Source organism: Paenibacillus ginsengarvi (assembly GCF_003626695.1).
In the GTDB taxonomy this organism is placed as follows: domain Bacteria; phylum Bacillota; class Bacilli; order Paenibacillales; family NBRC-103111; genus Paenibacillus_AB; species Paenibacillus_AB ginsengarvi.
On record NZ_RBAH01000012.1, the window covers coordinates 57,672 to 173,014 of the forward strand.

The 115,343-nt window shown below is 50.9% G+C and carries 106 protein-coding genes, 5 tRNA genes, 4 pseudogenes and 2 riboswitches (2 of these 117 cut by a window edge); of the genes and pseudogenes, 41 read left to right on the plus strand and 74 right to left on the minus strand.

The annotated features are described in order from the left end of the window. From D7M11_RS17250 to D7M11_RS17265, 4 genes are all read left to right on the plus strand, one after another. Positions 1 to 741, plus strand: partial view of a glycoside hydrolase family protein gene (locus D7M11_RS17250; protein ID WP_120748491.1) — the 3' portion only. The gene continues 462 nt to the left of window position 1, outside the view; 741 of the gene's 1,203 nt are visible here — the last part of the coding sequence; its start codon lies off the left edge, out of view; it ends in the stop codon at positions 739 to 741. Between the two features lie 53 nt (positions 742 to 794). Then, the gene (gene lepB / locus D7M11_RS17255; RefSeq protein WP_240041165.1) at positions 795 to 1,316 is read left to right on the plus strand and encodes a signal peptidase I; all 522 of its coding nucleotides are present in this window, start codon (positions 795 to 797) and stop codon (positions 1,314 to 1,316) included. Between the two features lie 173 nt (positions 1,317 to 1,489). Further along, on the plus strand, positions 1,490 to 2,758 hold the full coding sequence (locus D7M11_RS17260) for a DegT/DnrJ/EryC1/StrS family aminotransferase (protein WP_120748492.1): 1,269 nt from the start codon (positions 1,490 to 1,492) through the stop codon (positions 2,756 to 2,758). Positions 2,759 to 2,917: 159 nt separating this feature from the next. Continuing rightward, positions 2,918 to 3,244, plus strand: a complete 327-nt coding sequence (locus D7M11_RS17265) for a winged helix-turn-helix transcriptional regulator (protein ID WP_120748493.1) — start codon at positions 2,918 to 2,920, stop codon at positions 3,242 to 3,244. 94 nt (positions 3,245 to 3,338) lie between these two features. Here D7M11_RS17265 and D7M11_RS17270 read toward each other — a convergent pair whose 3' ends face one another. Next, positions 3,339 to 5,096 (minus strand): methyl-accepting chemotaxis protein, encoded by a 1,758-nt coding sequence (locus D7M11_RS17270; RefSeq protein ID WP_158606676.1) that lies wholly within the window; start codon positions 5,094 to 5,096, stop codon positions 3,339 to 3,341. 208 nt (positions 5,097 to 5,304) lie between these two features. Here D7M11_RS17270 and D7M11_RS17275 point away from each other — a divergent pair, with 208 nt between their 5' ends. Next, the gene (locus tag D7M11_RS17275; RefSeq protein WP_120748495.1) at positions 5,305 to 5,550 is read left to right on the plus strand and encodes a hypothetical protein; all 246 of its coding nucleotides are present in this window, start codon (positions 5,305 to 5,307) and stop codon (positions 5,548 to 5,550) included. Positions 5,551 to 5,587: 37 nt separating this feature from the next. Here D7M11_RS17275 and yyaC read toward each other — a convergent pair whose 3' ends face one another. Further along, positions 5,588 to 6,118 carry a spore protease YyaC gene (gene yyaC / locus D7M11_RS17280; protein ID WP_240041166.1) on the minus strand — a complete coding sequence of 177 codons (531 nt, stop codon included), beginning with the start codon at positions 6,116 to 6,118 and terminating at the stop codon, positions 5,588 to 5,590. 105 nt (positions 6,119 to 6,223) lie between these two features. Between yyaC and D7M11_RS17285 the strand changes: the two genes are divergently transcribed. Beyond that, positions 6,224 to 7,405, plus strand: coding sequence for a glycosyltransferase family 2 protein (locus tag D7M11_RS17285; protein WP_120748497.1), 1,182 nt, complete (start codon positions 6,224 to 6,226; stop codon positions 7,403 to 7,405). A 43-nt stretch (positions 7,406 to 7,448) separates the two neighbouring features. Here D7M11_RS17285 and D7M11_RS17290 read toward each other — a convergent pair whose 3' ends face one another. Continuing rightward, positions 7,449 to 7,670 carry a DUF1128 domain-containing protein gene (locus D7M11_RS17290; RefSeq protein WP_120748498.1) on the minus strand — a complete coding sequence of 74 codons (222 nt, stop codon included), beginning with the start codon at positions 7,668 to 7,670 and terminating at the stop codon, positions 7,449 to 7,451. 249 nt (positions 7,671 to 7,919) lie between these two features. Here D7M11_RS17290 and D7M11_RS36755 point away from each other — a divergent pair, with 249 nt between their 5' ends. Beyond that, positions 7,920 to 8,084: a hypothetical protein gene (locus D7M11_RS36755; protein ID WP_168928312.1), complete on the plus strand. Its 165-nt coding sequence runs from the start codon at positions 7,920 to 7,922 to the stop codon at positions 8,082 to 8,084. Positions 8,085 to 8,107: 23 nt separating this feature from the next. Here the strand turns inward: D7M11_RS36755 and D7M11_RS17295 are convergent, their stop codons facing one another. Beyond that, positions 8,108 to 9,295, minus strand: coding sequence for a glycerate kinase family protein (locus D7M11_RS17295; RefSeq protein ID WP_120748499.1), 1,188 nt, complete (start codon positions 9,293 to 9,295; stop codon positions 8,108 to 8,110). A gap of 31 nt (positions 9,296 to 9,326) precedes the next feature. Further along, on the minus strand, positions 9,327 to 10,310 hold the full coding sequence (locus D7M11_RS17300) for a D-2-hydroxyacid dehydrogenase (RefSeq protein WP_120748500.1): 984 nt from the start codon (positions 10,308 to 10,310) through the stop codon (positions 9,327 to 9,329). 289 nt (positions 10,311 to 10,599) lie between these two features. Here D7M11_RS17300 and D7M11_RS17305 point away from each other — a divergent pair, with 289 nt between their 5' ends. Next, positions 10,600 to 11,292, plus strand: coding sequence for a DNA alkylation repair protein (locus tag D7M11_RS17305; protein WP_120748501.1), 693 nt, complete (start codon positions 10,600 to 10,602; stop codon positions 11,290 to 11,292). Positions 11,293 to 11,363: 71 nt separating this feature from the next. Here the strand turns inward: D7M11_RS17305 and map are convergent, their stop codons facing one another. After that, positions 11,364 to 12,140 (minus strand): type I methionyl aminopeptidase, encoded by a 777-nt coding sequence (gene map / locus D7M11_RS17310; RefSeq protein WP_120748502.1) that lies wholly within the window; start codon positions 12,138 to 12,140, stop codon positions 11,364 to 11,366. Positions 12,141 to 12,297: 157 nt separating this feature from the next. Between map and D7M11_RS17315 the strand changes: the two genes are divergently transcribed. Further along, on the plus strand, positions 12,298 to 13,356 hold the full coding sequence (locus D7M11_RS17315) for an acyltransferase (protein ID WP_158606677.1): 1,059 nt from the start codon (positions 12,298 to 12,300) through the stop codon (positions 13,354 to 13,356). Between the two features lie 70 nt (positions 13,357 to 13,426). On the opposite strand, the gene D7M11_RS17320 is transcribed toward D7M11_RS17315, so the two are convergent. Both D7M11_RS17320 and D7M11_RS17325 read right to left on the minus strand, forming a co-directional pair. Then, positions 13,427 to 13,789 (minus strand): LysM peptidoglycan-binding domain-containing protein, encoded by a 363-nt coding sequence (locus D7M11_RS17320; protein WP_120748504.1) that lies wholly within the window; start codon positions 13,787 to 13,789, stop codon positions 13,427 to 13,429. 145 nt (positions 13,790 to 13,934) lie between these two features. Further along, entirely contained in the window at positions 13,935 to 14,300 is a 366-nt protein-coding gene (locus D7M11_RS17325; protein WP_158606678.1) for a DUF4383 domain-containing protein, read from the minus strand. Between the two features lie 146 nt (positions 14,301 to 14,446). Between D7M11_RS17325 and D7M11_RS17330 the strand changes: the two genes are divergently transcribed. Further along, positions 14,447 to 15,172, plus strand: coding sequence for an MOSC domain-containing protein (locus D7M11_RS17330; RefSeq protein WP_120748506.1), 726 nt, complete (start codon positions 14,447 to 14,449; stop codon positions 15,170 to 15,172). Between the two features lie 85 nt (positions 15,173 to 15,257). Here D7M11_RS17330 and D7M11_RS17335 read toward each other — a convergent pair whose 3' ends face one another. Beyond that, the gene (locus D7M11_RS17335) at positions 15,258 to 15,524 is read right to left on the minus strand and encodes a hypothetical protein (protein ID WP_120748507.1); all 267 of its coding nucleotides are present in this window, start codon (positions 15,522 to 15,524) and stop codon (positions 15,258 to 15,260) included. 69 nt (positions 15,525 to 15,593) lie between these two features. Next, positions 15,594 to 15,682, minus strand: a riboswitch (cyclic di-GMP riboswitch). Between the two features lie 252 nt (positions 15,683 to 15,934). Between D7M11_RS17335 and D7M11_RS17340 the strand changes: the two genes are divergently transcribed. Both D7M11_RS17340 and D7M11_RS37760 read left to right on the plus strand, forming a co-directional pair. After that, complete coding sequence (locus D7M11_RS17340; protein WP_120748508.1) at positions 15,935 to 16,540, plus strand: bifunctional transcriptional activator/DNA repair enzyme AdaA; 606 nt, start codon at positions 15,935 to 15,937, stop codon at positions 16,538 to 16,540. A 93-nt stretch (positions 16,541 to 16,633) separates the two neighbouring features. Beyond that, positions 16,634 to 17,257 (plus strand): methylated-DNA--[protein]-cysteine S-methyltransferase, encoded by a 624-nt coding sequence (locus tag D7M11_RS37760; protein WP_275671712.1) that lies wholly within the window; start codon positions 16,634 to 16,636, stop codon positions 17,255 to 17,257. A gap of 16 nt (positions 17,258 to 17,273) precedes the next feature. On the opposite strand, the gene D7M11_RS17350 is transcribed toward D7M11_RS37760, so the two are convergent. Both D7M11_RS17350 and D7M11_RS17355 read right to left on the minus strand, forming a co-directional pair. Next, the gene (locus tag D7M11_RS17350; RefSeq protein WP_120748509.1) at positions 17,274 to 18,557 is read right to left on the minus strand and encodes an ABC transporter substrate-binding protein; all 1,284 of its coding nucleotides are present in this window, start codon (positions 18,555 to 18,557) and stop codon (positions 17,274 to 17,276) included. 169 nt (positions 18,558 to 18,726) lie between these two features. Then, positions 18,727 to 19,548 carry an AraC family transcriptional regulator gene (locus tag D7M11_RS17355; protein WP_120748510.1) on the minus strand — a complete coding sequence of 274 codons (822 nt, stop codon included), beginning with the start codon at positions 19,546 to 19,548 and terminating at the stop codon, positions 18,727 to 18,729. Between the two features lie 237 nt (positions 19,549 to 19,785). Between D7M11_RS17355 and D7M11_RS17360 the strand changes: the two genes are divergently transcribed. The 5 genes from D7M11_RS17360 (at position 19,786) to D7M11_RS17380 (ending at position 23,174) form a co-directional block, all read left to right on the plus strand. Further along, a complete protein-coding gene (locus tag D7M11_RS17360) occupies positions 19,786 to 20,046 on the plus strand; it encodes a ribbon-helix-helix protein, CopG family (protein ID WP_120748511.1) in 261 nt (86 codons plus the stop codon). Then, on the plus strand, positions 20,043 to 21,218 hold the full coding sequence (gene dnaN, locus D7M11_RS17365) for a DNA polymerase III subunit beta (RefSeq protein WP_158606679.1): 1,176 nt from the start codon (positions 20,043 to 20,045) through the stop codon (positions 21,216 to 21,218). The genes D7M11_RS17360 and dnaN overlap by 4 nt, the downstream gene beginning before the upstream one ends. Before the next feature lie 192 nt (positions 21,219 to 21,410). After that, the gene (locus D7M11_RS17370) at positions 21,411 to 21,770 is read left to right on the plus strand and encodes a DinB family protein (RefSeq protein ID WP_420818433.1); all 360 of its coding nucleotides are present in this window, start codon (positions 21,411 to 21,413) and stop codon (positions 21,768 to 21,770) included. Positions 21,771 to 21,845: 75 nt separating this feature from the next. Further along, positions 21,846 to 22,097: a hypothetical protein gene (locus tag D7M11_RS17375; protein WP_120748513.1), complete on the plus strand. Its 252-nt coding sequence runs from the start codon at positions 21,846 to 21,848 to the stop codon at positions 22,095 to 22,097. Between the two features lie 156 nt (positions 22,098 to 22,253). After that, positions 22,254 to 23,174: an AraC family transcriptional regulator gene (locus D7M11_RS17380; protein ID WP_120748514.1), complete on the plus strand. Its 921-nt coding sequence runs from the start codon at positions 22,254 to 22,256 to the stop codon at positions 23,172 to 23,174. Positions 23,175 to 23,220: 46 nt separating this feature from the next. Here the strand turns inward: D7M11_RS17380 and D7M11_RS36925 are convergent, their stop codons facing one another. The 4 genes from D7M11_RS36925 to D7M11_RS17400 all read right to left on the minus strand — a co-directional run bounded on the left by D7M11_RS36925 (position 23,221) and on the right by D7M11_RS17400 (position 28,159). Next, positions 23,221 to 25,107 carry a right-handed parallel beta-helix repeat-containing protein gene (locus D7M11_RS36925; RefSeq protein WP_193556219.1) on the minus strand — a complete coding sequence of 629 codons (1,887 nt, stop codon included), beginning with the start codon at positions 25,105 to 25,107 and terminating at the stop codon, positions 23,221 to 23,223. 204 nt (positions 25,108 to 25,311) lie between these two features. Then, the gene (locus D7M11_RS17390) at positions 25,312 to 26,019 is read right to left on the minus strand and encodes a thiamine diphosphokinase (RefSeq protein WP_120748515.1); all 708 of its coding nucleotides are present in this window, start codon (positions 26,017 to 26,019) and stop codon (positions 25,312 to 25,314) included. A 24-nt stretch (positions 26,020 to 26,043) separates the two neighbouring features. Beyond that, positions 26,044 to 26,691, minus strand: a complete 648-nt coding sequence (locus tag D7M11_RS17395; RefSeq protein ID WP_120748516.1) for a YigZ family protein — start codon at positions 26,689 to 26,691, stop codon at positions 26,044 to 26,046. A gap of 112 nt (positions 26,692 to 26,803) precedes the next feature. Further along, positions 26,804 to 28,159 carry a glucose-6-phosphate isomerase gene (locus D7M11_RS17400; protein ID WP_120748517.1) on the minus strand — a complete coding sequence of 452 codons (1,356 nt, stop codon included), beginning with the start codon at positions 28,157 to 28,159 and terminating at the stop codon, positions 26,804 to 26,806. A gap of 221 nt (positions 28,160 to 28,380) precedes the next feature. On the opposite strand from D7M11_RS17400, the gene D7M11_RS17405 reads away from it, so the two are divergent. Beyond that, the gene (locus D7M11_RS17405; RefSeq protein WP_120748518.1) at positions 28,381 to 29,682 is read left to right on the plus strand and encodes an NAD(P)-binding domain-containing protein; all 1,302 of its coding nucleotides are present in this window, start codon (positions 28,381 to 28,383) and stop codon (positions 29,680 to 29,682) included. Here the strand turns inward: D7M11_RS17405 and ppnP are convergent. The 5 genes from ppnP to D7M11_RS17430 form a co-directional block, all read right to left on the minus strand. Further along, complete coding sequence (ppnP, locus tag D7M11_RS17410) at positions 29,652 to 29,972, minus strand: pyrimidine/purine nucleoside phosphorylase (protein WP_120748519.1); 321 nt, start codon at positions 29,970 to 29,972, stop codon at positions 29,652 to 29,654. The two genes, D7M11_RS17405 and ppnP, sit on opposite strands and share 31 nt — an antisense overlap. 157 nt (positions 29,973 to 30,129) lie before the next feature. Beyond that, complete coding sequence (gene tkt, locus D7M11_RS17415; protein ID WP_120748520.1) at positions 30,130 to 32,145, minus strand: transketolase; 2,016 nt, start codon at positions 32,143 to 32,145, stop codon at positions 30,130 to 30,132. Positions 32,146 to 32,433: 288 nt separating this feature from the next. Beyond that, positions 32,434 to 33,213 carry a CAP domain-containing protein gene (locus D7M11_RS17420; RefSeq protein ID WP_420818431.1) on the minus strand — a complete coding sequence of 260 codons (780 nt, stop codon included), beginning with the start codon at positions 33,211 to 33,213 and terminating at the stop codon, positions 32,434 to 32,436. A 47-nt stretch (positions 33,214 to 33,260) separates the two neighbouring features. Beyond that, positions 33,261 to 33,401: riboswitch (cyclic di-AMP (ydaO/yuaA leader) on the minus strand. 219 nt (positions 33,402 to 33,620) lie between these two features. After that, complete coding sequence (purU, locus tag D7M11_RS17425) at positions 33,621 to 34,520, minus strand: formyltetrahydrofolate deformylase (protein ID WP_120748521.1); 900 nt, start codon at positions 34,518 to 34,520, stop codon at positions 33,621 to 33,623. Between the two features lie 73 nt (positions 34,521 to 34,593). Then, entirely contained in the window at positions 34,594 to 35,721 is a 1,128-nt protein-coding gene (locus D7M11_RS17430) for a deoxyribonuclease IV (RefSeq protein ID WP_120748522.1), read from the minus strand. Between the two features lie 165 nt (positions 35,722 to 35,886). On the opposite strand from D7M11_RS17430, the gene D7M11_RS17435 reads away from it, so the two are divergent. Beyond that, entirely contained in the window at positions 35,887 to 36,315 is a 429-nt protein-coding gene (locus tag D7M11_RS17435; protein WP_120748523.1) for a DUF2621 domain-containing protein, read from the plus strand. A gap of 187 nt (positions 36,316 to 36,502) precedes the next feature. On the opposite strand, the gene D7M11_RS17440 is transcribed toward D7M11_RS17435, so the two are convergent. Beyond that, positions 36,503 to 37,390 (minus strand): AraC family transcriptional regulator, encoded by an 888-nt coding sequence (locus tag D7M11_RS17440; protein ID WP_158606680.1) that lies wholly within the window; start codon positions 37,388 to 37,390, stop codon positions 36,503 to 36,505. Positions 37,391 to 37,614: 224 nt separating this feature from the next. On the opposite strand from D7M11_RS17440, the gene D7M11_RS17445 reads away from it, so the two are divergent. After that, the gene (locus D7M11_RS17445) at positions 37,615 to 38,817 is read left to right on the plus strand and encodes a Gfo/Idh/MocA family oxidoreductase (RefSeq protein ID WP_158606681.1); all 1,203 of its coding nucleotides are present in this window, start codon (positions 37,615 to 37,617) and stop codon (positions 38,815 to 38,817) included. 119 nt (positions 38,818 to 38,936) lie between these two features. Here D7M11_RS17445 and D7M11_RS17450 read toward each other — a convergent pair whose 3' ends face one another. The 3 genes from D7M11_RS17450 to D7M11_RS17460 form a co-directional block, all read right to left on the minus strand. Then, positions 38,937 to 39,854, minus strand: coding sequence for a DsbA family protein (locus D7M11_RS17450; protein WP_120748526.1), 918 nt, complete (start codon positions 39,852 to 39,854; stop codon positions 38,937 to 38,939). A gap of 19 nt (positions 39,855 to 39,873) precedes the next feature. After that, positions 39,874 to 40,188 carry a winged helix-turn-helix transcriptional regulator gene (locus D7M11_RS17455; RefSeq protein WP_120748527.1) on the minus strand — a complete coding sequence of 105 codons (315 nt, stop codon included), beginning with the start codon at positions 40,186 to 40,188 and terminating at the stop codon, positions 39,874 to 39,876. Positions 40,189 to 40,591: 403 nt separating this feature from the next. Further along, entirely contained in the window at positions 40,592 to 43,696 is a 3,105-nt protein-coding gene (locus tag D7M11_RS17460; RefSeq protein ID WP_120748528.1) for a glycosyl hydrolase family 95 catalytic domain-containing protein, read from the minus strand. A gap of 124 nt (positions 43,697 to 43,820) precedes the next feature. Between D7M11_RS17460 and D7M11_RS17465 the strand changes: the two genes are divergently transcribed. After that, complete coding sequence (locus D7M11_RS17465) at positions 43,821 to 44,690, plus strand: AraC family transcriptional regulator (protein WP_120748529.1); 870 nt, start codon at positions 43,821 to 43,823, stop codon at positions 44,688 to 44,690. A gap of 36 nt (positions 44,691 to 44,726) precedes the next feature. Next, on the plus strand, positions 44,727 to 45,167 hold the full coding sequence (locus D7M11_RS17470; RefSeq protein WP_120748530.1) for an NUDIX domain-containing protein: 441 nt from the start codon (positions 44,727 to 44,729) through the stop codon (positions 45,165 to 45,167). Between the two features lie 137 nt (positions 45,168 to 45,304). Here D7M11_RS17470 and D7M11_RS17475 read toward each other — a convergent pair whose 3' ends face one another. Both D7M11_RS17475 and D7M11_RS17480 read right to left on the minus strand, forming a co-directional pair. Then, the gene (locus D7M11_RS17475; protein WP_120748531.1) at positions 45,305 to 45,691 is read right to left on the minus strand and encodes an MmcQ/YjbR family DNA-binding protein; all 387 of its coding nucleotides are present in this window, start codon (positions 45,689 to 45,691) and stop codon (positions 45,305 to 45,307) included. Between the two features lie 82 nt (positions 45,692 to 45,773). Further along, positions 45,774 to 46,319 carry a DUF1697 domain-containing protein gene (locus tag D7M11_RS17480; protein ID WP_120748532.1) on the minus strand — a complete coding sequence of 182 codons (546 nt, stop codon included), beginning with the start codon at positions 46,317 to 46,319 and terminating at the stop codon, positions 45,774 to 45,776. 168 nt (positions 46,320 to 46,487) lie between these two features. On the opposite strand from D7M11_RS17480, the gene D7M11_RS17485 reads away from it, so the two are divergent. Next, on the plus strand, positions 46,488 to 47,030 hold the full coding sequence (locus tag D7M11_RS17485; protein ID WP_120748533.1) for an AAA family ATPase: 543 nt from the start codon (positions 46,488 to 46,490) through the stop codon (positions 47,028 to 47,030). A 72-nt stretch (positions 47,031 to 47,102) separates the two neighbouring features. Further along, positions 47,103 to 48,374: an FAD-binding protein gene (locus D7M11_RS17490; protein WP_120748534.1), complete on the plus strand. Its 1,272-nt coding sequence runs from the start codon at positions 47,103 to 47,105 to the stop codon at positions 48,372 to 48,374. Positions 48,375 to 48,743: 369 nt separating this feature from the next. Here the strand turns inward: D7M11_RS17490 and D7M11_RS17495 are convergent, their stop codons facing one another. After that, on the minus strand, positions 48,744 to 50,996 hold the full coding sequence (locus tag D7M11_RS17495; protein ID WP_120748535.1) for an FAD-dependent oxidoreductase: 2,253 nt from the start codon (positions 50,994 to 50,996) through the stop codon (positions 48,744 to 48,746). 133 nt (positions 50,997 to 51,129) lie between these two features. Here D7M11_RS17495 and D7M11_RS17500 point away from each other — a divergent pair, with 133 nt between their 5' ends. Then, positions 51,130 to 51,996: a helix-turn-helix domain-containing protein gene (locus tag D7M11_RS17500; protein ID WP_120748536.1), complete on the plus strand. Its 867-nt coding sequence runs from the start codon at positions 51,130 to 51,132 to the stop codon at positions 51,994 to 51,996. 112 nt (positions 51,997 to 52,108) lie between these two features. Here the strand turns inward: D7M11_RS17500 and D7M11_RS17505 are convergent, their stop codons facing one another. From D7M11_RS17505 to D7M11_RS17550, 10 genes are all read right to left on the minus strand, one after another. Next, a complete protein-coding gene (locus tag D7M11_RS17505; protein ID WP_120748537.1) occupies positions 52,109 to 53,923 on the minus strand; it encodes a hypothetical protein in 1,815 nt (604 codons plus the stop codon). Between the two features lie 338 nt (positions 53,924 to 54,261). Next, complete coding sequence (locus D7M11_RS17510; protein ID WP_120748538.1) at positions 54,262 to 54,936, minus strand: DUF4166 domain-containing protein; 675 nt, start codon at positions 54,934 to 54,936, stop codon at positions 54,262 to 54,264. Continuing rightward, positions 54,920 to 55,867 (minus strand): DoxX-like family protein, encoded by a 948-nt coding sequence (locus tag D7M11_RS17515; protein WP_120748539.1) that lies wholly within the window; start codon positions 55,865 to 55,867, stop codon positions 54,920 to 54,922. The genes D7M11_RS17510 and D7M11_RS17515 overlap by 17 nt, the downstream gene beginning before the upstream one ends. A gap of 17 nt (positions 55,868 to 55,884) precedes the next feature. Then, positions 55,885 to 56,373, minus strand: coding sequence for a thiol-disulfide oxidoreductase DCC family protein (locus D7M11_RS17520; protein ID WP_120748540.1), 489 nt, complete (start codon positions 56,371 to 56,373; stop codon positions 55,885 to 55,887). A 155-nt stretch (positions 56,374 to 56,528) separates the two neighbouring features. Beyond that, positions 56,529 to 57,215: a response regulator gene (locus D7M11_RS17525; RefSeq protein WP_120748541.1), complete on the minus strand. Its 687-nt coding sequence runs from the start codon at positions 57,213 to 57,215 to the stop codon at positions 56,529 to 56,531. 40 nt (positions 57,216 to 57,255) lie between these two features. Further along, positions 57,256 to 58,647, minus strand: coding sequence for a sensor histidine kinase (locus D7M11_RS17530; RefSeq protein ID WP_120748542.1), 1,392 nt, complete (start codon positions 58,645 to 58,647; stop codon positions 57,256 to 57,258). 99 nt (positions 58,648 to 58,746) lie between these two features. Then, positions 58,747 to 59,829, minus strand: coding sequence for a lactonase family protein (locus D7M11_RS17535; RefSeq protein ID WP_193556220.1), 1,083 nt, complete (start codon positions 59,827 to 59,829; stop codon positions 58,747 to 58,749). Positions 59,830 to 59,959: 130 nt separating this feature from the next. Beyond that, a tRNA-Leu gene (locus tag D7M11_RS17540) sits at positions 59,960 to 60,042 on the minus strand. 34 nt (positions 60,043 to 60,076) lie between these two features. Then, positions 60,077 to 60,149: transfer RNA gene (locus D7M11_RS17545), tRNA-Lys, on the minus strand. A gap of 138 nt (positions 60,150 to 60,287) precedes the next feature. Beyond that, positions 60,288 to 60,359, minus strand: a tRNA-Glu gene (locus tag D7M11_RS17550). A gap of 169 nt (positions 60,360 to 60,528) precedes the next feature. Between D7M11_RS17550 and corA the strand changes: the two genes are divergently transcribed. Beyond that, entirely contained in the window at positions 60,529 to 61,461 is a 933-nt protein-coding gene (gene corA, locus D7M11_RS17555; protein WP_240041167.1) for a magnesium/cobalt transporter CorA, read from the plus strand. A 724-nt stretch (positions 61,462 to 62,185) separates the two neighbouring features. Here the strand turns inward: corA and D7M11_RS17560 are convergent. From D7M11_RS17560 to D7M11_RS17570, 3 genes are all read right to left on the minus strand, one after another. Further along, positions 62,186 to 62,271 (minus strand) — tRNA-Ser (locus tag D7M11_RS17560). Positions 62,272 to 62,279: 8 nt separating this feature from the next. Beyond that, positions 62,280 to 62,352, minus strand: a tRNA-Asn gene (locus D7M11_RS17565). A gap of 17 nt (positions 62,353 to 62,369) precedes the next feature. Next, positions 62,370 to 62,843 (minus strand): SprT family protein, encoded by a 474-nt coding sequence (locus tag D7M11_RS17570; RefSeq protein WP_120748543.1) that lies wholly within the window; start codon positions 62,841 to 62,843, stop codon positions 62,370 to 62,372. Positions 62,844 to 63,011: 168 nt separating this feature from the next. On the opposite strand from D7M11_RS17570, the gene D7M11_RS17575 reads away from it, so the two are divergent. Further along, on the plus strand, positions 63,012 to 63,365 hold the full coding sequence (locus tag D7M11_RS17575) for a hydrolase/acyltransferase (RefSeq protein ID WP_120748544.1): 354 nt from the start codon (positions 63,012 to 63,014) through the stop codon (positions 63,363 to 63,365). A 211-nt stretch (positions 63,366 to 63,576) separates the two neighbouring features. Then, positions 63,577 to 63,720 (plus strand): cortex morphogenetic protein CmpA, encoded by a 144-nt coding sequence (gene cmpA / locus D7M11_RS17580; RefSeq protein ID WP_120748545.1) that lies wholly within the window; start codon positions 63,577 to 63,579, stop codon positions 63,718 to 63,720. 74 nt (positions 63,721 to 63,794) lie between these two features. Here cmpA and D7M11_RS17585 read toward each other — a convergent pair whose 3' ends face one another. The 5 genes from D7M11_RS17585 to D7M11_RS17605 form a co-directional block, all read right to left on the minus strand. Continuing rightward, entirely contained in the window at positions 63,795 to 66,044 is a 2,250-nt protein-coding gene (locus tag D7M11_RS17585) for a Tex family protein (RefSeq protein ID WP_193556221.1), read from the minus strand. A 303-nt stretch (positions 66,045 to 66,347) separates the two neighbouring features. Beyond that, positions 66,348 to 66,698, minus strand: a complete 351-nt coding sequence (locus D7M11_RS17590; protein WP_120748546.1) for a type II toxin-antitoxin system PemK/MazF family toxin — start codon at positions 66,696 to 66,698, stop codon at positions 66,348 to 66,350. Positions 66,699 to 66,701: 3 nt separating this feature from the next. Then, positions 66,702 to 66,983 carry a CopG family ribbon-helix-helix protein gene (locus tag D7M11_RS17595; RefSeq protein ID WP_120748547.1) on the minus strand — a complete coding sequence of 94 codons (282 nt, stop codon included), beginning with the start codon at positions 66,981 to 66,983 and terminating at the stop codon, positions 66,702 to 66,704. Positions 66,984 to 67,636: 653 nt separating this feature from the next. Beyond that, complete coding sequence (alr, locus tag D7M11_RS17600; RefSeq protein ID WP_120748548.1) at positions 67,637 to 68,797, minus strand: alanine racemase; 1,161 nt, start codon at positions 68,795 to 68,797, stop codon at positions 67,637 to 67,639. A 213-nt stretch (positions 68,798 to 69,010) separates the two neighbouring features. Further along, complete coding sequence (locus tag D7M11_RS17605; protein WP_120748549.1) at positions 69,011 to 70,120, minus strand: outer membrane lipoprotein-sorting protein; 1,110 nt, start codon at positions 70,118 to 70,120, stop codon at positions 69,011 to 69,013. A gap of 182 nt (positions 70,121 to 70,302) precedes the next feature. On the opposite strand from D7M11_RS17605, the gene D7M11_RS17610 reads away from it, so the two are divergent. The 5 genes and pseudogenes from D7M11_RS17610 to D7M11_RS17625 all read left to right on the plus strand — a co-directional run bounded on the left by D7M11_RS17610 (position 70,303) and on the right by D7M11_RS17625 (position 72,954). Next, positions 70,303 to 71,805, plus strand: coding sequence for a sugar transferase (locus D7M11_RS17610; RefSeq protein WP_120748550.1), 1,503 nt, complete (start codon positions 70,303 to 70,305; stop codon positions 71,803 to 71,805). A 94-nt stretch (positions 71,806 to 71,899) separates the two neighbouring features. Beyond that, the gene (locus D7M11_RS37420) at positions 71,900 to 72,025 is read left to right on the plus strand and encodes a transposase (protein WP_240041168.1); all 126 of its coding nucleotides are present in this window, start codon (positions 71,900 to 71,902) and stop codon (positions 72,023 to 72,025) included. A gap of 27 nt (positions 72,026 to 72,052) precedes the next feature. Further along, a pseudogene (locus D7M11_RS38090) lies at positions 72,053 to 72,208 on the plus strand (transposase); the annotation flags it as partial. Between the two features lie 51 nt (positions 72,209 to 72,259). After that, entirely contained in the window at positions 72,260 to 72,403 is a 144-nt protein-coding gene (locus tag D7M11_RS36150) for a helix-turn-helix domain-containing protein (RefSeq protein ID WP_147433451.1), read from the plus strand. A gap of 338 nt (positions 72,404 to 72,741) precedes the next feature. Then, a complete protein-coding gene (locus tag D7M11_RS17625; protein WP_120748553.1) occupies positions 72,742 to 72,954 on the plus strand; it encodes an IS3 family transposase in 213 nt (70 codons plus the stop codon). A 429-nt stretch (positions 72,955 to 73,383) separates the two neighbouring features. Here the strand turns inward: D7M11_RS17625 and D7M11_RS38095 are convergent, their stop codons facing one another. Both D7M11_RS38095 and D7M11_RS17645 read right to left on the minus strand, forming a co-directional pair. Beyond that, positions 73,384 to 73,584, minus strand: coding sequence for a transposase (locus D7M11_RS38095; RefSeq protein WP_120748555.1), 201 nt, complete (start codon positions 73,582 to 73,584; stop codon positions 73,384 to 73,386). Between the two features lie 370 nt (positions 73,585 to 73,954). Then, positions 73,955 to 74,589: pseudogene (locus tag D7M11_RS17645) on the minus strand (transposase). Between the two features lie 309 nt (positions 74,590 to 74,898). Between D7M11_RS17645 and D7M11_RS38100 the strand changes: the two are divergent. Beyond that, the gene (locus D7M11_RS38100) at positions 74,899 to 74,976 is read left to right on the plus strand and encodes an IS3 family transposase (RefSeq protein ID WP_120748657.1); all 78 of its coding nucleotides are present in this window, start codon (positions 74,899 to 74,901) and stop codon (positions 74,974 to 74,976) included. Positions 74,977 to 75,088: 112 nt separating this feature from the next. Here D7M11_RS38100 and D7M11_RS17655 read toward each other — a convergent pair whose 3' ends face one another. The 16 genes and pseudogenes from D7M11_RS17655 to D7M11_RS17735 all read right to left on the minus strand — a co-directional run bounded on the left by D7M11_RS17655 (position 75,089) and on the right by D7M11_RS17735 (position 92,969). Then, the gene (locus D7M11_RS17655) at positions 75,089 to 76,018 is read right to left on the minus strand and encodes a glycosyltransferase family 2 protein (protein ID WP_120748558.1); all 930 of its coding nucleotides are present in this window, start codon (positions 76,016 to 76,018) and stop codon (positions 75,089 to 75,091) included. 37 nt (positions 76,019 to 76,055) lie between these two features. Continuing rightward, positions 76,056 to 77,009, minus strand: coding sequence for a glycosyltransferase family 2 protein (locus D7M11_RS17660; RefSeq protein ID WP_120748559.1), 954 nt, complete (start codon positions 77,007 to 77,009; stop codon positions 76,056 to 76,058). Between the two features lies 1 nt (position 77,010). Then, positions 77,011 to 77,853, minus strand: coding sequence for a dTDP-4-dehydrorhamnose reductase (gene rfbD / locus D7M11_RS17665; protein ID WP_120748560.1), 843 nt, complete (start codon positions 77,851 to 77,853; stop codon positions 77,011 to 77,013). Beyond that, positions 77,850 to 78,872, minus strand: a complete 1,023-nt coding sequence (gene rfbB, locus D7M11_RS17670; protein WP_120748561.1) for a dTDP-glucose 4,6-dehydratase — start codon at positions 78,870 to 78,872, stop codon at positions 77,850 to 77,852. Before rfbB ends, rfbD begins: the two co-directional genes overlap by 4 nt. 12 nt (positions 78,873 to 78,884) lie before the next feature. After that, a complete protein-coding gene (gene rfbC / locus D7M11_RS17675) occupies positions 78,885 to 79,433 on the minus strand; it encodes a dTDP-4-dehydrorhamnose 3,5-epimerase (RefSeq protein WP_120748562.1) in 549 nt (182 codons plus the stop codon). Positions 79,434 to 79,441: 8 nt separating this feature from the next. Further along, complete coding sequence (locus D7M11_RS17680) at positions 79,442 to 80,188, minus strand: sugar phosphate nucleotidyltransferase (RefSeq protein ID WP_120748563.1); 747 nt, start codon at positions 80,186 to 80,188, stop codon at positions 79,442 to 79,444. A 51-nt stretch (positions 80,189 to 80,239) separates the two neighbouring features. Next, positions 80,240 to 81,082, minus strand: a complete 843-nt coding sequence (locus D7M11_RS17685; RefSeq protein WP_420818432.1) for a glycosyltransferase family 2 protein — start codon at positions 81,080 to 81,082, stop codon at positions 80,240 to 80,242. 19 nt (positions 81,083 to 81,101) lie between these two features. Then, a pseudogene (locus D7M11_RS17690) lies at positions 81,102 to 82,240 on the minus strand (glycosyltransferase family 2 protein). Positions 82,241 to 82,357: 117 nt separating this feature from the next. After that, entirely contained in the window at positions 82,358 to 85,834 is a 3,477-nt protein-coding gene (locus D7M11_RS17700; RefSeq protein WP_120748567.1) for a bifunctional glycosyltransferase/CDP-glycerol:glycerophosphate glycerophosphotransferase, read from the minus strand. A 44-nt stretch (positions 85,835 to 85,878) separates the two neighbouring features. Beyond that, entirely contained in the window at positions 85,879 to 87,540 is a 1,662-nt protein-coding gene (locus D7M11_RS17705) for an acyltransferase (protein WP_120748568.1), read from the minus strand. A gap of 1 nt (position 87,541) precedes the next feature. Next, positions 87,542 to 88,129, minus strand: a complete 588-nt coding sequence (locus D7M11_RS17710) for a D-sedoheptulose-7-phosphate isomerase (RefSeq protein WP_120748569.1) — start codon at positions 88,127 to 88,129, stop codon at positions 87,542 to 87,544. A gap of 20 nt (positions 88,130 to 88,149) precedes the next feature. Beyond that, positions 88,150 to 89,451 (minus strand): HAD-IIIA family hydrolase, encoded by a 1,302-nt coding sequence (locus tag D7M11_RS17715; RefSeq protein WP_120748570.1) that lies wholly within the window; start codon positions 89,449 to 89,451, stop codon positions 88,150 to 88,152. Continuing rightward, positions 89,451 to 90,383 (minus strand): NAD-dependent epimerase/dehydratase family protein, encoded by a 933-nt coding sequence (locus tag D7M11_RS17720; RefSeq protein ID WP_120748571.1) that lies wholly within the window; start codon positions 90,381 to 90,383, stop codon positions 89,451 to 89,453. Before D7M11_RS17720 ends, D7M11_RS17715 begins: the two co-directional genes overlap by 1 nt. A gap of 30 nt (positions 90,384 to 90,413) precedes the next feature. Further along, positions 90,414 to 91,400: a GHMP family kinase ATP-binding protein gene (locus D7M11_RS17725; protein WP_120748572.1), complete on the minus strand. Its 987-nt coding sequence runs from the start codon at positions 91,398 to 91,400 to the stop codon at positions 90,414 to 90,416. Positions 91,401 to 91,424: 24 nt separating this feature from the next. Next, the gene (locus D7M11_RS17730; protein ID WP_120748573.1) at positions 91,425 to 92,171 is read right to left on the minus strand and encodes an ABC transporter ATP-binding protein; all 747 of its coding nucleotides are present in this window, start codon (positions 92,169 to 92,171) and stop codon (positions 91,425 to 91,427) included. A gap of 18 nt (positions 92,172 to 92,189) precedes the next feature. Next, a complete protein-coding gene (locus D7M11_RS17735; RefSeq protein ID WP_205127065.1) occupies positions 92,190 to 92,969 on the minus strand; it encodes an ABC transporter permease in 780 nt (259 codons plus the stop codon). 563 nt (positions 92,970 to 93,532) lie between these two features. On the opposite strand from D7M11_RS17735, the gene D7M11_RS17740 reads away from it, so the two are divergent. The 6 genes and pseudogenes from D7M11_RS17740 to D7M11_RS36155 all read left to right on the plus strand — a co-directional run bounded on the left by D7M11_RS17740 (position 93,533) and on the right by D7M11_RS36155 (position 104,226). Beyond that, positions 93,533 to 96,016 carry an O-antigen ligase family protein gene (locus D7M11_RS17740; RefSeq protein WP_120748574.1) on the plus strand — a complete coding sequence of 828 codons (2,484 nt, stop codon included), beginning with the start codon at positions 93,533 to 93,535 and terminating at the stop codon, positions 96,014 to 96,016. Positions 96,017 to 96,159: 143 nt separating this feature from the next. Next, entirely contained in the window at positions 96,160 to 98,283 is a 2,124-nt protein-coding gene (locus tag D7M11_RS17745; RefSeq protein ID WP_158606683.1) for an S-layer homology domain-containing protein, read from the plus strand. 237 nt (positions 98,284 to 98,520) lie between these two features. Next, on the plus strand, positions 98,521 to 100,170 hold the full coding sequence (locus D7M11_RS17750) for an S-layer homology domain-containing protein (protein ID WP_120748576.1): 1,650 nt from the start codon (positions 98,521 to 98,523) through the stop codon (positions 100,168 to 100,170). Between the two features lie 152 nt (positions 100,171 to 100,322). Continuing rightward, entirely contained in the window at positions 100,323 to 101,873 is a 1,551-nt protein-coding gene (locus tag D7M11_RS17755; protein ID WP_120748659.1) for an IS1182 family transposase, read from the plus strand. Positions 101,874 to 102,205: 332 nt separating this feature from the next. After that, positions 102,206 to 103,433, plus strand: a pseudogene (locus D7M11_RS38265) (ISNCY family transposase); the annotation flags it as partial. A 247-nt stretch (positions 103,434 to 103,680) separates the two neighbouring features. After that, entirely contained in the window at positions 103,681 to 104,226 is a 546-nt protein-coding gene (locus tag D7M11_RS36155) for a hypothetical protein (RefSeq protein ID WP_147433452.1), read from the plus strand. Positions 104,227 to 104,313: 87 nt separating this feature from the next. On the opposite strand, the gene D7M11_RS17765 is transcribed toward D7M11_RS36155, so the two are convergent. From D7M11_RS17765 to D7M11_RS17815, 11 genes are all read right to left on the minus strand, one after another. Beyond that, positions 104,314 to 104,757 carry a GyrI-like domain-containing protein gene (locus D7M11_RS17765; RefSeq protein WP_120748577.1) on the minus strand — a complete coding sequence of 148 codons (444 nt, stop codon included), beginning with the start codon at positions 104,755 to 104,757 and terminating at the stop codon, positions 104,314 to 104,316. A 479-nt stretch (positions 104,758 to 105,236) separates the two neighbouring features. Continuing rightward, a complete protein-coding gene (locus D7M11_RS38105; protein ID WP_120748578.1) occupies positions 105,237 to 105,569 on the minus strand; it encodes a phage distal tail protein in 333 nt (110 codons plus the stop codon). 1,191 nt (positions 105,570 to 106,760) lie between these two features. After that, positions 106,761 to 107,060 carry a hypothetical protein gene (locus D7M11_RS37125; protein ID WP_147433453.1) on the minus strand — a complete coding sequence of 100 codons (300 nt, stop codon included), beginning with the start codon at positions 107,058 to 107,060 and terminating at the stop codon, positions 106,761 to 106,763. A 648-nt stretch (positions 107,061 to 107,708) separates the two neighbouring features. Further along, positions 107,709 to 109,340 carry a chaperonin GroEL gene (gene groL / locus D7M11_RS17780; RefSeq protein ID WP_120748580.1) on the minus strand — a complete coding sequence of 544 codons (1,632 nt, stop codon included), beginning with the start codon at positions 109,338 to 109,340 and terminating at the stop codon, positions 107,709 to 107,711. Positions 109,341 to 109,503: 163 nt separating this feature from the next. After that, complete coding sequence (groES, locus tag D7M11_RS17785) at positions 109,504 to 109,785, minus strand: co-chaperone GroES (RefSeq protein ID WP_120748581.1); 282 nt, start codon at positions 109,783 to 109,785, stop codon at positions 109,504 to 109,506. A gap of 380 nt (positions 109,786 to 110,165) precedes the next feature. After that, positions 110,166 to 110,933 (minus strand): twin-arginine translocase subunit TatC, encoded by a 768-nt coding sequence (gene tatC, locus D7M11_RS17790; RefSeq protein WP_240041172.1) that lies wholly within the window; start codon positions 110,931 to 110,933, stop codon positions 110,166 to 110,168. Between the two features lie 125 nt (positions 110,934 to 111,058). Continuing rightward, entirely contained in the window at positions 111,059 to 111,340 is a 282-nt protein-coding gene (locus tag D7M11_RS17795) for a twin-arginine translocase TatA/TatE family subunit (protein ID WP_120748582.1), read from the minus strand. Positions 111,341 to 111,366: 26 nt separating this feature from the next. Next, complete coding sequence (locus D7M11_RS17800; protein ID WP_120748583.1) at positions 111,367 to 112,389, minus strand: molybdopterin-binding protein; 1,023 nt, start codon at positions 112,387 to 112,389, stop codon at positions 111,367 to 111,369. Between the two features lie 3 nt (positions 112,390 to 112,392). Continuing rightward, positions 112,393 to 112,881 carry a MogA/MoaB family molybdenum cofactor biosynthesis protein gene (locus tag D7M11_RS17805; protein WP_120748584.1) on the minus strand — a complete coding sequence of 163 codons (489 nt, stop codon included), beginning with the start codon at positions 112,879 to 112,881 and terminating at the stop codon, positions 112,393 to 112,395. 29 nt (positions 112,882 to 112,910) lie between these two features. Then, positions 112,911 to 113,420 (minus strand): cyclic pyranopterin monophosphate synthase MoaC, encoded by a 510-nt coding sequence (gene moaC, locus D7M11_RS17810; protein ID WP_120748585.1) that lies wholly within the window; start codon positions 113,418 to 113,420, stop codon positions 112,911 to 112,913. Positions 113,421 to 113,632: 212 nt separating this feature from the next. After that, positions 113,633 to 114,268, minus strand: coding sequence for a 5-formyltetrahydrofolate cyclo-ligase (locus D7M11_RS17815; protein WP_120748586.1), 636 nt, complete (start codon positions 114,266 to 114,268; stop codon positions 113,633 to 113,635). Positions 114,269 to 114,790: 522 nt separating this feature from the next. Here D7M11_RS17815 and D7M11_RS17820 point away from each other — a divergent pair. Then, a protein-coding gene (locus D7M11_RS17820) for an ABC-F family ATP-binding cassette domain-containing protein (RefSeq protein WP_120748587.1) crosses the window boundary here: on the plus strand, positions 114,791 to 115,343 show its beginning. Its footprint extends 1,436 nt past the window's final position; the window shows 553 of its 1,989 coding nt (coding positions 1-553); its start codon is at positions 114,791 to 114,793; its stop codon lies beyond the right edge, outside the window.

Here is a 115,343-nt window from a genome sequence, read left to right on the forward strand (position 1 = left end):
AGCAAGCTGACGATCGATACGAAAAGCGCCGGTCACTGGATCGGCTTGCCGAAGACGGGACAGCCGCTCCGGCTGGAGACGGGAGATGGCGTCCGCACGACCTATTTTGTAGAAGAAGCGCGCAACGCCTATAACGACCCGCCAATCGGGGACAAGCTGGTGCTTTCCCGCAAATACCGGTATTGCTTCTGCGACGCCTGCTTGTCCGGCTTCGAGCAGGCGAGCGGGATCCCTATACCGGATTCGCTGCCGGATACGTCCGCCAAAGCCAAATGGCTGCTGGAAAGCCAGGCCGACGCGTGGGCGGAATACCGGGCTTCGATCGTAACGTCTTTGGTCGGCTCGATCCGCGCCGCCATCCGGCAGGAACGGCCGGACGCGCAGTTATCCGCCGCTATCTGGTACAACGCCCCTTATGGCAACGAATTGCGGGGAGAACCGCTGCTTCCGGACAGCGAGCTCGATTGCTTCGGGCAAAAATGGTGGGAGTGGGCGGAGCGCGGCTACGTCGATTTTGTATGTCCGATGGATTACTGGCTGAATCCGGGCAGCTTCGGCGGCGTCGTGGACGGACAAGTACGCAAAGTGGACGGAGCCGTCCCGGTTTATGCGGGGCTGCTCAAAACGGCGGAATACGAGATCGATCACAGCGGCTACGAACAGTACGCGAGCCGAGCGAAAGCGGGCGGAGCGGCCGGCATATGCTTTTTCCATTACGGCTCTTGGAAGCAGCTCCTCTGACGCCGCCGCTTTACCATCCGTCAAACGGATCATTAGGAAGGAGCCCTCAGGTTATGCGTATGAAAGCTATCCTGAAAGAATGGATACCACCGCTCGCCATTGCGATCGTCCTCAGCGTACTCATCCAGACGTATGTAGCGCAGGCCGTTAAAGTACCGAGCGGCTCGATGGAACCGAATATTAATATCGGCGACCGGCTCGTCATGGAGAAGCTGCTGAAATTTACTGATTTCGAGCACGGAGACATCGTCGTGTTCAACCATGCGGCTGAAAATAAGGAAACCGTTCGTTATGTGAAAAGACTGATCGGCCTCCCGGGAGACACGATTGAGATCAAGGACGGGGCGCTGTACCGGAACGGAGAAAAGACGAACGAACCGTACCTCGATGTGAAAATGGCGTACGCATTCGAAAAAATTACGGTTCCGGATGGCAAGTACTTTTTCCTCGGAGACAACCGGAACCAAAGCTACGACGCCCATTTATGGCCGAACCGGTTCGTCGACGAGAGTGAGCTGGTCGGTAAAGTGTTATTCCGGTTTTACCCGTTTCAACATGCGGGACCGCTGTCTTAGGCAGCGGTTCTTTTTTTGTATGCGCCGTATCCTCTCGACGTGCGAATTATCGACAAAATAAAGATAGGAAAGTGCCGCTGGAATCGGGTACAATATAAATACAGGTTTAATACAAGTTATTCATTTGTGCCTCCCATAGGCCCTTATTACACAGGAAGCGAAGGTGAGAGACCATGAGCAAACTGGCCCTTCACGGAGGAACGCCGGTACGCAGCACACCGCTGCCTCCCAACTATCCCGGAGCCGTCGTATACGGCAAGGAAGAAGCCGAACTGGCGTCCAAAGTCATTTATGCCCAGTCGCCGTTCCGGTATTATGGACCGAACATGCAAGGCGCGGTTGAAGCGCTCGAAAATGCGATTGTGCAAGATTTCGACGCCAAATATGCGCTGGCCGTTACATCCGGCACCGCCGCACTTATCGTTGCGATGAAGGCGCTCGGCATCGGTTACGGCGACAAAGTTATCGTTCCGGCGAATACGTTCATCGCCACTCCCGGCGCCGTCGTATGCTGCAACGCCGTTCCCGTTTATTGCGATGTGGACGACAGCTTGAATCTCGATCCGAACGATCTGGAGCGGGTATACGACGAGGATGTCAAAGCGATCATCGTTGTGCCGATTCTCGGTAATCCGGTCGATATGGACCCGGTCATGGCATTCGCCAAAAGCAAACATATCGCCGTTATCGAAGATATGGCGCAGTCGTGCGGGGTCCGTTACAAAGGCCGCTATGCGGGCACGATCGGCGATATCGGCACGTTCAGCTTCCAGATGAACAAAATCGTCACCTCCGGCGAAGGCGGTGCAGTTGTCACCCGGGACGTCTCGCTGCTGGAGCGGGCGATCCGCTATCACGACCAAGGCGTCCTGCGCCATCGCACCCGGTACGGAATCGACTCGCCGGACGAATTATTCGCCTTCTCGGGACAAAATTACCGGATGAGCGAGCTCGCCGGTGCTGTCATGCTGGAGCAGTGGAAGAAACTGCCGACGATCGTAGGCTCGATGAAGACCCATCACGACCGGATCGCCGCCGAGCTGGAGGCGGAAATACCCGGCATCCGCTACCGGGCGTGCCCGGACCCTGACGGCTCGATCGGCTCGAACCTAGGTATCGTCTTCCCGACCGCAGCAGGCGCGGCCTCCTTCAACCAGGCGCTGAATGCGGAAAACGTACAGTCTTACGTGCTCTACGGCGGCAAGCCGGTGTACATGAACCCGTCGCTGTTCCATATGCGCTCGGCGGAAAAGAACAATTTCCCATACGACTATCCGTTCAAACAGCCTGTCTCCATATCGGAAAACATGTGCCCGCGCGCCGTCGACCTGATTCCACGCACCGTCTATATCCCGATGTCGCCGGTGCTGTCCGACCGGGACGCAGCCGATATAGTAGAAGCGGCAGTAAAAGTGCACCGCGCCCTGCAAGTGTTCGCTTAACCGCATCCGAACTCCGATTCGCTTTAGCAACCGTTTCCTGCCGGGAGACGGTTGTTATTGTTTTACAACCCGCATGCAGGCAAACGATCGCCCAAAAGACTTACTATTGTCAAGTTACTATGCTAAAATAAAAGGGTAAGCCCGATAGGAGATGATGTCATGGAAAACGCAGACCACAAAATGCAGCTGTGTCCCAAATTCGAGACGGCGTTCGAGCTGCTCGGCAAACGTTGGACCGGTTTGATCATCCATGTGCTGATGAACGGTCCGATGCGTTTTAAAGATATATCGTCAATGATTCCGGACATGAGCGACCGGATGTTGACGGAGCGGTTCAAGGAGCTGGAGCAGGCGGGTATTGTCGTCCGAAACGTTTATCCGGAAATGCCGATCCGGATCGAATATGAACTTACCGACAAAGGAAAGGCGCTCCGTCCGGTCATGGACGCCGTGCACGTTTGGAGCGACGGCTGGATCAGCAAATGAAAATAAGCGCAGCCACAAGCGAATAAGGACATCTTCCAGCCGCACGTTAGGCCAGAGATGTCCTTATTTATATTAAACCAACTCAACGCACTGCCTAGCCCAGACGGAATTTGGCCACGGACTGTTCAAGCTGCTCGGCCAGCCGGTTAAGCTTCTCCGACTGTCCGCCAAGCTGTTCCATCATCGCAAGCTGCTCCTCGGTCAAACCCGATATCGTATGCGTTCCTTCCGCGCCCTTCGCCGTAATCCGTGAAATTTCCTGCAGCGATGCGGATATTTCCTCGGAGCTGGCCGACATTTGCTCGGCGGCGGAGGAGGCCTCCTGAATCTGCTCGACGACGCTTCGCGACGCTTTCATAATCCGCTGGAACGATTCGCCCGATTCCCTTGTCATCCCCGCGCCTTCGCGAACTTCCCGCTCCCGCTCCTCCATCGAACGCACGACGTAACCGATGTCGGTCTGGATCGCCTGCACGAGCCGGGTGACCTCTTGCGCCGACGTCTCCGATTGGACCGCCAGCTTCTTCACCTCGCCGGCTACGACGGCAAATCCGCGGCCCTGTTCCCCGGCGCGGGCCGCCTCGATCGAAGCGTTCAGCGCAAGCAGACTCGTTTGCGAAGCGATGTTCGTTATGACGCCGACAATATCCCCGACCTCCCGGGAACGCCCGTCCAGCTTGCGAATGACTGCCGCCAGATCACTGACGGTGCGGCTCACCAGGTCCATCCGCTCTACGGACTCGCGAATATAGCCATGGCCTTCTTCCGCCGCCATCGACGTTTTCAGCGATAGATCGAACGCCACTGAGGATGTCTCCGCGATACGACCGATACCGGTCGCCATTTCCTCCATCGCCCGCGAGCTTTCTTCGGCCGACTGGGCTTGGCTGTTCATGCCAGCGGCAATTTGCTGCACCGAACCGGCGATGTCCTCGGACGCTTTCGAGCTTTCGCCGATCGAAGCGGTCAACTCCCGCGAGGAGAGCAGCACCTGCCCCGACCCAAGCTGTACCTGGCGCACGAGCGTCTTCAGATGGTCGTTCATCACGTTGAAGTCGGCAGCAAGCTGTCCGATCTCGTCGCGGTTGGGGACCTGCAGGTCGTTTGCGGTCAAGTCGCCGTCCGCGATCCGCCTTGTCCGCTCGGCAATACGTTTGATCGGGCTTGCGATATGTCCGGCAAACAGCCAGATGACGATCGCTCCTGCCGCAAGGCACCCTCCCAGCGTGATGAGCAGAACCGAGAAAATGTGCTGCTGGCCGCCGTTGTAATCGAGCATATAAGAACCGGCCGAGACGATCCAGTTCCATCTCGGATCAAGCTCGGCATACGAGATTTTGGTTGCTTCCTTGGCCGAATCGGGCAAAGGCCAATCATAATAAATCGTGCCGCCCCCCGATTGCGCCTGCTTCACCATATCCTGAATATAATAATAGCCGTCGCTCGTTTTTTTATCGATAATATTTTGCCCTTCCAGAAGCGGATGCGCGAGCAAAGTGCCTGCGGAATCAAGCACAAAAAAATAACCGTGCTCCCCGATATCGATATTCCGGTTAATCGGGCGCTTCCCCTCCTTGTCCTTCGCCCCCAGCAGCATCGTTCTCATCTGTTCCTTCGCTTCGTCCTGCGTCAAACGCCCGTTTTTGACGGAGTCGTCCAGCAGCCCGATCATAGCGATCGCCATGCGTACGTTGCTTTGGAGCTTGCTTTCAATCAGCTTGGTCGTCTCGGCCTTTGCAACATCATAGCTAATAGTGCCTACCACCAAAGTAGGAAGCGCGAGCAAAAGCAGCGATACAAAAATCATTTTTTGTCGAATTTTCAAGCGAATGCGCGTTGCAGAAGCCTTCATGGCTCTCTCCCTCTCTCTATATGGGACTATCTTCCACATCCTTTCGACAATCTTATCTCACTACGATCCTGTTTTCAAACTATTCCGACACTGTTCACGAAATCTTCTTCAAATTGCATAAAACGCCTCCCTCCGCCGGATACTATGCCTATGCGGCGTCCGCTACATGCGAAGCCATTTCTGGCCGGTTTGGGAGGTGCACGACGGCATGAGATACAAAGTAACCTTGATTATGACGCTGATTGCATGCGCGCTATGCCTGTTTAATTATTCCGGGCTCGATCCGGACAACATCTTCCTGTTCATGTTCAGCGTTCCCGTCTGGCTGATCGAGATTGCCGGCGATATTCATTACTTTAACATCGGTACGGTGTATGTGCTGACGATCGCCGCGTATGCCTTGTTCGGCTACATCGGCGACCATTACCGGTTCAAGCGAAGAGCCCGCTCCTAAACGGAAACGAACGTTTCCGCCGGAGGGGCTCTTCCGGTTATTCGGGCAACCTCGGCCCTTTTGGGAACACCGTCTGCACGGCCGCCACAATATCCCGAGCCATCGCAAGTACCAGATGAAGCGAAGTGCTCTGCAAAATCCAGTATTGCTTAGGGCCATCCTTATTGACGATCGCCGCAATCGAATACCGGCCTACAGGCGGTAAAAAACGTCCGACGGATTTGCCCGGCATAAGCGGCTGGTCCGCTACTTGAAACAGACCGACGGAGGTCGGCAAGCCAAGGCAGGCGTCGATGGCAACAGCGATTCGTCCAGCCGGTATTTCGCTAAGTCGTACCTCCAGATTGCTGGCGTCGCAAGGAGCGTCAAGCGTTCCGATCACATGCCGGTAACCGGCCTCCCGCAGCAGCGTCCCGGTAAGCGGTCCAAGAGCGTCTCCCGTCGACCGGTCGGTGCCGATGCAAACGAAGACGATCCGATCCAGAGAGCCCTCCCTGTCCCGGATGAGCCGGAAAAAGTCAGGCAGCCCGTCCCCCTTCACTTTTTGCCGTATCGGTTCAAGCGCCACCTTCATCCCTCCTCTGACGATATCATCCTCACCGCTAGTCGAAACGGTATGATACAATACAAATAACCTATCCGCAAGGGCACAACTGTATAAAAGGAGAAAAGCATGCGACTCATCGAAGTGCTCGCGAACCTAACGCTGCTCTACTGGCTGGCGATGCTCTGGCTGTCGCTTCGCGGCTTCAAGCTGCTTCCTCCGCTCCCGCCGTCGACCGGCAAACGGGCCGACACCCCGCTTGTATCGGTTATTATAGCCGCCAAGGAAGAGGAATCGTCCATAGCGGAGACGGTACGCCATCTGCTGGAGCAAAACTATCCGCGGATCGAGATTATCGCCGTAAACGACCGCTCGGTCGACAATACGGGCAGACGGCTTGAGGAGCTGAAGCGCTGGTCCGAACAACGGCCCTCTACGAGCATTCCGCTAAAGGTCGTGCACGTGACGAAGCTTCCGGACGGATGGCTCGGTAAAAATCACGCGTTGTATCAAGGGTTTTTGCAGGCCAAGGGCTCGTATTTGCTGTTTACGGATGCCGACGTGTTGTTTCACCCGTCCTGCATTCGCGATGCCGTGGACTATGCCGAAGCCCAGCGCGCCGACCATGTGACGCTCGCTCCGCTGATGCTCGCCCGCACGTTTTGGCTGCGCGCGTTCGTGCATTATTTTTTGTTTTCGCTGTTTTTGTTTTTACGCCTGTGGCGGGCAAACGACGACAACCAGCACCGATTCGGGACCGGGATCGGCGCCTTCAACCTGATCAGCCGCAAGGCGTATGAGGCGATCGGCACTCACCGCGCGTTTCCGATGCGTCCCGACGACGATCTGCACCTCGGCCTGCTCGTCAAAAGAGCCCGCTTTAAGCAGCGGCTTCTGGCCGGCAAAAACCATCTGGAAGTCGAATGGTACCCGACTTTGACGGATGCGGTCAAAGGACTCGAAAAAAACATATTTTCCGGATTCGGGTATCGCCTTCCCGTGGCGGTATTCGCTTTGCTCGGACAGCTGCTCGCTTTTTTCGGTCCGTTCGCAGGACTGCTGCTGCTCCCCCGCTGGAGCGGTTTCGCCTATGCGGCTTCCGCAGCCATCCTGATATTCCTCTACGTCGTCTGCGTCCGGCGCTTGTCCGCAAGCACGGGAAAAGAAGCCGCCGCGCTCCCGCTATCCGTATGGATGCTCGTTTTCGTCATGGGGCGCGCCGTCTATTTGACCGTTCGCCGCGGCGGCATTTATTGGCGCGGAACGTTTTATCCGATCGCCCGGCTGCGGGGCAGGAAATACGAGCGGTAAGAAAACAGGAAGGCGGAGCCCGCCTTCCTGTTTTCTTGTCGGTTTACTTTTTGAGAAGTCTAAGCTCGTCGCAAAGCGCCTCAATCTCGCTAATGCTAAAATGCTGCTTGCTCATCACAACCTCGTACATATCGAGCAGATCCTCATACTTCTCGATGTCGAAATGATCCGCCTTGATCGACTGCGCGGCAACGACCTTCAGCTTGCCCTTGATGCCTTCTACCATAAAGGCGACGTTATTCTCCGACTTGACGGTTAAATCCATCAGCTTCCACCCTTCCCGCTCCTAGTTTTTTCAATTGTACCATGCCTGCCAGGGGAATGCCCACCTTTTACGGCACGGCAGTCGGAACTTACGGCTCGGATCGGCCCGAACAACGGCAGATACGAATCCGATCGATTACGCAGGCCCGCGTCAGCCGGATCGCCTGAATAATCGGTCGCTGCGATGCGCACAGTATTACGTGTACGCGCACCCAAGGCGATATATACCGGAAAAGGAGCGAAAGCCAGCTTGGAAAATAAAACGCACGAAGGCAACTATAAAGGAACCGCCCACATGAAAGCGGAGAATCAAGATATGGCGTTCGTAAACGACGTGCTGGAGAAGGAAGAATCGGAGCAAACCGTTCGGGGCGAACGTTCGGGGAAATCGGAAGGGGAAACGGAATCGGAGTAACTCCGATTCCGTTTTTTCGTTTTTTACCGTTTCAAGCCGCTCCGGTACAACCGGACAATATTTTCCGCCGCTTCGGCAAGCAGGACGTCCGCCTTCGCCATAGCCGTCTCCAGCGGCATCGGCCCGTTCGCGATGCTGAAGAGCGCGGCGATCCCGCGCTCGTACAGCGCGTCAGACCCTTCGCCGAGCCCGCCGGACAAGCAAACGACGGGAGCGCCCGATGTACGGGCCGCTTCGGCGATGCCCGCCGGCACTTTGCCGAAGGCGGTCTGGCCGTCGGTGCGCCCTTCGCCGGTAATGACAAGCGCGGCGCCGCGAACGGCCTGCTCGAACCCGGCGAGCTCCATGATGACGCGGATGCCCGGCTTCATCTCCGCTTGGCAGAAGCCAAGCAGCCCGGCGCCCAGTCCGCCTGCCGCACCCGCTCCCGGCACATCACCGACGTGCCGCCCATTGTGGGCCGCGATTCGCTCCGCGTAGTGGCCGAGAGCGCGGTCGAGCCGTTCGACCATCTCCGGCGTGGCCCCCTTCTGCGGGCCGTAGACGGCGGATGCGCCATTCGGTCCGCACAGCGGGTTCGTCACATCGCTCAGTACGGTCACTTTCACTCCGGCGAAGCTGGCGTCCATACCGCTCGTATCGATCGAAGCGATTCGCTCCAGCTGTTCTCCGCACCCGCAGCCGGCGATTTCGCCGCCTTCCGCATCAAGGAAGCGGACGCCTAACGCCTGCGCCATGCCCATGCCGCCATCGTTCGTGGCGCTGCCGCCAAGCCCGATCAGAATATGGCTTGCCCCGCGCCGGACGGCGTCGCGCAGCAGCTCGCCCGTTCCGTACGTTGTCGTTTTCAGCGGGTTGCGCGCCTTCTCCGCCACAAGCGGCAAACCCGATGCGGAAGCCATCTCGATAACGGCCGTTTGCCCGTCCGGCAGAAGGCCGTACGCCGCTTCCACCGGTTTCCCGAGCGGTCCCGTTACGGTTATCGCGATGCGTTCGCCGCCCCCGACCGCCGCCAGAACGGCGTCGACCGTGCCTTCGCCGCCGTCCGCCATCGGCACGATGACCACCTCGGCAGCCGGCACAGCTTGGCGGATCCCTGTGCGGATCGCTTCCGCAGCGGCCACTGAAGACAAACTCCCCTTGAATGAATCCGGCGCGACGATTACGCGAAACTCGGCATCGCTGCCGCTGTTGTCCTGTTGCTCATTCATTCGTCTCTCTCCCGTTCTCTCGTAATCCCGATCACTTGCCAGCTTGTCCGGCTCTACGACCGACTACATTCACCGGCGTACCCGCCAGAAACGCCTCCACATTCGCGGCAGCCGTTTCCATCAGGCGCGCTCTCGCTTCCCCGGTTGCCCAGCCGATATGCGGCGTAATGACACAGCTGCGGGCGCTCAGCAGCGGATTGCCGGCTTGAGGCGGTTCCGTCGACAGGACATCCAGTCCCGCGCCTGCGATTACTCCTGCATTCAGCGCATCGGCCAGCTCCTGCTCGCGAATAAGCTTGCCCCGGCCGGTATTGATCAAAAACGCCGTTTGCTTCATACGCGCCAGCGTCTCTGTACCGATCAGCCCTTCCGTTTCCGGGGTCAGCGGACAATGAAGCGTAACGACATCCGCCTGCTCGAACAGCTCCTCGGTGGAGACGAGCTTTACTGTCGCCCCGGGAATGGACGGCTGTTTGCCGCTGCGATTCGTAGCGATCACGTTCATGCCGAACGCTTGTCCGATGACCGCTACCTTCTCGCCAATCCCGCCGATGCCTACGATGCCGAGCGTTTTGCCGGACAGCTCGACCAGCGGCGTTCTCCAGAAGCTGAAGTCGGGCGAAGCGGCCCACGATCCTGCGCGTACCGCTTCGTCATGAAGCCCGACCCGGTGACACAGCTCCAGCAGCAGCGAAAAGACGAGCTGCGCAACTGAATCCGAGCTGTAAGCGGGCACATTCGTCACCGTAATGCCGCGCGCTCCGGCAGCTTCCGTATCGACTACGTCGTACCCGGTAGCCAGCACCCCGATATAGCGGAGCTTGGGCAGCTGATCCAGGTCAGCGGCGCGAAGCGGCGTTTTGTTCGTCAGCACGATGTCCGCCTCTTTCGCTCTCTCCACGACTAGCTCTGCCGGCGTCCGGTCGTATACTTGCAGCTGGCCGAGCCGTGTTAGGCGATCCCAGCTTAAATCTCCCGGATTAAGCGTATATCCATCCAAAACGACAATGTTCATAGAGCCTCCGCTTTCTGCGTATGGTTGCTTCGATTAAGGTTCTGCATAGCGGGGTGGATACGGACTTGAAGGATCGAAGCCGGTCCCGAAACCGGCAGTCCGCGTTCGCCATCGCCTGCAAAAGCCGTATAGGTGCATTGTATCGCAAGGCGGCTTCTCATGCCAGCCGTTTCGCTTGGCGGTTCTTGCACTCCTTTCGCCGAACAGGCATACTACTATCAGCATCTTGCTTGTTATGCCGTTAACGATATCTCGGATAATAACTGAAAGCCAAGGGGATGAGCCGGAAATGAACGAATGGATTGCCGATTTGCAGCACCGTTTCGCGGCAAGCGCCGACCCCGGAGAAGCGCAGCGGATGAAAGCGTATATGCGCCATCAGTTCGAATTTGCCGGGATCAAATCGCCGCTTCGCAAAGAGATTATGAAAGCATGGAGCCAGCCGCTGCTGAAGCCCGCTCCCTCCCTGTCCCTCATTGAAGAGACGGTGCGCGGCTTGTGGGAGCTGCCCGAACGCGAGTATGCCTACACCGCGATCGATTTGCTTGCGAAGCAGCTGAAACGTCTGGACGACAGCCACTTGAGCCTGCTCGAATCGCTCGTCGTCACCAAGCCCTGGTGGGATACGGTCGATCTGCTTGCCGGCGGCCTTATCGGCCCGCTGCTGCTCCGGTATCCGCAGCTCGAAAGGGAATATCCGGAGCGCTGGATCGAATCCGATCAGTTGTGGCTCCAGCGCACGGCGCTGCTCTATCAATTGAAATATAAGCAAAATACGGATAAGGACCGGCTGTTTGATTACATACGCCGCAAAGCCGATTCCCGGGAATTTTTCATTTGCAAAGCGATCGGCTGGGCGCTGCGCGAATATTCAAAAACCGAAGCGGATGCCGTCATCCGCTTCGTCGGCGCCGAAAAGCTCTCTCCGCTCAGCGAACGGGAAGCGCTGAAATCGATTCAGCGCGGAAATGACCCGGCATAGCCGGTACACCGGACGGATAACCTAACACTAGGAACGAAGATCGGGACGGCAAGCGAGCCTTCTCTAGCTTCTTAGGCCCGGTTCTCTTCGTACAGCACCGGCTGTAAAACGGTGAGAATGAGCGGCCCCTTCCGGGTTATGGCGACCGTATGCTCGTATTGGGCGGACCATTTGCCGTCCACCGCCGTAGCGGTCCAGCCGTCGGCTTCGATTTTGACCTTCGGCTTGCCGGCCGTCAAGATCGGCTCGATCGTGATCACCATGCCTTCCTCCAGCTTGACGCCTTTGCCCCGCTTGCCCGTGTGCGGCACGGAGGGCCATTCGTGAATCCACGTACCGATGCCGTGCCCGGTAAAATCGCTCAAAATCGAATAACCGCCGGCGGCGGATACGCTTTGGATCGCATGGGCGATATCGCCGATCCGGCTGCCGGTCTTCGCCTGCGATATACCCGCATACAGGCAGTTTTTGGCGGTACGCATCAAGTTTCGGGACGAAGCGGACACTTCTCCTACGGCAAATGTCCAGGCCGAATCGGCCAGCCAGCCGTCTTTGTTCACGACCATGTCGATTGTAACGATGTCGCCTTCGCGCAGCAGCTTTCGTCCCGGCATTCCATGACACGCCACCTCGTTCACGGAGGCGCATGTCGCATACGGGTAGCCGCGGTATCCTTTCTGCTCGGGGGTCGCCCCATATCCAGCCAGAAAGCGTTCGACGTACCCGTCGATATCCAGCGTTGTCACACCCGGCTTTATATAGCCTATAAGCGAGCTGCGGCACGCTGCCAGAATGGCGCCTGCTTTCGCCATGAGCCCGATTTGCTCGGGCGTTTTCCATTCGGTCATTCGTATTCCTCCAAGAGAGCTTGTTTGCCCCTAATTGATCTGCGCTTGCACTTTATGCGCTCCGCTATGCAACTACGACATTTTGAAGTATACTGACATAGAATTTTAGCGCTTGTACGTAAGGTTTCACTACATACAGAAAGGTAGAGGTTTTCCTTTGAGCAAACCGAAACTGCTGGAGCTGGACATTGTCCGAGGGATCGCCATACTGGCCGTGCTGCTTATTCACGGCACATCGACTCCACGGGTGGAGCTGCCGCTCGGCACCCAGTCGCATACGATGTATTTCGCCATTAACAACCTGAGCTACTTTCCGGTGCAGGCGTTCGTGCTGCTCAGCGGACTCGTCTTGTTTTACAGCTATTACGACAAATGGAGCATCCGGAAAATCCCCGGATTTTATCGCAAAAGACTGCAATATATTTTGATTCCGTACGTGCTCTGGTCCTGCTTCTACTATTTGTACGACCAATGGCTGAATCCCGATGTAAGCGTCCACTTCTCGCTTAAGGAGTTCGCCGATCTGCTTCCTTGGGCCGAAGCGGGCTATCATCTGTACTTCATGTCGCTCATTATGCAATTTTATGCGCTGTTCCCGCTTCTCGTCACACTGGCCCAATGGCGCCCGTTAGGCCGCTACTTGTGGCTGTTCGGCATTCTCGTGCAGATCGGGTACTTCGTCTACGGTCAATATGCGGATACGCCCGTACCGCACAGTGACCGGTTGTTCGTCTCGTACTTCGCCCTGTTCTGCATCGGCGGCTCCATCGGCATGAATTACGAACGGATCGTCGAATGGCTGAACCGCAACATCTGGTGGGTTACGGCCGCCACGGCGGCAGTCGGCTTTACGTTTTTGCTGCTCAGCCTGCTGGCGCAATTCGGAATGCGTTTCGATTCCTGGCAGTTCGAGCTGCTGTTTAACGGCTATCCGACACTCGTATCGCTTAGCCTCATCTGGATCGGACGGCACTGGCTTACGAGCGCGCCTCGCTGGGCAGCGGCACTGTCGTCGCTCGGCGCCGTTTCGTTCGGCGTGTATTTCATTCACCCGGCTTTTCTCGGATTTTACAGCCTGCATGCGGCCGTGCCTCCCGGCCAGGCGTGGTACCATCTGTCCGTTTGGGGCGGCATTGCGCTTATCCTCTTCGTCCCATGGGTCCTTGTAAGTATGCTAAAACGGGTCAAAGGGTCATGGCTGCTGTTCGGCAAATAATCCGCATCTCCGCTTCGCAGCGAACGACAAAAAAGGGCGTCTCTATCGCGAGACGTCCTTTTTGCGCCATTTAACGCCCTTCCAGCCTTCTGACCCGGTCCTCCAGACGATCTACGCGCTGACGCAGCCGATCCACCTCATTGTCGGTGCGGCGCAGTTCCCGCTGCAGACGGTCGGTTTCCCTCTCCAGCCGGGTCACCCGCTGCTCCAGTTCCCGCCCGGGCGGGAACAACCCCGGAGGAAATAATCCGGGTCCTACTCCTTGCGGGCCGGGTCCTCCCGGCGTGCCTTGCGGGGGAATGAAGATCGTCTGTCTGACATAGAGCGGAATCGAACCGTTCAGGCCGTTCGCTTGCATCAGTTCTTGCATGGTGATGCCGAAACGTCCGGCGATCCCATACAGCGTATCTCCGGGCTGCACGATGTAATTCATCGGAATTCCTCCATATGCGGTAATGAAGCCGTATGCCTCTCCCGATATGATATGCAGCCCGCTGGGTATTTGCCCCGGGGCAAGCCCGCAATCTTTTTGCAGCGTCCGGTTCCCTGATCGATCAGCCCTCACTGCCCATGTCCCGTCATTGCCTTGAGCCGAGCCTGACCGTTTGAATCGCCTGCGCCGTAAATCCCGCATACGAGGCGACTGCGCCTACAATCAGGTGCAGCACACTCTCCGCTTCAGTCAGATTGGCCTGCCACAGCCATTCGGGCCGAGCCAGCCCGACGATGCCTAACAGAACGAAGCCGATGCCCGCCATTTTCGCAAACCATACCGCATTTTCCTCGCGGCCGGATGCGAGTATACCGGCAAGACCGATGATCAGATGCACGCTATTGCGCACTCCGTCAAAATAAAGCAGACCGAACAGGCTGTCCGCAAACAAGCCGGCAACCCCCAGGACGACGAACAGGACACCAACCGCCCTAGCCAGCGTTTTGACCATTCGCTCCCCCTCCCCTCCCACATAGTAAAGCAGACGCGAACCCATCCAGCCGTTCAACCGGTGTAGTACAGCTTATGAGCCCGTCCGCCAAAAAAGTACAAACGGTCAGGCCCAGCCAGAGCCTGCCGTCCAGAATTTGTGGTACAATGAGAGCCAAATCAACGAAAAGGATCGGAGGGACATTCGGCTTGAACATCGATATCGTTTCGCTGAATGTAGGAAAGCCGCAAACCTACGTGTTTCAGGGGAAGGAAGTGCCGACGGGCATTTTCAAAAATCCCGCGCCGGAAGGGCCGGTTCCGCTGTCCGCCTACAACTTCGCCGGGGACGGCCAAGCCGATCTGGTCCACCACGGCGGGCTGGACAAAGCTGTTTGCGTCTATTCTTACGAGCACTATCCTTATTGGGAGAAGCAGCTCGGGCGCAAGCTCGCTTACGGGGCGTTTGGAGAAAATTTGACCGTGCGGGGGCTGACGGAGGACGCGGTATGTATCGGTGACATTTACGCAATCGGCGAAGTGCGCTTGCAGGTTACCCAGCCGAGACAGCCGTGCTTCAAGCTGGCTAAAAAGTACGATGTGCCCGATCTGCCCTTGCTGGTCCAGCAGACCGGTTATACCGGCTTTTATTTTCGCGTGCTCACTCCGGGCCTCTTCGACCGTACGCGCCCTATGAGGCTCGAACGCCGGCACCCGGCCGGGCTTACAGTGGAATACGCCAACACGATCAAGCATCACGACAAGGAAAACCGGGAAGGGATCGAGGCTTTGCTCGCCGTAGAGGAGCTGTCCGGCAACTGGAGGGCATCGTTCATAAAGCGGATCGCGGGCAACGAGCCTTCCAGCGACGAACGGCTGAAGGGGTCCTTATAATAGCCGTGCGGCGAAAAAGCAAATAGACCGCGCGCCGGCTTCTCGTCAGACAGAAAAGCGGCACGCGGTCCCCTGAGTTCCCCTATTAACAGGCAAACGGCTTGAACGTATGATCCTTGGTGGTACGCAGCACTTTAACCATAATGATGGGCGCTGTCTGCGGATTTTTCGGCTTAAAGGTTAAGTTGATGAAATCGCTAATTTCCACGTCCAGCCCTTCCTGCTTGAACGCCTCGATAAAATCCCCGATCGTCGGCTTTTTGCCGAGCTCGCAATAAATATGCATTTCCTTGCTTTTCTTGCCATACCGGTCCACATATTCAACCGTCGAATAATACCGTTCCTTTAGCATTTTGCTTGCGCCTCCTTCAGTGTGAGCCACGAACCGAAGGGTGCTGGCGTAAGGCCTCTTCCAACACTGTTCGGCAACCCGGCGGCCATAGACGATACCTCTTCCTTAGGCCCGTAGCTTTGCGTCCCTGCCTTTCGGCAAGTTTGCCATTGATCCGTCCTGTTCAAGTCAACATTGCCTCTTTATCATAATATATATCGAAGCCGATTAATAGACCTTTTATCCTATTTTTGCACTAAAACGACACAAAATCGGGACTTTAGTCCTTAGTTAAATTTGCAATTCACAGAAAAAAAACTACAGGCTGCGCGTTCACAGCCTGTCGAAAACTTGCTCTCCTATTGCCGAACCGTTGTTCCCCTTGCCGGATCGGGCTATACTGACAACATGGGAGGAGCGATGAGGGAACGATGAATGAAGACTTGTGGAACACGATAGTGACAAGAAACCGCAAATACGACGGCATTTATTACCTCGGCATCAAAACGACCGGCATCTACTGCCGGCCGTCATGCCGCTCCCGGCTGCCGAAGCGGGAGAACGTCTCCGTCTACCGCAGCCCGGGCGAAGCGCGTCAAGCCGGCTATCGCGCCTGTAAACGGTGCAAGCCGGACAGCCCCGGTCCTAACGGTCCGGACGCCGAACTGGCGGCACAAGTGAAAGCCGTCGTCGACAGCCGGCTGCATCACAGCCCATCCTTGCAGGAGCTGGCGGGCGAGATCGGCGTTAGTCCGTTTCATCTGCAGCGCACGTTCAAAAAAGTGACCGGAACGTCGCCGGCAGCCTACGCGCTGAACGCCAAGCTGGATCGGGCCAGGCAATTGCTGCTCGCCACGGACAAGCCGGCGGCGCATATCGCAACCCAGGTCGGCTTTCGCAGCCCGTCGCATTTCTCCGCCGCCTTCCACAAAAAATTCGGGCAAACGCCGTCGGAGCTTCGAAACTCGGCCAAAGAAAAAATGGCTAGCCCCGCCGTCCCGCCCGCTGCGGACAAAAACGGGCGGACGGAAAGCTGAGCAAGCCACCATCAGCGATTTATGGACAAGCGGCCCTGTCGAAGCGCTCACTTCGATCAAAGCTGTATCGATACTATAGGAGGCGTGACACTCATGAGTACCTCAGCAATCATCCCGAACTCAGGTCCGAACACGGATACGAATACGAATACGAACTCCCGCTATGCGACCAACGGCCCGGCGATGCTGTACCGCGCTGAAATCCGGCTTCCGGACCGGCTTATGACGATCGCCGCCACGGAAGCGGGACTGTGCTTCGTATCGCTAACCGCAGAATCCGGCCAGGAACTGCTCGCTTGGGCGGAGAAAAGGCTTCCGAGCGCAGTCATCGTTTACGACGAAAACCGGATGAGCGAGTATGTGCGGCAAATCGAGGCTTATTTCGCCGGCACGCTCACCATCTTCAAGCTGCCGCTCGATATGGTCGGCACGCCGTTCCAGCAAGCGATATGGAGAGCCGTCGCCGCTATCCCGTATGGTGAAGTCCGCACCTATGCGGCGATCGCCGCCGCCGCGGGCTCGCCGAAAGCCGTGCGCGCAGTCGGCGCGGCAAACGGGGCCAACCCGATTCCGATCATCGTCCCGTGCCACCGGGTCATCGGCTCGAGCGGAACGCTTACCGGTTACCGCGGCGGAATGGCACTGAAGAAGCAGCTGCTTCATCATGAAGGGTTCCGCGATTTTACGGACAGCGGCCATGCCCGATTTCGATTTTGACCCGTACGGACCGATTTTATTTGGCGCCCTTCCGCTGCTCGATTTTCTGGTTCGCCAGCTCGCTGGCGTCGCGCAGCGCCGTATTTACATCCTTGGCGCCCGACAGCACCTCGTTCAGCGCCTTGCCGAGAAAGTCCTGGGCGATCGGATCGTCCTTCGCCACTTTGTACAGCGGCGCCGATTTCAGCTTGAAGATCGCTTCGATATTTTTGCCCTTCAGCGTCTGCATATTGGCGCCGAACGACGTTTCCAGTTCGCGGTCCACGAGCGAGGACACGTAACCGTCCTTGACGATCGCCGACTGAACCTCCTTGGACGTCAAGTAGGCGATAACCTGGAACGCCTCCTCCTTATGCTTGCTTTGCGGCGTAATGCTCAAGTTGTGCGAATCGACCTGATACGATCTTCCCGGCGCCTGTTTGTAGGTCGGCATCGACACCATATCCCAGTTCATCGGTGTGCCTTTCTTGTGCATATCCTCCAGATTGCTGATCACGTTCCAGAACGCCGACATCGCTACCGTCCCTTTGTAAAAGTCCTGCATATTGGCGCCTCTCTTGTTGCCGGGTATCGAATAAATGCGCACCAGATTGTTCATCATCGTTACGAAGCTCTCCGACTGTAGATTCGCCTTGCCGTTTGAGTCCACGAAGGCCGCCGAAAGCTGCGATACGCCTTCGTACGTGCCGCTCGCATCCAGCCCCCGGTATTCCGTTCCCCCGTCCGTCCGGGTTACTTTTCGGGCGAGCTCGGTCGCATCGTCCCAAGTCATGCCATCCTTCGGGTAGGCGACTCCGAATTTATCGAAAATATCTTTGTTGTAATACAACACGCCGAAATTCCGGTAGAACGGGATCGCATATACTTCCCCTTTGGCTCCCCACATCCGAATCGCATCCATCGCAAGCGGGTCGAGCTTGTTCAGATCGAACTTGGCCGACTTGATCAGCTCGTTCAGATCGTACAGCAGATGCAAGTCAAGCAGCTCGGCGTACCACGGGGTGCTCTGGTAGATCAGATCCGGAACCGTCCCCGCCGTAATCAGCTCCTCCGGCTGCTTGCCGGGACTACGCACGATCGTCTCCAGCGTAATATGCGGATACTTGCTCTTGACCGCGTTCACGATCGTATCCAGGATCGGGAACGGCGCCGGCATATACAACGTCAGCGTAACAGGCTCGGGAGCCTTCGCTTTCCCTTCGTCCCCCGCGGACGATTGTGGTTCGGCTTTCTGGCCGCAGCTGGCCAGCAGACAGGCGAGAAGTGCCGCCGTCATGGCGGTATGGGTAAAGCGCTTCATCCGAATCCCCCTTCGACAGCTCGTTTTCGGTTACATGCTAACAGTACACCGCTTTACGCACACCGTCTTTAGAGGAAATAGGGAATATAACCGGAGAACACCCGATTTGAAAGCACTTTCACATTAACGTTCGCAGCCGCGTTTTGCACGATATTGACTTTTAAGCCGTCTACAATCGATGCGATTGCCGCCACATCTGCGGGGAGACGCCGTACTTCATCTTGAACAGCCGGGAAAAATAATGGATGCTGCCGAAGCCGGTCGCCTCGGCGATGCGCTGCACGCCCATGTCGGTGTTCGCCAAAAAACTGACGGCGGCGCTCAGTCTCAGCTTGTTCAAATATTGGATCGGCGTAACGCCTGCCGTCCATTTGAATGCTCGTACGAAATAGGACGGGGTCAGGTGGGCCATCCTCGCGAGCGTGTCCAAGTTCCAATCCTCGAAATAAGTGGACTCCATATGCCGCATCAGGGAATGGATGAGCTCCTGCGTCGTACCGTCCCGAATGACCGGCGATCCCTGCCTCTTCCCCAGATGAGCTTGAACGAGCCGGATCGTTTTCCGCACATCGAGCATCATAACTTCCTCGCCGAACAGCGGCTTGCTCCGGACCCCATGCTCGAGCGATTCGGTCAATGCGTCCACCGTTTGCCGAATGCCGCGAACAATCGGGTTGCTGTCGAGCCGCACCAAGGGCTGGGAACGATTCCAGCGGATCGCCTGCTCCCCGGTTACGAATCCGTCTTCGTCGCCGCTGTCCATCTCTATGTACCAGAAGCGAAGCGGACCGGACCGGAACGCGAGCCAGTGTGGCGTATCGCGGTTCAGCAAGAACAGTGACGAAGGCTCGGCCCTGTATTCCTGCCCGCTCCACTCCAGCGTCGCCTCCCCTTCCCGGATATACAGCATTTCATCGAATGGATGGATGCCTCCGCTCGCCCCGTCGAACGGATTATTCACGGTACAATAATGACACGACCTGAGAAACATGCCGCCTTCCTCCCGTTCCGCAGGCTTGCGCAGCTTCTTAAAGGCGCCAATCCGTGATGTTTTCCGCGACTGCTGCTTATGAATTGGTTTTACTGTATGCCGAATCCGGCGAATTGTAAAGATACGTAGTCCCTATACAGCTTTTTCGTGTTGTCGAATATACGGTCAATGTGATACGCTAAAAGTAGGAATATTTTGAATTAGGTAACTTAATTCTATTTAGAACGGATGAACATAATGGATCAAGATGAAGTCAAGCTGGCCGTCCCGAAACGGGAAGGACAGATCAGCGCGGTATTTTCCCGCGGGGGGCCGCGCGAAGGAGCCGGGCGCAAAGCAATCGGCCAAACAAAGAAAGTGTCCTTGACTCTGCCCGCACCGTATTGGGAGGAGCTCGACCGCAGATGCGGGGAACTCGGAGTATCGCGGTCCGAATGGCTTCGCCGGCTGCTGCTGGAGCAGATGGCGCATCCGGAGCGGAAGCGGGAGGAGCCATGAAGACGCAAATCATGCAACCGGCACTTTTGGACGCTTTGCAGCAGGTCGCGCGAGCTGCTCCGACCTTTAGTCCCATTCCGGTTTTATCCAGCATTTTGCTGCGGATGAGTCGGGACCGGCTCGCCTTGAGCGCCAGCAATTCCGTTTTGACCATCCGTGCCGAAGTGCCGGCCGCCGACCGCGCTGTCCGGACCGATTCCGGTGAGGCGGATTCCCCCGATCGCCAGCGAGGCATCGTCGTTCCGGCCCGATACTTGCTTGAGATGGTGCGGAAGCTTCCGGCTTGCTTGGTTGAACTGGAACTGCCGAACGAGGCAGCCGCTCTGCTGACCGTTCGCGCAGGCAGCAGCTTATTCCGGCTGCGCGGACTTGAGCCGGACGCTTTTCCCGATATAACTCCGATCGAAGCCGCCAAATGGAGCCTCACGCTGCCAAACGGCTTGCTAAGGCCGATGATCCGCGGGGTTGTCTTCGCCGCCGCCGCTTCCGAAATGCGGCCGCTTCTATGCGGCGTTTTATGCCGATACGACGGCCATAGCCTCCGTTTTGTCGCAACGGACAGCGTGCGGTTCGCTTCCCGCTCCTCGCACCTCCTTTGTGCGCAAGGCAGCGCTCCTTTCGAAACGGTCATTCCCGCGAAAGGACTGAGCGAACTAGCCAGACTGCTGCAGGACGAACAAGGGGAGACGGTTATAGCTGCGGACGAAAGCCATATCCGGTTTCAAACGTCGCTGCTGACGCTGCAAATCTCGCTGCTTCACGGCACATACCCTCCGATCGAGGGGCTAGTACCGTCCCGCTTTATGGCAGAGGTGACGACGCCAACCGCCGGCTTTCTTCAAGCGATCGAAAGAGTCACCTTGCTGGCCGGCGAAACGAGCATCGTACATTTGCGCGTCGGGACGGACCGGACGGCGGAGCTGTTGTCGGCTTCGGCGGAAATCGGCGATGTTAGAGAGGACTTGCCCGTCTCCTGTTTGCACGGGGATTCTGTCGTCATCTCGTTTAATGGCAAATATATGGCGGATATCGTAAGGACGATCGACGCTCCGGATGTGCTGCTCCGATTTTCGGGCATCCGCACCCCGATTACGGTCCAGCCGGCGGACCCGGAATTATCTTCGGTTTATTTACTGACTCCAATACGGACGGCAGCGCAGCCATTCGATTAGAACACTTGTTCGCTATTCTTTCTTGTACTATAATTGGAGCAAATCCCCTTTTATATACTAAGGAGGCTGACAGCATTGAATCCAATTCCAATGTTTCAATACAATTGGCAAGTCCGGGACGAATGGTTCCGCACGCTCGCAGAGCTTCCCGCCGAAGAACTGACAAAGCCATGAACGGGCGGACATGGCAGCATCCTACGCACGTTGGCTCATATCGTGGCGGTTGAGCACGAGTGGGTGAGCACTTTACAGGGCGTAGACGATATTCAGCATCAGCTCGACGAGTATGAGACACTCGAGCAGGTCCGGGCCTTTTCCGATCAACTGCGTCCCGAGATCGAGTCGTTTTTACAGTCATGGGGGCCGGAGAAAGAGTCCGGCAAGTTCGAAGCCTCCCGCTTCGGACGCAACTTCGTCTTTCCGTACAGCGAGGTCGTATCGCATCTGATCGCGCACGAGATTCACCATATCGGCCAATTGTCCGTCTGGGCGCGGGAAGCGGATAGACAGCCGCCTTCGGCGAACGTCATCTTCCGCGGCTTGTTCGGGTGAATCGATTCGGTTCGCTCCGGGAAAAGTAGGAACTGTATGAACATGACGAGCAGTTTGGCACGGAGGTGATAGGTGATGGAGCAACACGGCAAGGAGCGGCTCGAGCAAGATTTGGCGAACGCCCTGACCGAAGGCGAGATGGCGGGGAAAGATCCGGACGTAGCGGCTCTGCGCCGCCTGAGTCCCCGCTACGAAATTCGGACTCAGACGACGCATGACCCGATTGTGGAAGAGACGAAGCTGGTCCGGAGCATGGCCCGCGAGATCGACGACCGATACGACCGGTACATGTCGCGAGCGGACAAATCCGAGGAACACAAAGAGTGACAGCGCGCCACAAACGAGAGCCGCGAGCGACAAAATAGCCGATCCTAGCTGTTCCTTCCGGATCGGCTTTGCTTTTCTCATCGGTCAATCGCCCCGCTCACCCGATATTGTGTTTGCACCTGTTCTTTTCTACAATGGAGAAGGAGGTGCTGAATCATGGTGCTGTACTCGAAGGATGAATATTTGGAGAGCGACGAATTTCCGTTCCGCGCCTTTTTATACCGGACATCGCCGGAGCGGCCGAAGCTGCTCCACTGCCACGATTTTATCGAGCTGGTATACGTATCCGAAGGCCGCGGCGAGCATTTGTACAAAGGCTCCTCGTACCCGGTATCCAAAGGCGATATTTTTGTCATCCCTCCGTTCGTCGAGCATGATTACTCCGTCATCGGGGACACCTCGCTGGACGTGTTTAATGTGATGTTTCTGCCGTCCTTTCTGACTGAAGAGCTGCAAACGCTATCACAAGTAACGCCCTTTTTCAACTTTTTTTATGTCGAACCGTTTTTTCGCCAGTCGCTCGACTTCGAGTCTCATATGAAGCTGTCGGTGCTGGAAGGCCGGGAGATTCGGCAAAGGCTTGATCGCATTATCGAGGAGTTCGACCGGAAGGCGCTCGGCTATCGGATCTCGATCAAGGCGCTGCTAATCGAAATGCTCGTCTGGCTGAGCCGCAAATACGAGCAGCGCTCCATTACTCCCCCGCTGCCGGCCGGCGACTCCAAAGTTATACAGTCCGTCTGCGAATTTCTCGAACACCATTACGCGCAGGAGATCAGCTTAGAGCAGGCCTGCCAAATGTGCGGAATGAGCCAGTCGAGCTTCACATCCAAATTCAAAATGACAATGGGCAAAACGTTCACCGAATACCGCAACGAGGTGCGAATCCATGCCTCGCTAAAGCTGCTTCGAGAAAGCGGAGACAAAATCATCGCGATCGCCGAAAGCGTCGGCATCAGCGACTTGAGCTATTACAACAAGCTGTTCAAAAAGATGACCGGACTGACGCCCCGGGAATACCGGGCCAAGTTCAGAAACGCCTCTTCCCCCCGGCATATGGACAAAAACGGCGAATAAGCCCGTTTCCGAAGCGGAAACGGGCATGATCCTTCCTATGGAAAACTCAAACAATCGCCCCGAACGGGCTCCACGTTCCCGGCGTCCCGCTCGCTGTGCAGATCCATCCGGCATAACCGCCGGATACGGGCGCCGTATTATAGACGATATCCCCCCGCTTCCATGCTCCCGCCACAGGGGCAGCGGTGCCGATGCTGTGGCGTCTGCCGTTGGCCTCCAGATAGGCTACGCCGTTCGACTGATCGGGCGCTCCGGCCACATTGCCCGACACGAGCCGGTTATTGGCGAAGCTGTTGCTCGACGCCCCCGCATAGTATTCCAAATCGTAAGCGCCTTCAAGAACGTTGTCCGAAAACAGATTGAAGCTGCACCCAGCCTCCAGCCGCAAAGCTATGCTGCCTGCGGAGCGGACGATGTTGCCGGTTACGGTGTTGTGCAGCGATTCCGTTGAAGCGGACGACATGTAGATGCCATGGCGCAGCGGAGCAACGATCACGTTGCCGCGGATCGAGTTGAAGCTGCAGCCCGAGCCGTCTCTCGGGGCGAGCTGAATGCCGTGATTGTACGTCGGATCGGCGCCCGCCTTCATTTCGATCACGTTACCCGACACTGAGCAGTAGCGGGACGCTTCGATCAAGATACCTCTGCGCTTCACCTCTTCAATCCGGTTATCGGCCACGATGCTATAATCCGAGCAGCGCAGTATAATGCCGACCTGCGCCGCCGTGGCGCTGTTATAGCCGATGTACCGGATACGGTTGCTCGTGATGGTGACATTTTTCGAATAATCGGTTGCCGTGGAGGCTTGCTCGAGCGTTATGCCGTTGCCGCAGTTGTAGATCGTATTATGCGCCACGATCGTCCTCTGACAGATGCGCTTCAAGGCGATGCCGCCGAACGGAAACCCGGTAATCCGGTTATGCGAAATGATATTCTCGTAATGCTTCGTTCCATCGCCGTCGTTGACGTATATGCCCAGATCGCCTCCGACGTCGAGTCGGTTGCCGGTGCATACCGCATTGGTTGCGCCGGAGAACATAATGCCCGAATCCGGCACGTTCGTGATCGTACAGTTGCGCACAACGGCATTTTCCCCGCCAATCGTCAACCCGTCCGCCACCGTGTAGCTGGTGTTGCCTCCGGTCCGGTTGCCGTCCAGCCGAATGCCGTCAATCGTCACATCGGGATAACAGCCGCCCGCTGGATTCATATTGTGGATCAAATAATAAGCCGTGCTTGCCGACGTGCAGTGATTGTCCTTCAGCTTTAACGTTCCGCCGCAGCCGACCAGGGCGACCTTCGCCTTCACATTAACCGAGGTGAACCGGAATATGCCCTGCGCCGGCACATAGACGGTTCCTCCGCCCGCTGCATAAACGGTGTTGATCGCCGACTGGATCGCCTGCGTATCGTCGGTCGTCCCGTCCCCCTTCGCGCCGAACCAGCGGATATTCACCCCCTGCTCCTCCGTGAGCCGTTTAAATCGAGCGCCGCCCGCAGTCGAGACGACGACCGTACCCGTGTTATCGGCCGAAACCGTATCCAGCGGATCGTAATAAAAGATTCCTTCCTGCCCTTTATCTTTCACAGCGTAAAACATAACGTCGGCAGGAGTCGGCAGCGAGCGGAGGTCGGCAAGCAGGACCGGCTCCAAATCGCCACAGCAGCCGTTTCCGTACACTTGACCGATTACGCTGCCCGTGCCTGCGCTTTGTGCCGATGACAACGCGCCGCCCAGCCAAAAGGAAAGCCCGGCCGCTCCAATCGAAGCTACCAGCCTGCGCCGGCTAATCCCGCTCCCACCTGCGGGCTCACTCATTCCGCCTTCGTTCCCGCTCTCATCCGCCCTGCCTGTCAGCATGGCGCTATCTTCGGCTTCCGTTCGCTCCCGTGCTTGCCGCTTTTCCAAACCTGCATCTTGTTCGGCGCTCATCCTTATGTTCCTCCTCGGATAGGGATCACTTCTCCCCCATCCTACTACAAACCCTTTTCCGGCTTCTTGGACGATTGGCCAAATAATGCGGCTGAAATTCCAGACATGCCAGGCACGATTATTTTGCAAAACGATGACCGCAAACCTAAGAAAAACGGCTCAGGCAAGTACCATGCCTGAAGCCGCTTCAAATGTGTAACCCCGTTAACCATCCTTGCTCTGAATGACAAGCAGATACCCTTCCCCGATGCGTACCTCGCCCGTCTCGCCGGTTATCACATTGCTGATACCGAGCGATTGTCCGATCGAAAGGCTTGCATCCGTGAGCGGATATTGAAAGCCCGTAAGCGTAATCCCCCGCACGTCCAGCGTTAGAGGCAGAAGCGACACATGGTCGTACAAGCCCTTACGCAGCGTCATAGACGGCCCGGGGCCGAGCAGACGAATTTCATTGCAAGCATCGACGATACAGCAGCCAATGCCGCGGTCCAGCGCCTTGCGGAGCAAAAACACGTTGGCTAGCGAATGGTCAAACCGGGTGCCAAGCGCCCCGAACAGGACGATCTCCTGCGGCTGCCGCTCCAGCGCCCATTCGAAAGCCATCTCGGTGTCGGTCCAGTCTTTCATCACCGGATCGCAGTCGATAAACGTTTCGCTATGCCGCCGAATCATCTCCCGCTCCTCGGGGCTAACCGAGTCGAAATCCCCCAGTGAAACGGATGGTTTCAGCCCGCGGCTCACCAGAAACAGCGCTCCGCGGTCCGCCCCGACAAGCGTATCGCCGGGCTGCAAACGATCTAACACCCAACTCCCCAGCGTCCCGCCCGATACGATTACGATACGGCCGTGTTCCTTTACCGAATGCTCGGGGGAATCGTCTTGCCCGCTCGGGAATAAGCGGCTTTCCGACATGTCTCTTCCTACTTTCCTCTGTCTTTACGACCGGTCGTCGCCTGCCGGCACTTCGCGGTACTCCGCCTCCCCGGTCACGATAGCCGCCTGACCTTGCGTCAAGTCGGTCATCCACGCCACGAAGGCGTCCGTTTCCGAGTCCCGGGGCCAGCAGCGGATCGTCACCTTGTCCGTAAACAACGTATCGCCGAGCATCGTTCCTTTGCCCCGCAGCTCGTTGTCTACCTTACCGTGCCATGTATAATCGATCTCGACGAGCACCTCCCGGTGGAGGGCGAGCGTCACCAGCTTCGCTGCGGCCAGCCCCTCGACCGTCGCGTCCGTGTAGGCGCGGATCAGCCCGCCGGCTCCGAGCATAATGCCGCCGAAGTAGCGGGTCACGACGACAACGGTATTTTTCAGCCCTTGCTGCTTGATGACCTCAAGGATCGGCTTGCCCGCCGTTCCGCTAGGCTCTCCGTCGTCGGACTGCTTCTGGAACTGGTCGCGCTCCCCAACCACATAGGCCGAGCAGTTATGCGTAGCCGACCAATGCTCCATCTTGATCTGCTCGATAAAAGCGATCGCTTCGTCCTCACTCTCCACCGGCTTCACATGGCCGATAAAGCGCGATTTTTTGATCACGATTTCGGCGGACGCCTGCCGCCGTACGGTCCTGTACTGTTCCAGCAACCGCCCTCACCTCCTTCTGCCTATCCGAAAAAAGACGGGCCGCCGAAGCGCGTCCGCGATTTCGGCTTGCCCGCCCTTTCCTTTGTACATTCTCACCGCTGCTGTCAGACGATCAGTTTCCGAGCCGCGCTTCCAGCTCCGCCTTTTCCTTCTCGTAGCCCGGTTTGCCGAGCAGGGCGAACATGTTTTTCTTGTATGCCTCCACGCCCGGCTGATCGAACGGATTAACACCGAGCAGGTAGCCGCTAATGCCGCACGCCTTCTCGAAGAAATACACCATATAGCCGAACGAATAGGCAGAAATGTCCGGAAGCGTTACGATCAGGTTCGGCACGCCGCCGTCCGTATGGGCCAGCATCGTGCCCTGGAACGCCTTTTTGTTCACGAAATCCATCGTTTTGCCGGCCAGGAAGTTGAGGCCGTCCAGGTTTTCGCTATCTTCGCCGATCACGATCTGCTCTGGCACGTTTGCCACCTGAATGACCGTCTCAAACAAATTGCGCGCGCCTTCCTGCACGAACTGCCCCATCGAGTGCAGATCGGCGGAGAAGTCGACCGATGCCGGGTAAATGCCCTTTTGGTCCTTGCCTTCGCTTTCCCCGTACAGCTGCTTCCACCATTCGGATACATAATGCAGCGAAGGCTCATAGTTGACCAATATTTCGATCGCTTTGCCTTTGCGGTACAGCGCGTTACGAACGGCAGCGTACTGGTAGCTCTCGTTCTGCGCGAGTTCCGGATTTGCATACTCCCGGGATGCGTCGGCCGCGCCCTGCATCATGGCGTTAATGTCGATACCGGCCGTGGCGATCGGCAGGAGTCCTACAGCCGTCAGTACGGAATACCGCCCGCCTACGTCGTCCGGAATAACGAAGGACTCGTAGCCTTCAGCGTCAGCCAGCTTTTTGAGCGCGCCCTTTTCCCGGTCGGTCGTCGCGTAAATCCGTTTGCGCGCCCCTTCCTTGCCGTACTTCTTTTCCAGCAGCTCGCGGAAAATGCGGAAGGCGATCGCTGGCTCCGTGGTCGTCCCCGACTTGGAGATCACATTGACGGAGATATCCTTGTCTTCGAGCAATTGAAGCAGATGGGTTACATACGTCGAGCTGATATTGTTGCCGACAAAGTAAATTTCCGGCGTGGTTCTCTTACCTTTGGGCAGTATATTATAGAACGAGTGGGATAGCATTTCGATAGCGGCTCTGGCGCCCAGGTACGATCCGCCGATACCGATGACGACCAGCGCGTCCGAGTCGGACTGAATCCGCTTCGCCGCTTGTTGAATGCGGGCGAACTCTTCTTTGTCGTACTGGTTCGGCAGCTCGATCCAGCCGAGGTAATCGGAACCGGCTCCCGTTCCCTTGTGAAGCAGGTCGTGGGCGAGCCGTACCGGCTCACGGAAATAGTCGATCTCGTGCTGCTGCACGAAAGAAAGCGCCCTGCTATAATCGAATTGAATCTTGGAACCCATAGTCAAAATTCCCCCTTTTGCATAGTAGGCCGCATCGCGCGAAGGCCGGCAAAACTTTCACTTCGTCCTTCCATCACATAGCGTTGCGATTGTTGAATTGATCCCTCAGAAAGCAAGTATAGCGCAGACATTCACAGAGGGTGACGGAAGTGCTACAATAGTTCTAGGACTGCAGCACCCCCGGCAACATTTCCCGCTGCAAACGTTTAGAGGTGAATATCATGAAAAAAATCGGTTTTATCGGCCTGGGTACGATGGGACAGCCGATGGCGGCGAATTTGCTGCGCAAGGGCTTCACCTTGACCGTATACAACCGCACCAAAGAGAAAACCGCGGAGCTGCTCCGTTTAGGCGCAGCCGTTGCAGAGACTCCTGCCGACGCCGCCAAAGACACAGACGTTCTCATTACCATGCTTAGCAACGATACAGCCATACGGCAGACGTTTTACGATCCGAAAGGCATTATGGAAGGGATTCGTCCCGGTATGACTGTCATCGACTGCAGCACCATCTCTCCGCATATGAGCAAGACGCTTCAAGCCGAGCTTGCCGACCACGGCGTCCATTTCCTGGATGCGCCGGTAACCGGGAGCAAACCTGCAGCCGTAAGCGGCACGCTGCTTTTTATGGTAGGCGGAAGCGAAGAAGCGCTTAACGAACAGCGAGACGTGTTCGAGGCCATGGGCAGCCGGATCGTCCATATGGGCCCTTCCGGATCGGGATCGTACACCAAGCTGGCGCACAACACGATGGTCGGCATCAACGCGCTCGGCTTTATCGAAGGCATGGCGCTGGCAGCCAAAGCAAACGTCGACCTGACCAAATTTTACGAGATCGTGATGGCTGGCGCCGCCAGCAGCAAGCAAGCCGAGCTGAAAGGTCCGAAAATTTTGAATCGCGATTTCTCGACCCAGTTCTCGATGCAGCTGATGCACAAAGATTTGCGGCTCGCCACGCAGCTTACCGACCAGCTCCAAGTTACGGCGCCCCTGCTGAATCTGGCCAAGAACGTGTACGAAATGGGCCTGAGCAAAGGAGTCGGCGAACAGGACTTGTCCGCTATCGTCCATTGCTACGAAGAGTGGATGGACAAAACGATTGAGTCGTCCGAGCAGCAGGACCTTCAGCCTGAAGCGCTGCTGACGGCGCAAGATTTGAATATCGAACGCCGCCGAAGCGTGCGCGTCCCGATGAATATCCGGCTGCTGCTGTCGGTCTACGAGTGGGAGCAGGAAGGCGCCTTCTCCGGGCAAAATATCGAAGGCACCTTGTACGACTTGTCCGACAGCGGTCTTCAGGTTACGAGCACGTTCCCGCTTGCGCAAGATATGTTCATCGTCATTCACTTCCCGCAGGAAGCCGAGCTTCCGCCTATTACCGCCCGGATTATCCGTATTTTCTCGGAAGGCGGGTTATTCCGTTACGGCTGCATGCTGTCCGGTCTTCCTCCTTACACCCGCATCAAGCTGGAGGAATACATTCAGATGAAGCTTCAGGAAACCGGCAAGAAGGAGCAGATATAGTCGGTTACCGATTTGACGTCCATTTTGAAAGTGGCATGGGCCGGCACTTCGAACTGCATGCCTCCCTCAAACGGCTTCCATTCGGTTTCGCCGGGAAGCAAAGCGAGTAAGCTGCCGGATGTAATTTCCATAATTTCAACCGTATCGGTGGTGAATTGATAGGATCCCGGCAGCATAAGACCGAGCGTTTTTTTCGAGCCGTCGGCGAATACAACGGTGCGGCTCGTTACGCCGCCGTCAAAGTAGACGTTCGCTTTTTTCGCAACGGATACGTTAGTAAATTCGGACATGGCGGCATGCTCCTCAATCGTAAAGTAGATGTTCTGGTTTACAAAAAAGAGTCCTGCGAAGGGCTCTTTTTTTTGCGCTGATTCTTTGTGAACACCGAGAGCAAAATAAGAGTTCTCGCGCGAGAAGCTCCTATTTTGCTTGGGCTCGGCAAACGGCTTACAGCAAAGCTTTCACTTTGGCTGCAACGTTATCCGCCGTAAAGCCGTACTCGGAAATAATTTTGCCAGCCGGCGCGGATGCGCCGAACTTGGCGATCGCAAGGATGTCTCCGCCGTCGCCGACGTAACGCTCCCAGCCAAGCGGATAAGCCATCTCGACCGCAAGGCGCGCTTTCACGCCGGAAGGCAGCACCGACTCCTTGTACGTTTCGGACTGCTTCTCGAACAGCTCCCAGCTCGGCATGCTGACGACGCGCACGCGTACGCCTTCTGCGGCAAGCTTTTGCTGCGCCTCGATGGCCAGCGATACTTCCGAACCTGTTGCGAGAATGATCGCTTGCGCTTCGCCGCCGGCCGCTTCCGATACGACGTAAGCTCCGCGGGTAACGCCTTCGCGCGCATGTTCCGCCGCGCCCTCGAGATTCGGTACGGCTTGACGGGTCAGCACGAGCGCAACCGGCCCGTTCTTGTTCTCGAGTGCGTACCGCCATGCGGCAGTCGTTTCGTTCGCATCTGCCGGACGAATCACGGTCACATTCGGAATGATGCGGAGCGCTGCGAGCTGCTCGATCGGCTCGTGGGTCGGGCCGTCCTCGCCGACGCCGATGCTGTCATGCGTCAGCACGTACGTTACCGGCAAGTCCATAATCGCGGCAAGACGAACGGCCGGGCGCAAATAATCGGAGAAAACGAAGAACGTACCGCCGTAAGGCTTGACGCCTTTATGCAGCGCCATTCCGTTGAGAGCCGCGCCCATTGCAAATTCGCGAACGCCGAAGTAAACGTTGCGGCCGGCGTAGTTCGCAGATGTAAATTGGCCGAGGCCCTTCATATGAGTCATCGTGGACGATTCCAGGTCGGCCGATCCGCCGATAAACGACGGAACCTTAGCGGCAAACGCATTGATCGCATTGCCGGACGCGTTGCGCGTGCCGATGCCTTTATCCGCAGGCGTGTACGTCGGCAGATCGGCGTCCCAGCCTTCCGGCAATTCGCCTGCAACTGCCTGTTTGAACTGAGCGGCCAGCTCCGGATAAGCAGCCTCGTAGCGAGCAAACTGCTCGTTCCAAGCCGCTTCGGCCTGAACGCCTTTAGCCTTCGCTTCAGCAAAATTGGCGTATACTTCCGCCGGCACGTGGAAATGCTCCTCCTCCGGCCATTCGTAAGCTTTCTTCGTCAGCACGACTTCATCGACGCCGAGCGGAGAACCGTGCGGGCCGACATGGCCGCCCTTGCCCGCTTTGTTCGGGCTGCCGTAGCCGATGACCGTCTTCACTTCGATCAGCGACGGGCGCGGATCGTTTTTCGCTTCCAGCACGGCCTTCTCGATAGCGGCCAGATCGTTGCCGTCTTCGACGCGGCTGTAATGCCATTTGTAGCCTTCGAAACGGGCTTTCACATTTTCCGAGAACGACAAATTCAGTTCGCCGTCCAGCGAAATGTCGTTGGAATCGTACAGCACGATCATTTTGCCAAGCTGCAAATGACCGGCCAAAGAAGCCGCCTCGCCGGAGATGCCTTCCATCAAGTCTCCGTCGCCGCAGATTACATACGTATAATGATCAATAATGCTCATATCGTCGCGGTTGTATACGGCGGCCATATGCGCTTCCGCCATAGCCATGCCTACCGCGCTGGCGAATCCTTGACCGAGCGGTCCGGTCGTGGCGTCCACGCCTGCCGTATGGCCATATTCCGGATGCCCCGGCGTTTTGCTGCCCCATTGACGGAAGTTCTTCAGCTCGTCCATCGACAAATCGTAGCCGCTGAGGTGCAGCAGGCTGTATAGCAGCATCGAGCCGTGACCGGCGGACAGCACGAAGCGGTCGCGGTCGATCCACTCCGGATTGGCCGGATTGATCTTCATCAAGTGCGCATAAAGAGCATAGCCCATCGGAGCCGCCCCCATCGGCATGCCGGGATGCCCGGAATTCGCTTTTTGCACGGCATCGATTGACAGCGTGCGGATCGTATCGATCGACAGACGATCGATCGATTTCGTTTGAGACGCCATTCTTCCATTCCTCCCAAAAATTCGGTATTCGCCCGCGCCGGTAAGCTGTCTACTGTGCGCGAACTCTCATCTTTGTCCAGCGGACACTTTTTGTCGCTTTGCATTATTGTACCATTTGCACAACCCGTTTACCACAATCTTGGCCTGAAAAAAACGCTACTAGTTTTCTCCATAGACGGCGCCGGGAAAGGGGTATAGACCGCTTCTATCGCTCGTTTCGCGGGTAGCCGGCAGGCGCTGAACAGAAAAACCGGAAGCGATATCGCTCCCGGTTTCCGTGTTTTCCTATCAGTTTGCAATAAATTCTTGAACCCACTCGCCGTTATAATAAGCAACGCCGATTTTCGTAAAGTTCGGGCTCATAATATTGGCGCGGTGCCCTTCGCTGTTCATCCACGCATTCATCACTTCTTGCGGATTGCGTTGGCCTTTGGCGATGTTCTCGCCTGCATATGAATAATGGATGCCGTACGATCTCATCATGTCGAATGGAGAGCCGTAAGTCGGCGAAGTATGATCGAAGTAGTTATTGTTGTACATATCTTTCGCTTTGTCGAGAGCCATGTTCGTCAGTGCAGGATCGCTCGCCAGCGGCGAAAGGCCAGCTTTGGCGCGCTCCTGGTTTACGAGAGAGACGACCTGATCGGCATAAGCGGACGCTGTCGTAGTTGTGTCGCCGCCATTTTCGGAGGCACTGCCGTTACCCGTTTGACCTGTACCGGCTTGGTTGCCTGTTCCTGTACCGGCATTCGAACCGCTGCCTGCGTTACCTTCATTGCCGGCTTGTCCCGAATCGGAACCATCATCCGTTCCCTGATTCGAGCCATTATCCGGCGTTTGCGTGCCGCCGCCTTGATGCCAGCCGTTTCCGTAATCGCCACTTGGAATATCGCAGTTCCACTGCGGATATACTACACGTACATTCCAACCTTGCTTCTGCACGTTTTGCAGCAATTCGTCAAGCGAGAAACCGGTTTGAGCCGTTACACGGTTCAAAAGATCGTTCGTGCTATTAGTAGGTTGTGCCGGAGCCGCATAAGCCGAACCTGCACCTGCCATTACACTCAAAGCCAAAGCACCTGTCATCAAAGATTTCTTAAAACGCATATTATAGTTCCTCTCCTTATTTGGGCCTGCGAGGTTAGCTGACGGGTTCGGGTCAAAGAGCAATCACCCTGCCGCTTTTGGCGGCTTCACCCCGAAAAAAATGGTGGGTTCCCCGCGCTTCGTATAGGAAGCTTCGGCCTTTATTTGTTTTCCCCAGAAAAGCCCGGCTTGCCGTAGCCGTCCTTCCTGCGGTGGTTCCATCATAGCACGGGCTTTTGCGGCGGGTCATTGCGCAATGATTTCCACCATAACGTTATCCCGCGCCCCGAGCGAGATTGAGACTGCTCGTTTTGTTCCTATGCGAGGCGATTTTTAAAATATAAAAGCCTTTCCGCTAGGGAAAGGCTTTTAACCTACGGCATCGCCGCTTAGTTGAATACAACCGTCTTGTTCTGATGCGTCAAAATGCGGTCCTCCACATGCCACGCCACGGCGCGGGCGAGTACGATCCGCTCGATATGCCGGCCGATCCGCTTCAGCGCCTCGACGTTATCGCGGTGACTGACTCGCTGCACGTCCTGCTCGATGATCGGTCCGCCGTCCAGCTCTTCGGTGACGTAATGAGCGGTCGCCCCGATAATCTTGACGCCGCGCGCATACGCCTGCGCGTACGGCTTGCCGCCGACAAAGGCCGGCAAAAATGAATGGTGAATATTAATGATCCGGTTCGGAAAATGCTCGATAAACGATGGCGAAATGATCTGCATATAACGGGCCAACACTACCGTATCTACGTTCGCGGTAAGCTCCAGCTGTTTCGCCTCGGCTTCGCGTTTCGTATCAGCCGTAACCGGCACATGATGGTACGGAATGCCAAACGACTCGACCGTCTCCCGCATATCCGGATGGTTGCTGATGACCATAGCGATGTCGGCATTCAGATCGCCGGACTTCCACTGCCACAACAGCTCCAGCAAGCAGTGATCCTCCTTGGACACGAAGATCGCCAGCTTCTGCTTCCGCCCCGCCTGCGTCACCCTCCAGTCCATCGCGAATTCGCGAGCCGTCGTCTCGGCGAAATCCTGCTTCAGCTCGCCGAGCTGATTAGCCAGATCCGGCAAATCGAACTCCAGCCGGATAAAAAACAGTCCGCCCTGCGGGTCCATCGTATATTGATCCGATTGCACGATATTGGCGCCGTGCCGCGCCAAAAATTGCGACACCGCCGCTACGATGCCCGGACGGTCGGGACAAGAAATAAGCATCCGCGCCCGATCCGATTGACGGTCCGAAGGCGGCATATTGGATGATGTGATCAATGGACTCATAAGTTCGATTCTCGTTCCTCTCGTATCCGGTACATGCGGAGGCTTGTCCGCTCTATAACGTTCCTATGGTTACTTATACGGTGGCGAGCAGCTCTTTGCCCGCAAACCAGGCCGTAATGCGCTGGTTGATTTGTTCTTCGCTAAGCTCGGGGAACAGGCGGCTTTCGACGACCATGTCGTACAACCGCTCCATCGGCTCGCGCGGATCAGCCTTTTTCGCCTTGGCGTCATTTTTGAGAACGTCCCAGGTCGATACGACAAACTGGCGATGATCGATCTCCTGTTTGCCGAAGTAATGGTGCAGCCGGTCCAGATGATCGAGAAACTCGCCGCCGAATCGGGTCTGCACATCGCCGCGCAGCAGCGCGATTTCCGCTTCGTACATCGGACGGACGGTTTTGTCCTCCTTGCCGATCCACGGGGTTTCCAGAATCATTGGCAAATGCTGCAAGCTATCATGATGCACGATATAGTTCATCGCTTTGTAGCCGATCATGCCGGCTCCGACCGGAGCGTGGCGGTCTTTGCCCGCGCCGCGCGCATTTTTGCTGTCATTCAGATGGAGGACGGCGAGGCGGTCCAATCCGACGGTTTTGTCGAAATGGTTCAGAACCCCGTCGAAATCGTCCACAATGTCGTAGCCCGCGTCATGAATATGGCAGGTGTCCATACAGACGGTCAGGCGGCCATTGTCTTCCACCTTGTCCATAATTTGCGCCAGCTCTTCGAACGAACGGCCGATTTCCGAGCCTTTGCCCGCCATCGTCTCCAGCGCGATATTCACATTCGTGTCCTTCGTGCCGCGAAGCACCTCATTCAGCCCTTCGGCGATACGGTTGATGCCGTACTCCGCATCCTTGTCCGTGTAGGCGCCAGGATGCAGCACGATATTGCGCACGCCAATGTAATCGGTGCGGCGAATTTCGTCCTGAAGGAAGCGGACGGCCAGCTCGAACGTATCTTCCTTGTAGGAGCCCAGGTTAATGATGTACGGTGCGTGCACGACGATTTCGCCGATCGTGTGCTCATTCATGAGCGTTTTGCCTTCTTCGATATATTGATCTTCGATCGGTTTGCGTCGTGTATTCTGAGGAGCTCCGGTATAGATCATGAACGTGCTGGAACCGTAAGACACGGCTTCGTTTGCTGCATTAAGCAAGCCCTTGTCGGAAAAGGAAACGTGAGATCCAATCTTCAACATCGTCTTCGACTCCTTTGTATGTGCTACCCCTATTGTACCAAAATAACCCCACAAAGTGGAGCCCTTGCTTCGAAGCTTATTTCCAAATACCCCGAAACTTCAAATCAATCTGCGAATGCGGTATAATTCCAGTAATACAAGCTCTCTTCTTAAGGAGAATGAACGATGCCTTCGCAAAGTTTCATGTACTTTTTGCTGTTCTGGGCGGTTGTGCTGCTGCTCTTCATGTCGGTCGGCGGTTATTTCATGTTCCGCAAATTTATGAAGGTGCTGCCCAAGGCCGACGGCAGATCGAAGCTGGATTGGCAAAATCATTATGTAGACGCGTCCCGCCATTTGTGGACGGACACGTCCAAGGCGTTTCTGGAAAAGCTCGTTTCCCCCGTTCCCGGACCGTTCCGGGACATCGCCCGCCACTCCATCGCCGCGAAAATCGGCGAGGTCGCCTTGGAGAAAGGCGTATCCGAGGTGACGGAGCAAATATGCATCGAGGGTTACATTCTGGCCACGCCGAAGCGCGATCATAAAAGCCTGATCACGTTTCTGGAGAAGCACGGGATCGATTACAGCCCGTACCAGCATTTGCTGAACTAAAAGTCCGGTAACAAAGGCGACCACTGACGTTTCTCCGGCATGATTCAAAACAACCGTTCATTCAGTTCATCACCGGATTTCTAGCTGGCTGCTGGCACACAGCAGCATACGATTTATGGAGTTATTTTAACCCTCCCGGCATCCGGGAGGGCTTTTTTGTATATGGCGCTTAGGATTATGCACAAGCTCAGCCGGATTCCTCGCCGAAGCTTTTGCGGATCGTTTCATTCTTATACTGCAACGGACTAAGCCCGGTCGTCTCCTTGAACACCTTGCCGAAGTAGTGAATGTTGCAGAAGCCGGTCTTCTCCGCCACCTCGGTAATCGTCCATTTGCCGGCGACGAGCATTTGCTTGGCCATGTTCATACGAACCGAAGTCAAGTAGTCCGTGAACGTGAGGCCGACCGTCGACTTGAACGTTCTACTGAAGTGCGAAGCGCTCATATTCGCGATTCGGCTGATTTCCGTAATCGACAAACGCTCGGCGAAATGCTCCTCGATATAGCTCAGCGCGGGCTGCAACTGATGGAAGCTGGCGCCGACCGGCAGCAAATGGCGTTTGTAGTGGCGCAGCATAGCGGTGACAATCCGGTAAATGCACGATTTGATCGCCATCTCGTAGCCGATGTCCCTCTCGGCATATTCATTGTCCGCGGTGCGGATGCAGTCGTTCAGCTCGCGCCATAACGGATGCTCTGCCTCGATCAGACTTTCGTAACGGCCCGCATGGACGAACAAATTGTACATTTGTCTCGTTTCGAAGCCTTCGAGCAAGTTCAGAACGAACAAACGGTCGAAGATCATCCCTTTGATCCGCGGCTTTTCACCCGGGCCTGCAAGCTGGACGGCATGAACCCGTCCGCTGTTCACGTAAACGATATCGCCTTCGTCCGCGTAGAATGACCGGTCGTCCAGCGTAACGAGTACGCGGCCTTTCACAATTTGAATAAATTCAAGATGGTCATGCCAATGGGGGATGACCAAGTAGCCGTCTTTGCTCCCTGCAACATCGCTCATTCTGAATGGAAATCGATTACCGACCGAAGGATCGATCCTCTTTTCCAATGGAATCATCCGCCCCTCCATCCTTCCTTATAGTCGTTCCTTATCGATAGTATACCATGCAGGCTGAATCTCCGGACGAAGAAGTGAGCAGAAACGTATCAATAAACAGCATCAGCTTATATAGAAAGCGGCAAACGTTTTGTATACGATTGCATGTAGGAACGAGGGAAGAGCAACATGACCCAAGCGCGAGCGCAAAGGAGGGAACGCCGCTTACGCATGCGGCGGAAGCAATGACAACGGGTAAAAAAATGGGCATCGGCATACTGGGGACGGGCAAGCGCGGCATCTACTTCGGGGGCGAATACTTCGGCAGGCATCCGGACTGCGAGCTTGTCGGGCTATGCGATATCGTACCGCAAAATCTGGCGTTCGCCAAAGAAAAGCTGGGCGACATTCCGGCTACGGATTCACTGGAGACGTTTCTCCAGCTTCCCGGCCTGGATGCGGTCGTAATCTGCAGCAACGATCACGCCCATGCCGAGCACGCGGTCGCCTCGCTGAAGGCGGGCAAGCATGTCTATTTGGAGAAGCCGATGGCGCAGTCGATCGAGGATTGCGACCGGATGGCGCAAGCCGGTCTGGAAGCGAAGCGGGTATTTATGGTCGGTCTCGAGCTGCGGTACTGCTCGCTGATGGAGGACATGAAGCGGATCATATCGTCCGGCGAGATCGGAGACATCAAGCTCGGCAGCGTGATCGACAACGTTTCGGTCGGGGGCGACTATTATTACCACGGGCCGCGAAGGCGCAAGGATTACGTGAAAAGCCTCATCCTGGAAAAAGGCACGCATTCGCTAGATTTGACGAATTGGCTGATCGACTCTTCTCCGGTCAAGGTGTACTGCTCCAGCGGACTGGACGTATTCGGCGGAAGCGCGCCGAGCGACAAGCGGTGCCGGACTTGCGACGAGGCGGCTTCTTGCGCTTACTACGTGGATAATCGCCGGGGGCTGGAGATGGATTACGGCGGGGTTCGGCTGAAGGACGATCTGTGCGTCTACGCCGAGGAGATCGACACGCATGACAACGGACTCGTCCTGATCGATTACGACAACGGAGCCCGGGTGTCGTATATGGAGTGTCATTTCACGCCGGAATATACGCGGGAGTTTACGTTTGTCGGCACGAAGGGCAAGATCATCGGCTTCTACAACAACCAGCAGGATTTTAAAATCACGGTGATGAAGCGGCATACGAAGGAAGTTCAGACCTACCACTCCGAGAAGCGCTCCGGAGGACACGGCGGAGGCGACCAGGCGATCGTCGATACGTTTGTCGAGCTGATCCAAAAGGGCGAGCCGTCGATGTCCGGCATATGGGGCGCCAGAGACAGCGCCGCAATCGCAATCGCCGCTGCCGAATCGGCGGAAACGGGACTGCCGGTCCATATCGCGCGGAATGAGGATCTGATTAAATCGGGCGCGAGCCGATAGTTCAGCCGGTTAAGCTTGGGTCGAAAATCCGTTAGTCAAACGAAAGCAGCTCCCTCCTTCCGTTACGAAGGGGAGAGCTGCCGATTTCTGCGCGGTTACTGTCCTCGCCGGGCCGCTTCTTATGTTCGCTCCATATAAACCTCGCCCAAAATGTGTTTCTCCGTATAGCTGCCGGACGGCAGTTCCTTTTGAACAAACGAACCGACCTCCTGCTGCTCCAGATCGTACAAAATCTCGATTTCTTTGGAAAACAGACGCTCTTCCTTCTGCAGCATTACGGCCAGTTCAGGAACCGGCTTCGCTTGCAAGGCCTCGGTCAGCAGCGCCTGCCTCAGTCCCGCAACGTAAGTTTCGAGCGGCCTTGCCCCAACGATCTTGACTCCCTTCCGCTCTTCGTTCACGAGCACAATCGTCGGAAATCCGCGAGCGCCTAGAGAGCGGGATAGCGCAAAATCCGCCTCCAGCATTTCCTGCGCCTCCGAGCTGCCCGCTTCCTCTACGATCGCGGCGCCATCCAGCCCCATAGCATTAACGATATCGGTTAGCACCTGATCCTGCCCAATATTCCGGTTCCATACAAACACGGCTTCCCGGGCTCTGCGCAGAAATACGCCGGCGAGCTTCTCGTCTTTTTGCTGAAGCACCTTAAAGACACGGGATGGCGGATACGACGATAACACGGGGTTATCGAGCCATAAGGAACCGTCGATCGGCATGCGCGAATGCTCGCCGACCTCTCTCCAATGCCCCGCCACATCGGCAGGACGGCTGATTCCGTTGCCGGCGTCAGCGAAGCCGTCCCAGCTGGCGAGCAGTCCCCCCATCACCGTACGAACCCGGACGTAGTGGCCGAACTGCGTCTCAAATCTCCGCAGCACCGGTTCGAGCGCCCAACAGTGCGAACAGATCGGGTCGGTTACATAATAAAGCTGGACCTGGCGTTGCGGCTCGTTCCAATCGATCGTCTCCACAGCGTCCTCGCCGGCATCGCCGCATACTCCCGTTTCCAGATCGCACATCATATTGTTGCTGCTCATCGTACGTTCCCCCTTCAAATTATCGGTCACGATATTGCAAGGCCCACTGCTGGACCGGTTCCAGCGCCGCCGTCAAAGCGCGGCCCTTCTCCGTCAGTCGGTAGGTGATGACGACGGCCGGCTCGGTCGTTACTTGTTTCTCGATAAACCCGTTCTCGGCCAGCTCGGTTAATTTCAAAGAAAGAGCTCTCGGCGTAATATCGGGCAAATCTTTCAGCATCTCCGAGAAATGCGCGGCGCCGTCCGGGCACAGCGACAAATAGTGCAAAATCAGCCCGTTCCACTTCTTCCCCAAAATGCTGAACGCATATTCCAGGTACGGACAAACTTGAATAAGTATCGCCCCCTTGTATACTTATTATATCTAATATATAAAATATATCAATGATCAATCCCATTGATCATCGCGTATTTCATATCGTCTTCTCGGCTTCCGGTTGAAGTTCAGCCCATGAAAGTCCGAACAGGAGCTATCCCAAAAGACATCTTGCGATTTTTCAAGCCCCGCTTAGAACCGATTTCCCTTAAGAAAAAGGACCTCAGCCTCCACCTTCCAGTGGAATTGAGATCCTTTCGTTACCTTTCGTTTAGCAATTGGGCAGCTCCCCTATCATCGGACCTTTTGGGACACCCTCTAATTTTCAACGAGTCGCTCCTCACCTGAATTACGTCGATAGACGGTTTTTTAACACTGTTAACATTTCACCCGCATAAACATTCAGCTCGAACCAATTCGTCTATAAATACGTGTAGTTTTTGTTCACAATTATCAGGCACACGTTCCACTTCTCGCCCGCCTTCGTGCGAAAACGGATTTGCGCGTACCCGTCCTTCCGCTGATCGACCGGTACGATCGTCGAGGCGAACTCGCCCGCCCGCAGCGTCCGCTCCGGCTTCCATACGATCTGGCTGACTTCGATCTCCGTATACGTCGCGGAGCCGTAATCGCCGGTCACGATCAGCGCGTCGTACCGGCCTCTCGGCAGCTCCAGCACGAACGTCCTCTCCTCCGTCCCGCCTACGCTGTCTCGCCGCAGCAGATCGGGCCCGCCCGAATCGGCGGCGCTTAAGCCGTCCGCACATGCCCAACCGATGCCGCTGCGCGGCGAGAAGACGGTGTCCGCCGTCATTTTGCGGAACGCTTGGCCCAGTATGCCTTGATCCCTATGCACCTGTCTCGGCAGCGCCTCCGCGTAATCTTTGTCCAGCCGCTCCTTCGGTACGCCGAAGTCAAGCCGGTAAGCGGCAAGCCGCGATTCCCGGTGATTGCCCGCTACATAGTCGAACGTAAAGTGGTCGAGCAGCTTATCATGCAACGTATCCCGGTTTTTGCCCACGTACACCCGGCGGTTCGTATGGGCTACATGCACACGCGGACGAGCTTCGTCGAGCCTGACGCGCGGTTTCTCCGCCAGCAGTGCGGCTATGCTTTCCTCGGCCGGATGGAGCGCGTACTCGCAGCCTTTTTCCGTATCGAATACGATAACGTCTCCGTCCAGACGGCTTTCCGCCGGAAGCCATTCACGGCCTTCCAGCCGCGATACCGCAACTTTCGCAGAGGTCGCGAACGGGTTTCGCACAGTTGCGCGCGAGCCGGCCAGGCTTTTGAGCCGAACCCATGCCGTACGGCCTTGAATCATCGCCGCACTAACCTCGAAAGCGCCGACGGCCAGCAAGTCGCGAAACGCGCAGTCATGCCACTTTGGATACGTCCGCACCTGTTTCGCAACATCATGCTCGTACAGGCCGATCATCCGCTCCGGTTCGCTCTCCCCGGTCGGCACCGCCGGGAAGACGTCGATGACGCCGCCGTAGCTTTGCAGCAGCATTTCGTTAACGGCGGCAACCACCTCGCCGGAAGCCTCCATGACGTGCGGATAATAAAGCGGCTCGTTCGTAATGTTGCAATAGTTCATCCAGCGCTCCGTTTCCTCGGCGAACAGGCCGTTCGGGCGCAGCGACAAATCGATGCCCTGCTCGTACAGCAGCCGCAGCGCCGTATTCCCTTTCCCGAGCCGGGAAGCGGCGGCGGACAGCCAGCCGAACTGGAACACGCCGTACTCCGTATGCCGCTCTGCATAACGCAGCGTGTTCTCGGCCCGCTTCCGCAGCGTCTCCTCGCTGTAGCGGTCGATCTCGCCGATCGGATAGATCGGCATCAGCAAGGACGGATGGCGCAGATGCAAGTCCGCCGGCGCCCACTCCGAATCCCGCAGTACATCGCCATATGTGCCGGAAATGGCTGTCGGATAAGGAGCGAGACGATCCGCCAGCGCTGCCCAGGCGGTCCGCTCGGCTTCCGGTTCGCCAAGCGTTAGGCTCGCTTCCGCCGTCATCTTCAGCAAGTATCGGAGCGTGGCCAGCGTACTGACCGAGTTGCGGGTGAGCGGACCTTGCTCCGGCGAAATGTCGGGGAACACATCGTAACGATCCTGGGCCGCATCGTATTGCAAATACCCTTCGAAAAAGCGGACAAGCTGCTTAAACAGCGGATACGCTTTCTCCCGCAGAAACGCCTCGTCCATGCTGTAGCGGTAGTAATCCCACAAAAATTGCGCGCACCACGGCCAAATGCTCAAATACAGCGCGTGCGGATAATCCGCGGCATAACCCTCCAGGCCGTAAAATTGCTCCGCCATCGCTTCAGCCGCGGCCGTATACGAAAGCAGCGCGTCGTTAAACGCTTCCGCCACCTCCAGATGATTGGCCGTATAAAGCGGCCAAAAGGCGGCCTGAATGTTAACGTCCCAATACCACATGCTGCCCCATTTGGTCGGCTGCTTAATATCCCACAGGCCGTTCAGCCCGCAAGCCTGCTCGTACATGCGGCCGCCCTTCCCGCTGCTGCAGGCGATCGCGTACAAGTTGACGTGCCACAAATCCTCCAGCATACTGTCGGGCAGACTAACCGACGATCGCTTCCAGAAGCTTCGCCAATACGCCTCGTGACGCTCTGTAATCGCCGCGACCCGCGAAGCGATGCCATCCATACGCCGAAGCGCGGTTTGCAGCAAATCCGCCGTTTCCTCCTCGGTCACGACCGTCGTCAAAATCGTTACGTTCTCCCCCGCGTCATGGAGGTTCACGCGAATGGCATCCTCCGTAATAACAGCTTGTCCCTTCGCGCCTACCAGCTTCGTCATAACGAGGAACGTAAACGGACCGAACCGCTCCTTGTCCTCACCATCCGAGTAGAAGGAGCCTGTATAATAAAACGTAGTGTCGTCCGCCTGACCGTAATGGACCGTCATATCCGCATATCTTCTCGCAGGAACCGACATTTCGATCGCGGGTACAAGCTCCCCGCCCGTCTGTCTGATCTGTGTAACGACGACATCTTCGCAATCGGCGATAAACGTCCGCGTGTCGAGGTAGCGTTCCCCCTTCTCGATCCGCAAGTCGACCTGCGCCGTTTCGACGCTGAGGCGCAGCGAATAGTTGTCCGGCTCTGCCAGCTCGGACGATGGATACAGCCGTATTTCTCCGGTCGGATAATGGGTCACGCCCCCGGATGGCTTACCGTATCTGCGATAAAAATTGTTCGCGGAGAACGAATCGCCGTACAAATAAAACGGGCCTTCCTCGGGGTTCCGGTACATCTCCGTTACCCGCCGCTTCAGCTCCTCGAACGTAAAGCCGTACATGCGCGAGAAGTCGCGCTTATTCCCGCTTCGGTACGTCTTGCTGTACCGGTGCAGCTTCTGGTAGTACACCTCATAATGATTCATCGCCATCGTCAGCGTATGATCCTCGAAAAACATCATGCCGCCAAATCGGCCGTTGCCGAGCGGAAGCGCCTCGTTCCAGCCGCTCGGAGCATTGTCATACGTTATCGTGTGCATGGTGCGCGCTCCCTTTTCTCGAAAGTCCGGTATCATTATGTATTGTAGCGCAGTAGTTCTATAATGGATTTGAACAAAGCAACGGCTTCTCCATAAATTTAACAAAATATGGGTGACTATCCGTATGGATTTAAACCGTAACGACTTTTTGAAGCAGCTTTTGTCCAACCTGCAGGCGGACGTGACGATTGCGCAATTAACGAAGGTATCGCCGAGCTGGGGTCACGCGAACTACACGCCGGACATCCACAGGCTTTACTATATCCTCGACGGCGAGGGCGTCTTCCAACTCGACGATACCGTACTCGAGGCAAAACCCGGACAGTTGTACCTGCTTCCCGCCGGCGTAAAACAGACGTTATCGACGTCCGCCCCGCGCACGTTATATAAATACTGGTGCCATTTTACCGCATCGATCGGGGATCTGAACCCGTTCCAGGTGATGAAGCTGCCTTACCGGATCGAGGTGAGCGGCGCATCATCGGCGGCGGAAGCGGAGGCGTTGTTCGCGGAGCTTGTCCGGTTTAAACGCCGTAATGAGCTTGCAGCCGCGCTGAAGGTGAAGTCGATTTTGTTCGACCTGCTCCGCTTCTACATGGAACGGGCCGAAGTGACGGAGAAACAGACGAATGCTTCGCTGACGTACGAAAAAATGAAAACGGCCGCCGCTTATATGAAGGAGCATCTGGCGTCCGAGCTGTCCGTGGAGGAGCTCGCCCGGCTGTTCCATTTGAGCCCGAATTATTTCGCCCAGCAGTTCAAAACAATGCTCGGCGCATCGCCGATGCAATATTTGAAGCGCATCCGCCTCGCTAAAGCGGTGGAACTGCTGCGGGCCACCGATCTGTCCGTAACGGACGTGGCTGCCGCCGTCGGCATGGAGCTGCATTACTTCAGCCGGCTGTTCAAAAGCTGGCAAAACTTCTCGCCCAAGGAGTATCGGCAGCTGTATCGGAAGCGGGGATCGGCCAAAAAAGATGCGGACGACCGTTAGACTCGGGCCCACTTACAGAGAGGAGAACTGAAAACGATGCTTAAGCGATTGGTGGGCGAACTGCCAAACGATAAACGGATCGCAGGGGTTCACAGCATTCCGGTACTGGAGGACGGATCGATCGTCCTCGTCTGGGACCGCAACGAAAAGACGCTTACGACCGTAGGAGGACGGCTGGAGCCGGGGGAATCGCTGGAGGACGCGCTGGATCGGGAAACGGTCGAGGAAGCCGGTCTCGTGCTGAAGCGGGAGCGATTGCCGATTGCAGCCCTGTACTGGGAATCGACCGACACGTACACCGTTTTTTACATCGCACGGGTAGAGCGCTACGTGCCGATGCCGGCAGGCTACGAAACGACCGGACGGGTGACGTTCAGCTTCGAAACGGCTCGGCAGATGGTAGCGAAGCTCGAAGGCGAAGGACTTCGCAGCCGGCTGCTCGAATGGGCGGAGGAAGCGGCCTCGAGACTGCCGTAAACGGCCCGCCGCAAACAAGCCCCGTCGTTTGCGGCGGGGCTTGTAGACTATATGGCTTTTCCCTATCGAGTTTACTATCGATTGTCCGCGCTAGACGAGCCGGAACGCACAACAAACCATACCCGGCCGGAGCCGAATTACCCCTTGCTCTCCTGCTCGTCCATAAACAGCCGGACAAGACGTTTCGGCGCCGCCCGTAGGTACGCCTCCTGAAGCAGATCGCCAAGCTCGTCCCATTGCTGCGGATTTTTTATCGAAACCCAGCCGTGCTGGCCGATATACGGCGTCCGGTAAAAACCTTCCTGCCGGGTAAGAATCTCCTGATTTTCGCGATCCGATTTGAACGACAGATTGGCGTCGCCATTGTCAACTTCCCCCATCATAACAAACGATTTGCCCCGCACTTTAAATACCGAATGGCCGAAGCCGTCGACAAGCTCCTCCGCCTCCGGAAGCCCCGCGCATATGCGGCGTACATTTTGCAGCATGTTGATGCTGTTAGGTGATTTCAATTGTCGCTCCATTCTCTTGGCTCCTTTCTTATTCGGCCGGGGGGCCTTGCGTCTGCTTCCCGATCCGCTTAATCTGCTTGCACCGCTGTCCCCGCTATTGCTCCGCGGCCATTGCGGCCAGCTTGTTCACCGTCCGCCAGTTGCGCGTTGTCGCGAGCACGCCGAGCTTTTTCTCCAAAAAATTGTTCGAGAACAGCGATTGGCCGTACCGCTCCCGGCAGAGGATGTAGGCTTCGCAGCCTATCAGCCGGTACTCGTCCACTTCGCTGCGCAGCGACGCGAGCCGCTCTGCGGCGGCCGGCTCCGGCTCCCCGGACAGAAACGAAACGTACAGCTTCGCCTCTCCTGCCGCTTCCTCCCCGCCGAACGGATTGCCCGCTATCGCCCGCTCCAGCTCTTCCTTCGTTCGGACGACAACGTCCACGCCATAGCCGAGCGCTTCGCGCAGCTTACTCTCGATGAGCAGACGCAGACGCTCCGTATCGGTCTCTTCCGCCGTGAAGACTACATTCCCGCTCTGAATATAAGTTCTTACGTTCCGCACTGGCATCGTTTCGAACATTTCCTTCAGCCGGTCCATCTTGATCAGCTTTTGCCCGCTAACATTAATGCCGCGCAGCAGCGCAATGTAGATCGCCATAACCTTCGCTTATCCTCCTCGAAAACCAACTTGATCCGCTACCCTCATTATCGTCGATTTCCCCGTCCGAATACAGCGTTTGACGCCATACACTGCGTTTTATTTGAACTTGGTCTGTTCGCGGCTCGTTTTTTGCATGTACAATGAAGACAAAGGAAGGGATGCCGAGTGAAAAAAGAAAACCCGCGCCTGATTTTAATAACGGGCATTATGGCAAGCGGCAAATCGACAGTCGCCCAGCTCGTATCCGAGCGCTTCGAGCAATCTGTGCACGTACGCGGGGACGTCTTTCGCAGAATGATAGTGAATAACCGCAAAGAGGTTCAGCCCGATGCGGGAAACGAAGAACTGGATCAGCTTCGGCTCCGGTACCGGCTTGCCGCTCATACGGCGGACGCCTACGTCCAGGCAGGCTTTACGGCGGTAGTACAGGATGTCGTGGTCGGCCCGATGTTGAACGAATTCGTATCGTTCGTCCAAAGCCGCCCCTTCTATGTCGTAGTGCTCTGCCCGAATCCGGCCGTCGTTGCGCAAAGGGAGGCTGAGCGGCACAAAAAAGGATACGGCATCTGGACCGTAGAAGGCTTGGATGAGCTGCTGCGGAAGGAAACGCCGCGAATCGGCATGTGGCTGGACTCGTCCGAGTTAACCGCCGAAGAAACCGCTCATCACATTTTGCACAGGCTTGAGGACGAAGCGTTAATCCAATAAAGTGAACCTGCTGAGAAGGTAAAACGCGTTTCAAAGCGAGCTTGGAGCGCAATCCGAAGAGGAGTGGGAGTCGTGTCGAAGCTTCAAAACTGGGCAGGCAGCTATACGTATGGCGCTCCGGAGCTTTATATCCCCGAGCGCGTGGAGCAGATTCAGGAGCAGGTGGCCCGCAGCAGCCGGGTGAAGGCGCTCGGTACCCGTCATTCGTTTCATGACATCGCCGACAGCGCGGGAATCTTAATCTCGCTGGAGAAGCTGAACCGGGTTATCGGGCTCGATCGAACTCGCGGCACCGTAACGGTTGAGGGCGGCATCCGGTACGGAGAGCTGTGCCGCTATCTTCATGAACACGGCTATGCGCTGCACAATTTGGCGTCGCTGCCGCATATAACGGTTGCGGGCGCATGCGCTACGGCCACTCACGGCTCCGGCGACCGAAACGGCAATCTGGCTACGGCCGTGCATGCGATGGAAGTCGTCCGGGGTGACGGGGAGACGGTTACGTTCTCCCGAGAGCCGCAAGACGAAGATATTGCCGGAGCGGCCGTCGGACTCGGAGGGCTGGGCATCGTTACCAAGCTGACGCTGGATGTCGTACCGGCTTTTCAGATCAGCCAGTCCGTATACGAAAACTTGCCTCCGGCACAGCTAGACGGCCATTTCGAACAAATCTTCTCGGGCGCCTACAGCGTCAGTCTGTTCACCGATTGGCGGCGGGAGTCGTTTAACCAAGTATGGCTTAAGCGGAACCTATCCGATCCCGGCTCCGACCAGACAGCAAGCGATTACTTCGGTGCGACGCCTGCCGCCGGTCCCCTGCACCCGGTTCCGGGCTACCCTCCCGACAATTGCAGCGAACAGCTCGGCATTCCGGGGCCCTGGCACGAGCGGCTGGCCCACTTCCGCATGGATTTTACGCCAAGTGCCGGAGACGAGCTGCAGAGCGAATATTTTGTTGCCCGCCGGCACGCACGCGACGCCATCAAGGCAATCGGACGGCTGCGGGAGCGCCTGTCCCCGCATCTGTACATTTCCGAAATTCGCACCATTGCAGACGATCTGTTGTGGATGAGCCCGTGCTACAAGGAGCCATCGGTGGCGATCCATTTTACGTGGAAGGCCAACGCCGAGGCCGTCCGGCAGCTGCTGCCGCTGATCGAGGAGCAGCTTGCTCCTTTTGACGCTCGACCTCACTGGGGCAAATGGTTCGCCATGCCACCCGCCCGGCTGCAATCGCTTTATGCGAAGCTGCCCGAGTTCCGCGAGTTGCTCCGCCGCTGCGACCCCGAAGGGAAATTCCGCAACGATTTCCTCAATCGATATATTTATGGGGAATCGGAGTAATCGGCGGCACGGGCTCAAAGTAAACAGGGGCGGTCCTTTTGGGCCGCCCCTGTTTACTTTGTATCCATCAGTGCCCCTCGATCTCCTACGAGCTGCCCTTAGCGGAACTTTCACTTCCGCTACCCGGTGCTACAGCGGAACCGCGAGTTCCGCTATTACCGCTTGGCAGGCTTTCTATGCCGGCTTAAAGGAAGTGCCGCTTCCGTTATGGTCCAAATATCCGCTCCTACTACGGCAAGTCGCGGCCATAACGGAACTTCTGCTTCCTCTATCACCCTAAACAGCGGGTTCCCAAGAGCTATAGCGGAACTTTTGCTTCCGTTTATCCCGTCCCGGCTGCACCTCTCGGTGGCGGGAGGCCTCATCCCTTTATTCGTATACCCGCACTTCCACCACTTCCGCAAATTCGCTGCCGTTCGTTGCCTCGACGACGATTCGCAACTTCCCAGTAGAGACCGCCTCGGACAGCGTATGGACGCGGCGCCGCTTCCGGTTGCCGGTTTCCCGCAGCAGCGTGTTCCAGCCGCCACCGTCCCACGCATCGATCCGGTAATCGCGGACAAGCTCCGGCATAATCTCGAACGATGTTTTGTGATGATGCAGGTTGATCAAATCTTCATTGACATCGTCGTTAAACGTGAGATGCACTTCCCGAACGGCCGCCGCTTTGTCCCAATCCAGCTGAAGCCACTCTTCCCGGCCTGCCTGCATTCGCTCGGACATCCATTGCTGCGGACCTCCGTACGGCCTGCGGAAGCCGTTTATCGCCTTTTCCGGCGTATAAGCCGACGACGCTCCGAGAGCGCGGAAGCAGAAAGGCTGGCGGGCTTTGCGCCCCATCCGCCACTGTACGACAGGCTGAGTCGCCCTGTGGTCCTCCAGCTTCGAGGATACGATCGGCTCGCCGCCGTTAAAGAACAGGAGCACGCCGCTCATCGGCTCGCTAGAATGGTACAGCTGCACCGCGTTGTTCGCCTTGACGACGACGAACGCATTTTGCGCCTCGTCCGGTGTCCAGCTCAGATCGAAGCGGACCCACATCTTCTCGCCTTTCGCTACGCTTGCCGACGCCTGTGCCCGCAGCGTATGCGGCACATAGTTCATCTTGCGGCCGGTGTCAAACAGCGCGACCTCGACGGTCGTCGCCTCGTCCGCATCCAGCAGCAGCTCGAGGCCGTCCAGCCGCGGCTCCACGGGGAAGAGCAGCGCGGCATCGCTCGCGAGCCGGTAACGCTCCTGCCCGTGGCGCTCCACGGCGAGCCGGGCGAGCGCGCCGGAGGCGCTGCTGCGCGCCTTCCGCGCCAGATCGAGGCCGTCCGTATTACGGAGGCCAACGATCGAGGCATCTTGACGCAGCAGCGTCTGCATCAGCTCGTCGCGGTGCGACGCGTACAGCTCACGCGGCGTGACGCCCGCGGCGACACAGAGCGCGGCGCCCGTGCCTGCGGCTTCGCCGGCGACGGCGCAAGTCGCCATGACGCGCGTCGTGCCGAAGGCGACGTGCGAAGCGCTGATGTCGCGCCCGGCCATGAGCATGTTGCGCACATTGACCGAGTAAAGCGAGCGGAACGGAATGTGGTACACGCCGTCAATGTGCAGATGCTTCGAGCCGCTTTCGGTCGAGTACATCCCTTGCGGCGGGTGCAGGTCGATCGACCAGCCTCCGATCGCAACCCCGTCCTCGAACGGCCGCTGCGCGAGAATATCGTTCTGGTTCAGCACGTAATCGCCGACGAACCGGCGGTATTCCCGCTTGCCGGGAAGCGATCCGACCCATTCCAGCGTCATGTTGTCCGCCTGGAACTTGCCGGAATTTTTAATGTAATCCCATATGCCGTAAATGACCGACCACAACTCGTCGCGGATGCGTTCGTTGTCATGCACCGTGTCGAGCTCGCCGCCCCATTCGATCCACCAGTAATGGCAGCCTGAGTCGCCGCTGCGGATGACGCGTTTCATCGGAATCGTCGTCTGCGTAATATCTTTGGCAAAGGATGGCGGTACGAACTTTACCGGATGTCCCGCATCCTTCGTATAAAACAGCAAGGTGCTGCCGAGCGTAATATCGTCCGCGACTTCGGGAGCCCATTCCTCGTTGTATTCCTCTTTCGCCTCTCGGCCGAGCCGGTATTTTGCGCCGGCGAGAAAACCGACAAGCCCGTCCCCGGTGCAATCGAGATACACGTCGCTCTCGAACCGGATACGCCGCTCCGAAGCCATCATCCAGCCCGTTACGGACGTAATCGTCCGGTCATTCTCGTCGCCATGCGCCTCTACCTCATGGACATCGGTGTTCAGGAACAACTGGATGTTCGGTTCCGCCTTCACGGCCTCCAGCACGACCAGATCCCATATATACGGATTGCCGTCCGGGTTGCGATACTGATTCTCGACGAACAGCTCGCCCATGATGCCCGTTTCCCGCGCGTAGCGGTGCGTGCCGTGAGCCGTGGCGCCGCATACCCATACGCGAACTTCGCTGCTCGAATTGCCGCCGAGCACCGGCCGATTTTGCACGAGCGCCACCGTTCGGCCCAGTCTTGCGGCCGCAATCGCCGCATTTACGCCGGCAAGCCCGCCGCCGACAACCGTTATATCTGTACGTACCGTTTCATTGCGCATAGTCAAAACCACCTTAGCTGCGTTATGATATATATAATTTCATAATAGCAGCTATTTTTCGCCATGAAATGCACGATACGATCATCTTTTGTGTCTATTATTTCATCACTTACGGATCGGGAGGGGATTCGCGATGGCGAACTTCGGCATAACCGGCGGCGGCAAACAAACGGAGGCCTTCGAGCCGACGATGAGGCTCGCCGAACTGGAGTGGAGTGTGACAGGATATACGTTCTGGAATAAGAAGCGGGATTTTATCCTGCAATCGGATACGTATCCGACCTGGTGCCTGTTTGCCATAGAAAGCGGCTCGTTCGCCTACGAAATCGGAGAATCGCACGGGACGGCCGGAAGCGGCTCGCTCGTGCTTTGTCCGCCGAACGTCCCGTTTCGGCGACGGACGGCCGCCTCCCCGATGACGTTCCATTTCGTCCTGCTGAGATGGAATGAGCCGCACCCGGACAATATATCCGAAGACGGGAGCGCCCCCCGCCTCCCCGTCACGTTTACGCCCGCCGACAGCCACCGGCTGTTTGATACGTTCGGCAAGTGGAGGCGGCTCAACGCGCTGAGCGGCTTCAAACGGCTGTCGCTTATTTCCCATTATTGGAATGATATTTGGAAAACGTGGTGCTTGGAACATATCGAAGGCGACGGACCGGATGTTCCCCGTTCCGCCGACAAGCTGATGAATCGCGCCGCCCGGCGGCTCGAAGAGCGTTGCTCCGAACCGTATGGGGTCAAGGAGCTCGCCGGCGAACTCGGCCTCAGTCCCGTGCAGCTGATCCGCCGTTTCCGCGCCGCCTACAACATGACGCCCGGCGACTACTTGACCGGCCTGCGAATGAAACAGGCTTGCCGTCTGTTATGCGAGACGAGGATGACGATAGAGCAGATCGCCTCCGCATGCGGCTATGCCTCCGGCTACTACTTGAGCCGGTTGTTCGCCGCGCGGATGAGCGTCACCCCTTCGGAATACCGAAGAAGAAACAGAGTGTAGAACATGGCTCCAGCGAACGCGGCCACGCCCAAGCCCGGACCCCGGCCGATTCCTTGGGCTGTTACGTTGTTTGCCTCATCCGCGATTAGCGATACGACTGCCTCTTTACCGTTTAGCGGAACAAGTTGAACAAATATGGATTGCCAGTCACTTGATCGCCCTGATACACGAAAATACCGTCCACGCCAAGCTTCGTATAATGCTCGATGTATCTGTTTATACTTTCCGGCGAATGCGCCATTCGCAGAATCCCCGTTTTTGCATGATGTCCCAAAATCCATCTCCAGCCGTCGATACAGCCGTACACTTTAACCCCGGTCCCTTTGCATAGCTGCTGATAATGCTCGACCGGAGGAAGCGGTTCGGCGGTAGCATGATTGGACGGAATGATGCCATCCACAAGGCGCTCAGCTACACACAACTTCATCGATTTGTAATATACGATCTGCTCGGCGGGAATGCGTACTTTCAGCTCCAGCGTTTTACCGGTCTGGCGCCCTTTCTCGTCAAGCCGCCGCTTTACGTCCCGACACAGGTCGGTTAAGCTGTCTACCGATTGGTTCAAATAATTTCGCATATAATCGAGCACGATCCCGTCGATGTCGTAATTGTCGATAAGCTCAAACAAAATGGACTTGGCATAGTCGCGCACTTCGGGAATCGCATAATCGAAATCGCCGTTTTTCACATAGTCGCGATGCTCGTTCGTAAACGTATCGGAGAGCCCCGGATTCCACAAATAAGGCCGATTCATGCCGACATTTGCCGTAAAACGAACGTTAGGCTCCCTGACTCGCAAATACCGGCTCGATTCCTGCAAAATATCGCATCGCGTGCCGAGCTTTGCCGAATCTTCGTTCACCTGATTGAAGTCATCCATAGCCGACTGATTCATACGCTCTACGATGCGGCTCCAGTGCAGCGACTTGGCCCCGACCCTTACGGTTTGGCAGCTGATTTCATGCGGATTCAAACGCAGAAACTCTTCCAGCATAATTTCATTCATCGTCTCCGCATCATGAAAACCGTGCAGCGCATAGCTATAAGGCTCATAATAAAGAATTAGCTCTGGTATACGGCTGGTGCGAGCGTTTTCTACCGAGCCAAAACCGGACTCGGCCTCCTCCGCTCCGCACGGCACCAGCTTAATGTAGGAGAGCCGGCCAAATTCGCGATCCCTTTGCACGCTGTCCTGCATAACCGAGATTTCCAAACATCCGTGTCGCAGCTTCGCCCTTTTCCAAAAAACCTCTTTATTTTGTTTCCCTTGGTAGTTGCTGAAGTTCAGACAGTCTGTCGTTCCGCTCGTAATCAGACGAGTGTAAGGCTCATCGTCGATCCGAGCCAAAAAATGAAGGCCCGAATGCTTCATTCCGAAATAAATGTGGTATTCGCCGTCGGCCGGAAGCGGCACTCGAATCGCAGGATGCTGCTCTTTAACCTTCATCCAGATGAACGAACCGTGGCCTTGACCGGATATCGCCCATTTTTGCTCGCCGGGCTGAGGGTTATACGAACCGCCTTCCCCCAAATAGCGCGGCCAGTCATTGAAGTACAAAACGCCTTCGCTCGCAATCGATACGGAGCCGATATCCTCGTAATCCCCATCGATCGTAATAAACGATAGTTTGACTTGGACTTCAGCCTGAATGGAACCGATGTTGAGGTACGGATTCCACCATAGGGCATACTGCTTCGTTTCGCATAAACGTACAGTGCCGCTCGCTTGCGCTTCATTCCATATGTAGTCGCAGCCGTTTAACACAAATTCGCCATCGAGCGACGGATATACGCTTGCCGGCTTCCAATCGGAATGTTCCGAATCGGTCTCTATGCGGTAGAACATTTGACAAGCAATGTATCCGGTCTTCGGCTGCAGATTGACTTGGACATACCCGTCCGTACGTTGAAACATTTGTTCGATCAAGCTGGTCCCCCCTTTTGTAGAAGCGATCTACAATTCCGCAAAATAATAAATAGTATGGTATGACCTCTAAGGTGATTGATTGCATGATTCCAGCTTCACAAGGAAGGTATAAACTTACATCCTGCCCGCAAAAAAAGAAGATGGTTTAACCATAATATAACATTATCGTATATCGTTCCTTCTTCGATGTCAATTCACTTTCCATTTGATCGCACTGTATCAAACTCCCTATTCCCTCTATGATCGTCCTACCCTTACTAGAAACAGCATCCTTCTTCCCCACATCGCACAAGGCGAAATAACCGCCGTCGGATTAGATGGCCGAATAAGATACAGCTTTACTCGCGCGACTCCTCCCTGAGGGGTAACACATCCGTCGGAACCGCATCGCTAACCCGAACGGTTTGTGCCTGAAACGTACCGCTGTATCCGAATACCGGGCCAAGCAGCGGATTCGTCACGTTCACCTCGATCTTGAACGCCCCCGCTTCGTCGTCATACCATTCGCATACGTCGGCCGTTCCCGTCAGCCGGCTCGGAAATCTGAAATGCAGCAGCTTTTCATAAAACCGCTGCTCGCCGGAACGAATGCGGATCCCACCGTTCGCAGCCGGGGCCATGTCCAGATCGACGGCCAAATGCTGGCGGTCGCCCAAATAATCGACGATCGTTCCGCGCCCCTCGCTGTAAACCATCGTCGCATCGAATCGGCGGATTTTACCCGGAAATTGAAATTTGCGAATCCACGTCACCGTTTCGCGCCCGAACGAATCGGTATAGGCATAGTTTTCAATCGTAAACGGGACATGGCTCCCGCCTTCCGGGAACATGATATGTCTAGCTGTACCAATATATAGCGGCACAGTCGCCCATTTGGCAGACCAGATCCGCTCCATCGTTCCTCTTCCGATCGAAGCGATCCCATCTTCGCTCGCTAAACGGAACCGCTCCTGGATTTTCGGATGCAGCTTGGCGAACGCCGCCCCCAAAGCCTTCTCATAAATGGACGTCATGCGCCTCTCCTCCAGTCCTCTTCGTTTGCTGCGGTTTTCTGCGGCAGTTTCGTGCCGACGGCAAATCGGATGACATCGCCGCGGCTGTTCCATGAAGCCCGATCATCGCCGTATTCAGCACAATCGGGCTAAGGGGTGCCGCCCACAGCTGCGGGTTTGCCACCAAAGCAGGAACAGCGAGCGCCATCAATCCCACGCAAGCCAGCGCGTGAATGGTGCGGTCCCTGGAACGGATCAACACCAGTATGCCGAAAGCCGCCTCCAGCACCCCAAGCACCGCAAGCGTCTCACGCTCCGATCCGTTAAAAAGCCCCGTCGCCCGCAGCCAATCGAGCTCGCCCGCCCAAGGCGCGACCAGCTTCGGCACGATCCCTTGGTACAGCCACAGCGCGGCGAGCAGAGCAGCTATGCCGTAATGGACGAGCCAGCGCTGAAGGGAAGTGGCGGGCGGAATGCCCTTCTCCAGCCACAGCCGCAGCCGATCGAAGCTCCATGCCGTCGCCCAGCCGATCAAGGGGCGGAAGGCAATCCGGTCGATCAATCGGCCGGTGAAGCCGAAGCGCGTTTTGTAATCGTACCGGGTCATAAACGTAACCTTGCTATCGTGAGGAATGTACCGCCAAAAGCCGCCGCCTTCGCGGATGAGCGACAGCGGGCTGTCGGAGCCGAAGCGGAGCACCGATGTCCGGGTTCCGTCCTCTGTGTTTATCGTCCCCGCCGTTTCGCCTGTCCCTTCGATGCGGAGGCCGAACCCGATTCGGGTCGTGTAACGAAAACGCTGGGGTTCATCTGCCGTTTTCGGCAAATACCGTATTTCCGTGAAGCGCAAATCCCACTGCTTGTGTAGGTCCGGCGATTGCGTCCGCTCCCACAGCTTCTCCATGTCCGAACGAATGTCAAGCTCCACATAAACCGGCTTCACGGCTCCCATCCGCGATCCCTCCATCGCTACTCGATAAATCGGTCCTTGTTGTCCGGCGTCAGCAGCATACAATGGTCGTAAGCCCCGAACCAGCGGTACCGGTTGCGGGCGATATAGTCGTATATCCGATCCCGAAGCGGTCCGGGAACGACGATGCACACGTACAGCAGCGGCCACATCCCCCGCAATCGCCGCACCACTTCAAGTCCCGCCCGCGACTTCATATAAATCCGGCCGCTGCGCACCAGCATGAACGTATCCGGTGCAGCCTTAACGTCTGCTTCCAAGACGGCGTCAGTAACGCCTTCATCCGCCGTGCGGCTCCGTCTGCCCGCAAAACCTCCCGCTTCCGTTCGCACTTGCTTCAGAACAGCCTTGCCCGCCTCCGATTCGAGTGCGGCGAAGCGAAACCGCTTCTTCGGGTCTCGCCTGATGACGAATCGGACGATCCGGCTGCACAGCATACATTGGCCGTCGAACAAAATGATATCGTGATCCGTATCTGGTTTCGCCATGACCGCTCCCGCCCTTCCGGCCGCTCCGTACGTTCATTGTACATCGCTGCGGCCCTATTGCTGCAGTTCCAACTTTTTTAGTACGGCAAGCAAAAAGGGTACTAGCTTCCGTAGTACCCTCCCGACTGCCTGTATTCGGTTTTGTGTTCCGCCTATTATCCGCGAGATTCCTCAGAACGATCCGTTCCGCCGCTCTTCGTCTCCGGCTCATCCGGCACAAGCCCTCTTCGGCGCACCTTCTCCACCGCTTCCTTGCCGCTTTTGACCTTCAGCTTTTTGAGCAGCTTGTTCACCTGGTTTTTTAGCGTACTCTCCGCCTTGAACAGCTTCCTGCGCATTTGCGGCCCGGTATAACCTTCCTCCAGCAGCTCGAACAGCTCCCGCTCCGCGCCCGTGAGTGGACTGAGCTGCTCCTCCCGCTTCAGCCTCGCAAACTCCTTCAGCAGAGACTCCAACGGATTCCTCTCGCGTTTCGCGCTGCGAATCGTCTGCGGAAGCGTACGGTATTCGGTTTTGACAACATACTGCACCGCCCCGGCCGTAAAAGCTTTCGTGACGACCGCTTCGTCCTCCAGCGATGTCAGCATAATGACCTTGGCCTGCGGCCTCTCGTCAAGCAGCTCCATCGCGGCGTATATGCCGTCCAGCCGCCCCGGCGTAAGACAAATGTCCATCAAGGCGACGTCGAACTCCAGCTCGCCGGCCAAGCGGACCGCCTCTTCGCGGCTCACCGCCGCACCAACGACGAGCAGATCCGCCTCCCTGTTCAAAAACACAGTCATCGCCTTGATCCAATCCGGATCGTCTTCGACGATGAACAGCTTGATCGGATTCGGATTCAAGCTGGCATGGCCTCCTTTCGCACCTTGAAGCTACTACGACTCATTTCCTCGCAGACGCCACCATCTTGTTCGCGGCGAACCACAGCTTCACCGTCGTTCCTTTTCCTTCCTCGCTCTCCAGTTCGATCTGCCCTCCGCTTTGACGCATAACCTGGTAGCAATAGGTTAGTCCGAGCCCGAAATTGCCGCCTCCCTGCCTTGCCTTTGTCGTATAAAACGGTTCCAGCACGCGCGCCAGCTGCTCCTTCGGCACCCCCGGTCCGGTATCCTTTAGCGACAACAGCACCCCGCGCCTCGTTGTATCGATAAGCACGAATAAGGCACCTTCGCCCCGGCGCTCGCTCATCGCTTCAACCGCGTTGGCCGTTATATTGGACAACACTTCGAGCATATGCACGCGGTCGCACACGACAACCGGATCGGAACGAAACTCCTTGAAAACGGCAAACCCGCAGCTATTCAGCTTCGCGGACAGCTTCTCCAAGCTCTCCTGCACGATGTCCGCCAACCGGTGCGGCTCCTCGCGGAGCACAATATCCTGGGTTTGACCGTGAATACGGGTCACCATTTGTTTCATATGCTCCGCCGATTTGACGATCAGGTCGAGCTGCCCTGCGGCTTCCGCATCATGCGGGTCGAGGGTTTCCTTCACGTTTTCGGCGCAGATGGAAATTTTGGCGATCTCGTTTTTGATCGTATGGTTCAGCATTGCCGTTCCTGAGCTAACCGCCGACACCGCGCTCTCCAGCGGATCGCGTTCGAGCCGCACCTTCACCCCGAGCACGCCGTATGCAAACGCGAACGCCACCCCGGCGATGAGCGAATACGCGATAAAAAAGGCTATATAGCCGAAAAAGCGGAAATCCGGCACCCATACGCTCGCCACATTGATGAAAGCCACGATCGCCACAAGCGTAGGTACCGCCAGCACCGCGACGGCCAGCCGTTCTTTGCGGCGCCACGGATTGCGTTCCCGGAGACAGGACGATACGAGCAGCCAGCACGAGTAGGCGTAATAGGGAGCCGTCCAGAGAAGCAGCAGTATGAAGAAGCTTTGCCGTTCAGGCGCGACCGTATACCAGACGCACGTTGCCGCCGCCGGAAGCAGGAGCAGAAGTTTGAGCCGCCTGCGAGTTTGCCGCGAGAAACGTTCGGCGTAGACAAGGCTGAATACAAGCACGCCATAAGGGGTGAGCGTATGGTTCGCGGCTTCCAGCACCTTCTGGGCAAAACTCAGCATCTTTATTCCTGTCGCGGCCTCCCCAACCGCCAATTCCAAAAGAGGCAGCGCTTCTTCCCGCAAATGCCCGGCCAAGCCGCCGAGACTCGCCGTCAACAGAAAAAAAGCGGCCCACCGGTTCGTCTCGCGCTGCGGATACAGCCGGTACAGAACGGCGGCGGCCGCCAGTAATGCCGCGAAATAGACGAGCATATCGCATCACCCTTTGCGTCTCCGCCGGGATTTGTGTATCGCTTGGGCATACAGGCTGTCAGAAAGATCCCCCTGTATGCGTTATGCCGAAATTTTCACTTAAAGCGGAAAAAACGCCATTTTCACGCACACCGGCTTCGACGCTTTCGCCGTATGTCCCGTGAATGCCAGCTTGCCCGTTTCGCGGTCCACCCGGAACACGACAATATTGTCCGAATCCCGATTGACGGCGATCAGGAAATCTCCGTCCGGCGATAACGAGAAATGCCGCGGATGTCCGCCCCGGGTAGACGTATGCTCCACATAAGTCAGCTTGCCCGTAGCCGGGTCGACGGCGTAGACCACAATCGAATCATGCCCGCGGTTGGAGCCGTACAAATAGCGCCCATCCGGCGAAACCTGGATTTCAGCGCAAGCGTTCTCCTCGCCAAAGTCCGCAGGCAGCGTGGAAACAACCTCGAGCGTTTGCAGCGCGCCGTTCTCCGCATCGTAACGGAAAGAAGTGACCGTCGAATCCAGTTCGTTAATGACATAGGCGTAAGCGCCGTTTGGATGGAATGCCATGTGCCGCGGACCCGCTCCCGGCTGCAAGGCCGTCTCGCCATGAGTTACCAGCTTCCCGGCGTCCGTATCCAGCCTGTAGCCGACAATGCGGTCGAGTCCCAGATCCGGCACGAACGCAAACCGGTTATCCGGGCTGAAAAAGACCGAGTGCGGATGCGGACGGTCCTGCCGCTCCGGATCCACGCTCCCACCTTCGTGCTGCTTCACGTCGAGCAGCTCGCCGATTGTATCGTTTGCTCCCGCCGCCGACAATCCGATTTTTCCGCCGGAATAGCTGGCTACCGCAAAAAAACGGCCGGTCGCATCGCGCTGAATATGACACAGCGACGTATCAACATTGCCTTCCCATCTCAGCGTCCGCAGCTTGCCTTCCGCAGGATCGATCTCGAACGAAACGGCAGAGCCTTGGCGCTGCCCGTCCACGACCCGATCGGCGATGGCGTACAGTCTTTTTTTAGCCGCATCCAGACTGAGGAACGTCGGATTTTGGTAGCCCGCCACCTCATCCAGCGGTGTGAGCGCTCCAGTCTCCCTATTCAAACGAAACGTATATACGCCGGGTTCCGTCGGCGGTCCATACGATCCGATAAAAACAAGCATATTCTCCTGATGTGCCACGCCTGATTCCTCCCCGACAGTTTACGTTAGGCCAATCTCTTTCCTTAACTGTACACGTTTCGCCCGGAAAAGAAAAGAAAGCGCAAAAAGAAAAGAGCCCTCGACATCGTCAAGGACTCTTCTCGTTGGATGCGGTCGGAGAGACTCGAACTCTCACGGGCGTACGCCCACTACCCCCTCAAGATAGCGTGTCTGCCATTCCACCACGACCGCGCGGCTACCAGAAGCTGTTGCAAAGCTCTGGATGTGAGCCATGTAGGACTCGAACCTACGACACCCTGATTAAAAGTCAGGTGCTCTACCAACTGAGCTAATGGCTCAAAAAAAGCCGAGACCGCGAAACCTTCCACTCGTCTCGACCGAACTTTTTAAAAGGAAGTAAACCGTAGGGGATACTCTGCGCTGCGCTTCGACGAACCTAAAGGTTCTCATCCCCAATCGAAGCTATAGGAAGAAAGTGACCCGTAGGGGATTCGAACCCCTGTTACCTCCGTGAAAGGGAGGTGTCTTAACCCCTTGACCAACGGGCCAAACTGCGATATTTTGCCGCCCTTCGAAGCGACAAGAGTTATTATAGCCGATATTGGGCATGATGACAAGCTGTTTTTCACATTTTTTTCAGCGTGCGACAGAGCAACTCTTTTCCCTTATCAGGGGTCAGTATGGTATGCTTTTGCCATAGTGGAGGTGCCGTGGAGCATGATGCTTGTCTATCATAAAACAAAACGTCTCGTAACCGAAACGAAGGTCCGCGCGCCGGAGCAAGACGAGATTGTATGGATTCGGCTGCAAGCACCGAAGCAGGATGAACTTCTGCATGTGCTGCGCGACCTGTTTCACTGTCATCCCCTCCTTGTCGAAGACTGCATAAAGCTGAATCAGCGTCCAAAGATGGACCGCTACAAAGACCAGTTTTTCATCTCGTTTTATGCATTAACCGAAAAATTAGCTACAACGGAGTTCGCTACGGTTATCGGAGAAAACTTCGTCATTACCGTCCACAACGAACGTATCCCGTTTCTGGACGAGCTGAGCGAAACGTTTCGGCAAATAGAAGGCCATATGGAATTTTCAGGCCGGATTCTTTATCATATTTTGGATCGTTGCGTCGATGAATATGCCGAGCATGCCAACCAGCTTGATAACCGGATCGATAAGATGGAGCAAGCCATTTACCGCAGTCCTTACGCCCGCATTGCCCGGGATATTTTTCATATGAAGCGCACGCTGCACCGGCTGCGCCGTATATTCACGGAGGAGCGCACACTCGTAGGCTCGATCGTTCATCAAAACTTTCCGTATATCCGGCAGGAGTCGGACGTGTACTTCGTCGATATTTATGACCATGTGTCGCGGATCGTCGACTCGCTCGACATTTACCGGGAGTCGCTCGACGGTTTGCTTGAACTGCAGATGAACATGAAGTCCGACCGGATGAACGAGATCATGAAAACATTAACCGTCGTCAGCACGATCTTTATGCCGCTTACATTTATTGTAGGCGTATACGGGATGAATTTTCATAAAATGCCCGAGCTCGACTGGAACTACGGGTACTTAGCCGTTTGGATCGTCATGCTGGCTATCGGAATCGGCCTCTGGATGTATTATAAAAAGAAAAAGTGGCTGTAGCAGGAGTTACGCATACGGAGAAAGAGGGGACTTCGGTCTACGGCCTTCGAGACTGCGATGCCTATCCTAACGAAGCGTCGCTCCGACGAACCAACTGTCGGGCTCTCATCTTAGTTTCTCCAAGACGTATTCGGGAGCAGCAGACGTTGACAGTTTCAATTAACGGAACTAAAACTTCTGCTAAATGCCGAACTCCCTGTGTATTCCCTTTATAACGGAACAAAAAGTTCCGCTATATGCTGGAACGAGCCGGATTGGGCTGGTTTTTACCGGCTTAGCGGAACATGCACTTCCTCTATCGAGTTGTTTTCACCCATTACTTGTGCAATAGCGGAACAAACGGTTCCGTTACTTTGCCAACTCCCCGGAATGTCTGTCGGGTTCTCACCGCTCTTTACCCAACGAAAAAGCCGCCCTTCGGCGACTTTTCGTTTACGGAAAAGAGGGATACTCTACGGCCTCTGGCCTCCGAGACTGCGATGCTTACCCTAACGAAGCCCAGCTCCGACGCCCCCTAAATCGGGTTCTCACCACTCTTTCTCCAAACGAAAAAAGCCGCCCTTCGGCGACTTTCGTTACGGAGAAAGAGGGATACTCTACGGCCGACGGCCTCCGAGACTGCGATGCCTATCCTAACGAAGCTCTGCTCCGACGCCCCCTCAATCGGGTCCTAACCGCTCTTTCCCCAACGAAAAAAGCCGCCTTTCGGCGACTTTTCGTTTTACGGAGAAAGAGGGATTCGAACCCTCGCGGCTGTTACACCCTAACGCTTTAGCAAAGCGCCCCCTTCGGCCTCTTGGGTATCTCTCCACAAAAAGCTCCCCGAACAGGACTCGAACCTGTGACAACTCGGTTAACAGCCGAGTGCTCTACCAACTGAGCTATCAGGGAATGTATTTAACAATTTATCATGAATCGGGTTTCAAGTCAAGCATGACAAGCTTCAGTTTTCCCCGGCATTTTCCACAGGAGTATTTCTTAGGGTCCATGCGACGTTTGCGCAAATATGCGGTGCCGCAGGAAACGCACTCCAGCTTGTAACGATAAGCCGAAGCTTTGTTCTTCATCCCGAGCGACTGGCAATACCGGCTGCCGCCCACCTCGGCGAGCAGCTTTTTGAAATCCGCATCTTGGTGCTTGTAACCCTTCTGCTGCAAATGCAGATGATAGTGGCACAGCTCGTGCTTGATGATCTTCTCGACTTCCTCCACTCCGAACGCCTCATACTGGTGCCAGCTTATGTCGATATTGTGCGAACGCATAAAATACCGCCCCCCGGTCGTCCGAAGCCGCCGGTTAAACGTCGCCCGGTGCAAAAACGGCCGATGGAAGTACTGCAAGGACACTCGTTCCACCCACAACTGCAGCTGCTCGTCCTCCATCCCGCTCCCCCTTAACCATTATGCTGCCCGCGCGAATCCTCTCTTGAATTTTTACTAGATCATAAGCTACACTGTCAAGTAGAAGAAGCATCCGTCCAACCCTAGCATGGGCCGGACCGCACCCACACGTATTCGTCAGTGTCAACCTGAGAGGAGAACGAACCCGTCATGCCGAAAATGAGATATGCCGTGCTGAAGCTCGGCGATCTGCTCGAATTTGTAGAAATGCCCGCCGACCACGTGTACCAGCTTACCGCATTAAACCGCCGTCTGCACAAGGAGCTGAACAAGCTGACCGCAGCTAACGTCCCCGCTCTGCCGCACGTTGTAGCCGAGTGCGACGCGCTCGATATCGTAGACAATGCCTGCGAAGTGCTGCACGGACTCGAATACATGAACGGACTCGAAAAGGCGTTCGCCGCTCTGGACGAGAAATCGTACCCGCTCATTTCGCTGCTCACCGAAATTCGGGCGCTGCAAGCTCAGCTAGAGCAGTGGTACGAAGATGAGCTGGATACGTAAAGAGCTTTAGCGGAATTACCAACCTGGCTGATGACAGAGCTCTGTGAACTCCGGGTTCCTGCTGGTTAGCGGACAAGATACGTTACCTACGCTAAAGCTCGTAAGTAGCCGCTTTTTTTCGGACCGGGACCTGCACCGGAGCCGCCCCTTCCCCATATCCTATAGGTAGAAGCACAGCACAAGGAAACTTTTTGGGAAAGGGGTTGGCGTTATGCCGCAGTGGCTTTGCCATCAACTGGAGAAAGCGTTCCGCAAGCAGGATATACGGCAAATACGGCTGCTGAACGATTGCTGGTTCTTTTATCGAACCAAAATCACAGACTCCAAGGAGTCCGTTCACATATCGAGACAGTAGCGCCCCGGGAAAGCGTCCATCCCCCGGGGCGTTTTTCTGCCTATGCGGCCAATCCCAATCGCGGCTTCCCTTGCTTACGAAGAGCTTTTGCTCGGATTTTTCATCGTTAACCCGACCCGGCCCTTTTTCAGATCGACATTCAGCACCCATACCGTGACCGTATCCCCGACCGAAACGACATCCATCGGATGCTTTACGAACGTATCGCTAAGCTGCGAAATATGAACAAGCCCGTCGTTCTTAATCCCGATGTCGACGAACGCGCCGAAATCGATCACGTTGCGAACCGTCCCTTGCAGCTGCATGCCGGGCGTCAAATCCTCAATCTGCAGCACATCGGTGCGGAAAATCGGCGGCGGCAGCTCCTCGCGCGGATCGCGCCCAGGCTTCTGCAAGCTGTCCAAGATATCGCGCAGCGTAGGCACCCCGACATCCAGCTTCTGCGCCAACGACTCAACGTCCGCATGCTGCAGCTTATCCTTCAGCTCCTTGGAGCCTAAAGACCCCAGATCCAGCCTCAGCTCGCGGAACAACCGGTCCACAACATCGTACGATTCGGGATGAATCGGCGTATTGTCCAACGGGCTAGCCCCTTCGCTGATTCGCATAAAGCCGACACACTGCTCGAACGTTTTCGCGCCGAGACGCGGCACTTTTTGCAACTGCTTGCGGTCTTTGAATTTGCCGTTTTCCTCGCGGAATTTGACGATGTTTTTGGCCGTCGTGGCATTGATCCCGGAAACGTACGATAATAGCGATGGAGATGCGGTGTTCAGATCGACGCCGACATGGTTAACAGCCGATTCGACGACCACCTTCAAGCTTTCATCCAAATGCTTCTGCGCCACATCGTGCTGGTATTGGCCGACCCCGATCGCCTTTGGCTCGATCTTAACGAGCTCCGCGAGCGGATCCTGCAAACGCCGCGCGATCGAAATCGCACTCCGCTCCGCCACATCCAGCGTCGGAAATTCCTCGGCCGCCAGCTTCGACGCCGAATAAACGCTCGCCCCCGCCTCATTAACGATCAAATACTGCAGTCCGCGATTTTTCAGCTTGTTAATCAAGTCCGCAATAAACTGCTCCGTTTCGCGGGAGGCAGTGCCGTTGCCGATGACGATCAGTTGCACGCCGTATTTCTCGATAGCAGCCTTCACCTTCGCCTCGGCCTCAGCCACTTTGTTGTTCGGCGGCGTCGGGTATACGACGTCGATATACAGCATCTTGCCCGTTTCGTCGACGACAGCGAGCTTACAGCCCGTCCGGAAAGCCGGATCGACCCCCAGTACGACTTTACCTTTGACAGGCGCCTGAAGCAGCAAATTGCGCAAATTTTCCGCGAAAATCTGGATCGCATGCTCCTCCGCTTTCTCCGTCAGCTCCCCCCGGACTTCCCGTTCGATCGAAGGGGCGATCAGCCGCTTGTAGGCGTCTTCAATGGTGAGCAGCATCGTTTGCTTGACGATCGATTCGCCTTTCACGATCTGTCTGGCTATATAATCGTGTATACGGTCGGCCTGGACGTCCAGACGAACCTTGAGCACTTCCTCCCGCTCCCCGCGGTTAATCGCCAGCGTACGGTGAGGCGGAAGCTTGCGCACCGGCTCCTGGTAGGCGTAGTACATCTCATAAACGGATTCCTGCCCGGCATCCTTTGCTTCCGTCACGATAATGCCCTGGTCATGTGTGTACTTCCGCACCCAGGCGCGGATCTTGGCGTCGTCGGCCACATTTTCCGCGATAATGTCCATAGCGCCCTGAATCGCCTCTTCGGCGGAGTTCACCTGCTTGTCCACATCCACGTACTTCGCGGCTTCTTGCTCCAGAGAACCTTGGCGGGGCTGCGTCATGATCCACCCGGCTAGCGGCTCGAGTCCCCGCTCTTTCGCTACGCTGGCGCGCGTTTTACGCTTTTGCCGGTATGGCCGGTACAAATCCTCGACCTCTTGCAGCTTGATCGCCTGCTCGATGGAGATGCGCAGCTCGTCCGTCAGTTTCCCCTGCTCGTCGATCAGCCGCACCACTTCCAGCTTACGTTCCTCCAGGTTGCGCAAATATTGCAGCCGTTCCTCGATATCGCGCAGCTGCGTCTCATCCAGCTCGCCGGTCATCTCCTTCCGGTACCGGGCAATGAACGGAATCGTGTTGCCTTCGTCCAGCAAGCCTACCGAGGCCCGCACCTTGGATAGCGGAAGCTCCAGCTCTTTAGCGACCTGCTTCAAAATGCGCTCCTGACGCGCCGCTTTCTGCTCTTCCGTAAGCTCGTATTTGGCCGACCCTTGTTCCCCAGCAGCCGTTTCTTTCATCTCTAGCTCTTTAGCCATGCCCGACCTCTTTCACTCAGTAGATTTCATCCGAAAATCCGGCTGTTACCGGCCCCGAAGGGCTTATAACCGAATCGCACTAACGTACATTATACCACACGAATCTGCCGTTCACCGAAACTAGAGCAGCCCCATCCCGCCAAACGGCCGACCCCTATGCATTCTGGACAGGCTTTTTCCAAACCCAAGAGCTTATCCCCAACCTTATACACATCTTATCCACAGTAAGCACTTCCACCGCCATAATCTATGCAAAAAAGGCAAACAAAAAAACGAGGGTTCTCCCTCGCCTGTTCCCCATCTTTAAAATTCAATCAAGCCCACGCTCACCTGAAGCGCTTCGTCTACCTTCCGCATCGACTCGTCGTCCAAATGCGTAATTTTGTCGGTCAACCTCTGCTTGTCGATCGTCCGGATCTGCTCCAGCAAAATAACCGAATCGCGGTCAAATCCGTGCGATTCCGCGTCGATCTCGACATGAGTCGGCAGCTTCGCTTTCTGAATTTGCGCCGTGATCGCGGCAACGATGACCGTTGGGCTAAAACGGTTTCCGATATCGTTTTGGATAATAAGTACGGGCCGTACGCCGCCCTGTTCGGACCCCACCACCGGTGAAAGATCCGCAAAAAATACATCGCCACGTTTCACAATCAAGCTCTACACCCCGCTAACTAAGCGATCGAGGGTACCGTCCGCTTCATCCTCCGCTTGAAAGGCCTCCGTTGCCATATGCAAATTGATTTTCGCCATTTCCATATAACCGCGCTGCATCGATTCTCGCAGGTGACGCTTCTTTCGCTCCATCAGATACAGCTTCATAGCCTGACGAATGAATTCGCTGCGATTGGAATTTTCCTTTTCCACGATGCCGTCCACTTCCTGCAGCAAGTTATCCGGAAGACTGATCATGATCCTTTTCGTGTTATGCGCATTGGCCACCGATCTCGCACCCCCAAAACATTCCCAACCCATTACTTCCATTATGTCGTTAATAAAGTCATTTTATACAAGACCAAGTATATGCCCCGGATATATCACGTATGTATATCCTTCGCAAAATATTGTCCGCCGTGACATCTCCAAAAAAACACAGAGCTTTCCCCTGTCCGGCATGCGAAATAAAGCGCCTTACCGTTCTGCCTCCTGGAGTAAGTCCCCTAAGGGTCCGTATATACATATTCGCTGCACTGCGGGTAAATCCTTCGCCATTTTCCGATTCTGAAGCTGGAAAATGTTTCACATAATCCGCGGATACAAGCAGTCTGAAAAGAGGATGCCGCTGCAGGAGCGCGGTATAACGTTCGGATCACTGCAAGCGAAGCAGGCTTGAGGAGAATACTCCGCTACGGATTTTGTAGCGAGGGGTGAAACTTCTTGCACTGCATTGCTACTCTGCGGCAGGATAAAGAACGTCTTTGGCCCCCGAAGAGCATAAATCTTCATCATATCTTCCGCTCAGACGCGCCGTCATTTAAAGCAGATAGTACCTCTTACGTTATTCACCTAGCGAGCTATAAGCTCTATCGATCCAGCCGGAGACTGGCCCATGTTACATCTTATGATGCTAAACGGCAAGTATTCGGAATGCTACGTCAGCGGATTAGAGGATTAACCACACTCACCCGCTTGCCGCCCTTCGTGTACACTCGCGGAACCCGGTGCGAAACCATACATGTAATCTCATAGTTGATGGTTCCAAGTAGCTCGGCCAGTTCTTCAGCCGTTACACTCTCGCCACCTTGACGCCCCAGCAGAACCACTTCCTCCTCCTTCGTCGGATTCGGAATGGCGCTGATGTCCGCCATACACTGGTCCATGCAGATGCGCCCCACAATAGGCACCCTGCGCCCGCGCACGAGCGCCTGAACCTTTTGCGATAGCATCCGGCTGTAACCGTCAGCGTATCCGATAGGAAGCGTACCGATCGTCTCTTCCCCTTCGGTGCGATAAATGACGCCGTAGCTGATACCTGAGCCAGCAGGAAGCTTCTTGATATGCGACATCTTCGTCTTGATGCTCATAACCGGCTCGAGGCGAATGCTCGCATGGTTCACTTCCCCCGAAGGATACAGACCGTACATGGCGATACCGAGCCGAATCATATTGTAGGAGAGCTCAGGGCAATCGATCGCCGCAGCGCTGTTGCCGGTATGCATATATCGAAACGAAACGCCATTATCCCGAAAATAAGCGATAACCCGCTCATACTTCGCGTATTGCTCCAAGGTATACGATTTATCCGTCTCATCGGCGCTGGCAAAGTGCGTGTAGATCCCTTCCACGTCCAAAGAAGGATGCCGAAGCGCCCGCTCCACGTAGGAGATCGCTTCCTCATCGGCTTGCAGCCCTATCCGGCCCATCCCAGTATCGATTTTGATATGAACCTTCAGCTTGCCATCCCCGACCGTCTCCAGCGCCGCCCACAGCTCCTCATGGAATACGGTCAGTGTAATATCGTGATCTATAGCAGTCCGCAAGCCTTCCGGCGGCGTATAGCCGAGCACCAGAATCGGCGCGTTTATGCCAGCCCTGCGAAGCTCCAAGCCTTCGTCCAGAAAAGCGACTCCGATGTAATCGACGCCGCAACCCATCGCTTCCTGCGCCACCTTTATCGCCCCATGTCCATAGGCATCCGCCTTGACGACGGCCATAAGGGCCATTTCCGCCGGGAGCACCTGCCGAAACGCCCGGATGTTGTGGGAAAGCGCATCTAGCGAAACTTCCACCCACGTCGGCCGATAAAACGTCTCCAAGCTGTCCACCTTCTTCTCCGAACAATCCCTCTCCTGGAGAGGGCCATCTGAAAACCCTTCATCTATGGTAATGCCCTGCCGCCCCCCTGTCAATGAATAAAGACTTATAAATGCATCATCTGCGGCGGCAAATAAAGGAAACACCCGTTCGCAGTGTGCTGCGGGCGGGTGCCTACCTTTAACAGTCTAAATAATTAACGATCCAAACCGCCGTTACTTCCCTACCTGCCCCACCACAGACTGCGCAACCTTAACCATTTCCTTATCCGGCAAATCCCCAGTAGACAGTCTATACTCAATACCGTCGTAAGTCCATGTCAGTGTCCTTAGCCCTTTTTGTTCACCGGTCACAATTCCAAGCGTGTAGCCCAGATCCAAAATCGTACCGGAAAGCGAGGTAACCGTCTTGGCTTGCGGCATCGACTCCAGCAGCGTGTAGTTGTAAGTTCCCGAGTAGCGGAACAAGATTGCTTTGTCCTCTCCCAGCTTCATTTCCTTCGGATCTTGCTTCTTCACACCCGCCGGCATATACGTCGGCTCCACGATCCCGAAGCTTTGCGGCGCTTTGGCCGTCTGCTCGGTAGTACTTGTTGGTTGTACGGAAGTACCGCTCTTGGCAGTTCCGTTTGCAGCCGCACCTTGCTTGGCAGTATCCCCCACCGTAGCAGTCGTTGGCAGCGATTGAATATTCCAGCTTGTCATATTCCGCTGCATATCGAAGGAATCTTTATCGAACTTCTTGCCGAATTCAAACTGCGTAAATTTCACCGACACCATTACATTGTTATTCTCATCCGATACTTGAACCTGCTGCGGAGCATAATCCTTCTTATTCAGCCAAATCTTTTGCCGGGAAAGCAGTCCATTCTGGTAGTTCGCCACTACGTCGAACACATAGGCATCCTTCTCTTGCGTAAATTGTCGCTCATTGTCACTCACAATGCTCTGCACAAGCGATTGGAACAAATACACTTGTCCGGAATTTTCCGGCCAATCGCTTTGGAAACGGAACATTTTATTCAAATGCGGCGTCAATACAAAAACGCCTTCATCGTTACGAAGCACAATTTGCGTAATATCCTTCGCCTCGTTCGTCAGCGCGATCCGGTAATAATGCGGAGTTTTATACCACACCTCCACATTGTACTCCTGTGCCTGCTGCCCGGTCTGCAGCGTCATCTTCCCCGCGCCCTGATAGCTGTCGAGCTTTCCGATCACATGATCCAAATCTTTCACAACCTGTTCCGAACTCCTCGTCCCACAGCCGGCTGCAACAAATGCAACGCACATCACGATGGCTAGTATCCATGTGACCCGACGCATCCTATCCACCCCTCACACGAAATAATGATTACTTGTACATCTCTATGTGGGCAGGTGGACAAATATGCGGGACAATAACCGAAACGAACATTTGTATGCAGCTCCCAGTAAGTAGGACTAAACCAATGAATCTATGCTATAATTGTTAAAATAGATCAAAGTTTGTCAAGGAGCGTCTGTTCATGAGTCTGGAGATTCAAATGGTCAAAAACGTAAAACCCGGCCACCTACTTATCGCCGAAGACATCGTCAGCCATAAGAAAAAAACAGTCCGCATCGAAATGCTGCTGAACGCCGGACTTATCGCGCTAGAATACATGCTTTATGTAATAAGCTTCTCAATTTTATTTCTATATAAAGTAGTAGCGGATTACGGAGCGATCGACTGGCACGACTTCTCCAGCATCCTGGATATTCCGGTCATCGGCGAATATTCGCTTCTGCTAGCCGTTATCTTTACCGTTTATACAGGATGGCTATACCAACGCGGCATGTTCAGGTGGAGCCGGGATATCAAACCGGTAGAAGACACCTTCACGGCAGCCAAAGCCGTCACAGTCTCGTTTCTAATTGCGCTAGGACTCGTCTTCTTCTTGAAAACAAGCGTCATTTACTCCCGGGTACTCATACTGGCTTTAGCGATACTTATGGTTCTGATCTTCCTTTTAACAAGATTCATACGTCTCGGAGTGCTCAGCGCTCTACGCAAAACCCAGCTCTACAATAAGAATGTATTGATCATCGGGGCCGGTCGTGTAGGTGAACAAATCCGCGATCAACTGAACGACAACAAAACGAGCAGCAGCTGCTTCGTAGGGTTCCTTGATGATTACAAAAAGGGCCCGCAAATTCTAGGAACGATCCCGCATATCGAAAAACTGGTTCAGCAGCATAAAATTCAAGAAATCTATATTACAATCCCTTCGGAACGTGGACTAATCAATAAATTGATAACAAGCGTACGGAAATACGATGTACAGATCAAAATCATTCCGGAATTATTCGAACTGGTTACTTCCAGCGTCTCATTTGATCACGCATTCGACTACCCTTGCATCGAGATTGTCCGAACGCCTTTACGCGGACTCAACTGGTTTATGAAGCGCAGCGCGGACTTTATTTTATCCGCTCTCGGAGTTATTGCGATCTCCCCTGTACTGTTGCTGGTAACTCTAGCAATAAAACTCGATTCCAAAGGCCCGATACTGATCAAGCAAAAACGCATCGGTAAGAATGGAGCCCCCTTCCATATGCTGAAGTTCCGCTCTATGGTCGCCAACGCGGAGGCATTGAAAGCATCGCTCGCCAGTCAGAACGAAGCTATGGGCCCGGTATTTAAAATCAAAAACGACCCACGCATCACCCGCGTCGGCCGCTTTATCCGGAAGTACTCCCTTGACGAGCTTCCTCAATTGCTCAACGTACTCGCGGGGCAAATGAGCCTTGTCGGCCCGCGCCCACCGCTCCCCAACGAAGTAGAGCAGTATACGGATTATCAATGGCGCAGATTCGATGTTCGGCCAGGGATTACTGGGCTGTGGCAAGTTAGTGGACGAAGTGACTTACCGTTCGAGGAATGGGTGAAGTTAGATATTTACTACATTGAGAGATGGAGTTTGGCGATGGAGTTTAAGATTTTGCTTAAGACGATTCCGGTGGTTTTGAAGGGTGAGGGAGCATATTGAAAAGCATCAGACCGTCGATATTGTGATATGCTCCCCTTTAAGTAGGCAGGTTTAAAAGATAAACCATACCGTCTACTTGGAGGAGAGTGTTATTTTGGCAAAACCGGACAGCTATACAGCGATAGAAAAATTAGCGATTGTAGAGGAGCTTGCTGGAGGCGGTGGCACTCGAGTTGAAGTCGCTCGCAAGTATAATATCGGTATCAGCACGTTAGTGTAATGGCGGCACCGCTATGAGTTATACGGAATGGACGGATTGGAGATTCGGACTCATAAACGCAGTTACTCCATTGAGCTGAAGATCCGGGCGGTGCAAGATTATCTATCGGGTGAGTACTCGCAATATGAACTCGTCGACAAATACAAAATTGCAAGTCGTACTCAACTCCAAAGCTGGATTGCCAAGTATAATAGTCCTAGCAGCTTCAAACCAGTTGGCGGAGGAGCTAAAGCTATGACAAAGGGTCGATATACGACGTGGCAGGAACGAATCGACATCGTATTCCATTGCCTTGCACATAAGCGTGACTACGGAAAGACAGCAGCGCAGTTTAAGATTTCCTACAACCCTGTGTACCAGTGGGTCAAGAAATACTAGGATGGCGGAGAAGAGGCGCTCCAAGACGGGCGTGGACGGAAGAAAGCACCAGAGGAGTTGACCGAGGCTGAGCGTCATAAGCTGGAACTAAAGAAGCTAGAGTATGAAATGGAGCGACTCGCAGGCGGAGAATGCATTCCTAAAAAAGTTGAAGGAAATGAAAGGAAGGAGAGACTAAGCCGCCATCGGCAAACCTATGTGTATGTGGCGATACAATCCGTACACGAAGAACAAGGGTTTAGCGTGAAGCTGCTGTGTGAGGTTGCCGAGATGGACAATCCAGCTACTACAAGTGGGTCAACCACAAACCCAGCCCGCGTGAGCAGGAAAACAAGCAGTTGACGAAAGAGATACTGGCCCTTCATGAGCGGGTACAAGGCATATACGGCTACCGACGACATGCCGTCCAGCTTCGTAGAGACACGAACAAACCGATTAACTCCAAACGGATCCGGCGGCTGATGAAACTGGCGGGCATACAGTCGGTCATCCGAAGGAAGAAAAAACAATACGCGTGCTCTGCACCTCAGCATATCGCCGAGAACTACTGAACCGCAAGTTCCAAGCTGAAGTGCCTATGAGAAATGGTTAACAGATGTAACGGAATTCAAGTATGAACTCGGCCAAGAAGGCTTACCTAAGCGCTATTCTGGACCTCCATAGCAACACAATCGTTTCCAATGTGCTGGGGCATTCGAACAACAATAAGCTCGTATTTGAAACGCTGGATCGGGCGCTTGAGGCTGCGCCGGGCACAACCCCCATGCTTCACAGGGCTGTTGACAAAATGGGTTGAGGACGATATCCTCAACCCATTTTGTCGTATTTATAGAATTTAGCCTAATTTGAAAGCCCCTTCGGCCCTTATGCTATCGCTTTAATCATTCGTTTGATGTTTAGGGCCAACGCCGAAAAGAGGCAGTGTTCCGTAGCGTTACGGATGCCCCGTTTATGAGTTCAACTTAAATTATGAGATTGATTCATAATCCCGAAATACCTTCACACCAAACGCTCCGAAGACGCATGAGGTTCCGATACTCGTCTGTCTTGGCCCATTCCTTGTTACGCTCTATAGCTTCATGGAAAAGGGCACGTCGAATGACTCGATATTTCTTTGCCTTGCCGTAGCATTGCTCACGCAGCGGACATGCTTTGCAATCTTTCGTTTTTGCCGCATACACCCTTCAATAAGCTTCTTTAATTCCGTCGCCCTCTATGTGAGTAAACTTCAGTAGCTTTCCTTCCGGACACAGGTAATGATCGGATTGTTCGTTGTATAGAAACGGTTTATCCCCGATGGCCTCAATACTATCTGTACTTACAGGGGAGATGTATCCTTCAATCTGCTGCTTATCTAGTACGTGATGAACCACAGCGCAGTCATATCCCTTGTCAGCACAAGCCCTTTTGATGTCCAAGCCAAACTTTTCTTTCTGGATAGCTAGGGCCGGCTGTACGGCTCATGGTCATTCACATTGCCTGGAGTGACGTGCATATCTTTGATGATTCCATGCGCTGTATCTATACTGGTGTGACCCAGATAGTGAAAGCCTACTGGTTTATAGGACGATTCATAAGACCGGCTTCAGAGTCTGTCAGACTCCGCGTCACTTCGGTCTGAATAACGGCATCCGAACGTTTCTGTTTTATCCCCCCGCATTTATTCTTTCCTTCCGCTTCACGCTCTGCTTGTCGCCGCCTCTCCAACCGCCGTGCTTCTTCCTCTAATTCCTTCAGGTATTCCGATGGCTTTTTATCTACCTTTACTTTCTCAGAGCGACTCAACGATGCGCTGACTTTGATGTGAGTGGAGTCAGTTACAACCACTTCTCCCGTCATAATTCCCTTCTCTATACAGATTGTCACGATATGATCGAATAGGTCTTGAAAGATGGAGCTATTTTTAAACCTACGACGTCGATTTTGACTGAGCGTTGAATGATCCGGAACAGTATCCATGAGATCTAATCCCAAAAACCAGCGATATTCTAAGTTCATATTCACTTCTTCTTCCAATTTGCGTTCGGAAGGAATCCCATACAAATACCCGACCAGCATCATTTCATAAGCAGTACAGGATCTATGGACTTTCGGCCTACAGAAGAGTACATGTGCTTCACTTTCTCGTAAATGAATGTGAAGTCCACTTCTTGTTGAATGACGCGCAACAAGTGTCTTTTTGGCACATACTCCTCCAGATTGAAAAAAACAAATTGGTGCTGCTTATCTCCGTTTAACCCCCATCATGACCTGAATCCCTCCAAAAGAAAAACTGCATAGAATTAAGTTCTACGCAGTTCTCCAATAACCTTTGTATATTCTGTTTGTCAACAGCCCCTCACAGCGACCGGGGGTTCCAATACACTTCGTCGGCTTTTAAGAAGAAACTAGACAAAGCGGAGATGAAGTAGAGCATGTCCGTATTGGCCGGTGCATGGACAACGGACCTATGGATGCCTTCTGGGGAACCCTGAAATGCGAGAAGTATTATCTGAATACAATACAGCACGTTCGAGGAGCTGGAGAAGGATATTAACGCCTACATTCACTTTTACAATAACGAGCGATTGTAGGCAAATTAAACGGCCTCAGTCCCATGGAATACAGGACTAAGACCGCCTAAATTTTTTACTTATTTGTACTGTCTACTTGACGGGGGGCAGTTCATTGGATCGGCGGTCTTTTTTATTGCCCTGGGCTAATTCCTTTTGAGTGTTCGTGACTTTTTCTTTTCGAAGAACGTAAGTGTTTTGAAGCTTTCCACAACTGATCTTTGAGTACGGTCAGCCCAAACTTAGCTCCTATTCCCACATACATCAAAATAGTCACCCAGAAAGGATATTTTTTACGATAATGCTTGTCGTAAAACAACTTCATCGCTCGGTGAAATTCATAAGCAATCCGAAACGGCCTTCCACGACTACTTCCTCTTTTGTAATGCGTTATTTGAGTTTTGGGGTAATAATAGTTGATCCAGCCTGCCTCCTGAATGCGATAACACCAGTCGGTGTCCTCGAAATACATAAAGAAACTTTCATCAAGAAGGCCCACTTGTTCAATTGCTTCTCTTCGTACCATCATAAAAGCTCCGACTAAGCAATCAATCGGATACGACTCGTCTTCGCTTAAATACTCCATATGGTACGAGTTGAAATGAGGACTCTTCGGGAATAGTTTAGCCAGCCCTGACACGTAATAAAAAGTAGTTAAAGGCGTAGGGAATCCTCTACGGCACGCCTTATCCAAGGAACCATCGGGAAGAACTACTTTGCAACCCGACGCTCCGACTTTTGGATGCTCGTCCATGAAGCGTATCATGGTTTCTAGTGTGTCAGGTTCGACCGTTGTGTCTGAATTCAGAAGTAGGATGTATCTTCCTTTTGCAATGTGGATACCTTGATTATTAGCTTTTGAAAATCCTGAATTCTCGTTGTTTGCAATCACAATAACCTTCGAATGAAGCATTTTAATGGCAGAAAGCGTATCGTCTTTGGAATCATTATCTATAACTACGGTTTCAAATTCATACTTTAATCTACTTTGATAAATGGACTCTAAACAATTCAAAGTAAGTTGCATAGTTTTATAGTTAACAATAACAATGGATAAGTCCATATCAAACACCCTTCAATATTAAACTTCCAGATTATCTTCAATCATTAAACCATTTGTAAACATTTGAATTACTTGCTTTTTGTCTTGATTTGATCCACTTTCTCTTTTTTAACATTTTTGGTATTTTAGTCCAAAAGTCAATCCATATCGGTAGTAATAACGGTTCTTTGAAAATTACATAGCCAAAACTTAGAATCTCATACCAAATAATTGGCATCAGATGTCGAATAACATATACTATACGATCATTTTTTACTAACATTTTATATCTATTTATATAAGAAAGACGACGAACAAAAATATGTTGCCTTTTCCGACTGCCAGACTTCCAACCACGTTCATGAATCGCGATCGCTTCTGGTTCATAATAGGCTTTCCAGCCCAGTAATTGTGCTCTCCATGCAACATCAACATCTTCTTTATAAGCAAAAAAGTCTTCGTCAAAAAACTCGCCTTCAATACTTACCTCTTCAACCATGGTTCTCCTGTAAAAAGCGGCTGCTCCCGATACACCAAATACTTCTGCCTTGTCCTTCCATTTCACTGCACATTGATTCTCTCCCCGATCAAACGCCCTTCTTGCCCGATTAATAATTAGACCCGTGCTATCTATTATCTCTTGCCTTTGTGAACGGATTAGCTTTCCAGTCACACTGCCTACGTTAGAATGGCACATCATCACTTCAACTAGTTTAGCCACAAATTCCCGATCAAGAATGACGTCCGGATTCAAAACAAGATAGTAATTACTGTTTGATGCATGAATTGCCTGATTATGCGCCTGGGCAAAACCTGTATTAACTGAGTTAACTATCACTTCAATCTTATTTTGGAATTTTCCCAAAATAATTCTTGTTCTGTCCGAAGACGCATTATCTATCACGATGATCTGAGAAATAGGATACGTTTGCTCCAAGACAGAGTCTAGACAGGCTTGAATGTAATCTTCGCTGTTAAAGGAGACTATGTGAACGCTCACTTCATGCGCCAAGTTATTCCCTCAGTTCTTGTATGAAAGATCGTAGAGCCGTTCTCCAATGAGGCAACTCTTCAAATCCATTTATTCTAACAAACGAATGATCCATTACTGAATACTTTGGTCTAGGGGCGAGTTTAGGAAAATCATCGGTAGTACATGGCTCTACCTCTATCGAAATGCCTAGCTCTTCAAAAATTGCACAGGCTAGTTCATACCAGGAACAATTACCTGTATTGGATACATGATAAATCCCATACTTATTTGTTATTATTAATTGAGCTAAAAATCTCACCAAGTCAACTGTATAAGTTGGTGAACCAATTTGATCATTCACCACCCTAACTGTATTCTCTCTACTTGAGATATTTATCATAGTCTTCACAAAATTAGAACCTTGTAGACCAAATATCCAAGATGTTCTAACAATGAAAAACTTTGAAGATAAGGATTGTACTAAAAGTTCTCCTGCTCTCTTAGATTTCCCATAAATATTTTGTGGATTTGTATTATCGAATTCATTATAAGGCTCTTTCGCCAATCCATCGAAAACATAATCAGTGCTAAGATAACAAAATTTTGCTCCTATCGCTTCAGTCGGCACCACTAAGTTCCTTGTTCCAAATGCATTAATCTTATAAGCAGAATCTTTATCACCTTCAGCAAGATCAACAGCAGTATAAGCTGCGCAATGCACAACTACATCTGGTTTAATTTCATTTATGCGTAATTTGCATTGATCTTCATTGGTTATATCCAGTTCATCACGGCCATATCCATATATTTCATATTTACGTTCTAGTAGGGTGACCAACTCTTTACCCACTTGCCCATGAGCACCTGTAACTAAAATTCTCACTGGTTTACACTCATCCTAGTACCATATTGTTTCAAATAATAATTACGGTATTCACCAGCCTCTATATCCTTCCACCAATCTTGATTCTGAAGATACCAGTGTATTGTATTCCTTATACCTGTCTCAAAGTCATACATTGGATTCCATCCCAATTGACTACGAATCTTTTTAGAATCAATACCATAACGTCTGTCATGTCCAGGTCTATCCTGAACGAATTGAATCATCGTTTCAGGCTTACTTAGCTCTCTAAGAACAGTTTTTGCTAATTGTAAATTTGTTCTTTCATTATTTCCACCGATATTATAGACTTCACCATTGACCCCCCTATTAAGAACCAGATCGATGGCGGAGCAATGATCTTCAACATAGAGCCAATCACGTATATATAAACCATCTCCATAAATTGGTATAGCTTTTTCACTTAAAGCGTTAACTATAATCAAAGGTATCAGCTTTTCTGGAAATTGAAATGGTCCGTAATTATTAGAGCAGCGTGTAATAACCGTAGGTAGACCATAAGTTTCGTAATATGCACGAACTAGAAAATCGCCCCCTGCTTTACTAGCGGAATAGGGACTATTGGGTAAAAGGGGTGTTTCCTCATTAAAGAACCCTTCTTCCCCAAGGCTTCCATATACTTCATCTGTCGAAATCTGAACAAATTTTGAAACTTTATTCAGTCTTGCTTCTTCCAAAAGAACTTGTGTTCCCAAAACATTTGTTTTCACAAAAATATCAGGCGCCATTATACTTCGGTCTACATGCGATTCAGCGGCGAAATTGACTACTGCGTCGATACCTAACTTAAATATTTGATTAACTTCTGTACGATTTGCTATATCAGCCTTTATAAATTTATAGTTAGGATTGTTTTCAACTTTAATCAAGTTATTTAGATTACCCGAGTACGTCAACAAATCAACATTAAAAATTTTACAATCGGCATGTTTGTTTAACATATATACTATAAAATTGCTGCCGATAAAACCTGCACCACCAGTTACGAGAATCCTCATGTGTTCACCAGCCTAAACAAAATTGATATCAGCATCTTTAAATAATGGAAAGTTCTGATCTTTAGCGGAAAGAATCGGATTCGATGTTGGCCACGTGATTCCTAGATCTTCATCTGCCCATAAAATTCCTCTTTCATGATGAGGGCTGTAGTATTCATCGACCTTGTAAATTACCTGGGTATTTTCAACGATTGTACAAAAGCCATGTGCGAAACCTTTCGGGATAAGCAACTGTCGTTTGTTAGCCTCACTGAGTATTACTCCAAACCATCGTCCGAATGTAGGGGAATTTCTTCGAATATCTAAGACAACATCATATATTGCCCCAGAAATGACTCGCATAAGTTTCATTTGCGCTTTTGGATTTAATTGATAGTGGAGTCCTCGTAATACTCCCGCTTCCTTTGAAAGTGAATGATTATCTTGCACAAAATTCACTTCTATACCATGCTCTAGTAGCACTTGTTTACTATAGCTTTCCACAAAAAAACCACGTTCATCATAATGAATTGTAGGCTCAACAATAAAAACTCCGTCCAATGTTGTATTAATTAATTTCATATCGACACCTACCTTATTTTTAGTATACCGAATTCATCCCCCAAGTGAAGTTCTTTTGCCAATTCATTCGCTTTCGATAAAGAAGTTTGTGTACCAGCATCAGTCCACCAGCCCTTCAAAATATCGTATGTTAATTCATTATTACGTATATAGGCATTATTAACATCAGTAATTTCGAGTTCTCCGCGGAGAGAAGGTTTTAATCCTCTAATAAGATTAAAAACCCTGTTATCATACATATAAATCCCAGTTACAGCATAGCTGCTCTTGGGATTCTTGGGTTTTTCTTCTATTGAAACAATTTTATTATCAATAAGTTCCGGTACGCCAAATCTTTGAGGATCCTCTACCTGTTGAACAAGTATTTTGGCTCCATTCTTTTGTTGAATAAAATTCTTAACATATGGAGTAATGTTGTCAGAAAACACATTATCCCCAAGTATGACCACCATTTTATCAGAACCTACAAATTGTTCTGCTAAACCAAGTGCCTGCGCGATTCCGCCAGCTTCATCTTGAACTTTATAAGTCAAAGATACACCAATCTCACTACCACTGCCCAGAAGATTAACTACATCACCCATATGTTCTTTACCTGTTACAACCAATAAATCATATATCTCCGCAGCTTTTAGTTTTGCTACAGCATGGTAAATCATCGGATATTTACCTACAGGGAGAAGATGCTTATTTGTTACTTTAGTTAAAGGATAGAGTCGAGAACCAGTTCCACCAGCAAGAATTATCCCTTTCATTGTTACCCTCCATTTTCAAAAGATAACGAACACGACTTGATACAAATTTAATTATTTTATAAAAGGAAACTTCTTAAGTTTATATTTAGCATAATTAATTACTCTATCAAATAAGAAAAAACGACGATTAATTTCTTCTACAGACTTACTGATGTTCACCAATAAGCCAATGCCTATTTTATTTTTACTGATGTCATCTCGTAAGTACTTATTTCTTAGTATAGTATCATACATTTTGTGTTTATCTATACCACCTATTACTGAATTGCTATAATCGGATGATTTACTTACTAATCTATGATGATAGAAAGCCAGAGAATCTTTGATTACATGAATATCGAATTTCCCCATAAATCTCAAATTAAAATCCCAATCACCTAGTACAGGAAGATCAGAATTATACATACCGATTTCGTCAAAAACACTTCTTTTATATAAAAAGGAAATTGGAGGAAACAAATTAGACGCGCACATTCTATACAAAGTTATTGAGTCTAGTGAACTATTAAAAGGAGCTTTTCTTAATTCAATAACTTTATCATTATCTATTTTCTCAACAACTTTTATACTATGCGTTATAACACCTTTTACATTATCATAGGGACATTGATCCATATAGCCTATTGTCGTTTTTAAAAAATCTTTGTGCCAAGAATCATCGTCGTCATGAATAACTACATACTCACTACTAGAATTTTGTATTCCTTTATTCGATGCTGCTTCCATTCCAATAGAGGTTTGATTATGAATTACAGTTATTTTCTCAGTAAATTTCTCTTGATAAGATTCAACTAATTTATCAATTTCTCCTGAATCTCCTCCGTCATTTACTATGACCATAATCCAATCAGAAAATGTTTGATTCACAACACTCTCCAATGCTCTTTTCAACAAAATGTTCCTATTTTTTGTTCTAGTTATTATCGCTACTTTTCCTCTTTTCGTAAAAATACCTCCTTCTCTCCGATGATACCAATGCTATATATAACTGCTTTAAAGTTGAGACCACACCATATAATTCTAAATGGCTTGAAAATTTGTCAATAACAAAAGAAACATTATTATATGGATTAATAAATTTTGCTATCTTACGAATCACTGTTATTACTTTGTGGCGATATTTATGTTTTGTCCAACCCATCCTCAATTCTAATGCGTATTCCAATGCTTCATTCTCATAGACATGCTTGATCCTATTAGCTTCCCTGATTTTCTGAGCACAAGCTTGTAATATTTCAATTACATGTTTCTTATTTAATTCGTTTATTTCGCAGGTCAAAGGACATAATAATTGTAGTTCTTCACTCGAAAAGGTGATCTCCAATCGCCGGAATGAATCCATCATTACTTTTTTATAATTATTTGCTCCTTCATTTTTTCTTAAACCAGTATAATTGGAACTATGAAATCTATATTTAAGCAAGACTTGTTGCATATTTGCGAATTTGATATAATGACATGCACGAGACCATAGTTCAAAATCTTCAGATGAATTGAAATCGCCATCGTACATTAAATTATACTCTTCCATTATATCTTTTTTTAACATTACAGTGGGATGCCTAATAAAACAATAGAACATCAAACCAGCTTTAATATATTCATGGGTAAGGGGAAAATTATCCCGCAATAAAGGTGTTTCTATCCCTTTTTCATTTAAATACGTCACATTAGTTCCGCATATGGAGATATCAGGATTATCCTCCAAGTATTTCACTTGGTCTTCTAATCGGTTTGGTAATGAAATGTCATCGGCATCCATTCGGGCAATATATTTGCCTCTAGCCTTCCCTATCCCATTATTGATTGAGAGTGAAATTCCTTTTTTTTTTCGTTTTTCAAAAAAACTATTCTATCATCTTGCTTCATGTATTCAAGAACAATATTATCTGAGTCATCGTCACCATTATGTTCACTTACAATGATTAACTCAAAATCCCTTAACGTTTGGGTTAGTATACTTTCTATAGCTTCACGCAAAAACCTCTCACTGTTAAATATAGGCATTATCACTGAAACTTTAGGCATTAGATGATCCTCACTTTTCCTCATTCGTGAAATATTACAAGAACGAATACAGTCACATAATCTGACTGTATTCGTTGTTTAATATCTAAAATATTCCTGATCATTCTTCTAAACTAAACCCTAAATTGTCAAAATATCACTTTACCTCATCTGCATTTCTCTGGGAGTATCTGTTTGATACATTAGTTCGTCCGATGACTCTTCTTGTAAACTTAAAACAATATCGTCTTTAATCCGCTCTCCACATTTACCATCGAAGAATGGAATACAAAGTTTAAATGCCGCATCTCTTAGTTGTTTCTTGGGATCAGCCCCTTCTTTACACATTTCAACAAAATTAACCATATCTTCACTGGTAGTACCTTGATAATAACTCTCAACCAAAGGTGTTATAGCTTGTGTTAGTGGTTCATTAAAATCGGGATTATACATATATAATATCGGTACACCAGTTGCTGCCGCTTCAATCATCACGGCGCTTCTATCGACTATAATATAATCTGCACTTAGAAGAGAGGGCCGATAATCATCATCCCTGTCAATATACACATTTTCCTTGATTTCTAAAGTGTCGATGAGTTTTAATGTTTGCATTTTTATAGTCGGGTCATTATTAAACTCATGGAATCTTGGATGTGGCATAAATATAAAGAATAAATCAGAAAAATGTTCAACCATTTTCGTGAACAGTAGATATTCATTTATATATGGAGTTACTAAGTTATCTTTACCATTTTCTTTAATAACCTTTGGAAAATGAACTTTCCAAAGAACAATTTTTCTACCCTTTGCTCTTTTTGCAATAGTTCCATTTAATCTATAATTACCTCTTTGATATAAACTATCAAACTTGGGGAGACCTAATGCTTTAACAGCTTCTCCATTATCCGAATGGAATCGATATTCCTTAAGCATAGCATCTGAAAAAGTATAGGTTCTCCAACTATTTTTAACAACATCTTGATTAAAATGAGCATCTCTAGCATGTTCGGTATCCGCAATTTCAATTCCATATGGAATATAAACAGTCCTAATTCCTTTATTCTTCATAAAACTACTTGTAAGCTTGTCTCTTCTGTTCGAATCATAAGGAGTTTGTAGAACCACTACGTGTGGTTTATATCCATCAACATCAAATTCTTCCCATGGAATAAACAAATGCCCTGTTCTAACTAAATAACTTCTTGCAGTTTCAACTTTTATAGATGGATCAATATTCTCATCGTAGCAAACTAGAACAACTTCGAATCTATTATCATTAAGACACTCCGTATATAAACTTTCAAGAGATGGCCAAAAAGAAGCTACTTGAAACAAAAATACGATTCTTATTTTCTCTCCATTCTTGTATTTAACCAAATTATTACGAAATGACATCTTACTAACTGTTTGCTGAAGACTAATCACTCTTTTTTCTAGCTCCCAAATCCGTGCATCCATTGTTCTACTCAAACGCTTATAATCATCCTTGGAAATACTTTCAATCGCATTCACTAGACGATTGTGACGGTCCCATGTATAATTTTCAACTGATGTAATAATTCTGTTTTCCATTCCACTTAACTTCTCTTCGACTCTTCTTCTGATTGGATTGATAAGTGGTTTTAGCACTTTTTTTAATATTTTCCTGGTTCTTAGGTTTAATGTTGGATTATCTCTCAAAAATCTTTTTAATTTAACAATAAATGAAGGTCTATAGTTTTCGTCGAAAATTTCATTAATATCCGATACATGCTGGGGGTTGTTCCAAGACTCGTTATATTTAGCCCACTTCCACTTTGCTGACAAAATATTCAGCAAACTTTGTTTATCATAGAATTTTACAATATTATTTGTTTCCCAAATTTTCAAAAGAATCTCTTTAAATCGTTCCAACATCATTGCTCGCTTCTTTTCATCATCACTTAAAAATAAATTCCCCCAACCATCAAAGAGATAAACATTATCTTCCGAAATATGCATTTTAAGGTTGTTTTCCAATGATTTCGCTACAATATAACCGCTTTCTTTCTTAAGAGCTTCCATCTTCGTCAGAGTAACATTATCTTCGCCCCATCTGTACTCACCTAGTACTTCTGGAATATTAACTATATCTGTTACTGCAACTGTTCGTGTCCATAATTCAAAATCTTCAGCTAAGTAATTATTGTTGTAAAACAAATTATTTTCAATAAAAACTTTTTTTCTAAGCATAAGTGTTGAATGACATAAATCACAATAAAAAAGTAAATTGGCCCTCGTTTGATGAGCTGTTGTTGGCGGCTTGTGAACCCAATTGCTTTTTGGACCAAAATGATGTTGATATGTTCCGCATACACCTACGTTAGGGTTTTCTTCCATCATCTTTACTTGTTTCTCAAAACGGGTCGGATGAGCAAGATCATCTGCATCTAGACGAGCTAAGTATTTGCCGTTCGCCAGTCTCATACCTTTGTTTAAGGATTCACCCAAGCCAAGACGTACATCATTCTGAATTAAACGGAACCTCTGGTCGTGAATGGCATACGCCTTCACAATTTCTGATGAGCCGTCGTTAGAACCATATTCATTTACCACAAGAAACTCCCAATCTGTAAATGTCTGTTTTAATACACTATCTATAGCCTCTCTCAGATGCTTTGCACTGTTATAAACAGGCATGAGAACAGTTACAATTGGAGTTGTCGATGTATTTTCAAATTCGTTATAAGCAAATTCATCAAATTTCAAACCACAAGCTCGGCAAATCCAACCCCAACGTTTGTGAAGTATTTCTTCTAACGCTTCAACATTAAATATTTTCAATTCGCAATTTTTATTTCGTATTTCCTCAAGTAATTGGAAACCATCCTTTAAAAATTTTGCTTTGTCTTTTATTAACCGCTCTTCGGGTAAACTTCTCCATCCTGATAAAAGCATCAAATCACGATCAGTCATATCAATACCCAAGTATTCCAGTGTCCTTGCATTTATTTCTCTTACTTCTTGTTTTAAGCGCTCCCCTTTAGAAATGCTAATATTTTGAAATCCCCAACGATGGTCTACTAATACTTCATTCAAATTAACTATATGTGCTTCAAACATTATACGTGTCCAAAGTTCAAAATCTTCGCCTAAAAAATCCGGATTATATCTCCAATTATTTCGTATGAAAGTCTCTTTACGAAACATAACCGAGCAGTGACTTATCTCACAACCAAACAACAAAGCTGCTTTTAATTGTTCTCTCTCACATGGAACATGCTGAACCTCATTACCTTGTGGTGTAACACTCCTTTGCAGAGTTCCGCATAAATCAACATCTGGATTACTCTCCAAATAATTAACTTGTTTCTGTAATCGAGTTGGATAAGAGGGATCGTCTACATCTACCCTAGCAATATACTCGCCATTAGCTCGATTAATTCCAACATTCAAAGAATCAGCTAAACCAAGTTTTGTTGTATTTTGAACCAAAATAATTCTGCTGTCTTGTTGTGCAAAACGTTTAATGATTTGCTCTGACCCATCACAAGAGCCATACTCATTAACAATAATGAACTCCCAATCTGTAAATGTTTGGTTCTGTATGCTTTGAATTGATTCTTTTAAAAATTTAGCGCCATCACAAACTGGCATGACTACTGAAACTTTTGGCATTTAAATCCCCCTCTACTTTGGTAAACTGTAAGAGCTTACCTCTGTTAAGTCACCATTCTTCTCAGATACGGAACTTTCGACAATACGTAGCAAAATAAAAAAGATGCAATAAAATTCACCATCAGACTTATGATTCCACTGTTACCAAAAAGAGAAATTGCTAGAGGATGAACAAAGTAAACACCTAGTGTAAGAGTAGATAATTTTCGAATAAGTATTTTAATTTTGTTGGGTACACTTCTTAATCTTTGCTCTAGTGAATAAAACAAACTAAAAACCCCAATAGAAAATATTAAGACAGGAAAACGAATTTGTTCAAAAAAAGAAAAGTATGATTTTTCAAATTTCACTGACATATAGTAGCTACACATAACAACACCATATAGCCCTAAAATAGCAAGTACAGTTGGAGCTAAATTTTTAACTTTATGATTACGTAAGTAATCATAAAGCAACTTACCTAAGAAGAATAAGCCCAATTCCGCTATTCCTATTCTTGACCAATTAATTTGTAGAAAAGTGGGTGCCTCAGGGAAAGCCAAGCGGATTATCATATCCATGAAACTTGGAATGACTAATGCAATTGCTACAAAATACCATCTCAAGGCATTACTACATTTATGATAAATTACCGCTAGAATCGGGGATATTAGATAGAAGCCAATAAGCTGATATATAAACCATAGGTGGTAATATCGATGAGTGATTGGAATCTGCAATATTTCATTCCATATTGTTGTACTTTCATTCAAATAAAACACCTTCAAAAGAGCATAACAAAAACTCCAGAAAAGGAGTGGAATTAGGACTTTCGGAATTCTCTTAGTGATTACTTTTCTAATTGAATCTGTCTTAGATAAAATATATACTCCCGATATCATCATAAAAACTGGGACCGCAAATCTTGTGACTGAATTAATAAATAATGCTTGGTACCAATCGATTGTCTCAGCATACTTACTATATATCGAACCTGTGCTGTGTATAACATGAATTGCAAAAATACTAACAATACGAAGTAAATCGGCCCAAATATCCCTATCATTTTCTGTATGTCGCACTGATTCTTTCTTCTTATCCAACATCATTAAAACTATAATGAGAAGTAGGGATAATCCAAAAACAATTGCAAAAACAGCGTTTTTTACGCTGTTAATATTTTTTTGCTCAATATTAGCTGATGGTTCAGTTTTAAATGAAAGTTCGGTACTCTGCTGATTACTTGAATACAAATCCACATTCTGTTTCTGACCATCAACCTCAATTGAAACAATACCACGCCACTTATTACTCTCAAACACAATTTCCCTATTTTCGCCGTATGGCAGTTCCCCTATTAAAATTGTTGACATTCCTTCAGGTTGATCGTAATTTTTCCAACCTAACATTTCACCCTGTTTAATCCAATTACTTTTAAAGATCTCAGTTGGTTTGTAGTTCCTTCCATCAATTATTATTTTCTTTATCCAAACTTCACTTCCCTCTGAATTTGTATTCTTCAAATCCAAAGCAGTGATAGAAATTGGAGTTTTCAGAGGCTTCACGATAAGCCCTGGTATAATGGAACCACCAATAAAAGCCATAACTGTTGCCATAAAAAAGGCAACAGTTACTTTTTTAACATAAAATAATTTTCGAAAAGGTAATGCCGAAATAATTGCAGCAATAACCAACAGTAGAATAATAATAAAACTTATCCTGCTCATACTAATCCTTTATATGATTAATTCCACACAGGGTTTTATAGAAAATGCTCATAATCAAGTGATCTAAGATCATGTGAATATCTTCTGTAATTTGCATGCTATTGACAGGCACATGCAATGAAACGTCAGATAACTGCTTCAATTTCCCACCATTGTAACCGGTCAGGCCAATAATTTTATTCCCTTGTTCCTTCGCAAACTCAACGGCATTAATGACATTCTTTGAGTTTCCACTTCCTGATATCGCCATCACAAGATCCCCTGGTTTAATGTGCCCACGCAGTTGAAATCGGAATACCTCATCAAAACCTATATCATTGGCTATTGCCATCATTGTAGCAACATTGTCATTTAGGCAGTAAAAATTAAATTTTTTATCCACATATTCAGAAATTCCTTTATTGAAATCATTCTGATAGTGTGATGCGGTAGCGGAACTGCCTCCATTACCAAAAATATAAATGGTTTTCTCAGACTCATAAACTTCCATTATCAAATTCATTGCATCATTAATTGCTTCAACATCCATAGCCCTTAAAGTATTGATCTCATGTTCAATATATGTTTTAATATCTGATTTAAAGTCCATTTCCATTTCTCCTTTTGATTTCAATATAATAATATATTATTGATTGCATCTAGCAAGTTGTTACATGTAATATCAGAAATAACATCATATTTCTTATCCGCCCCAGCTTCCCCAGTTAAAACCAACGCCGTTTGCAGTCCTATTCGTTGACCGGTCAAAATATCAGTGGTTGTATCACCTACTATCCATGATGATTTTACGTCTATATTATATTTTTCAATACAGATTTCTATCATACCTGTGTTAGGTTTTCGACATTGACACGGGATTTTATAGATTGGGTTTTCTTCTGGATATCCTTTGTCGGGATGATGAGGGCAAAACAGAATATCATCCAAAATAACGCCTTGTTTACCTAATAAGGATTCTAATTTTTTATGAATATTTTCAACATCAGAGATATTGCACAAACCACGAGCTACTACAGGCTGGTTTGTAACGACAATTGCTAAATAACCTGACTGATTAATTTTTCGTATAGCTTCAGTAGCACAAGGCTCAAGACTAAGGTCATCCTCAGAACTAATAAGACCATTTAAACGATTAATCGTGCCATCTCGATCCAAAAAAATACACTTTTGTTTATTTTTTAAATTTCTATTTGAAACAAAACCACTAGCCAACTCCTTTGCCGCAACAGCAATCCGTTCTGGGGTGCCAACATCCTTGATGTATTCTGGTGAAAAGTAACTGTAAATAGGTGCATGCTTCGCCGTTAAGGGAATGAAAATATCTTTTTCCAAATCTGTCACTTCATCTTTAACTACCAAATTACAGAGATCTACATTTGCAATAAATAACCCAGCATTTACACAATTCTTATACCAATAATCGCGGTTATTATTTTTGGAGTCGAATTTGATAACCTTACATTCTTCATCAGTTACTACTAAGTCCGAATCATATGGATGGGAATTAGGATGAGTAAAGAGTGTCGCTAGTGAATTCTTTTCTCGATGAAATCGAATCATCCTTTGGATATCAATATCGAACAGAACATCTCCATAAACAAGTAGAAAAGTGTCGCTAATTAGCTTTTCTTTAATATAATATAATGCTCCAGCACTACCAAGTGGTTGTTCTTCTCGAAAATAGGATATCTTTACTCCAAATTCCGCACCATCTTTAAAGAAGTCCTCAATTTTCCTACCCAGGTGTCCCGTAACTATCAATATGTTTGTTATATTATTAGATTTTAGACATTCAATCTGCCATTCAAGAATAGTTTTTCCATTAATGCAAGCCATCGGCTTTGGTATTTGGTCGTTAGTAATTGAACGTAATCGTGTTCCCTTACCACCTGCCATAATTACAGCTTGCATCAAATAACCTCCTCTGCTGTTTTTGCTACCGTCTCATCCGAGGTCCATTTTGCATGCCAACCAGTTGTATGAATCTTGTTCAGATTATATGCAAACACTGGTACGTCTCCTCTCCAGCCTCCACGCCCCCCAGTGTATAAATACTTCACTCCATTCAAATTCATTTTTTCACAAATTATATCAGCTATTCTGGTTACGGTCGTCTGTGTCTCAACACCAATATTGTAAAGCGTAACTCCATTAATAAGTTGTTCTTTGATCATAGTAATCCCCCGTACTAAATCAAACACATGCATATAGGGTTTAGACTGAGTACCATCACCCAAAATTAAAAGTTCTTTAGGATTCTCCCTCAGCCTCTTTACAAAATCAAATATGACTCCATGCGTAAGTCTTGGACCAATTACATTAGGAAAACGAAAAATTAGAACAGTAAAATCGTTCATATAACTATATGCAGATATCAATGCTTCCGCCCCAAGCTTAGCTGCTCCATAATATGAAATTGGCTCTAGCGTTGAATCTTCGGATACATGTTCCCCTTCCTTCTCTCCGTAAACCGCGGAGGTTGAAGCAAAAAACATTCTTTTCACTTTATGCTTTCTCATACATTCCAATAGATTGAATGTTGTTGTATATGTGTTTTTATATTCGATTTCTGGATCTTTAGCGCTCGCTTGAATATCAGAATTAGCAGCGAGGTGAAACACATGGTCAATTTTTTCTTTTTCAAATACAGCTGAAAGTTGTGGCAAATCACAAAGATCCTGCTCATAGAAACGGAAGTTCGGTTCGTTTTTTAAATGCTCAATGTTTTGCTTAGTACCAATAAAAAAGTTATCAATACACACCACTTCATGCCCTTCTTCAAGCAAGGCATCACATAAATGGCTTCCTATGAAGCCAGCTCCTCCGGCAACTAACATCTTCATTTAAAAGATCCCCCAAAATCACTCTCGTGTTTATTTCCAATATTTATCTCCAATATGAACAACAGATGTTCCATCATGTTCAAATTCAAAATCCATTCTCTTTAAACCAATTGCTGTTCTTACTCTTTCTTGATTCTTTGCTTCACAATAAAGCAAGAGGAATCCACCTCCACCTGCTCCGAGAAGTTTCCCACCTAAAGCACCATTTTCCATTGCAATTTTATACGCTTCATCGATCTCAGGATTAGAAATACCCGCAGAAAGAGTTTTCTTTAGTTCCCAGCCCTTATTTAAAATATCTCCAAATGAGGTTAAATCGTTAAACTCCAGAGCAGCTTTCATTTCTTCTGCAAGCCCACACATTTGGATCAGATTCTGCACCTTATCCTCATCACTCATATTTTTCTTTTGATCACTTAATATCGTATTAGCAGAACGAGAAGCCCCAATATAGAACATCATTAGATTTTTTTGAAGTTGTTTGTATGTTTCCGGCCTCATCAATATAGGCTCTACAGATACACTACCATTCCTATAGAAACGAATAAAATTAAGACCGCCATAGGCAGCAGCGTATTGATCCTGTTTCCCAATAGGAGCACCTAGCTTTTCTATTTCGATATCACATGCTTCCTCTGCCAATCTTGCTTTCGATACATACTTCCCCTCATAACAAGATAAAGCATGTAATAACCCTACTGTGAACGTACTAGAGGATCCTAACCCAGTCCCAGCTGGAACATCGGCGGTGCTGCTTATCTCAACACCAGAGATTCTCTTTTGATTCAACACACTATTAAATATTTTATGTTTAATTTTAGAAATATCTTCAACAATCTCATTCTCTGAATACTTTAAAACTGTATAATTGGAATCAAAATATGGATGTACTGATATATACATATACTTATTTATAGATACACTCAATACACATCCCCCATGTTTTTCGTAGAACGCCTCAAGATCGCTACCACCTCCACAAAAACTAACTCTAAAGGGGGTTTTTGTAATAATCATTAGTAAAAGCCTCCATTATCTATGTCAATTTTGAGTAACATACGTCATATAAGCGTCACATATCGTCCTAACATCTCCAATAGCAGCCACTCTACCTTTATTGATCCACAACGCACGATTACATACACTTAAAACCTGCTCTATAGAATGGGATACAAGTATTAGCGTTACACCATTGGCTTTCATTTCCGCCATCTTCTTTTCGCATTTTTCTTTAAAATTCGCATCACCAACGGACAGAATCTCATCAACAATCAAAATATCAGGCTTAGTAATCGTAGCTATAGCAAAGCCCAGCCTCGCTTTCATTCCTGAAGAAAAGTTTTTGATAGGAACATCTACGAAATCCCATAATTCAGCAAAACTTATAATATCCTCAAAGTGTGCACTCATCATATCTTTAGTGTGACCAAGTACCGCACCGTTTAAATAAACATTCTCTCTCGCGGTTAGCTCCATGTCAAAACCAGCACCAAGTTCAATCATAGGAGCAATACTGCCATGTGCGACAATTTCTCCACTAGTAGGCTTATAAATGCCCGATATCATCTTTAATAATGTACTCTTCCCACTACCATTCGTTCCAATAATTGCAAACGAATCCCCCTTCTCCACTAGGAAGGAAACATCAGATACAGCATTAAACTCGTCCCTGATATATTCCCTTTTTAATCTTTTAACCATATATTCCTTCAAGCTATCTACTTTTTGGCGTGCAAGATTGAACCTCATATATACATTTTTAACTTGAATTGCATATTCCTCTTGCATTTGCGATACACCTCTAGATTACAAGTTCAATACAAGTTTGTCCTGATATCGTTTAAATATAACGAATCCAACCATCAAGGAAATAGCTGCAAACGCCATGCAAATAACGTTTTCTTCTACTGTTGGAATATTGCCATAAAGTACGACATTTCTGAACATATCTACAATATGGTACAAAGGATTAAATTTCAGAAAGAAAATTACATGAGGAGGCAAGGAATCAATGGGATAAAAGATTGGAGTTGCATACATCAATGCCGTTAATACAACACCATATAAATGAAGCATATCTCTAAAATACACTGCTAATATCGAAAGTATCAGCCCAACCCCCATAGAAATCATTACTAGGTAGATTAGTGGTAGTGGAAAAAATAGAATTGTAAATTTTATTTGGGCACCAGAAACGAACAAGATAATTATAACTGCAACTAGTGAAAATAGCAGATTCACAAAAGAGGAAATCGTTGCAGCTACTGGAAATATATACTTTGGGATTCTCACCTTTTTAATCAATGATTCCCCACTTATGACTGATTTCATAGCCTGATTAGTTGATTCTGAAAAAAATTGATAAATCACTTGTCCACATATCAAATATGCAGCATAGTTTGTGATTTGATTCTCAAATATATAAGAAAACACAGCAGATATAACTAACATCATTAGTAATGGATTCAAGATACTCCATAAGTATCCAAGCACAGAGCGTCTATACTTTACTTTTAGATCTCGGGAAACTAGCTCATTTAAAAGTGCTCTATATCTTAGAATCATGGCTAGACTCTCAACTTTCAATTTGAGCCTCTCCTTTTACAGGATCATATAATAAACTTTCTATTTAACTTTCTTTGAAACTAGTTGAATCTCCAACAAGACTAAATAGTATCATATAATTATTTAAGGAAAATGACAAAGATTCTCCATCATCTTTAATAAATTTACATTACCAATCGAATCGTGTCAACTATTGTAAAAGACTGATAAATTAATCATACACATGAATTAGGGTCAAAACTATGAAGCCGATATCAATCTAACATAACTATAAGCATTACTGTGATACATGCAACTTGCAAGAATTTGTACACCATGTTTCTCTCGATTTTTTGAATTGAATTTCATTCTCACCTCGTCGGTGAGGAAGAGACCTCTTGATATTCCATCCATTCTTTCTATATATTTCCTAAATCTATTATTTACGGGTTCAGATATTTTTAACATAAAACTGTAATTGAAGGAGAAAAATGTGCTCGTGATTCGCTCTAACTCTATTACATCACACGCTTTCTTATTTTAATATTCTTTGATAAAATCAATGACATAAATAAAGGAGAAGAGAAACGAGGTTATTTGACAAAATGAGTCGACATGTATACGGCAAAAGTACTACTGCCAAAACGCGTCACGAGATAGCCGACACATCATCTATGCTCTATTGGCTTACATTATTCTTTGTAGTATTCTTTTTATTTTTCTCATCCTTCCAAACGGCCCTATTTAATGGTGAGTCCAATCAAGTCTACGCTGTAAACTCTTTCGAACGTCCGATCATTACCGCGGTCCTTTGGTGCTCTATCATCCTGCTTTTGGCTGCTGTATTTTTCATCAAACACTGGAGCCTGAACAATCACGCTGATTTATTGTCAGTGTTGGTCTGGTTCATTCCATTGGCTTATGTACTAGCTTCTTTCAACGCCGCATCATCGCATTTGTCAACAAAAATGATACTACTACAGGTCATGTACGCTACTTTTTTTGTTTTGGGGGTCTATTTAACGAAAAATAATCTCAGCAATACCATTATTATTAACTCCATTATGATTTGCGGATATGCCGTTGTTCTATACGGTATTCTAAATCTGCTCGGTAACGCTTATTCTCGAGATGGCGTTATGCTAACTGACCAAGGCTTGCGATTAACATCAGTATTTCAGTATGCAAATGCCTATGCCGCCTTTCTTATGGCACTATTGTTTGCTGGTATTTACCTATTAATTCATTCACGCACGTGGTATTCCATCATCCTCCATAGTGTAATGCTGGTACCAATTCTTTTGTCCTTTTTCCTGACGCTATCTCGCGGCGGTCTTGTCGTATTACCGATAATACTAGTTTTGGTTTTACCGTTTCTCCCGCTCAAAAAGCAGCTCCTGTTCATTCTTTATTTAATTATATCAACTTTGGCCTCTCTTACGATAACGGACCGGATGGACGCGCTCGGTAACGATATTGTTAAGAGGGTTTTGGCGACTCGAACTGTTGAAGATAAAGTAACACTTCTAGGCTTATCTGATCCGAAAGTCATGGATGGATTTATTACCTTCATTCTAGCAACTTTGGCGCTTGCGTTAGTTGTTACCCTTATTCAAAAGTTTGTGGCGCCCCGATTTCTTGATAAGTCGATATCGTGGTTATCTTTCAAATACTCTGCATTTCTATTACCTGTTATTGCTGTTGTTGTCGGATCCATCGGGGCTTACTTATTACTTAGCGATTCCCCGATTCGTAAAATGCTGCCCGATACGTTGGAGCAACGCATAGATAACATCAACTTTGAGCAACATAGTGTATTGGAAAGAACAACCTTCTACAAGGACTCTTTCAAACTAATCAAGGATTATCCTATTCTTGGTGTAGGCGGCGGTGGCTGGGCTGCTCTATACGAAAAATACCAGAACAACCCATATACAAGCCGGCAAACTCACAATTTCTTCCTACAGTTCTGGATCGAAGTCGGAACGCTTGGGATCATTATACTTGCTGCCTTCTTACTTTACATTTTCTATCAGTATGTACGTAGCTATATTAAAGGCGATGAGGCTTCACGAAAGGACAAATTCGTTTTTTACATTATTGCGCTCTCGCTGCTAATACACAGTACTATTGACTTTGAAATGAGCTATGGATTTATCGCGGCACTTGTGTATCTTTGTTTGGGGGGCATGGCTTCAGGAATATCTTCGAACCAATTGTCTATCGCCAAACACCCTTGGGCTGCAAAGGTAAAGTTAGGTTACCCCATTCTTCTTGGTATTATTGCTATAACTGCCTTTATTATGTCTGCCATTCAGTTCAGCGGAAATAATAAATATGCGTTATCGTTAAAGAACGCTGCAGCCCAAAAGCCATTGCAAGAAATTATGAACCCGCTCAATAAAGCTTTAGAACTGCAACCGCATCATCCTGATTATGTAGCAACCAAAGTCGGATTTCTGACTCAGTTGTATTCGCAAAACAAAGATGAAGCGATGTTCAACGAAGCTATCCAGTTGCTGCAGGAGACGAAACGCCACATAACCAACAATAAAATTTTGTTTGGTCAAGAACTTGATTTGTATTCGATGAAAAATGATCAAACGAAGATGCTTTCGCTGGTTCAAGAAGGGTTGCAACAGTTCCCCTGGGATAACGCCCTTTACGAGAGGTCCGCAACATTAAACCTGATGTTCTATGATCAATTGAGGGCAACGAATAAAGCTCAAGCGGAATCGTATAGCAACAAAGTAATTGAGACTTACAATACCGCTCTGCAAAAAGTTAAGCATCTTGAGACTTTGCCTAAAGGACAAATGCAAGGCGCTGCTTTCAATCTTACACCTAACATCATATCCTCAGCTGCGCAAATCTACATTGCTCACGGGGATAATCAAGCAGCAGAAACTATTTTGAAGAGTTCAATTGGCGGAAGCCTGGATGATGCTAATACGCAACTACTTGTAAGACTATATCTTGTTTCTATTATGAAACAAGGCCGATCAGATCAAGACTTGTACAACAAACTAATTGCCAAAAATGCCAATGAAAGGGCCCAAATCGACAATATGCTTAAAACCGCGCCATAAAGCGCGGTTTTTCATTTTTTTCATATAATAGATATTTCCAAAAGTTCCTCCATCCATTACAATAGATTAGCGAGGAGGTGAAACCATATCACATGGTTATTCAAAATTCAACAAATAATACTAGAGAAAGGAGGAAACTACATATGCTAAATAAATTAGCGGCTATGAAAAAAGTGTCCGCTCTGCTGGTTACAATGATGCTTCTGTCGATTCTTACGCCTGTACTGGCTGCGGCGGCAAATTTTGCCGGCGTTACCTATGACGGTAATAACGTTTCGGGCACCGTGTACTCAAAGACCTATGCTCAAGATGGGCTTCAGGTTCATGTGTATGGTCCTGATGATACCTTTTTGAAGATTGTAACTGCAACTTATGCAAGTTACAATCCTACAACGGAGGAGTACAAGTACACGCTCAACTCTGAGCCAGTATCAGATACGATTTTTTCTAAAATCAAGCTTAAAGAAAAGTCTGAAGATACTTCCGAGGAAGTCTCCAATGTAGACTATCAGCCTTATATCACGAGTCTGACCGTCGATAAACCTTCTTACACTGTAAAGGTTGACGAGAGTGTACAAGCTATTGTGTCAGCAATGTACTCGGAAGAAACCCAAGCTCGCGACGTTACGAATTTAGCTAGCTACACACCTGTTGATTCGTCGATAGTCACTGTAGTTAACGGATTGATTACCGGTGTTGCTGTTGGTACTACAGATGTCACTGTAGGCCTCGGGACATTCTCTAAAACAGTGAGTGTTGTTGTTACGGCAAACGATAACGGCGGCCCAGTAGAGCCGCAAAAACCGTATGCTACAGCAATCAGCGTCGACAGCCAGTCCTATTCCTTGCGGGTTAACGAAACCCACAACACGGTTGTCAAAGCTACATACTCGGACAACACTACTCCGGATGTAACGAAATTTGCTACGTATGCTTCCAAAGATGCGTCGGTAGCAACTGTTAACAGCCAAGGTGTTGTGACTGCGCTCCGCGCGGGTACTTCCGTCATCTCGGTAACCTATGCAACGTACACTAAAGACGTTAATGTCCAAGTAATCAGCTCCACTTCCAACGGCGGTGGTGGCGGCGGCGGTGGCGGCAACTCCACCAATTCCGACGGTTCGATCAACGTAACGAACGGTCAAGTGGACGCTACGACGCTTAAAAACGCTTTTGCTAGCAAATCGGATGTTACTCTGGTTGTAAAAGGCGAAACGGTTACGATTCCTGGATCTGCTCTTGTAGACGCAGCGAAAAAATCCGATTCGAAGCTTACGATCAAAGGTGACTACGGCACTTATGTACTTCCATTGTCGCTCTTGAATCTGGATGCACTGGCGAAAGAGCTTGGCGTTGCTGTGAGCGATCTGAAGATCACGGTTAACATCAAGAAGCTTTCCGGCGATGCGGCCAAACCGGTATCGGATGCTGTAAAAGCTCTTGGCGGCAAAGCTTTGGCTGACGCTGTTGACTTCAGCATCACGGTTGAAGGCAAAGACGGCAAGAAAGTAAACATCTCTTCCTTCAGCGATTATGTGAAACGTTCGATTCCGCTTACTTCGACACCTGGTACTAATGCGACAGGCGTTCTGTATGACCCGGTTACAGGTACGTTCAGCTTTGTTCCTGCAACTTTCTCTAACAACGAAGCTACGTTCTTCCGTACGGGCAACAGCGTGTACACGGTAATCGAAACTAGCAAAACGTTCAGCGACATCGCTGGTCACTGGGCTAAGAAAGACATCGAGCTGCTTGCAAGCAAGCTGATCGTAAACGGCGTTACGGATACGACATTTGAGGCCGATCGTAACATTACCCGTGCCGAATTCGCTGCACTGGTTGTTCGTGCCTTGGGCTTGTCCCCTGTTGCATCCGCTGCTAAATTCAGCGACGTGAAATCCGCTGATTGGTATGCAGGCGTTGTAGGCGCTGCTGCACAAGCAGGTATCGTAAACGGCTACGAAGACGGTTCGTTCCATCCGAACGCTCAAATCACTCGTGAAGAGCTGGCAGCTATGGTTGTCCGCGCATACGAGTTTGCAGACGGCAAAATCGCTATCGATCAAGCTGCAATTACAAAAGCTTTGTCGAACTACAGCGATTCGAACAAAATCGTTTGGGGTCAAAAAGAAGTTGCTGTCGCCTTGACTACCGGTCTTGTGAACGGTATGACGGATACGACTCTCGGCACTTCCAGCGAAGCTACTCGCGCTCAAGCTGTTACGATGCTGACTCGTTTGCTCGCGAAAGCCAAGTTCGTAGACTAATGTTCCTGAATAGGACCTCGCTATTCCCTCGCGGAATATGCGAGGTTTTTTTCATTTCTGTCATTAGCTCTATTTTCCATATGCTTTCGTATGCGCTTTTTAATATAGGACCGTATCTATTTCAAAAAAACTTTTAATGGAAATTTGCTCCCAACCCCCTCATACTCTTCCAACTCTCTCGAACTTATATATTTAGGGAAATGGAAGAGGCCAATTTAGAAAAGGAGGTGACCTGGTATGAATGAGCCAAGCCTACTCCCGAGTCAATCAAAGAGAGAAAGAGTGGAAAGGAGCGGGAATCTGTTGATCTCCAAAACGCTGTTTAAAAAAGCGTCCAGTTCTTTAGTTGTCCTTATGCTTTTATCTATGCTCGTTCCGGTGCTCGCTTCTGCTGCCATGATATTTAATGGCACGTTCAACTCCGGCGGTACTGTGACCGGACAAGTTTATTTTGACGGCGATGTCGGCGATGCGGTGTACGGTGAACAATCTGTCGATCTTGCGGTCTACAGCAAAAACGGGCAATTTATTCAAAATATTACGGTGACTTTCGATACGTACCAAGGCGGTAAATCGTATTATAATATCAATACGGATATTCCATCCGTATATGACGCCGTTTATTTCGGGTATGCAGACGGAAGCGTTACAGAGAATGTATATCGTAAACCCGCACCTCCGACTGGTTGCACGTTCTGCGGTGGTGGAGGCGGCGGAGGTGGTGGTTCCTCCATCAGTGGGGACACCGTTGAGTCGTCGAACGGCACTGTCAATGCAAACGACCTGAAAAATGCTTTGGAGAAATACACGACTGTCACGATTAAAGTGAGCGGCGATCATGTAGCCATTCCGGTATCCGCTTTGCTGAATGCCAAAGAAGGATCGATTCTGAAGGTCGTAACCGAGCAAGGTGCTTATCTCCTTCCTCTGGATGCGTTCGACTTCGAGGCTTTGGCCAAATCGGTGGAATCTACGGTTAACGATCTGCTTCTGAATGTCGATATTAAGAAGCTTAGCGGAGCAGACGCTACTGCAGTGGAAAATGCTATCTCCGCACTTGGAGCCAAATCGATTGCTGATGCTGTCGACTTCGGCCTGTCGGTTGAAGGTAAAGTTAACGGCAAGAAAGCTTCTATTGATTCTTTCGATCGTTATGTGAAACGTCTCATTCCTTTGACATCCAAAGCGGAAGGTTCCGCTACGGTAGTCCTGTACAACCCGGATAGCAAAACGCTCAGCTTCGTTCCTAACTCCATCACCGAAACCGAAGCCGAGTTCTGGCGTACCGGTAACAGTATCTATACTGTGATTGGGTTCAGCAAAACGTTCAATGACATCAAGTCGCATTGGGGACAAGCGTATATTGAGCAACTCGCCGGCAAACTCATCATTGACGGCATGACCGATACGACGTTCGAACCTGATCGTAATATCACTCGTGCCGAGTTTGCAGCATTGGTTGTACGCTCGCTGGGCCTCAGCACCATTACGGATAAAGCCTACTTCGGTGACGTATCTTCGGATAGCTGGTATGCGGGCGTCATTAACGCAGCAGCAAAAGCTGGTCTTGTAGACGGTTATGAAGACGGTACGTTCCGTCCTAACACCCAGATTACTCGAGAAGAGCTGGCTGCTATGATTGTCAGAGCATACAAGTATGCTGGCGGAGAAATCTCGCTTGGGGCATCTGAACAGACCGAGATCCTAACCAAATGGTTTGACGCTAACCGCATCGTTTGGGGTCAAAAAGAAGTAGCCCAAGCGATCAAAGCCGGGCTCATGGACGGTATGACTAACACGACTCTGGAAACCTACGGACAAGCTACCCGTTCACAAACGGCTGCTATGCTGCAACGTTTCTTGACTGGCGTGAAATTTATCAACTAAGTGAGCTTTTGGTTTTATCACATAAAGAGGGTGTCCCAAAAGCCATAAAAAAGGCTGAGGGAGACCCTCCTTTCAATGTGTACAACAAAAAGAAACCGATCCTTGGTAAAATGGAAGTGCGACCAACCATTACCGAAAAGGAGCCGGTTTCTTTGTACATTCAATATAGCATGGATCAACTCTACCTGCCAATGGATTTAGAAGAGGGCATTCCCGCAAATCACCTCGTTCGCGTGGTAAACGCCGCCGTCAATCGTCTCGATGACGCTATCTTCGACGCGGCTTACCCCGGAGGTGGACGAGACAGCTACCACCCCAAGATGCTCACTAAAGTCATCCTTTACGCCTACACACAGCGGATCTACTCCTCTCGTCAGATTGCCAAAGCCGTCCGCGAAAACATCATGTTCATGTGGATTGCGGGCAGGCAACGACCGGACTTCCGAACCATCAACCGGTTTCGCTCGGATCGAATGAAAACAGCTCTGGAGACCGTATTTACCGCGGTTCTTCAATTTCTGGCTGAGGAGAATTACGTGCAGCTTGAGCATTACTTTGTGGACGGCACCAAGATCGAAGCCAATGCCAACCGGTATACGTTTGTTTGGGGAAAGGCTGTCGTGAAGCAGAAGGCTAAGCTTCAGGAGAAAGTCCAGACCTTGTTTGCCGCCATCGAGGAAGCCGAGAAGCAAGAAGAGGGAACGCACGGCGGCCAGGATCTTCTCGAGCTGGGCGAGTCCTCGAACATCACCGGCGAAAAACTAGAGCATGCCGTCAAGCAATTGGAAGAGCGCCTGCAAGAGAAACTCGAAGACAAACCACTAAAGAAGGCAGTGCGTACGCTCCGCAAGGATTTGCTTCCTCGCCTTCAGAAGTACGAGACTCATGAAGCGATTCTAGGCAGGAGAAACAGCTACAGCAAAACGGACCATGACGCCACATTTATGCGAATGAAGGAAGACCACATGCGAAATGGCCAGCTCAAGCCAGGCTTCAATGTGCAGATCGGCACCGAAAATCAATTCATTATCGGCTACAGTTTGCATCAGCGGCCGACCGATACGCGCTGCCTCATTCCTCATCTTGAAAAGGTAAAATCGCAGTTAGGGAAGCTACCGGGCACGGTCATCGCCGACGCAGGCTATGGTGGCGAAGAAAATTATGACGATCTGGAGCAGAACGAAGTCCAAGCCATCGTCAAATACAGTACGTATCATCGCGAAAAAAGCAAGGCGTGGCAAAAAGATATCAGCAAGATCGACAATTGGACCTATAACAGGGAACAAGATACGTGGACATGCGCGGCAGGACAAACACTCTCTTTCAGCCGAGTGAGCAAAGAGAAAACGGAAAGTGAGTACGAAATCGAATACCGACATTACCGAAGTGCCAGTTGTGAGAGCTGTACGCTGAAACCACAGTGTACGAAAGCCCAAGGTGATCGCGAGATCAAAGTGAGCATGAAGTATTGGCGGCTAAAGAACCAAGCCAGGCAAAAGCTTCGTAGCGAAGAAGGCTATGCCCTGGCCGTAAGGCGAATGATCGAACCGGAGCCTGTGTTCGGTGATGTGAAGAACAACCGAGGCTTTAAAAGGTTCCTGCTTCGAGGCTTACCGAAAGTAAGTCTGGAGGTCGGGTGGCTTTCCCTTGCCCACAATATGGCTCAAGAAAGCCGCCGTGGACGCCAAAAACGAAGGAGCTAAGCGAGAACAGATCGCTTAACTCCTTTGTTTTTTCCAAAGGCTGTCACATTCGGTTTGCTAAGGGTGTTCCAAAGTTACCTTTTGGGACGGCCTCGTTTTCGTATTATGTAAAATAGAAGCACAAAAATCGTCTTTTCTTGTAAAATGGAAGTTATCACACACCCATTCCAGAAAGGACGTTTTTTTGCGTAATCTGACGACTACTCCGAACAGTATAACATACAACTGACACTCCCTCTAGGGGAGGTAGAAGAAAAATGTTGTTCTTCTGTGATAATGTAGTACCATAACAATTCTGAGATAATGTCACTATGGGACAGGAGATACTTACATTGAGCAGAGAAGAACTGAAGAGGATTCTCGTCGTGGAGAGAATCCTGGATAGACATATGACGAACAGCAAGGGAGCTATGACGCTAGGGATTTCCGTGAAGCAACTCATCCGGCTAAAGAACAAATATCAAGCAGAAGGGGAACAGGGTATTGCTCACAAAAATCGAGGAAGGAAGCCCATTCACAAAGTAAGTGATGCCATCAAAGATCGAGCAGCAACGTTATACACAACGAAGTATTACGGCAGTAACAGTTGTCACTTCGCAGAACTGCTCAAGGAGCACGAGGACATCCAATTAAGTAGTTCCAGCGTGAGACTGCTCTTACTTGCCAAAGGGCTCAAACAAGCGAAGCAAAGGCGTCGAATGAAAGGCCCATCAACCGCGTCAGCGCCGATCCCAGGCAGGCATGCTGTGGCAGATTGACGCTCCCCTTATGCGTGGCCGGAGGATCGAGCCCCTGCATTTACCTTGCATGCCGCGATCGATGATGCCACAGGCCTCGTAGTTGGGGCGGTATTTCGACCTACCGAATGCCGTGAGGACTACTCCGCAGGGTATTCACCAATACGGGATTCCCCTTGGTCTTTACAGCGATCGACATACGATTTTCCGTTCACCGAACGAGAAACTTACTGTTGAACAAGAACTCGCTGGCGAAACGAAGCCTCTTTCGAACTTTGGAAAAGCGATGGCTGAACTCGGCATTGAACACATTAAAGCGGTCACCCCACAAGCCAAGGGCCGTGTCGAGCGACTCTGGGTGACCCTCCAGGACCGGTTGGTCATTGAGTTTCGGCTACTCGGCATCACGACGCTCGAGGCCGCTAACGCAGCCTTGCCTCAGCTCATACAGAAACATAATGCACAATTTGCAGTCGACCCAAGGTCGAACGATACCGCCTACATGACGCTGAAGGATGACACGAACCTGGAACATATTTTTACCATTCGAGAGTACCGAACACTGGGGACAGGCCATACGTTGTCTTATGGCGGCATCACGTACACCTTTGTTGCACCCCACACCTCTCAGCGTTTCGACGCTAAAACAACCGTTGAAGTCCGTGAGACTCTCACAGGGAGTCTTTTCGTCTGGCATCATGGCCAAGCTTTTCCTCTCAAGAAAACAGAACGGCCAGCGCGCAAGCAAAAACAAGGCAAAGAGGCGAGTCCCGCGTCGCCACGCAAACCCGCCAACGATCATCTGTGGAAAACCACGTATGATAATGTCATCAGCATATTTTTAATGCGGCATTTATGTATATAAAAGTATCTTTAACCACCTTCCGTTACCTTTTCGTTACCCCAAAAAGGACTTCATTTCAACGAAGTTCTTTCGATTGTTTCATTATATGCCTGAATTGAGATTAGAGATCAGCCATCCTCTTTCACCTATCAACCGCTAGCTCACGGGCCCGTTCCTCAGATCGTTGAGACCGCCGGCTGATCCAAACTACATCGGGGAGCCAGTTTTGCTGGTAGAGGCTGTACATGATCCAGAGTATTTTACCGCTGTGTATCCTCCAGCATCAGGCTCCCTCCTCGGCTCTGCGATAAGCTCCAGCGAATCCTCTCTGGCCGCGAAAGCCTTGCAGGCATTTGTCGTTCGTACGATCCGTGCGCCTGAGTTGGTCCTAAATGATTCTGATTTCAGCGTTCAAGTTCATCACTCAAATAAGAACATTCGCTCCTGTTTTAATGCAAACATATGGTCAAATACAAATAGAAATAGGACGATTTCATATATGGATATAAAGCTGATCGAAGAAAAAACATCTCCTGAACTTATCCAAGCGATCCAAGAAGAGTTGCTCGAAGGCGAACGAAAAGACAAAATTGAAATTGTGGAGTATTATACAATCTACTGTGTTGTACGTGTTTTGACCAGCATACATTACGGTGGTTTTACATATCGCTCACTACGTATTCGGAACTGGCGAATACACCAGACAATCCGACAGAATACGCCTACTGTATACTATTGGCGCAACGATGCAAAACATGCTAGAGTGGGCTGAGCGATAATAAAAATAACCACCGTCTGTCCATAGTGGCTGGATGGGCGATTACATGTATTATGTCCTAATATTTGTCGAATTTCCCGCCTATGAAGTCGGTATATAAATTTCTGTAATACCTTGAGACTGAAGGCCGTTTATTAAAATCTCAAACCTCGGTTTATTAAAAGATAGATTGTATTTGGATTTAATGGGGTCCTTGCTTATTTGCTCCAAAAAGCTATTTTTGTACTTTTCTTCAAACCTACAAACCGCGTATTTGTCTGCTGGAATTATATAACTGATCATCCCTACGGGAATTGAAGCAGATTTCGTAACTTCGTAAGCAGCAACTAAACCAAGAGTGCTTGTAATTAAGTATTGATTTTGGTTCTTCTTATTTTCAATCTCATTTCCCCTTATTTCTAGCTCCTTGAAAAGTATACTTTTATCCCGAAGAATTCCTACTTTTAAACCAATAACTAGTATAGCTTCTTTTTTCTCAAAGTGTATCTGCATGTAATCTTCAATGTGTACATCCACTTGGTGCACTCGTCTCTACCCCCTAAAGCTATCGTTAGTATAATTATGGCAGACGTAGATGACCCTTAAATGAACTAAATCTTAAAATTATCTTAATATACTATACAGCTACTACGGCCAGACGGGGTATTATGCTTTACTTGTCAGCTCTATTTACAATAATCAAATTATTTGCGACGTCCAACTCAAACCGCATCTATACCCCGGATGATGCTTTTTTGACAAATTATATTCGTCAAGCAACCTCTTCTCATAAGCTCTTTGAAGTGATAGCGCCAGCGTTTCCCGTCTACACGACCGCATAGGAGCCATATACGCCCGCCGGACAGTAAGATTTTCGTGACGTTCCCCGCTTGCAAACGTTTCTCCAGGTCGCCTATTACGTTGTTGGCATTATCGTTTACCCTCACAGTAAGATCATGCTCAGTATCTAGCCGATCCAGACAATGGCTCCATAGCAATCATTTTGTGCAATTTTTGGCTAGGCATCACGTAGTTTCATGTCCCCATGTAAGTTTTCCAGGTTCTCCATTACCACTTCGCCTCCCTAATACAAATTTCGGTTTAAAAACAAATGAAATAGTACAATCCAAATCCGTTCCGTCGATCGTAACCGTATTTAAGCTCGGAAGCATATTGATAAAATCTCCTGTCATTTCCGGCATAGCATTGGTCCCATTAAGCTTGACCGTCATTCGCTCGCAATCTTTCGCAAGTGTTTGATTGTAGATTATTGTTGTATACCCGAATGCCTTCCCATTCGCCGATATACTCAGGATAGTCAAGCTGCCCGAAATGATGATTTCAGGTTCCGTGATCAACCCCCTAGTTGTTCACTTCAAAAGAACCAGGACCTATTATTTTTATAATCCATTTGTCATCCAACCGAATTGGTAGAGTCCAAAATGATATCCAAATCCAAGATTATCGCATCAGTCGCTATGAGGGATCGAGGGAACGGGTCAAAAGCCACTAAGGGATATTGAACTGCCCCAGTCCGATAATACGTTCGATGTCGAGATTCCCAACATATCGAACCAAGTAATACCGATCAGTCTCAAATCAAAAATAAGTTGAAGGGTTCGCACTTTCCCTACCCGTCTATAAAGATGCAAGGGATTCGACAGCTAACTGAAGGCTTAAAGCATCTCTATTGATCATGGTGCAATCAAGATTAAGCTACCTCGAACTAACATTGGCTCCGAAATCTCACGCGCCATTTCTTCCATGTATGGCGAGTGTTCGATCTACCGTAAGCGGAAGGATAGGCTGACGAGAGGTACTTAGTATGATCATTCCGAGTTCCTTAGCAGTTTTTCCAACGAGTGTGAACTCGCCGTTAATAATCTCATCGCCGTTTGTTACATATTAAAACGATTCCTGCGCTATCCGTTTAATGTCAGAATCGTTTCGGGCCCATGAAAACGGCACCCGAAAACAGGCCGTCCAAATAGTACACGGCACTGGTAGCCGCCGCTCCGGCCGTACTCCCCTGAACGTCAGTAGCCGCGGCCGCCATCTCGGAAACCTGCTGTTTGACATCGGTTATACTGTTGCCGAGTCCTTTCGTAAATCCCTTTCTTCGCCTGTATACTCGCCAAGATGCATCAGCACGTGAGGCGGGGAATGAATGTCAAGGGCAAAACGGAGTCCGCTGGTAACTTTGTCCGTGACGCCAACCATATTCTTGATTTAGGCCCTTAATAATGTTTTCGCCCAGATCTATCATGTTCTGAGGAAGATTCACGATCCAGTGAATCGCCTGATTAATTCCCTTTGTAATTTCGGTCCAGATCTGAACGTGACTGACCTGAGCGCGTTCCAGGCAGTCGAGAAATAGCCCTTGATGACGTCTAGCGATCCGCGAACATCTTCTTGATGCCTCCCCATATTCGGGTAAGAGCGTCTTTTCAGGTTGTCCCATATCTGGATTCCGTCAGTCTTGTGCTTTCTGAAATCGCCCTTCATTAGATCGATGCTAAGCAGCAACGCTCCGCTAAATATATTCTTAATTAGCTTCCAGACGCCAACGGAAAAATCCTTAATGCCATCCCATATCTGATTGAATCCATCCTTTGTGTTGTTAAACAGCTCGATTGCCATATCTTGATCCGTTGCCAGAGCGCCAACAGCCCTTCTTTAATATCTTCCCAGTGTTTCACTATCATGGGTGGCACTCCAAAAAATGGACCGAGAAGCGGAATGAGCTTATCGCCCCACTGCGCGAAGAATGCCTTTACCACCTCCCAAACGGCTGATAATCCGGCTTTGATCTCGTCACAATGCTTCACGATCAGTCGGCTGATCCCCATGATCTACTTCAAAAAAATGAAAACGAAAACCACAACGAGAGACCAGTATCAAAAAACTCTAAACGTTAGAAGGCAAACAGTAAGAAAAAAGGAGTCGGCTATTCAGACAATACGCTCGTCGTGTACACAGCACTGATGAGCTATATTCAAAAAGGCCGTTGAATTGGGTATCATTCGCTCCGACCCGACGCAATGCCTACGTGCCAAAAGTGCAAAAACTATTGATGAATTGGAGACCAAAAGAAAGAGATGAAATATATGGAGCAGGAGCAAGAAGATTTTCGCACGTGGAGATCGATACTATAACAAAGGTTATACTGTGCCAAACATAGAACGCTACCCCGGATACCCACGTACTATAAAACAAACCAGCTTATAGTGGCCAGAATGCTTAAGCTATCGGGATTAAATCCTAAATTGACACCACATTCGCTTCGGCACACTCACTTGCCGAAGCTGGCGTAGAATTGCCACAAGGACGATTGATCTAACAAAACAAATTTACTTACACGTTACAAAAGTAAAAAGAAAGAAACCTCCCAAAAGTTCGATGAACTAATGAGAGGCTTATAAAAAAACAAAACCAATGTTACCCTGCGGTTACCATAAAGCCGTAGATGCTTGGCGCAAAAGGCTCTACGAGCCTTATCACATCATGCCACCCATACCGCCCATGCCGCCCATATCCGGCATTGCAGGAGCTTTGTCTTTTTCCGGTTTGTCGGCGATGACTGCCTCGGTAGTGAGGAACATAGCCGCAACGGATGCTGCGTTTTGCAGAGCTGAACGAGTAACCTTAGTCGGGTCGACGATACCAGCTTGGAACATGTTAACCCATTCGCCGGTTGCTGCGTTGTAGCCGATACCTGCAGCTTCTTTTTTGATGCGGTCTACGATAACGGAGCCTTCTTGGCCGGCGTTCGTAGAGATGATGCGGATCGGCTCTTCCAGAGCGCGCAGAACGATGTTTACACCCGTTTGCTCGTCGCCGGAAGTAGAGATAGCCGATACGGCGTTATATACGTTCACGAGAGCCGTACCGCCGCCGGAAACGATACCTTCTTCCACAGCTGCACGCGTGGAGTTCAGGGCGTCTTCGATGCGCAGTTTGCGCTCTTTCAGTTCGGTTTCGGTTGCTGCGCCGACTTTGATTACGGCTACGCCGCCGGACAGCTTGGCGAGACGCTCTTGGAGCTTCTCTTTGTCGAAGTCGGAAGTCGTTTCTTCGAGCTGCGCTCGGATTTGAGCAATGCGAGTGCCGATGTCTTTTTTGTCGCCTGCACCGTCAACGACGATGGTGTTTTCTTTGGATACGCGAATTTGACGAGCTGTACCGAGCGCATCAACCGTAGTCGATTTCAGGTCGAGGCCGAGCTCTTCGGTGATCACTTGACCGCCTGTGAGAGCCGCGATGTCGCCCAGCATAGCTTTGCGGCGGTCGCCGAAGCCAGGAGCTTTAACTGCTACGCAAGTAAACGTGCCGCGCAGTTTGTTCACTACGAGCGTAGCGAGCGCTTCGCCGTCTACGTCTTCTGCGATGATGAGCAGTTGGCGTCCGGATTGAACAACCTTCTCGAGTACCGGCAAAATTTCTTGGATGCTGGAAATTTTCTTGTCGGTGATCAGGATGAACGGGTTGTCGAGTACGGCTTCCATTTTGTCCGTATCGTTAACCATGTAAGCGGACAGGTAGCCGCGGTCGAATTGCATACCTTCTACGACTTCCAGCTCCGTTACGAAGCCTTTGGACTCTTCTACTGTAACGACGCCGTCATTCCCTACTTTTTCCATAGCTTCGGCAATCAGTTGGCCGAGCTCTTCGTCAGCAGCGGAGATAGCGGCAACTTGCGCGATCGATTGTTTGCCTTCGATCGGCTTGGAGATCTTTTGCAGCTCTTCTACAGCGGCTCTAACGGCTTTCTCGATGCCTTTGCGGATAACCATCGGGTTAGCGCCTGCGGTAACGTTTTTCAGGCCTTCGCGGATCATCGCTTGAGCCAGAACGGTAGCAGTAGTCGTACCGTCGCCTGCTACGTCGTTCGTTTTCGTTGCTACTTCTTTAACGAGCTGAGCGCCCATGTTTTCGAACGCGTCTTCGAGTTCGATTTCTTTGGCGATCGTTACGCCGTCATTCGTGATGAGCGGGCTGCCGAATTTTTTCTCCAGCACGACGTTGCGGCCTTTCGGTCCGAGCGTCACTTTTACAGCATTAGCCAAAGCGTCGACACCGCGGAGCATCGCCCGGCGGGCGTCTTCACTGAATTTGATTTCCTTAGCCATGTATCGGATACCTCCCGAATTGTTGTGTGGTAAAGATCAGGTCCTGCCAAAAGTTGCTTAAGTATAGGTTATCGGATGTACGGAAACGTTAAGAAAAACCTTCTAACGTTAAATCACGATTAAACACCCGCGTCACAGCGGAAGTTTACCGAGAAAGGTTTTCTTACGAAAGTACAGCCAGGATGTCGCTTTCGCGCAAGATGAGCAGTTCTTTGCCCTCGAATTTCACTTCGGTACCGGCATATTTGGAGAACAGAACGCGGTCGCCTTCTTTCACTTCGAGCGCAATGCGTTGTCCGTCTTTCACGTGGCCGCTGCCAACAGCAACGATTTTGCCTTCTTGCGGCTTTTCTTTTGCCGAATCCGGCAATACGATACCACTAGCTGTAGTCTCCTCCTTGGCAATAGGTTCAAGAACTACGCGATCACCGAGCGGTTTAATCATGAGAAAACTGCCTCCTTCGATTAAAGTGATTGGGTTGAGGGTGTTAGCACTCGATAGTGGTTAGTGCTAATAACAATATTTATATTAATCATTTCGCCGCCGCATTGCAAGTATTTTTGGGTCATTTCATAAAATTTTAACGGCATCCTCTTTTTCCACACCCTGGGTATTGTATCCTCAGCGGAATCTTCCTATTCGCGGCCTATTCAAGCCTTACTTCTTACGCCTTCTTTCGACAAAAAACGGACTGCGTTTCTTAGAAACGCAGTCCTCCTACTACCCGGGCGGCATTGCCGGAAATCTCGCATGAATCCGGCGATCGGCATCGTTATTAAGGCTCGCGTTTCGTAAATCGGTTGTTGCTTCTTTCCTCTTGAATCTTAGGCCTCTTCAGTCTGAGACATCCACTGTTTGTCCATCTCCAGCTGCTTCTTATAAATGCGGGCCGACAGCATGATGCTAACCTCGTACAGCAAAATCATCGGAATGGCGACCAAAATGTCGGAAATAAAATCCGGCGGCGTGACGACCGTTGCGATGACGACCAGCACCAGATAAGCGTAACGACGCAGCTTCTGAAGCCGGGACGGGTTTAAAATCCGCAGCTTGGTCAAAAACATAACGACAACCGGAAGCTCGAACAGAAGAGCCATAGGAAGGAGAATGTTGAACATAAACGAAAAGTATTGCGCCGCTCCGTAAGTTTCGGTCAAACTAAGGCTCTGAGTTACGTTCGACGTAAAGTAAAAAGCCATCGGAAAAATGACGAAGTAGGCGAACGATAGCCCGAGCAAAAACAGCAGAACCGCTCCCGGGATGTAGCGCAGCGTCGCTTTCTTCTCATGATCCAGCAGCCCCGGCCTCACGAACAGCCAAAGTTGCGTAAGGGTGAACGGAAGCGTAACTACAAGACCGATCGCAAACGAAAACTGCATGTACAGCCGGATCGCATCCCACGGAGAAAACGTATTCAATGTAATAATGCTCGAAGCAGGCTCGGAATGCATCAAATATACGATGATGGGCTTGGCCGCGAAAAAGCCGCCGATCATCGCCACTACGAGAACGGCGACTATCCATATAAGCCGTTTGCGGAGCTCGGTCAAGTGCTCTACCAAAGATGCCGTATTGTCTTGCACCAACTTCACCAACCTTACCGTTCATATCATCGATAGCGGTATCGATACTCGTTAGCTGGCCTCAAGGAAACAAACCGAAGCCCTCCGCCCGTTCCGTTAAAGCAGCGGGCCGCAGTATGCAAGTCCGGGGCCGCTCATTCGGGCAAACGCTTGTTGTCGGCGCTTTGTACGCCCTGCGCCGAGGCTGCCGCTTGAACGACAGGCTGCTCCTGTTTTGCCTGCTCCAGCTTGGCGGCTGACTCCGCTCTCACTTCTTTGCGATCGGAATCGTCCTCCATGATTTCCTTGGCTCCGTTCTTGAACTCGCGCAGCGTGCGTCCGAAGGCACGGCCCAGTTCGGGGAGCTTGCTCGGACCGAACAACAGAAGCGCCACCAAAATGATCAAAATAAAACCGGTTGGGCCAATGTTAGGCATGACACATTCCTCCTAAATAAAGTTCTTTACCCTCTGTCCGCAAACAGTCCGCCGTAGCCGAGACGGGTGATCGCCTGGCGCTCGATCCGCTCGCCCGCGCATATACGCGGCAGGAGGACGTCGAAAACAGTAAATTTGTCGTGCATGATACTGCCGGGCAATCCAACGACCGGAATGTCTCCCAAATAAGCTACGAGCAGCATGGACCCGGGCAGCATCGGCGTCCCGTGGCTGACGATGTCGGCACCGGCCTGCTTGATGGCGCCGGGCGTCCGGTCGTCGGGATCGACGGACATACCGCCGCTTACCAAAATCAGATCGACCTTTTGCTCCGCGAAATAGCGGATCTCCTTCATAATGTCCGGAATGCCGTCCGAAGTGATCCGCTGTTCGAAAACGGCGGAGCCGTATGCTTCCAGCTTTGACCGGACAACGGGGCCGAACTTGTCCTGAACTAGTCCATTATACACCTCGCTTCCGGTCGTGATGAGCCCTGCCCGCAATGTTCGAAAAGGTTTCACGGATATGGGCCCTTCTCCCATATGAGCATCGCGCCAGCGCCGGGCGGCCCTCCCGGCCGCCTCCACTTTTTCCTTGGCAACAAGCAGCGGGATGACTCTCGTGCCGGCTATGGACTGTCCCTCGGAAACGACGGTGTGGCTGGGCAGCGTAGCCATCGCAAGCTGCTCGATATCGTTTATCTCGTCGATCAGCGCTTGATCGACTACGGCAAGCCCGTGAATATCCGACTTCAGCATCACTTTGCCTTCGCTCGGGCCGACCAGCCGAATATGGGATCCGCGTACGGCTTCGGCCATGCAAACAGCCGCGTCGTCTTCGTGCAAATCGTCGTCGCCGAGCTCGAGCACGTAAATATGCTCTTTTCCGATCCGCCTCAGCTCCGGGATGTCCTCCTCGCGAATCAGATGCCCTTTGCGAAACGCCCTTCCTTTAAACTCCCCGGGAACGATCCGGGTCAGGTCGTGAGCGAGCGGCAGTCCGACCGCCTGCTCGATCTTCACTTCCCTGAGCACGCTTCTGCTCCCCATCGGTTACGGCTCACCCCCTTTGCCTCTGATCATGGTCAAAGCGATGGGCAGCTGATCCATCACGGCGGCCAAACATTCATGAACGCCCTTCGGATCGCCCGGCAGGTTCAGCAGCAGCGTACGATCGCGTATACCGGAAACGCCGCGCGTCATCATGCCGAGCCCGGTCTTCTGCATAAGCGCGGCTCTCATCGCTTCGGCGAACCCTGGCGCCAGACGGTCCACCACCTCGAGCGTCGCTTCTGGCGTTACATCTCTAAGCCCCATGCCGATTCCGCCAGTCGTCAGGATAAGGTCGGCTTTGTAATAATCGGTCATCTCGATGAGCGCGGCTATAATCTCATCTTTTTCGTCCGGAACGATCCGGTATTCGATAATTTCCCCCTGCAGCTCTTCTTCAACAAGTTCGCGAATCACCTGGCTGCTCGTATCTTCCCGTTCGCCGCGAGAACCTTGGTCGCTTGCCGTCAATAGGCCAACTTTCCAGCGCATTCAGCGTTTCCCTCCCCTGCTGCGAAGCTCTATCGCTCTTGTATGCCGCTTGGGGCCCCCGTGAACGTATAGTCTCCGCTTTTGCCTCCCGTCTTCGCCAGAAGCACGGTCGGTCCGATGATGATCTCTTTCTCAAGCGCCTTGCACATGTCGTATACGGTCAGAGCCGCAGCCGACACGGCCGTGAGTGCTTCCATCTCGACGCCGGTTAGTCCTTTCGTCTTGACGGTCCCTTCTATATATAGCTCGTTCGATCCGTTGTCGGAAAAACGGATGTCGATGCCGGTCAGCGGAAGCGGGTGGCACATCGGAATCCAGTCCGACGTTTTTTTGGCGGCCATAATGCCGGCCACTTGCGCCACGGCGAGCACATCGCCTTTACCCGCCGTTCCTTGTCTGATCGCCGCAAGCGTCGAAGGGCGCATCGTGACGGTCGTGCGCGCGGTCGCCGAACGGCTCGATTCCGGCTTGCCGGAGACGTCCACCATACGGGCCCGGCCCTCGCTGTTAAAATGGGTAAGCCCGGATGAATCCGTCATGATGCCCCCCTCTCTTCTGTTTTGCAAGGTGCGTTTGATGGTAATGTATAGCTAATATGAATTAGCAGATACCGTAGATGCACCTGCATTTCCTGCGACCCGCCTGGAAGGATATGGGGCGGTAATGGGCAGATACTGCCGCGCGAGTTATGTTCTGAACACATTCGACGTATGTGGGGCTATGTCCTTTTTTTGAAACAATAAGAAATCGTTTAAATTCGCGCGTCTTTATTACCGGTTGTCACGAGCCATTTGTGCTTCTCCGTCACAACAGCGTCTACGCGGAAATCGTGATCGTCCATTGGAACGGCAGCGACCCGTTGCACATCAAAAGCGACCGCCAGCTTGTAGGGCTCCTTACCCGCGTTTTCCCTGCATCTGCGAATAAAAGCGTCGTAATAACCTCCGCCGTACCCAAGACGTCCGCCCTCGCCGTCGAAAGCGAGTCCCGGCACCAGCATGACGTCGATAGCAGATAAGTCGGACACGATCGGCGCGGACATCTCGGGCTCGCGAATGCCCCATTTGCCGGTTACGAGTTCATCCAGGCCGCCGATCAAATGAAGCGACATCAGCTTCCGGTCGGCGATGACTTTCGGCACGGCGACGCGTCCTCCCCGCTGCCAGCACCACTGCATAATAGGTGTGACGTCCAGTTCGGTCCGGAACGGCACGTAGCTAAACAGTGTAAACGTATCGTTTCCTAAGGCTGGGAATAACGTATCCAGATAACGTATCGCTTCATAGCACGCCTGGGCCGAATATAAGGCCCTATCTTCGACGGAGAGCGCGGCTCTTGCCGCTTCCGCTTGCTTACGGAGCTCGGTTTTGAGCGCTTTAGCGGTCATGTCGTTACCTTCTTTCTAGCTGCTGTTCGACCTTTATAGGAGCTTTAACGGAAGCTCCTTTGCTCCCAGTTTATCATACAACCGCCGGGAAGAAAAAAGAAGCATACGGGACTTTTGGGGCGATCTACAGATTTTCTGGCAGCCCTTCTGCCGGAACTCAGGTAAATCTTAGGTTCAGTCAAACTGTCGTTAAAATAACCCCACAAAGTGGAACCTAGGCTTCGAAGCTTATTCCAAATACTTTGTGGGGAGCCCCGAAACTTATAAATTCTATAAAGGTAAAGAAAAGCTTCTGAACGAAGCCATTTCGGTGTGGTACATCCGAGCTTTAAAGGTTGCTTTTCTTGGTACAGAAATTCGCACTTCGGCAACCATTAATGCTTTGCCGAACCTAAATTGCTGTAACGTTTACAAAACGCCTCCCCATCGGTAAACTTGAGCTATATACAGGGGCTTACTATCGAAATCGCTTACGGCGATCCGAAACGCACCCGACGAATATTTTCCGGAGGAAGACAGCAGATGCTTTTGCAAGTAAACGGACTCAGTAAACATTACGGCACGACTACGGTGCTGACGAACATATCGATGCAAATTCAGGAACGCGACCGGATCGGTCTCGTCGGCGTCAATGGCGCCGGCAAATCGACGCTGCTCAAAGTGATCGCGGGCGAGATGTCCCACGACGAGGGCGAAATTTTCCGCTCGAAAGAAGCCCGGATCGGTTATTTGGCGCAAAACAGCGGCCTGCAATCGGATCGCTCGATCTGGGATGAAATGATGAGCGTTTTCGCCGGCCTGCTGGAGGCGGAGCGAGAGCTGCGAGAGCTGGAAGCGCGCATGTCAGACCCGCAGCTCGCGGCAAACGGCAAAGCGTACGAAGATTTGCTGCACCGCTATTCGGTCAAATCGGACTTGTTCCGCGAGCAGGGCGGCTTTCGCATCGAATCGCGCGTCCGCAGCGTGCTGCACGGGATGGGCTTCGGCTCGTTCGATCCGGGGACGATCGTCCACACGCTGAGCGGCGGGCAAAAAACGCGGCTGGCGCTGGCCAGACTGCTGCTCCAGGAGCCGG

Excerpts from the sequence above, each read along its gene's own strand:
- D7M11_RS17475 (WP_120748531.1), bottom strand. The coding sequence starts at position 45,691 with ATGGAGCGACAATTGAAATCACCTAACAGCATCAACATGCTGCAAAAT.
- D7M11_RS17435 (WP_120748523.1), top strand. The coding sequence starts at position 35,887 with ATGCCTTCGCAAAGTTTCATGTACTTTTTGCTGTTCTGGGCGGTTGTG.
- dnaN (WP_158606679.1), top strand. The coding sequence starts at position 20,043 with ATGAAGACGCAAATCATGCAACCGGCACTTTTGGACGCTTTGCAGCAG.
- D7M11_RS17340 (WP_120748508.1), top strand. The coding sequence starts at position 15,935 with ATGAATGAAGACTTGTGGAACACGATAGTGACAAGAAACCGCAAATAC.
- D7M11_RS17795 (WP_120748582.1), bottom strand. The coding sequence starts at position 111,340 with ATGCCTAACATTGGCCCAACCGGTTTTATTTTGATCATTTTGGTGGCG.
- rfbB (WP_120748561.1), bottom strand. The coding sequence starts at position 78,872 with ATGAGGATTCTCGTAACTGGTGGTGCAGGTTTTATCGGCAGCAATTTT.
- D7M11_RS36925 (WP_193556219.1), bottom strand. The coding sequence starts at position 25,107 with ATGAGCGCCGAACAAGATGCAGGTTTGGAAAAGCGGCAAGCACGGGAG.
- D7M11_RS17330 (WP_120748506.1), top strand. The coding sequence starts at position 14,447 with ATGAGAGCCAAATCAACGAAAAGGATCGGAGGGACATTCGGCTTGAAC.
- D7M11_RS17450 (WP_120748526.1), bottom strand. The coding sequence starts at position 39,854 with ATGAGCAGCAACAATATGATGTGCGATCTGGAAACGGGAGTATGCGGC.
- D7M11_RS17325 (WP_158606678.1), bottom strand. The coding sequence starts at position 14,300 with ATGGTCAAAACGCTGGCTAGGGCGGTTGGTGTCCTGTTCGTCGTCCTG.
- D7M11_RS17655 (WP_120748558.1), bottom strand. The coding sequence starts at position 76,018 with ATGGACTTATCCATTGTTATTGTTAACTATAAAACTATGCAACTTACT.
- D7M11_RS17440 (WP_158606680.1), bottom strand. The coding sequence starts at position 37,390 with ATGATTCCATTGGAAAAGAGGATCGATCCTTCGGTCGGTAATCGATTT.
- D7M11_RS17720 (WP_120748571.1), bottom strand. The coding sequence starts at position 90,383 with ATGAAGATGTTAGTTGCCGGAGGAGCTGGCTTCATAGGAAGCCATTTA.
- D7M11_RS17430 (WP_120748522.1), bottom strand. The coding sequence starts at position 35,721 with ATGTTGAAGATTGGATCTCACGTTTCCTTTTCCGACAAGGGCTTGCTT.
- ppnP (WP_120748519.1), bottom strand. The coding sequence starts at position 29,972 with ATGTCCGAATTTACTAACGTATCCGTTGCGAAAAAAGCGAACGTCTAC.
- D7M11_RS17515 (WP_120748539.1), bottom strand. The coding sequence starts at position 55,867 with ATGGGAGCCGTGAAGCCGGTTTATGTGGAGCTTGACATTCGTTCGGAC.
- D7M11_RS17520 (WP_120748540.1), bottom strand. The coding sequence starts at position 56,373 with ATGGCGAAACCAGATACGGATCACGATATCATTTTGTTCGACGGCCAA.
- D7M11_RS17380 (WP_120748514.1), top strand. The coding sequence starts at position 22,254 with ATGGTGCTGTACTCGAAGGATGAATATTTGGAGAGCGACGAATTTCCG.
- D7M11_RS17290 (WP_120748498.1), bottom strand. The coding sequence starts at position 7,670 with ATGGATTTAACCGTCAAGTCGGAGAATAACGTCGCCTTTATGGTAGAA.
- D7M11_RS17360 (WP_120748511.1), top strand. The coding sequence starts at position 19,786 with ATGGATCAAGATGAAGTCAAGCTGGCCGTCCCGAAACGGGAAGGACAG.
- D7M11_RS17710 (WP_120748569.1), bottom strand. The coding sequence starts at position 88,129 with ATGGACTTTAAATCAGATATTAAAACATATATTGAACATGAGATCAAT.
- D7M11_RS17530 (WP_120748542.1), bottom strand. The coding sequence starts at position 58,647 with ATGCTCGTCTATTTCGCGGCATTACTGGCGGCCGCCGCCGTTCTGTAC.
- D7M11_RS17480 (WP_120748532.1), bottom strand. The coding sequence starts at position 46,319 with ATGGCGATCTACATTGCGCTGCTGCGCGGCATTAATGTTAGCGGGCAA.
- D7M11_RS17800 (WP_120748583.1), bottom strand. The coding sequence starts at position 112,389 with ATGGGGAGCAGAAGCGTGCTCAGGGAAGTGAAGATCGAGCAGGCGGTC.
- D7M11_RS17350 (WP_120748509.1), bottom strand. The coding sequence starts at position 18,557 with ATGAAGCGCTTTACCCATACCGCCATGACGGCGGCACTTCTCGCCTGT.
- lepB (WP_240041165.1), top strand. The coding sequence starts at position 795 with ATGCGTATGAAAGCTATCCTGAAAGAATGGATACCACCGCTCGCCATT.
- D7M11_RS37760 (WP_275671712.1), top strand. The coding sequence starts at position 16,634 with ATGAGTACCTCAGCAATCATCCCGAACTCAGGTCCGAACACGGATACG.
- D7M11_RS17405 (WP_120748518.1), top strand. The coding sequence starts at position 28,381 with ATGAAAAAAATCGGTTTTATCGGCCTGGGTACGATGGGACAGCCGATG.
- D7M11_RS17320 (WP_120748504.1), bottom strand. The coding sequence starts at position 13,789 with ATGAATTACATCGTGCAGCCCGGAGATACGCTGTATGGGATCGCCGGA.
- D7M11_RS17705 (WP_120748568.1), bottom strand. The coding sequence starts at position 87,540 with ATGAGCAGGATAAGTTTTATTATTATTCTACTGTTGGTTATTGCTGCA.
- D7M11_RS17495 (WP_120748535.1), bottom strand. The coding sequence starts at position 50,996 with ATGCGCAATGAAACGGTACGTACAGATATAACGGTTGTCGGCGGCGGG.
- D7M11_RS37125 (WP_147433453.1), bottom strand. The coding sequence starts at position 107,060 with ATGGGGATCAGCCGACTGATCGTGAAGCATTGTGACGAGATCAAAGCC.
- D7M11_RS17745 (WP_158606683.1), top strand. The coding sequence starts at position 96,160 with ATGCTAAATAAATTAGCGGCTATGAAAAAAGTGTCCGCTCTGCTGGTT.
- D7M11_RS17575 (WP_120748544.1), top strand. The coding sequence starts at position 63,012 with ATGCCGAAAATGAGATATGCCGTGCTGAAGCTCGGCGATCTGCTCGAA.
- D7M11_RS17265 (WP_120748493.1), top strand. The coding sequence starts at position 2,918 with ATGGAAAACGCAGACCACAAAATGCAGCTGTGTCCCAAATTCGAGACG.
- D7M11_RS17680 (WP_120748563.1), bottom strand. The coding sequence starts at position 80,188 with ATGAAAGGGATAATTCTTGCTGGTGGAACTGGTTCTCGACTCTATCCT.
- D7M11_RS17275 (WP_120748495.1), top strand. The coding sequence starts at position 5,305 with ATGAGATACAAAGTAACCTTGATTATGACGCTGATTGCATGCGCGCTA.
- D7M11_RS17715 (WP_120748570.1), bottom strand. The coding sequence starts at position 89,451 with ATGCAAGCTGTAATTATGGCAGGTGGTAAGGGAACACGATTACGTTCA.
- D7M11_RS17390 (WP_120748515.1), bottom strand. The coding sequence starts at position 26,019 with ATGTCGGAAAGCCGCTTATTCCCGAGCGGGCAAGACGATTCCCCCGAG.
- D7M11_RS17470 (WP_120748530.1), top strand. The coding sequence starts at position 44,727 with ATGCTTAAGCGATTGGTGGGCGAACTGCCAAACGATAAACGGATCGCA.
- groL (WP_120748580.1), bottom strand. The coding sequence starts at position 109,340 with ATGGCTAAGGAAATCAAATTCAGTGAAGACGCCCGCCGGGCGATGCTC.
- groES (WP_120748581.1), bottom strand. The coding sequence starts at position 109,785 with ATGATTAAACCGCTCGGTGATCGCGTAGTTCTTGAACCTATTGCCAAG.
- D7M11_RS17610 (WP_120748550.1), top strand. The coding sequence starts at position 70,303 with ATGAGTCTGGAGATTCAAATGGTCAAAAACGTAAAACCCGGCCACCTA.
- D7M11_RS17815 (WP_120748586.1), bottom strand. The coding sequence starts at position 114,268 with ATGACCGCTAAAGCGCTCAAAACCGAGCTCCGTAAGCAAGCGGAAGCG.
- D7M11_RS36150 (WP_147433451.1), top strand. The coding sequence starts at position 72,260 with ATGACAAAGGGTCGATATACGACGTGGCAGGAACGAATCGACATCGTA.
- map (WP_120748502.1), bottom strand. The coding sequence starts at position 12,140 with ATGACCGAATGGAAAACGCCCGAGCAAATCGGGCTCATGGCGAAAGCA.
- D7M11_RS17740 (WP_120748574.1), top strand. The coding sequence starts at position 93,533 with ATGAGTCGACATGTATACGGCAAAAGTACTACTGCCAAAACGCGTCAC.
- D7M11_RS17355 (WP_120748510.1), bottom strand. The coding sequence starts at position 19,548 with ATGTTTCTCAGGTCGTGTCATTATTGTACCGTGAATAATCCGTTCGAC.
- D7M11_RS17300 (WP_120748500.1), bottom strand. The coding sequence starts at position 10,310 with ATGAACATTGTCGTTTTGGATGGATATACGCTTAATCCGGGAGATTTA.
- D7M11_RS17730 (WP_120748573.1), bottom strand. The coding sequence starts at position 92,171 with ATGCAAGAGGAATATGCAATTCAAGTTAAAAATGTATATATGAGGTTC.
- D7M11_RS17285 (WP_120748497.1), top strand. The coding sequence starts at position 6,224 with ATGCGACTCATCGAAGTGCTCGCGAACCTAACGCTGCTCTACTGGCTG.
- D7M11_RS17295 (WP_120748499.1), bottom strand. The coding sequence starts at position 9,295 with ATGAATGAGCAACAGGACAACAGCGGCAGCGATGCCGAGTTTCGCGTA.
- D7M11_RS17305 (WP_120748501.1), top strand. The coding sequence starts at position 10,600 with ATGAACGAATGGATTGCCGATTTGCAGCACCGTTTCGCGGCAAGCGCC.
- D7M11_RS17270 (WP_158606676.1), bottom strand. The coding sequence starts at position 5,096 with ATGAAGGCTTCTGCAACGCGCATTCGCTTGAAAATTCGACAAAAAATG.
- D7M11_RS17335 (WP_120748507.1), bottom strand. The coding sequence starts at position 15,524 with ATGCTAAAGGAACGGTATTATTCGACGGTTGAATATGTGGACCGGTAT.
- D7M11_RS17465 (WP_120748529.1), top strand. The coding sequence starts at position 43,821 with ATGGATTTAAACCGTAACGACTTTTTGAAGCAGCTTTTGTCCAACCTG.
- D7M11_RS17700 (WP_120748567.1), bottom strand. The coding sequence starts at position 85,834 with ATGCCAAAAGTTTCAGTAGTCATGCCAGTTTGTGATGGCGCTAAATTT.
- purU (WP_120748521.1), bottom strand. The coding sequence starts at position 34,520 with ATGAGTCCATTGATCACATCATCCAATATGCCGCCTTCGGACCGTCAA.
- D7M11_RS17585 (WP_193556221.1), bottom strand. The coding sequence starts at position 66,044 with ATGGCTAAAGAGCTAGAGATGAAAGAAACGGCTGCTGGGGAACAAGGG.
- D7M11_RS17510 (WP_120748538.1), bottom strand. The coding sequence starts at position 54,936 with ATGACGTCCATTTATGAGAAGGCTTTGGGGGCGGCGTTCGCCAAGCTG.
- D7M11_RS17500 (WP_120748536.1), top strand. The coding sequence starts at position 51,130 with ATGGCGAACTTCGGCATAACCGGCGGCGGCAAACAAACGGAGGCCTTC.
- D7M11_RS17400 (WP_120748517.1), bottom strand. The coding sequence starts at position 28,159 with ATGGGTTCCAAGATTCAATTCGATTATAGCAGGGCGCTTTCTTTCGTG.
- D7M11_RS17460 (WP_120748528.1), bottom strand. The coding sequence starts at position 43,696 with ATGCACACGATAACGTATGACAATGCTCCGAGCGGCTGGAACGAGGCG.
- D7M11_RS17750 (WP_120748576.1), top strand. The coding sequence starts at position 98,521 with ATGAATGAGCCAAGCCTACTCCCGAGTCAATCAAAGAGAGAAAGAGTG.
- moaC (WP_120748585.1), bottom strand. The coding sequence starts at position 113,420 with ATGACGGATTCATCCGGGCTTACCCATTTTAACAGCGAGGGCCGGGCC.
- D7M11_RS17375 (WP_120748513.1), top strand. The coding sequence starts at position 21,846 with ATGGAGCAACACGGCAAGGAGCGGCTCGAGCAAGATTTGGCGAACGCC.
- D7M11_RS17445 (WP_158606681.1), top strand. The coding sequence starts at position 37,615 with ATGACAACGGGTAAAAAAATGGGCATCGGCATACTGGGGACGGGCAAG.
- D7M11_RS17570 (WP_120748543.1), bottom strand. The coding sequence starts at position 62,843 with ATGGAGGACGAGCAGCTGCAGTTGTGGGTGGAACGAGTGTCCTTGCAG.
- tkt (WP_120748520.1), bottom strand. The coding sequence starts at position 32,145 with ATGGCGTCTCAAACGAAATCGATCGATCGTCTGTCGATCGATACGATC.
- D7M11_RS17725 (WP_120748572.1), bottom strand. The coding sequence starts at position 91,400 with ATGATTATTACAAAAACCCCCTTTAGAGTTAGTTTTTGTGGAGGTGGT.
- cmpA (WP_120748545.1), top strand. The coding sequence starts at position 63,577 with ATGCCGCAGTGGCTTTGCCATCAACTGGAGAAAGCGTTCCGCAAGCAG.
- D7M11_RS17605 (WP_120748549.1), bottom strand. The coding sequence starts at position 70,120 with ATGCGTCGGGTCACATGGATACTAGCCATCGTGATGTGCGTTGCATTT.
- corA (WP_240041167.1), top strand. The coding sequence starts at position 60,529 with ATGATGCTTGTCTATCATAAAACAAAACGTCTCGTAACCGAAACGAAG.
- rfbC (WP_120748562.1), bottom strand. The coding sequence starts at position 79,433 with ATGAAATTAATTAATACAACATTGGACGGAGTTTTTATTGTTGAGCCT.
- D7M11_RS17260 (WP_120748492.1), top strand. The coding sequence starts at position 1,490 with ATGAGCAAACTGGCCCTTCACGGAGGAACGCCGGTACGCAGCACACCG.
- D7M11_RS17805 (WP_120748584.1), bottom strand. The coding sequence starts at position 112,881 with ATGCGCTGGAAAGTTGGCCTATTGACGGCAAGCGACCAAGGTTCTCGC.